The following is a 111,624-nucleotide window of genomic DNA, read 5'->3' on the forward strand; positions in this document are numbered from 1 at the left end:
CCGGTCGCGTCAGGAACGGGCCCCCGACGTCGCGAAAGCCACTTTCGGGACATCAGACGTCCCGAAAGTGGCTTTCGCAACACGACACCGACCGCGCGGCCTCACCGACCACGCGGCGAAGCGACCGAAACAGCACGAGCGGCGGCCGTGAAACCCGCCCACCCCACCAGCTCGACGAGCTCTCGATCAGCCAGCCCCGCGGCCGCGACCAGAGCGTCGTCGACCTGATAGGGCGCCTTCGCGACCACCAAGGCCAACCGGACCCCGGGATCGTCGAACGCGTCCACCCAGGACCGGCTCAGCCCAGGCGGCGCACCGTCCCAAGTGGACAGTTCCCGCTCCACGGCCCCCCGGACGGCCGAAGGCACCGCCAATGCGCCGAACACCGACGAAGCACGGGAGAAGGCGTCCGCGACCACGGGATTGCCCGCGGCCCAGTCGAAATCCCCCGACCCCGGAGGCAGCAGCTCCAGCGACTCCCCCGGCGAAGCATCCTCCACCGGACGAAGGAACCGCCCCAGGACCGCCTTGGCCTTGGCACGCGCCGAATCCGGCACGGACGAAGGTAACGGCGACGGCCCGAGGAACACGCTCACCACCCGGTTCAGGTACTGGAACGCGAACGCGACCGCGGTCAGCTCCGCGCGGGCCCCTGGCGAAAGGGTCCCCGTGCGGGGATCCGCCACGGGCCTCCCCGAAGCGATCGCCGATGCCTCCGAAGAGTGCCCGAGCGAGTCCAGTGCCATCCCGTGGACCTCGACACAGTACGGACACGAGTTCTCCCGCGACACCAGGGTCGCGACGACCTCCCGGTCCGCCCGGCTCGTCTCTCCGGCCGCCACCAGCGACTCCCGCAGCATCACCCAGCTCGCCGCGAGCACGTCCGGCGACGGCGAATGCAGTGCCACCGGCGGGGCCAGCATGCCGAAGTCGCGTTCCAGCCGGCCGTAGACGTCGCGCACGAGTCCGGTCGCCCGGCCGAAGGACACCGGCCGGACGTACCGGACTTCGCGCAACGCCCGTCTCAGCGCGATCCTCACCAGCGCAGGCGCCATGATCAGTTCCCGGCCACCAGCGACAGCTTGCCGACAGCACGCCGCCCGGTGATGGAGCCGTCCGGGGCGGGAGCGCCGTAGGTGACGTCGACGCCGCGTGCCTGAAGCGCCCGCACGATACCCGGCACCGACCGCTCGGCCAGCGCCGCGATCGTCATCGCCGGGTTCACCGTCAGCGCACCCGGCACGGAAGCGCTGTCGGTCACGAAGATCCCGGGGTGATCGCGGAGTTCGTGGTTCGGGTGCAGCGCCGAGGTCGCGGGGTCGTCACCGATCCGGCACGACGCCAGCGGGTGCACGGTGTACGCGCCGACGACGTCGTTGGTCCACGGCGACACCTTCGCCAGGCCGTCCTTCTCGAGGATCTCCTTGCACTCCGCGTCGGCCAGCGCCCAGCCGTGCCGGGTGTTCGGCGTCGGGTCGTACTTCAGCGGACCGCGGCCGAGCATCTGCTGCGAGATGCGGTAGGCGTTGCCGGTGGGCGGCGGCGCGCCGAAGACACCCTCGTTGTCGTCCTCGGTCATCAGGAAGATGGTCAGCCAGGAGGCCCACTTCTTGAGGATCTCCTTCTTCTGCGCCCCGAACCAGCGAGGTTCGTCGCCGTCGGGCACCTGCGCCAGGATCGTGCCGAGCCCCGGCGGGAAGTACAGCTGCTCCAGCGAGTACCGCTCGTACTCCGGCAGGGAACCGTCGAGCTTGTCCCAGTTCGCCACGGTCGGGCCCTTGCCGATGTGGTTGGCCTCGTAGACCTTACCGTCCTCACGGGACAGTCCGAGCACCTCTCGGACCCGCTCCTCGTTGATGATCGCGGTGTTGAGCCGCTCACCGTTGCCGGAGAAGTACCGGCCGACCCCGTGCGGCATGGTGCCCAGCGCCGCCTCCGAACGCTGCAGGATCACCGGGGTCGCGCCGGCGCCCGCGGCGATGATGACGATCTTCGCGTCGATCGTCCCGCTGCCGGACTGGAGCCGGTAGTCCTCGTCGTCCACGATGTTGAAGTGCACGCGGTAGTCGCCGTCGTCGATCCGCTCGATCCGCTGGACCTCGTGCAGCGGCCGGATCTTCGCGCCGTGCGCGAGCGCGGCGGGCAGGTAGTTGGTCAGCAGCGAGCGTTTCGCGTCGAACCGGCAGCCCGCCATCATGAAGTTGCAGTTCACGCACCGGTCGTTGTCCACCGCGACCGGGGCCGGGTTGGCGGTCCGGCCGGAGTGGTCGCAGAACGCCGCCCACAGGCCACCGGCGTACGAGACGTCGTTCCAGTCCTGTTTGGACACCGGAAGCGATTCCGAGACGCGGTCGTACCAAGGCTCCAGCGAGTCCCGCGTGATCTCCGAAGGCCACATGCGGCGGCCGATGCTGCCGTGGCGCTCGAACACGAACTTCGGCGCACGCGGCATCGCGGCGAAGTACACCACGCTGCCACCGCCGACGCAGTTCCCGCCGAGCACACTCATCCCGTCGCCGACGACGAAGTCGAAAGCCCGGGTGTAGGAAGAACCGAGCAGGTAATCGTGCTCGAAGTCCTTCGTCTCCAGCCATGGCCCGCGTTCCAGCACGGTGACCTTCGCCCCGCCCGCGGCCAAGTGGTAGGCGGGGATGGAGCCACCGAACCCGCTGCCGACGATGACGACGTCGGTCTTGTCGTAGGCAGTCATGCGGGACTCCCGGAAGGTGTCGTGTCGGGGTGGAGCCGCGCCAGCTCGCGGCGATAGGAGAACTTCGGGAACCGCCACAGCCCGTCTTCGTCCGGCGCGGTGTACCCCATCGCCAGCAGGCCGGGATGCCCATCGGCGATGGCTTCGGCGGTGTGCTTGTGCGCCGCGCTGTCGAAGGACATGTTGCAGAACAGGGCGAGGCTCACCCAGCCGTCCTTCTCCGGATGCCCGGGCGCGGTCAGCGACCGCACGAGCGCCGTCCGGTCGGCGAAGGACAACGCGACGAACGGTGGCAGCGACTCGTCAAGGGTGAGGTCGTGCTCCTTGGCGTAGCCCTTCGCGTGTTCGTTGAGGGACTGCGCCAGATACGGCAGCCCGACGGTCACCCCGGTCGCGTCGGTGTGCAGCAGTTCGAGCGCGCCCGCCACGACCGCGCCCGGCCCCTTCGCCGCGCCGGCGATCGCGTGGTCGCCGGGGAACCGCTTCTCCCCCGGCAGGATCGTGTCCGCGTAGGCCTCCAAAGTGGACACCTTGACGTGTTCGTCCGAATCCATGGAACCTACCTCCTGTTCCTGGTGTGCACGGTCATCGGTAGCCCGCCCCGCACCCGGAGCGACAGCATCGCCTCGGGCACCACTTCGTAGCCGGGGAGCTTCCTGAGTTCGAGGTCGCGCAGGACCATCGTCAGCACGAAGACGGCCTCCATCACGCCGAGGCTGTTGCCGATGCAGAACCGCGGCCCGGCGCCGAACGGGATGTAGGCGTAGCGGGGACGCCCGCTCGGCCGGTCCGGATCGAACCGGTCCGGGTCGAACCGCTCCGGCTCCGGCCAGAACTCCGGGTGCCGGTGCAGCGTGTAGGGCACGACGACGACGTCGGATCCGGCGGGGACGTGATAGCCGCCGATCTCGTCGTCGGCCTGCGCCACCCGCGGCAGCAGCCACACGGGCGGATACAGCCGCATGACCTCTTCCACGACCCGCGCCGTGTACGGCAACCGGTGCAGGTCGTCGTGGGTCGGCGACTGGTCGCCCAGTACCGCGTCGGCCTCGGCACGCAGTTTCGCCGCGATCTCGGGATGCTCGTCGAGCAGGTGGAACGCCCAGCCCAGCGTGCTCGCCGTCGTCTCGTGCCCGGCCAGCAGCAGGGTGATCAGCTCGTCCCGCATCTGCTCGCGGGTCCCGTCGGTCGCGATGAGGCGCGAGAGCACGTCCTCGCCGTTCTCGACCGGGTTGGCCAGCCGCTGCGCGACGAGCTCGTCGGCGATCCGGCGGAGATCGGCCCGCGATTCCCGGAACCGCAGTTGCTTCTTCAGCGGGGCCCACTGCGGGACCATGCTCAGCGTCACCGCTTCGAACATCGCCTGGTCCTGCACGGCTTCGAACGAATGCCCCAGCGAGGTGAATCCGCCGAGGTCCGCGTCGAGCAGGGTCTTGCCGAGCACACCGAGGGTCAGCCCGGTCATCTCGTGCAGGATCTCCACCGGTCCTTCGGTGTCCCGCAAGCGTTTCACGAGCCCTTCGACCTCGTTCGCGACGACCGAGGCCTGCCGCGCGATCCGCTTGGGCTGGAACACCGGCTGGATGGTCCGGCGCTGCTTCTTCCAGACGTCGCCGTCACTGGTGAGCAGCCCGTCGCCGAGCGCCCGCCTGGCCTCCTGGAGGCCGATTCCCTTGTGGTAGTTGGCCGCGTTGTCCGCGAGCACGTGTTTCGCCAGATCGGGGTGGTTCACCAGGTACATCGTCTTGGGACCGATCGCGATCCGGACGACGTCCCCGTGCGCCTCCGCCGAATCCGACATGAGCGCCAGCCGGTCGGTGAAGAGCTTCTTCAGCAGACCGAAGGTCGCCCGGCGCGGCGGGCCGGGCGGCGCGAGACGCGCCGCCCGGCTGGTTTCCGCACCGTGGGTCATGCCGCCACGGCCCCGGTTTCCGTCTCCGGCTTCTCGGCCGGCTTGGGCAGGGAGGTGACTTCGGCCGCCTTCGCCTGCTCGGCCTCCCACTTCTCGGTGGCCTTCTTGGAGAAGTGCAGCCCCCACAGGAACCCGCCGCGGATGAGGCAGACCAGCGCGGTGGCGAGGAACAGGCCGTATGCCACGTGCACGACCATGAAGAACCCGTATGCCAGCGCCACGCCCGAACCGAACAGGACCTGCGACGCGGGCTTCGACGGGGTCGTGCCCGGGTCGGTGACCATGTAGTTCGTGTAGAGCACGAACGCCACCCCGGTCATCATCCCGAGCGCGCCGGGGATCGCGGTGTCGAACATCCACCCGCGGATGATCGCCTGGAGGGCGAAGGTGATCAGCCAGGCGCCGATCAGCCACATCCGCTGCGTCAGCATCGCGTTGAGGACGGTGCCCGAGACGATGATGATGCCGACGATCAGCCAGCCGACCCACGAGTCGACCTGCTCGGTGAAGTGATACGGCGGCGCGATGCTCGCCCAGGGGAACACCAGCAGGATGATCGTGATGCCGAAGTTCGACGGGTTCATGTAGTGCCGCAGCCGGCCGCGCACCGGGGCCTGCAGGACCCATTTGGCGCCGACGGCGACCACCACGCCGAACATCATGACCAGCACCTGGTCGTTGACGTAGGTCAGCATGTTCAGCGCGAGACCGGTGATATGCGCCGGGAAGAGGAACTCCACCAGTCCCTTGAAACCGTTGCCGCGGAAGCGGACGCCCCGGCCCTGAGTCCGGGCACCGATGATCTCCAGCAGGATTTCCGTGGCGTAGGCCGTGGCCAGCGCGATGAACGGATAGGTGTAGGGCTGCTCGAAACCGAGCACGGTATAGCCGATGATGTTGAAGACGGTGATCGAGATCGCGAACCGGCGAAGGGCCGTGATCGTCTTGTTGCTCTTCGGTGCGGTGAGTGTCTGCTCAGCCATGACGGTCATTTCTCCTTAGCCTGAGCGCCGAGCTGGAAGGTGTGGCTGCCCGGGGTCAGCTGGACTTCCTGCGTGCGGATCTGCCCGGTCAGGTCGCGCCACTGCAGGCAGACCTTCACCGGCCCGGTGACCTTGCCGAGTCCGATCTGGATCTCGTGGCTGCGCTTGCCGGAGTGGCCACTGCCGCCGTCGACCCGGTCCATGTACTTCTTGCCGTCGGGGGTGATGACGGTGACCTGCGCGCCGATCGCCGCGGTGCCTGCCGCCTGGAGCGGGCCGTCCGCCGATGCGTTGTCGTGCACCAGCTTCAGGTTCAGGTAGGACCCGGCGTCGGGGCTGACGTTGCGGTAGAAGATCGGTTGCTCCCACTGACGGGCCACGGCGAAGTCGAGCTTGCCGTCGCCGTCGGCGTCGCCGGTGGCGATACCGCGCGTGGGCACCGGGACCGCGAGACCGAGGCGCGGGGCCAGGTCCGTGTAGCGGCCGTCGGGGCTCTTGGCCCAGAAGTGCAGGGTGTGGTCGCCACCGACGTCGTCACCGGCGACCATGTTCGGCCAGAAGGACGGGTGCTTCAGCAGTTCGTCGTTCGAGGTCGCCAGTTCCTGCAGCTGCGGCCAGCGGTTGACGTCGCCCTTGACGAACCCGGTCGCCTGCGTGATCACCGATTCGCCGCTGTTGTTGTAGTCGGCGATCTTGACGTCCCAGCCCCAGCCGGACCACGCGGTGCCCGCCTGCGCGCTGCGGTCGACCCACGGCGCCTCGCCGCCCTGCAGACGGCCGCGCAGATCCGCGGTGTCCTTGGCGGTGTTCATGAACTGGAAGTGGCTTTCCTCGATCCCCCAGGACGTCGTGATGTTGCTGACGTACAGGTCGTAGAGACCGTCGTGGTCGAGGTCGGCGAAGTCGACGCCCATGCCCTTGAAGGAGTCGTTGCCGAGCACCTTGGACTTCGGGTCGTTGGGCCCGCGGACGCCCTTCACCTCGGCGAACTCGACGTGGCCGGGGCGGGACTTGTTGTACAGCAGGCGGTCGTGGCCGAAGTCGTTGCCGATGTAGAGCTCCGGCAGGTTGTCGCCGTCGACGTCGGTCGCGCTGGCCGCGAGCGACCAGCCGCCCTGTGCGTCGGCCGGGATGGCCTTGTCGTCGAGGGCGAACGACGCGGTCGGCTTCGCGCCCTGGGTGGCGCCGGTGAACCGCAGGATGTACTTGCCGCCGGCGTTGTCCGCGTGCGACATCGACTTGTTCATCTCGACCCCGCCGGAGACGCGGTCGTCCAGCACCGCGCTGTCGGGGAAGTAGTTGCCGATGAAGATGTCCTGGTGGCCGTCGCCGTCGAAGTCACCGACCGAGGCGGCGTTGGTGTTCCACAGTGGACCGGAGTACTCCCCGTTCTTGGAGTTGTTGCCCGGAACCAGTTCCACCGGCTCGTAGGCCTTCGGCTCCAGCTTCGTGGCGCCCGGCTTCGAGAGGAACAGGATCGGGGTGCGGCCCCAGTAGTAGGCCAGCAGGTCGACCCGGCCGTCCTCGTTGTAGTCCGCGGGCACGCAGCCCATGGGCGCGATGTACTTGCCCATCGGCAGCGGCGCCGCGTCGAGCGCGAACGGCGCGTACCGGTCGCCGCCCTTGCCCGGCGTCGGGGTGATGACGACCTGGTCGCTGCGCGGGTCGACGAAGCACAGGTCGTTCGCGAGCTTGTCGCCGTCGAGGTCGTTGACCGCGATCGCGGCGCCGACCGACGAGATCCAGGCCCGGATGTGCTCGTAGTCCTTGTTCACAGTCCGGATCGACTGGCTCTTCGCCGCTTCCGGCAAGGCGATCGTCAGCGGTTCGAACGCGTACTTCGAGGCCATCGTGTCGGCCTCGGCGGTCGAGACCGTGGGCAGCTGGGCCACCACGAACAGACCCGCCATCAGCAACAAGGCCACGATGCCCGCAAGCTGCTTGCGGAGCCAGCCCAAGGTCGCGGTCATTTCCCTGCACCTCCAGAAGTGAGTACCTCGGCGGCGATGCGCTGTCGCCAGGTTTCGAATGCCGGGAGTTCGCCGTCGACCACGGTCGCTGGGCGCACCTCCTGGGTGATGGCCGCGGCCCGTTCGGCCGGCAGCCCGCAGATCGCCTGCGTGGCGACCTCGGTCTCGGGGATCAGCAGCCCGGCGCGGACGCGGGCCTCGGCGGCGAAAGCACTGCCCTGGGCGAGGTTCCCGCGGTGTTCACCCGCGAACTCGGCCAGCTTCAGCAGTTCGTCGGAAGTGACCCCGCAGGCGTAGGTCGAGGCGAGCCCGACCCCGGCGTAGAGGTCTCCGTGGCGGCGCTCCGGGAAGCGCGCGATCGCGTCGGCGACCAGATCGACGTCGGTACCGCAGATGAACCACAACGCCCGTCCGATGCCCTGGTCGATCGCCCGCAGCGAGTACCCGTCGTTACCGGGCGGCCACGAGAAACCGGGGTCCTGGAACTGCCCGTCGATGTACTTCGCCGTCTTGAAGTACGCCTGGTGGAAGCCGTAGCCGTCGAGCACCAGCCAGCGCAGCAACGGGTCGAAGTCCTCGGCGGAGGGCCAGCGGAAGCGCGGCAGCCGCGCCATCGCCCAGCCGACGCCGACGTAGATGATGTAGTCGTGCTTCTCACCGGGCCCGTCGAGGAACCCCGCGATATGCCGTCGTCCGCCGCCCGGCAGCCCGTCCAGCATTCCGTAACCCATTCCCGCGCCTTCGTAGGCGAAGCCGCGGTATTTCACCGGAATACGTTCGAGCCATTCTTCCGCCTGCCCGACGGAACGCGCCTCGACCGCGTGCGCGTAACCGAGCAGGAATTTCTCACCGACGGTCTCCAGCAATTCTTGAGCGGCCGGGCTCTTCTTGTGAAAACCGCGCTTGTCCAGTGACGTCTCGGAGACGTCCGGCGTGATCATGCGGCGTCTGATCGTGCGCCAACCATTGCCCAACGCACTCTCCCCCTAACGGGTGGATTCGAATTCCGGATCGCTTAAAGCGTCACATGCGTGGTGATAGCCCAGCTACTCCACGTTTGCGTCCGCGTTCTCCCGGTTTGCGAGACCGGGAGAACGCGGGAACGCGTTTCGGTCAGGCCACCGCGCGCAGGTACCCGGGCGCCGGCGCGACCGTCCGGTTCCCCGCCGGCGTCGGGCCGCCGGCGAGGGTGATCGCCATCGGCGCGTCGGTCGGCAGCGGGGCGCGCATCGGCATCCGGAGGTGGACCATGCCGTACCGGGTGATGTCGACGCGGCCGGGCAGCGTACCCACGGAGAACGAGGACGCCGCGGTCCCGGCGGCGTGTTCGGCCACCCCGATGACGGTCCACCGGCCCTCGGGGACGTTCTGGATCTCGATGTCCGCGGACAGGACGTTCGCCCTGCCGCCGAAGGCGACCGGGCCGCACTGCGGGATCGAATCGGCGAACAGTCCGATGAGGACGGTCGCAGGGCCTGCCCCGCGCGGGGTCTCGACCCGCACGCTGATCGTGCCGGTACCGGTTCGCATCGTGGGGCTGCCCATTCCGGCGCTGTGCAACGCTTCCAGGGTCGGAAGCCGCTGGAAGTGCGGGGCCATCGCCACGAGCAGCTCGCTGACCTCGGGATCGCGGTACCGGGTCGGGGTCATCCCGACCGCACGGGTGAAGCGGCTCGTGAACGTGCCGACACTGCTGTAGCCGACGCTGCACACGATGTCCGACACCGTCAGCGATGTCGTCAGCAGCAGTCGTTTCGCTTCGAAGAGCCGGATCGCGGTGAGGTAGCGGCCGGGCGTGACACCGGTCGCCTTCGCGAAGATCCGCGAGAAATGGAACGGGCTGACGAAGACTTCCTGTGCCAGGTCGCTCAAGGTGATCGGGTCGAAATACCTCGCGTGCATCGCGGTGATGGCCTGCAGCACCGCGGGTTGCAAGGGGGACGCCGGCTCAGGGTGCCGACCGGGTTCGGTGACGCCTTTCTCGTTCGCCGCCATGGCGACTGTTCGTAGCTGCATCAGACCAACCTCGGATTCGCTGTCGCTTTTCTCTGTACGCCAGCTAACGCGTCGGTGATTTCAGCGGGCTCGATGAGCGATCGAGATGGGTCCTGTGGTCTTGTCCGAACTTGCGCGATCGGCGAACGGTCGTGAGTGGTAGAGACGGTTAGAACCGTCTCTACCACTCACGACCGCCTCGCCGGGAAGCCGCTCACTCCCCCACGGCGTCCACCGGGAGATCGAGCACGCATTCACCGACGCCGACCTCGGCGGGCCAGTCGAGTTTGAGGGCGCGGTCGACGCGGTCGCCGGCGTCCACCGGGACGGCGTGCGCGGCCAGTCCCATGGCGCGGGCGACGAGGTAGAGCGTCTGCTGCAACGCGCCGACATGCGCCAGCGTCGTGGCGTACGCGCCACCGCCGAGCACGGACGCCATCCGCGGCATCCGCGCGGTGACGGTGATCAGCGCCGAGGGCCGCCGGTGGTTGCCGCCACCGATCATCGCGATGTCGAGCATCTCGTCGAGATCGGCCACGTCGTCGTTGACCAGGCTGAGCCGGTGGCCGAGCGGATCGTAGTGGTAGATCCCGCGGTCCAGCCCCGAACAGCGGTTCACCGACAAGTACAACTCGAGTTCGTACAGGCAGGCGACGCTGAAATACGGGCGCTGCGAGGCGCTGTGCGCGGGCCCGTTCGGAAGATGCGCGGGCCCGATCGACCGGATTCTCGCGCCACGGAACAGGAACTCGCCGATCTGCTCGGCCGACAGCACACTTTCGGTGAACTCCGGGCAGCTGTGGTCGTTCTCCAGCAACGCCGTCAGCGTCGGATCGGTTTCCGCGCGCTCGGCCAGATCCGGCCGGAACAGCGAGTAGGTCGGGCCTTCGCCGGTGGGGGCCTTGACCACCGGCGGATTCCCGAGCCCGGCGAGGTCGGCCGGTCCGCCGGGCCGCCAGGTGCGGCTCGTGGTGTGGAACGACAGCTCGTCCGGAGACCACACGCCCAGTTCGGGATCGTCGTCTTCGGCGAACCTGCCGTTCTCCCCGGCGGCCTGGACGACCCCCGCGGCGACCAGATAGGACACGATCGCGCCCACCACGCCGCGATCGATCCCGGTCGTGGCCACGATCTCCCCCACCGACTTCGCCGTCGCGAGGGTCGCCACGACGTGCACGGCCCACGGCTGGGACAGCACCACTCGATAACGCGCGGACGGCGAATCCAGCCCCATCCCGTCGGCGTCGGAGCGCAGGGAACTGAAGCGGGACAACCGGATCGGGCGCGTGGCGGGGATCGCCACCGGTGCGAACACCGGTGCGAGCACGACCGGGATCACCGACAGCAGCGGGCCGCGGCCGTCGGCGAGACCGAGCGAGCGCACCACGGAACCGCCGAGTTCCTTGAGCACCTGCCGCAGCGCGTCGGCACCCTCGGCCGTCCAGCTCAATTCGCCTTCGAGATCGGGTTCCCGTTCGACGGGCTCCCATGACGACGTCACGTTCGCCAGCGACACCGGCCCCAAGGCCATCCGCCGCAACGATTCCACCACCAGCGGTTCCGCCTCTGGGAATTCGTGCTCACCCCAGCGCGTGACGACCACCAGTGAGCCGTCCTCACTGATTTCGACGAGGCTGTCGTCGGTGAGCGACCACAGGGGGATCGTTTCGGCCACACCGCCGGGGGGATCTGTCGTCAACTGTTGCTCCAGCTTGATCTACAAGAACATGGGGAACGGATTCAACCGCTCGTAGGGAGTCGGTTCGGCGAGCCTGCCCAGGCGCACCGGTACGTCGAACAGCCGTCCGGGGGCGAAGCGGCTCCAGAACGGACGCAGCCCCGGAACGACCACCCGGACCACCGGGAGATCGATGTCGGGCCTCGTCTGGTCCAGCACCAGCGTCTCCATTCCCAGTACGGAAAGCCTCCGTACCAAGCACTCCACATCGTCACGGACGTCGGGACGACGGACGAACTTGAAGTCCGCGGCCCGTTTCGCCGACCGGCCGGGCGCCGGCAGCAGATACTGCTGGTTCGCGACCGTCGCGTACCGGAGCCACCGTGCCGCGTCGGGATCGTCGAGTTCGGCGTCGTTCGCGAACACCGCCGGGATCAGCTGGTTGAGCTCGCTGACCGCCCGCCGCAGCGCCGTCCTGGGATCCAGGTGGGCGCCGAAACCCATCATGACGTTTTCGCGGGGCCCGACGATACTCCTGGAAAGCGCGACCATCACCGGGACACCGAGGTCCGCCGTCAGGTCGAGGACCCACAGTTCCCGGCCGGCGCGCGCGTACTGGCCGACCATCTCCTCGGCCCACGGGTCGTCGAACGAAGCGATGTCCACGGCGGGAACGGGAAGCCGGTTGTACCACCACATCGCGACGGCGTCGCGTTCGACGAGTTCGAGCAGTCCTTGCAGGATCGCGTCCTCGATACTGCTTCCGGCCGCGCAACCGTTGGAGTCCGCGCGCATCCCGGTGAGCCCGCATTCCCACGGCACCCCGTAATAGAGGTACGCGGTCGGCATCAGCTTCCGGCGCTGCCGCGTGAGCGACCACAGCGGCGTCCAGTCGATGGCGGCCTCGGTGTCGAACCGTTCCGGGACGTACTGGAAGTCGGCGTGCAGGGCGTTCCACTCGGCGCGGCCGTCGTATTGACGCTCGTCGAAGAGCATGCACGAGTTCGGGTGGACGGCCTCCTCGCCGAGCGCGCGGAAGGTGTCGCGGATCCGCAGTTCGTCGCCCTGGTAGTTCGCCGAGTACCGCTCGATCGCCTCGCACAGCGCGCCGACCTCGGCGTCGATCGGGCTCGCGCCCTTGCCGCCGTTCTCCCCGCGCAGCCCGGCCTGCAGCCCCGCCTCACCGCGCACGCGGCGCGCGACGTTCTTGCCGGAGTGGTACGCGTTCACGAACGCCGGCGCCCGCGGGTCGCGGGAGATCTCCTTGACGATCCCGGTGACCGGGCTGACCAGGTGGCCGTAGCGGTCGAGCACCTCGACCGGGGTGAGGGTCCGATGCCCGCCACCGCCCGAGGTCGCCTTCTTGGCCTCCCGCAGCACCACCGGCTCGGCCGTCCGCGCGGCGACGATCCCCTCGTCACCGCATTCGGGGCACTGGGGGCGGCGCCGCAGTTCGTGCAGGCGCCCCTGGAGGTCGAGCGTGTCCAGGATCCACACGGCCTGCTGCCCCGGATAGCGGTGTCCCGCCAGCCATTTGGACGCTTCGAGGGAGATCAGGTGCGACGCGGCCGCGGTCAGCGGCGGCACGGCTGGCATCGGGAACGACGCGGGACCGTCGTGCCCGAGGACCTCCTGCACGCAGGCCTCGGCGTGCCGGTGCCCCCACAACCGGTTCGTCAGGCAGTGCCAGCAGCCGGACCGGCCGGGCTGCGTGATCGGGCCGATCCACACCTGCGCACCCGACGGCCGGGCCAGCAGCCAGGGCCGCCCGGTACGCCGGTGCTCGGCGTCGATCTCCGCCAGCCGCGGGTCGAGGTAGTCGTCGCACAGCACGATGGCCAGTTCGGACGCCGTGCCGACCACCTCGATCCCGCTCGCGGCCAGCCCGCTCGCCACCTGCGAGGTGTCGACGCCCCGGCCGACCGCGGTCAGGCTCGCCGTCGCCGGCTTCCGGCGGCCGGCCACCGCGGAGGCGTCGAGACCGCACGCGTCCCAGTACGCGAGCGCGCGTTCGTCCCCGCTGATCTCGTCCGCGACGTGGACGGTGACCAGGCCGGCCTCGACCAGCCTGGCCAGCACGCCGGTGACCTGTTCTGCGCTCATCCCGTCCGGGCGGGCGGCCAGGAGCCCGTCGAGGTCGCGGGTGCCGTCGAGTAGGGCCGCCACCGACGCGACCTGCGCTCCGCGCATCGCGATGACCCCTTGTTCGGAAAACAGGTAGGCACCGCTTCCCTCGCGGATCTCCGCGCGTAGATGCCGTTTGAACCCCAGGGCACCATTGATCGAGCCGGTCGTGGAAGATGCCTCGCGCATGAAGACCCCCAGTAGTTCGGTTCGATTCTCGAATCCTGCTCGGCGGGCTCCGCCCCGGCCAGTGCGCGATTCACGCCTCGGATATGAAAAACCCACGTTCTTCCGGGACGCACACACGCGACAGCTGGTGGACGGCTCACTGGCCCGCGCCGGGCCGCTCTGCCACTGTCGAAGTACTGGGATTCAGGTCTCGACGCGTATCGAGCTGGAGGGCGCTTGCGATGTACACCGGATCACGAGTAGCGGACACGCACCACGGCTCGGCACCTAACCCGATTCCGGTCACGCCCGCAAGCCCCGTCCGTTTCACCCTCCTCGGCCCGCTCGAACTCGTGCGGGACGGGATCGACTACGCGCCGACGACACCGAAGCTGCTGCAGGTGCTCGCCATGCTGGTGATGAGCCCGGGGAAGGTCGTCCCCATCGACACGATCGTGCGGGAACTGTGGGCCGACGACCCGCCGCGCAGCGTCCGCACCACCATGCACACCTACGTCTACCAGCTGCGCAAGTGCATCGACGAGAACGAGCTCGCCCCGTACGGGGAGACCATGCTGGCGACGAAACCGCCGGGATACGTGTTCCGGATCGCCCCCGAGCAGGTGGACGTGTTCGAGTTCCAGGAGTTGCAGCAGCGGGCGCGGGAGCTCCAACTGCGGGGCGAGCATTCCGAAGCGGCGAAAGCCTTCCGTTCCGCGCTCGCCCTGTGGTCGGGCCCGCCGCTCGCGAACGTCCACTGTGGACCGGTGCTGTCGGCGTACTCGGTCGATCTGGTCGAGCAGCGGCGCAGCACGCTGCACCTGCGGATCGAGGCGGATATCGCGGCCGGGATGCGGCACGAGCTGATCGGCGAACTGCGCTCCCTGGTCGCCGCGAACCCGCTGGACGAGGCCTTGCACGGGCAGCTGATCCGCGTGCTCGGCCGCAGCGGGCGGCGTTCCGACGCGCTCGCCACGTACCGTCAGGTGCGGACCCGGCTCAACTACGAACTCGGCGTCGAACCCTGTGACGAACTGCAGGTACTGCACCATGGCCTGCTGTCCGAGGGTGAACCCGCGTGAACACCACTCCCGGCAACGGAACGAAAGTGAGGATCGACGGATGAGCATTCGTACCTATGGACAGTTCTGCGGTCTGGCCAGGGCGCTGGAGATCATCGGCGAACGCTGGTCGCTGCTGATCGTCCGTGACCTCGTCCTCGGCCCGAAGCGGTTCACCGAGCTGCAGGCCGGCCTGCCCAAGATCCCGCCGAGCACGCTGTCCGCGCGGCTCAACGAACTCGAGCAGTCCGGGGTGCTCCGCCGCCGCCTGCTCCCCCAGCTCGACGCCGCTGTGGTCTACGAACTCACCGAGTACGGCAGCGAGCTCGACCAGATCGTGCTGGACCTCGGCCTCTGGGGCGCGCGGTCGCTCGGGCAGCCGTCCGCCGACGACGTCTTCACCCTGGACTCGGCGATCCTCTCGCTGTACACGACCTTCCGGAGCGAGAAGGCCAAGGGTGTCCAGGTCACCTACGAACTGCGCTACCCGGGCGAGATGATCCTGCACGCGATCGTCGAGGACGGCGCGCTCAAGGTCGCGGAGGGCGCGCACCCCGGCGCCGACGCGGTCATCGAACCGCTCGGCCCGTTCATCAAGGACCTCCTGACCGGGGACCTCACCGCCGCCGACGCGACGCGAACCGGCAAGATCCGCCTCGAAGGCGCCTTCGAACACCTCGAACTGTTCGCGGAATTGTTCCACATTCCCGCCGCTCCGAAAATGACCGAAGGAATCGTCGTCCGTTGAGCCATCCGGCGTAAATTCCGCAGGTGGGATCAGCAATCCGGAGTAACGGAAACCTCCGGATCGCGGGCTATCGTCAAGATCCGTCACCGGTCGGTCTTTCGTATAGGAGCCCTTCATGGCCACACTCGATTCGCGTCCGGGTCCGTTCGCCGCGCTCAACGGGAAATACCACCGCGCGGCGCTCGCCGTCTTCGCGGTGGTCGTGGTGGCGCACTGGGCGGAACACCTCGTGCAGGCGTTCCAGATCTACGCCCTCGGCTGGAAGACCGCGGACGCCCGTGGCGTGCTCGGGATCCCCTTCCCGGCATTGATCAGCTCCGAATGGCTGCACTACGGGTACGCCATCGTCATGCTGGTCGCGCTGTTCGCCCTGCGCAAAGGTTTCGCCGGCCGTTCGCGGCAGTGGTGGAACCTGGCGCTCGGGTTGCAGTTCTGGCACCACATCGAACACCTGCTCCTGCTGATCCAGGCGCAGACCGGCTGGCGGCTCGGCGGCGGCACGGCGCCGAGCAGCATCATCCAGCTGTTCATCCCGCGCGTGGAGCTGCACCTGTTCTACAACACGATCGTCACCATCCCGATGATCATCGCGATGATCGTGCACCGGAAGGCCCCCGCCGCCGAGCGGGAGCTGACCGGATGCACGTGCTCGCCCGAAAGCCGGCGCGAGCTGGCGACCGCGGCGTCGTGACCAGGAGGCTCTTCGCGCTACTGGCGGTGCTGGTGGCGTGGTTCGGGGTCGCGGTGCTCACCGCGGCCCCGGCCTCGGCCCACGTCGAACTGCTTTCCTCGAACCCCGCCGACGGCGCCCGGCTCACCACGGCCCCCGCCCGGGTCTCGCTCACGCTGTCGGAGAACATCGGCATCCAGCCGAACTCGATCAAGGTGCTCGATCAGCAGGGCACCGACGTGGTGGCCGGTCCGGTGTTCCAGCCGGGCGAGGCCGCCGAAGAGGTCGCCGTCGAACTGGAGCCCGATCTTCCCGACGGCAGTTACCTCGTCGAGTACGCCTTCGTCTCGACCGATTCGCATCCGGTGCGCGGCACGATCGCCTTCGTGCTCGGCACCGGCCCCCTGATCACGTCGGCGGGCGCGGTGTCCGCCTCCACCGGGACCGATCCGGTGACCGACGCGCTGTTCACCACCTTCCGCTGGGGCTCCTTCGGCGGTGTCGCGCTGCTGGGCGGACTGGTGTTCCTGCTGGTCTGCCGCCCGGAGGGCCGCACCGATCCGTCGGCGCGGAAGCTGATCACCGCGGGTATCTGGGTCTCCGGGGTCACGGCCGTGGCCGGATTCCTGCTGCAAGGTCCGTACGTCGCCGGCCGCGGGGCGGGCGCGATCTTCGACCCGGCACTGATCGAGGCGACCCTGCGGGTGGCGTACGGGAAGCTCCTGCTCCTGCGCCTGGCCGCGATCGTCGCGCTCGCCGTGATCGTGCGGCGGCTGCTCGCGGGCGACCTGCCGGACCGGCTGCGCTCGCGCTACGAGAACCTCGGCATCGCCGCCGGGTTCATCGTGATGCTGAGCTTCTCCGCGACCGGGCACGCCGTGGCCGACAAGATCATGTTCCTCTCGGTCAGCGCCGACCTGGCGCATTTCGGCGCGATGGCCGTCTGGGTCGGCGGGCTGATCCAGCTGGCCGTGCTCCTGCGCGGCAGGTACTCGGCATCCGAGGCCGAGCCGGCGCTGGCGCGGTTCCACCCGATCGCCACCCGGTCGATCGTGATCATGGTGGTCAGCGGCGCCTACCTCGGCTTCCGGCTCGTGCCGTCGGTGGAAGCGCTCTGGACGTCGGCCTACGGCATCCTCTTCCTGCTGAAGCTGGCCGGATTCGCCGCGTTGCTGCTGGTGGCGAACGTGAGCCGCAACGTCGTGCGGCGCGGGATCGCCGGGCGCGGCGGCACCGGTGTGGTAACCGCCGACCTGCGGAAACTGCGGATCAGTGTCGGGGTCGAGGTGCTGATCGTCGCCGTGGTGCTCGCGCTGGCCGCGGCGCTGTCCTCGATGTCCCCGACCGGCTGATCACCGTTCGATCTCCTCCTCCGGCGGGGCGAACGGTCCCCAGGTGAAGGCCCGGAGCCACGGCTCGGGATCGCCCAGCCAGTCCATGGCGGCGATCTGGGCCGGGCTCCGGCGCCCGGCGAGCGACCGGTACAGGTCCACGGGCGCGCCCGAAAGCACCGCCGCGACCGGCTCGGTACCGGCGATCCAGGTCGCGCCCTCGGTCTCGATCCGCATCCCGGGCAGTCCGTGCCTGCCGAGCGAGTCGCCGAGGCCGCGGACGAGCACTTCGAATCCTCGCAGCCAGGCGGCGTGCGCCCCGGGCGGCGGAACGCCGAGCGCGTACCGGAGATCGAGCTCGTGGGTGAAGGCGTCCATCACCATGATGTCGCCGCGGCCCTTCCCGTCGTCGTCGTCGGCGAGGAGGGTGTCGGCCTCGGGGCCGCGTTCGAGCCAGAGTTTCAGCACCTCGGCGGCCGACGCCGTCTCCGGCACCGGGCAGGCCTCGCCACCGAACCGGGTGATCACCCGGTCGCAGATCTCGGCCAGATGCGCGAGCAGGTCCCGAACGGTCCACTGTGGACACGCCGGGACGGCCCGCTCGGCGGCGACGGCGTGATCGGCGAGCAAGATCGCGAAGTTCTCTCTGACCTGCCGATACCCTTCGGCCGCTGTCGCCGTATTCCAGCCAGGGACCCGAATTCGGCTGCTCGTCACGCGACCACCTCCAGTAGGGGTAAGCGATGGTCGTCCATTCTCCCACCGGTTCACCGGCTTCACTCTTCTTCCCGCTTGCGCGTACCGTTCAACGCAAAGACCACCCACCCGTGGCGCGTGTCGCCGCGGCTTCAGGCACACTGGTCGGTGAAAGCCCCGTGTGGCAAGAGAAAGCGCCCAATGGCGACACATCGACCACTGTGGAGGTGACCAATGGAGATGCCCGGCTTCGATCTGGCGTGGCGTGGTTTCGATCGCGCGCAGGTCCGGGAATTCGTTCGCGAGGTGGAAGCCGAACTACGACGAGTGGAAGCCGAACGCGACGAGTCCCTCCGCCGCGAAGAGGTTCTGGCCGCCGAACTCACCGGCGCGCGCGAGGACATCCGCGAATTGAAGGCCACGGTCGACCGGATCAGCCGTGTCCCGATCGCGCCGGACGCGTTGCAGGAGCGCTCGCGCCGGATGCTCGAACTCACCCGCGAAGAAGCCGAGGACATCACCGCGCGCGCCGCCGAGCAGGCCGCCAAGGCCGAGGCGGAACGCAAACGGGTCGCCGAAGACTTCGAGCTCGCCATGTCGCTGCGCCGCGCGGAGGCGATGCGCGCGCTCGCCGCGCAGGACGAAGCCGCGCAGGCCCGGGCGAAACAATTGCTCGACGACGCCGCCGCGGAGAGCGAGCGCCTGGTCGCCGAAGCGCGGCAGAAGGCCGACGTGGCCCTCCGCCTGCGCGACGACGTGCTGAAACAGCTGGTCGGCTGCCGAGAACTGCTCACCGAGGCCGGTTCGGTGCTGGCCGTATCACCCACACCGAAACCGGAAGTGCCCGTTCAGCGCCGGAGCAGGCCCGAAGCCCGCACCGGCACCGAAGCGGCCGCGACCTAAGCGGGGTCACCCGAGGAAAAGACCACCGGCCGGATCTCCATCGCGTTGATATGCGCGTCCGGGATCTGGCCCGCGATCTCGATCGCGCGCTCCTTGCTGTCGCATTCGACCAGGTAGAAGCCGGCCAGGTACTCCTTCGACTCCGCGAACGGGCCGTCGGTGACCACCGGGACGCCATCACGCACCCGGACCACCGTGCTCTCCTTCGGTTCCGCCAGCGCCTGCGTCCCCAGCAGTTCGCCGCTCTCGGTGAGCTTCTTCATGAAAGGGTCGATGCGGGCGACCACCTCGTTTCGCTCCTCCTCGGGGAGGGCGTCCCAGGCGGCAGGGTTCATGGTGATCATGATCATGTACTTCATCGGTGTTCCTCCTGGTGGTCCGGCGGCCGGTGCCCGGCCGCTCACGCAGGGGTCGGAGCCGCCGGATCGTCCTCGACATCCTGGCATCCTGGAATTCGACCGACCCACGCGTATACGTGGGGAGGGTATAGTGGCCGAAGACAGGGAACGACGAGAGAACGGGTGCGGAATGACGGGCTACGGCACCGAGCGGGAGGCCTATCTCAAGCGCCTGCGCCGGATCGAAGGACAGATCCGCGGCCTGCAGCGGATGGTGGAAGAGGACAAGTACTGCATCGACATCCTGACCCAGGTGTCCGCGGCCACGAAGGCCCTGCAGTCGTTCTCCCTCGAACTGCTGGACGAGCACCTGGCCACCTGCGTGGTCCACGCCGCCGCCGCGGGCGGCGAAGAGGCCGACCTCAAGGTCCGGGAGGCGTCCGACGCCATCGCCCGGCTGGTCCGGTCCTGAAGCGGCGCAGCCGCAGGCTGTTGGTGACGACGAACACCGAGGAGAACGCCATCGCGGCCCCCGCGATCATGGGGTTGAGCAGGCCGAGCGCGGCCAGCGGCAGCGCGGCGACGTTGTAGGCGAACGCCCAGAACAGGTTGCCCTTGATCGTGCCGAGGGTACGGCGCGCGAGCCGGATGGCGTCCGCGGCCGCGCGCAGGTCGCCGCGCACCAGGGTCAGGTCACCGGCCTCGATCGCGGCGTCCGTCCCGGTCCCCATCGAGAGACCGAGGTCGGCCTGCGCGAGCGCGGCCGCGTCGTTGACGCCGTCGCCGACCATGGCGACCACGCGGCCTTCGGCCTGCAGCCGCTTGACGACGTCGACCTTGTCCGCGGGCAGGACCTCCGCGACCACCTCGTCGATCCCCACTTCGGCGGCGACGGCGTTCGCGGAACCGGTGTTGTCGCCGGTCAGGAGGACAGGGCGGAGCCCGAGCGCTTTCAGTTCCGCCACGGCCTTGGCCGACGTCGGCTTGACCGTGTCGGCGACGACGACCACGCCGCGCGTCTCGCCGTCCCAAGCGACGACGACCGCGGTCGCGCCACGATCCTCGGCGGCCGTCTTGACCTGGGAATACTCGTCGCCGACCGCGATACCGTGCTGGACGAGGAGCGCGGGCCGCCCGGCGAGGACGGTCTTGCCGTCGACCTCGCCGATGACGCCAAGGCCCTCGACGTTGCGGAACCCGCCGACCGGCGGCAGCTCGCCCAGCCGTTCTTCGGCGGCCGCGACGATCGCGCGGGCGATCGGATGTTCGGAGGCGTGCTCGACCGCCGCGGCCAGGCGCAGGACCTCGGTCTCGTCGTCGCCATAGAGGTCGGTGAGGCTCATCTTCCCGGCGGTCACCGTGCCGGTCTTGTCCAGGACGACGGTGTCGACCGCGCGAGTGGACTCGAGCACCTCCGGTCCCTTGATGAGGATGCCCAGCTGCGCGCCGCGTCCGGTGCCGACCAGCAGCGCCGTCGGCGTGGCGAGGCCGAGCGCGCACGGGCAAGCGATGATGAGGACCGCGACGGCGGCGGTGAAGGCTGCGTCGGCCCCGCTGCCCGCACCGAGCCAGAAGCCGAGCGTGCCGGCCGCGAGCGCGATCACCACCGGGACGAACACGGCCGACACCCGGTCGGCGAGCCGCTGGACCCGCGCTTTGCCGTTCTGTGCGTCCTCCACCAGCCGCGCCATCTGCGCGAGCTGCGTGTCGGCGCCGATCCGGGTGGCGCGGACGACGAGCCGCCCGCTCGCGTTGACCGTCCCGCCGACGACGGCGTCTCCGCTGGTCACCTCGACCGGGACGGCTTCACCCGTCAGCATGCTCAGGTCGACGGCGGATCCACCGTCGGTCACGACACCGTCGGTGGCGATCTTCTCCCCCGGCCGCACGACGAACTCGTCGCCCGTCTTCAGCACGCCGATCGGGACGCGGCTCTCGACGCCGTCCTTGAGGATCGCGACGTCCTTCGCCCCGAGTTCGAGCAGCGCCCGCAGCGCGGCGCCGGAGCGGCGCTTGGACCTGGCCTCGAAGTACCGGCCTGCCAGGAGGAACGTGGTCACCCCGGCCGCGACCTCGAGGTAGAGATTGCCCGCGCCGGACCCGCGCTGCATCGTCAGCTCGAAGCCGTGCCGCATGCCGGGTACCCCGGCGGCGCCGAACAGCAGGGCGTACAACGACCAGAGCGTGGCGGCGGCGACGCCGAGCGAGATCAGGGTGTCCATGGTGGCGGCGCCATGGCGGAGGTTGGTCCAGGCCGGGCGGTGGAACGGCCACGCACCCCAGGTGACGACCGGCGCGGCCAGCACCAGTGAGACCCACTGCCAGTAGGTGAACTGCCAGGCCGGGACCATCGCCAGCACGATCACCGGCACGGCGAGCACGGCCGAAACGACGAGCCGCGTACGAAGCGCGCCTGGCTCGTCCTCGTCTTCGCCGGGCTTGGGCGGTTGGGCCGTGTAGCCGGCGGACTCGACGACGCCGACGAGGTCTTCGACCGACAACGCGGCGGGGAAGTCGACCTGCGCCTTCTCGGTGGCGTAATTGACCGTGGCGGAGACGCCGTCGACCTTGTTCAGCTTGCGTTCGACCCGCGCGGCGCAGGAGGCGCAGGTCATCCCGCCGATGGCCAGCTCGACCCGCTGGGGTGTCACGGCGTATCTCCCGGATGGTGCCCGTGATGCTCGCTGGCCGGCGCCGGCGCGGGCGGCTCGTCCAGCGGCCCGACGGCGGAACCGATCGCCCAGGCGACGGCGAACACCGCGACCAGAGCCGCGGCGAACGCCGACACCTTGACGGCGGTGCTCACGAGACGAGCTGGTAACCGGCCTCGGTGACGGCCGCGTCGACGGCCTGGACGTCCAGGGGCGCGTCGCTGGTGACGGTGACCTTGCCGCTGGCGACGTCCACGTTCACGGCGCTGACGCCCGCGATCCCGCTGACCTCCTCGGTGACGGAGGAGGCACAGTGCCCGCAGGACATGCCCTTGACGGTGTAGGTGGTTTCGGCCATCGGTACGAACTCCTCTACAGGACAGGTGGAGCGATCACTTCCTTTATACCCCGTGGGGGTAGGGGTGTGCACAGAGGGTGCGGGGACACTGCGGAAATGAGGAAGATCTCCGCCATCGGCATCGGCGCCGGCGACCCGGAACACCTGACCGTCCAGGCCGTCCGGCGACTGAACGAGACCGATGTGTTCTTCGTCCTCGACAAGGGTTCGGAGAAGCAGGACCTGACGGCGCTGCGCCAGGAGATCCTCGACCGGTTCGTCGAACGGCCCGGCTACCGCGTCGTCCGGGCGCCGGACCCCGAACGCGACCGTACTCCGGACGACTACCGGAAGGCCGTCGCCGACTGGCACCGGCTCCGGACCGACGTCTACGAGAACATGATCGCTTCGCTGGGTCACGAGGAGCGGGGCGCGTTTCTCGTCTGGGGTGACCCCGCGCTCTACGACTCGACCCTGACCCTGCTGGACGCCGTGCTCGCCAGGGGGAACGTCGAGTTCGAGTACGACGTCATCCCGGGCGTGAGCAGCGTGGCCGCGCTGACGTCCCGGCACCGGACCACGATGAACCAGATCGGCCGCCCGATCCTGATCACGACCGGCCGCCGCCTCGAAGCAGGCTGGCCCGCGGACGTCGACGACGTCTTCGTGATGCTGGACGCGAACTGCACTTTCTCGCAGTTCGCCGACACGGGTCTGGAGATCTACTGGGGCGCGTACCTCGGAACGCCCGACGAGCTACTGCTCTCCGGCCCCCTGTCCGCCGGCCTCGCCGCGGAGATCCGCTCCGTCCGCGCCTCCGCGCGATCCCGCAAGGGCTGGATCATGGACATCTACCACCTACGCCGCCCGATCCGCCCCTAACCCCTCCCCCTCACGCTCCCTCGCCCGTCACTCTCGCCCCGCGCCTCACGTGCCCAACCCCGTAACTCGCGTGTTCAGGGGCGTCCTTCGCGTGATGGAACCTGTAACTCGCGTGCTTGAGCGCGTAACTCGCGTGTCCAGATGGACGACTCGCGTGATCAGGGGGGCGACACGGTCCACGACCCGTGCACCGCCGTGTCTTCCGTCTGGACACGCGAGTTACGTCTCTGATCACGCGAGATACGTCTCTGATCACGTGAGTTACGCGCTCAAGCACGTGAATGACGTCCCGGATCACGCGTGTGACGGGTTCGGTCGCGGGTGTGGCGGGGGGCAGGTATGAGAAAAGGGTCCAAGCCACGGGAGAACTCGTGGTTCTCGACCGGGGCCTGGACCCTTTTTTAAGGTTAGTCCGGCGGTGTCCTACTCTCCCACAACCCTTCGGTTGCAGTACCATCGGCGCTGTCAGGCTTAGCTTCCGGGTTCGGAATGGGACCGGGCGTTTCCCTGACGCTATAACCACCGAAACACTGTGAAACACCCACACACGCTCACACGTTGTGTGTGGTTGTGTGGNCGCACCGCACGCGGCCTTATCCGAAGCAGTCATTCCTAGCAGTTTTTGGTGAGACACCCACTCAATCGCACTGAGCGAGAGCTTGGTTCGTGTCCCGGTCGGCCGCCCGGTTTCCCTGGCGACGAAGAGAACTTTACATGGCCGGAAACCCCCGAAAACAGGGGGGTACCTTAACGACATTCGCGCAGGTCAGCGGCCATAAACGGGCCCAGGACCGGCGATCACGCGGTGATCGCCCCAAGAGACCCCAGGTGAACTCCTGGGCAAGAACATTGCTCCGAGTACATTGCACCGTATTGATCCCATCGATTGCTCCGATTAGCGTCAGGTTCATGAGCACTGCGGAACTCGACGGCATCTCCGTCGCTTACGACGACCTCGGCACCGGGTTGCCGGTCGTCCTCGTCCACGGCCACCCCTTCAACCGTTCGATGTGGCGTCCCCAGGCCGAGCGCTTCAGCCAGGAGGGTTACCGGGTCATCACCGCGGACCTTCGCGGGTACGGCGAGACGACCAAGCCGGCGAAAGACCAGAAGACCGGACTCGACGTCTTCGCGGCCGACATCGCGCGACTCGCCGATCACCTCGGGCTGGAGCGCTTCGTGCTCGGTGGCCTCTCCATGGGCGGGCAGATCGTCATGGAGTTCCACCGCACCTACCCCGACCGCGTCGCCGGGCTCCTGCTCGCCGACACCTCTCCCCAGGAAGAGACAGAGGAGGGCAAACGCGTCCGCAACGAGATGGCGGACCGCGTCCTCGCGGAGGGACTGAACCCCTACGCGGAGGAAGTCCTGACGAAGATGGTCTCCCCGGAGAACGTCCGCACGATGCCGGACGTGGCGGCGCACGTCCTGGGGATGATGCGCACGACGCCCAAGGAAGGAGCGGCCGCCGCGCTTAGGGGAAGGGCCGAGCGGCCGGACTATAGGGAGAGCCTCACGCGCGTAGCGGTACCGGCTCTGGTCGTGGTCGGGACCGAGGACGAGTTCACCCCGGTCTCGGACGCCGAGCTCATGCACGACCTCATCCCCGGCTCCACCCTGGCGGTGATCGAAGGCGCCGCGCACATGCCTAACCTGGAGCGCGAGGCCGAGTTCAACGACGTGTTCGCACGGTTCTTGAAAGAGACAAAGTGATGCCCCAGAAGACCGTTTTCGTGACCGGTGCCAGCGCCGGGTTCGGCGTCGAGATCGTCCGCCGGTTCGCCGCCGACGGCGCCAAGGTCGTCGCGGCCGCGCGCAGCAAGGACCGGCTCGACAAGCTGGCCGGCGAGCTGGGCGAGAACGTCCTCCCCTTCGAGCTCGACGTCCGGGACGCCGACGCGGTGGCCGCGCTCCCCGGCACGCTGCCCGCCGGATTCGCCGAGGTCGACCTGCTGGTGAACAACGCCGGCCTCGCGAAGGGCCTCGAGCCCGCCCACCGGGCGAAGCTCGACGACTGGGACCAGATGATCGACACGAACATCAAGGGGCTCGCGCACCTCACCCGCGCGTTGCTGCCCGGCATGGTCGAGCGCGGCCGCGGGCACGTGATCAACATCGGATCGGTCGCGGGCTCCTACCCCTATCCCGGCGGCAACGCCTACGGGGCGACCAAGGCGTTCGTGCACCAGTTCAGCCTGAACCTGCGCGCGGACCTGCAGGGCACCGGCGTCCGGGTGACCAACGTCGAGCCGGGCCTGGTCGGCGGCACGGAGTTCTCCGTCGTCCGGTTCGAGGGTGACCGGAGCAAGGCCGACAACGTCTACAAGGGCACGACGCCGCTGACGGCCGCCGATGTGGCCGAGTCCGTCTTCTGGGCGGCTTCGCAGCCGGAGCACGTGAACATCAACGTCATCGAGCTGATGCCGGTGGTGCAGAGCTTCTCGGCGCTCCATATCCATCGGGAGAGCTGAGGCCGAAGAGGTCGAAGAGCGCCTGCTGTTCCGGGTTCCGCTCGGTCAGCAGGCGCCGCGTCCGCGGGCGGCCGCCGGTGGACGGATACCGAAGCACCGTCTCCCCTATTCCTGCGAGGCTGTCCATCAGTTCACGGACCGACAGGTTCATCCCGGCGCGGTCCGCCTCGCGCCGCATGAGGTGGGTGACCGTGGACGCGAGCACCGTGACCAGCGTGTGCACCGCGATCCGATGCGGCGTCCAGCCCCAGCGCGGGGCCGGGCCGGTGACGGCGGGACCGGTCAGCCAGCGGAACGTCGAGTCGAGATGGGTCCGGGCCCGGTACGCGGTGACGACCTCGGACACCGGCCAGTCGTGGTCGGTGACCAGCACCTGCTTGCCGAAGAACTCGTCGTGCAACCGCGAGACGGCGGCGTCGTCGACCTTCCAGGTCAGCCGGATCTCCCCCGGTTTCGTCCCCGCCAAAGAAGGGGAGAGCACCCGCTCGACCCGGCGGCCGCGGGTGATCCGCGCGATTTCGGCGTTCACCTGGCCGCGGTCACCCCGATAGACGCCTGACGCCAGCGCCGCGTCGAGGCCGGCGAGCTCCCGCGTCGCGGTGCTCAGTTCCTCGCCGAAGGCGCGGGCCTGCGCGTTGTGCAGGGTCTCCGAATGGGTCAGGATCACGCGCCGGCGCACGCCCGCGACCACGGCCCTGGTGTCGAGGGCGGTCAGCCCGGCGAACCGCTCCGGGTCGACGGGTTTGCGCGCCGACGGCGGTTTCGACAACAGTTCCGGATGCTCCGAAAGCGGGAGCGCGCCGACGAAATGCCGCCCGAGGTCCAGTTGCGCGGCCTGGCCCGCGGTGAAGACCAGCGTGACGGGGTACAGCGACCGGAGTCGCTCGGCGAGCGCGGCGAACGGCGGTGCCTCTTCCCTCGGGTACACGTGCGAGGCCAGCGGGATCGCGCCGTCCTTGGTCACCACCAGGCCGAGTCCGGCGAGTTCGCAGCGGCACGGGTCGGCCGTGGTGAAAGTGGCGAACTGCGGGACGTCCACGGCGAGCGCGGCGTCGCCCGTCCCCAGCCAGGACAGCACCGCGTCGGCGACGGCGGTCTCGATCCGGGCGATCCGTTCGGGCGTGAGGCGGTGCAGGGCGCGCCAGTGATTCGGGAGGTCCGCCCGGACGAATTCCCGGGCCACGGAGTCACGCCACCAGTCGGCTAATTGCGTTTCGGGGGCTGTCGCCCGGTGGAGGACGGCGAGCGCGAGATGCGTCCCGAGGGTGGTCGCGGCGCGCTGGGGCCCGACGGCTTCGTCGACCTGGCGCACGAAGTCGAGCCGTCGCAGCGTGGCCCATACCGCCGCGACGTCGCCGAAGGTCCGGTGACGCGCTTCGCCGGGGGCGGAGACGTCGCCCTCCATCGCGCGCCCGATCTCCTCCGCCGTGCCGAGGTAACGCTGCGACACGACCCTGGGCTCGCCGTCGACCCGCGCGGAGGTGACCAGGTAGTAGTACGTCCGCCCGCCGACCTTCTTGCCGATCACCGAAGCCACACTTTAGGTAATACACTCCGGCCCACTGATCGGCAACCAAGATCAAGCCCTGACCAGCGAGAACAGTGACCGCAGCCACGCGGGTGACGCGGTGGCGGGATGCACACTGGCAGGTGGAGCGAGTCCGGCCATAGCGTGCGGGAATGGCATCGGATGCAGACGCGAACGCCCCCACCACCTCGGCGATGCGCCGGGCGCTCGCCAGGGCGCGCGACGGGAAGACCCTCGACCTCACCGAGGCCTCGATCCTGCTTCAAGCGCGCGGCGACGACCTGAAGACGCTGTCCGAGCACGCCTCCCGGATCCGTGACGCCGGACTCGTCGCGGCGGGCCGTCCGGGCGTGGTCACCTACAGCCGTTCGGTGTTCATCCCGCTCACCCGGTTGTGCCGGGACCGATGCGGTTACTGCACCTTCGCGACCGTGCCCGGCCGGGTCGAGTCGCCGTTCCTCTCCCCCGACGAGGTCCTCGACATCGCCCGCAAGGGTGCCGCGATGGGGGTCAAGGAAGCGCTGTTCACCCTCGGCGACCGTCCGGAGGACCGCTGGAAGGCGGCGAAGGACTGGCTCGACGCGCACGGCTACGACGACACGCTGTCCTACGTCCGGGCGATGGCGATCCGGGTGCTGGAGGAGACCGGCGTCCTGCCGCACCTCAACCCGGGCGTGCTGACCTGGCAGGACTTCCAGCGGCTGAAGCCGGTTTCGGCGTCGATGGGCATGATGCTGGAGACGACGGCGAAGCGGCTGTACACCGAGAAGGGTGGCCCGCACTACGGCTCACCCGACAAGGACCCCGACGTGCGCCTGCGGGTGCTGGAGGACGCCGGCCGCAGTTCGGTGCCGTTCACCACGGGCATCCTGATCGGCATCGGGGAGAACTTCGAAGAACGCGCCGACTCGCTGTTCGCGATCCGCAAGGTCGCGAAGACCTACGGCGGCATCCAGGAGGTCATCGTCCAGAACTTCCGTGCGAAGCCGGACACGAAGATGCGCGCGACGCCGGACGCCGACCTCGAAGAACTCGCCGCGACCATCGCCGTCGCGCGGCTTGTGCTCGGACCGAAGATGCGCATCCAGGCGCCGCCGAACCTGATCGGCCAGCAGTACGAACTAATGCTGAACGCGGGCATCGACGACTGGGGCGGCGTCTCGCCGCTGACCCCCGACCACGTGAACCCCGAACGCGCGTGGCCGCAGATCGACGAGCTCAAGCGCCGCACCGAGGCGCTCGGTTTCACCGTGCGCGAGCGGCTCCCGATCTACCCGGAGTACGTCAAGGCAGGCGAGCCGTGGCTGGACCCGCGGATGAACGCGCATCTCGCGCCGCTGACCGACACCGAGACCGGGCTCGCGATCGAAGAGGCCATCCCGGTGGGCATCCCGTGGCAGGAGCCGGACGGTGGCTGGCAGGAGGCCGGGCGCACCGATCTGCACGTCGAGGTCGACACGGTCGGGCGAACGGAAGACCGCCGCAGCGACTTCGACTCGGTCTACGGCGACTGGGCCGAGATCAAGGGCAACATCAAGACCGCGCCGCAGCGGTTCGACCTCGACATCCGGGATGCCTTGCGCAGCGCGGAAAAGAACCCCGCCGGGCTCTCGGACGACGAGGCACTGGCGCTGCTGCACGCCGACGGGCCGGAGCTCGACGCCTTCACCAAGATCGCCGACGACCTGCGGCGCGAGGTGAACGGCGACGACGTCACCTTCGTCGTCACCCGGAACATCAACTTCACCAACGTCTGCTACACCGGCTGCCGGTTCTGCGCGTTCGCGCAGCGGCGTACCGACGCCGACGCGTACACGCTCTCGCTGGAGCAGGTCGGCGACCGGGTCGACGAGGCGTGGGCCGCGGGCGCGACCGAGATCTGCATGCAGGGCGGCATCCATCCGGATCTGCCGGGCACCGCGTACTTCGACCTCGCGGCCGAGGTGAAGCGCCGTCAGCCGGACATCCACCTGCACTCGTACTCGCCGATGGAGGTCGTCAACGGCGCTTCTCGGACGAACCTCTCGATCGAGGACTGGCTGGCGCGTGCGAAGGAGGCGGGCGTCGACTCGCTGCCGGGCACGGCCGCGGAGATCCTCGACGACGACGTCCGCTGGGTGCTCACGAAGGGCAAGCTGCCGACGTCGGAATGGATCAACGTCGTCACCACCGCGCACAAACTCGGCATCACCACGACGTCGACGATGATGTACGGCCACGTCGACACGCCGTCGCACTGGGTGGGGCACCTGAAGCTGCTGGCGAAACTGCAGCGGGAAGGCCTGGAGCGCAACGGGCGGCGCGGGTTCAGCGAGTTCGTGCTGCTGCCGTTCATCCACCAGAGTTCCCCGATCTACCTCGCCGGGCTCGCCAGGGCCGGGACGACGCTGCGCGAGAACCGCGCGGTGCACGCGCTGGCCCGGCTGCTGCTGCACGGGACGATCGACAACATCCAGAGCTCCTGGGTGAAACTCGGCGAAGAGGGCAGCCGCGCCGTGCTCCAGGGCGGGGTCAACGACATCGGCGGGACGCTGATGGAGGAGACGATCAGCCGGATGGCGGGGGCGGCCAACGGGTCGTACAAGACGATCAGCGACATGCGCGCGATGGTCGAACCGCTGGGCCGCCCGTTGCGGCAGCGGACCACCGAGTACGGCACGCCGACGGCGGAGCGGATCGCCGCGGCCCAGGCGTCCGACGGCGTCGCGACCGCGGTGCGGCGGCCGCTGCTGCCGCTTGTCACCAGCTGACGAAAGTTCCCTGACGGCCCCCTTGCCCGCGTACGACGTGGACAAGGGGGCCGTCACTTTCCGTGTGGCACCGCTCACAAGGCGCGGGGGCCGAGGGCGTTTTCTGTGCTAAACCCGAGAATCACTTCCGGGCAGCCGAGAGGACGTCGATGACCGCGAGCGCAGTCCAGGTGGCCGACACCGCCCGCTATCCGTTGTCCGATCCGGGAAGCCCGGCGTGGCGTGAAATCGTGGCCCGGACCCGCGCCGAACTGCGGGAAACGGGGTGCAGTGTGCTGGCCGACTTCATCCGGCCGGAGTTGCGTGACGCCCTTCGCCGCGAAGGCGCGGAGATCGCTCCGGAGGCGTACGCGAAGGTCGAACGCGTCAACGCCTACAACATCGCCATCGACACTCCGCTGCCGGAAGGCCACCCCGGCCGCACGATCATGGAACGCGGCAACGCTTTCGTGGCACGGGACCGGATCCCGGCGACCGCGGTCATCCAGCAGCTTTATGCGAGCCGCGAGTTCCAGCGGTTCGTGGCCGACTGCTTCGAACTCCCCGAACTGCACGAACTCGCCGATCCTCTGGCAGGCCTCGTGCTCAACGTGATCGAACCGGGCCGCGCGCATCCGTGGCATTTCGACACCAACGAGTACACGGTCAGCATGCTCACGCAGGAGGCGGCCGAGGGCGGTGTCTTCGAGTACTGCCCGAACATCCGCTCCGAAACGGCGGAGAACTTCGACGACGTCCGTGCCGTGCTGGCGGGCGAAGGGGATCACCTGATCCGACGACTCACCCTGCGTCCCGGCGATCTTCAGCTGTTTCGCGGACGCTTCGCGCTGCACCGGGTGAGTAGTGTTCAAGGGGCAGTCGCCCGCCATTCCGCGATCTTCGCGTACAGCGAGCGTCCTGGGGTCATCGGCAGTCCGGAACGGACGAGACAGCTGTTCGGCCGGGTCCTGCCGGAACACGTCGCTTCGGCGGCCGTCCGGGGCGATCAGCTGCTCGACTAAGAGCCTGTTGGCGGAGCTGAAGAAGTACCTGAAAGGTGACCACAAGGGTGAACCCCGCACCTCGATAGTGAGGCCTTCGGCCGTTGCGGGTTCACCTACAGACACTCAGTCAGGAGCTTGGCCGTGCCTTTGGATTCGACCGGCAAGATCTCTTTCGATCACATCTACACCGAGCCCGATCCTCGAGCGTTCTTCGGCACCTTGCGCAGACTGGACTACTCCATCCCTCAGCAGGCGAAGGCCTACTTCGCGAAACTGATCGACGAATACCGCGCGGAGACCGACGTCAAGACCCTCACGGTGCTCGACCTCGGCTGTTCCTACGGCGTCAACGCGGCGCTGCACCGCTGTGACACCTCGATGGAGCGGCTGTACGACCACTACCGGGACGGCGAACCGCTGAGCCGGGACGAACTGATCGCCCGCGATCGGCGGATGGTCGAGAAGCTCGCCGCCGATGACGGTGTCCGTTTCATCGGCCTCGACGCCTCCGCGCCCGCGTTGGACTACGCGCTCGCCGCGGGCTTCATCGACGACGCGATCCACGCGGATCTGGAGAGCGAAGACCCGACAGAGGAGCAGCGCGCGCTGCTGGGCGAGGTCGACATCGTCATCTCGACCGGCTGCATCGGCTACGTCACCGAGAAGACCCTGGTCCGGATCGCGCGGGAGAACCGGCCGTGGATGGCGCATTTCGTCCTCCGGATGTTCTCCTATGGGCCGGTCGCCGAGAGCCTCGCCGAATTCGGGTACGACACGACCGGCGTCGACGGCGTCTTCCCCCAGCGGAAATTCGCCTCGGCCGAGGAACGGACGCAGATCTTGGACACTCTGTCCGTCGCGGGTGTCGACCCGCACGGGCTGGAGTCCGACGGCAGGCTGTACGCACGGCTGTTCGTCTCCCGCCCGAACGGTGCGGCGGGTGAACTCGCCTCCGCGCTGAACGCCCTTCCCCTTCGAGATCAAGGATGATCGTGAGCAGTCCGGAACCGTCCACCCGCACGTTCGGCAACGAGGACGTCCTGCCGAGGGTCCCCGTCCCCCGCCTGGAGGACACCTGCCGCCGGTTTCTCGAGTGGTGCTCGCCGCTGCTCACCCCCGGCGAACTCGCGGCGACCGAAGGCGCCGTCGCCGAGTTCCTCGCGGAAGGAAGCCCGGCGCACGAACTGCAGAGCGCGCTCGAGGCCTACGACAAGCGGGAAGGCGTCCGCAGCTGGCTGGACACCTTCTGGCCGTACCGCTACCTCGGCCGCCGCGACCGGATCGCGCTCAACGCGAACTTCTTCTTCCTGTTCACCGAATCCCCGCTGGGACAGCTGGAACGCGCGGCCGAACTGGCGGCGTCGGCGGTGGACTACAAGCTGAAGCTCGACGAGGAACTGGTGCCGCCGGTCGTGCTGCGCGGGCAGCCGCAGTCGATGGTGCAGCACAAATACCTGTTCTCGGCGACGCGGATCCCCGGCGCCGTGCAGGACACCGCGCGCACGCCGTACCGCGAGGACTGGCCGGGGCCGTCGAGGGCCCGGCACATCGTGGTGTTCCACCGCGACACCCCGTTCCGGATGGACGTCATCGCCCCGGACGGCCGCCCGTACTCCCCCGAACAGCTGGTCGCGGGGCTACAGATGATCGTCAAGTCGGGGAACTTCATCGAAGACCCGCGGACCTCGGCCGGGCATTTCACCACCAAGGCCAGGGCGGAATGGGCGGCGACGAGGGAAGCACTGCTCGCCGCCGGGAACGCGGCCGCGCTCGACGACATCGAGACGGCGTTGTTCTGCCTGTGCCTGGAGGACTTCACGCCGGCGGACGCGCAGGAGGCGTGCGACAACCTGTTGCACGGCGACAGCGGGAACCGCTGGTTCGACAAGGCCGTTTCGCTGATCGTGTTCGAAGACGGCACGGCGGGGATCAACGTCGAGCACTGCGAATTGGACGGGACCACGATCCTCGGGTTCACCGACGCGCTGCTGAGCGGAACACGGCTGGAGCGGCCGCCCGCCGACGGCGTCCCGGCGTCGGAGGTCATCGAGTTCGTCCTGGGTGAAGCGCTGCGCGAGGATGCCCGCGCCGCCGCCGCGTCCTTCGCCGAGTACGCCGAAGCGACCGCTACGAGGACGGTGTCCTTCACCGACTTCGGCGCGAAGCGGGCGAAGGAGCTGGGGATGTCCCCGGATGCCTTCGCACAGATGGCGTACCAGCTCGCGCACAAGCGGGCGAAGGGGATCACCGGCGCGACGTACGAGTCGATCGCGACGCGGCAATATCAGAACGGGCGCACCGAAGCGATGCGAGTGGTGACGCCCGAGGTGCAGTGGTTCGTCCAGGTGATGGACGACCCGCAGGCCGATCGGCAGACGCGTCAGGCGGCCTTCCGCGCGGCGGCCGCGAAGCACGTCACGCGGGCGAAGGAGTGCCAGGCGGGTGATGCGCCGGAGCAGCACCTGTGGGAGTTACAGCTGATCCAGAAGCGGCGCGGCGTCGAGGACTCTCCGGCACTGTACTCGTCGCCCGGCTGGCTGAAGATGCGCGACGACTACCTGAGCACCAGCTCGGCGCCGTCGGTGAACATCCAGTACTTCGGCTTCGGGTCGACCAGCCCGCAGTGCATCGGTGTCGCGTACGTGCTGCTGCCGGAGTCGCTGAATCTGTACCTGTGCACGCCGAAGCACGTGGCACACGAGATGGAGCTGTTCGCGACCGAGCTGGCCGGCGCGGTGCGGGAGCTGCAGGAGCTGCTGGCCTGAGCTGGGCCGAAGGCGTCCTTCGCCGCGTCCGATGCGGTGAAGGACGCCTTCGCGTCACATGGTCGTCGAGGTGAGGAAGGCCTGTTCCGACCCGTCGGCGACGAACGCGGTCCGCGACTTGGTGGTCGTGGGCAGCTCGCAGGAAAGCCACGCCACGCCGGATGGGAAGAGTCCCTTCAACGGCTCGGGCACCGCCGGAGAACCGGCTTGGCACTCGTACTCGCCCAGCACCTTCGTGACGGCCTCGCGACGCAGCTTCACCAGCGCGGACAACCGGAGATCGGACGGCCCCGGCGCCGCGTCCCGCCCCTCGGAAGCGCCCATCCGCTCCTCGACCCACGAGGCCGCGACGATCTCGCCCACCTCCGGGAAGTCCTCGGCGACCGGCGCCGGGTCGGTGTGGACGGCCGTTTCCTTCGGCGGGACCGGATCACAGGCCGCGATCAGGACGACCGCGGCCGTGATCCCCAACGTCTTCCCCAGGGTGCGCATGGGGAAGATCTTGCCTCAGGCGGTGAGCTTCAGGATGTCGATTCCGCGAGTGTTGTCGGCGACATAGACGTAACCCTTGTGCCAATAGGGCGCCCACGCGCTGGCGTCCGCCGGGCGGAAGTAGGCGATCTGCTTCGGGTCGGTCGGGTCGCTGACGTCGAGGAACCGCGTGCCCTGCGCGTAGAACGACTGCACGAGGACCTTGCCGCGGATGTCGAAGTAGTGCGCGGAGCAGTCACCCGAGGCCGGGTCGCTGCCTTCCTGCCCGGCGACGCTCCAGGTTCCGACGGACTTCAGCCGGAACGGCTTCTCCGGCGTCGAACGCCAGCCTTCTCCGTTGTAGGAGTTCTGCAGCGACGAGATCGTCAGCACGCCGTCACCGGCGCAGCCGTCGAGGAAGGACTCTTCGGTGGCGTAGATCAGGTCGCGGCCGTGCCATCGGTTCGAGTCGGCGCCGTCGGCCGAGCGGTGCCCGGCCGGGTGGAAGCTGTTGTGCATGAACTTCGACGGCGCCGCCGTCTCCTCGATCCCGCCGCCCGCGTAAGGCACCGGGTCGAACGGCGTCGCGCGGCGGACCTTGCCCTGCACGGGATCGCGGTGATAGCCGCTGGTCCAGTAGCCGCGGACGCCGCCTCGGCCGGAAACCCACGCCACGCCCTCGGCGTCGACCTGGACGTCGTGCACGTAGTCGGTCTTGCCGTCGTTGCGGGCGAGTTCGATCGGGTTCGGGAACGTCGTGGGGTTGCGCGGGTCGCGGATGTCGGTCACCCAGATCGGGCGGCCGCCCCAGTCCGCGGGCTGGTTCGCGGCCTTCGCGGGGCCGCCGGTCCACAGGTACCGGCAGTCGTCGACGCAGCTGGTCGTGTGGCCGGCGGGCACCTTGGTGTAGCTCAGGATGGCCGGTTTGTCCGGGTTCTTCAGGTCGATGATGTAGATACCGGACTCGCCGGTCTGCGTGGTGCCGCCGTAGGCCCGCGGGTCACGCGCGAGGAAGACGAGCTTGCGCTTGATGTCGACCTCGGTGTCCTCGGTCTCCCACAGACCGGGGAGGCTGACCTCGCCGATCAGCTTCGGCGCGGTGGGGTTCTTCGTGAGGTCGTAGACCTTCAGGCCGAACTCGCCGGAAACGGCCATGACGTCACGTTTGCCGTACTGCAGGAACCCCATGGCGATGGCGCCTTGCGCGTCGGGCACGTTGCCGACGGCCTTGACGTTCTTCACCGCGCCGGGGGCGCCCGCGACCCGGACCTTCTCGCCTGCCGGTTTGTCCTCGTCGCCGCACGCCGCGGCGGGCAGACCGGTGGCGATCAGGGTCGCGGTGACCGTGGCGAGCGCCAGGCACGAACGGAGCAACCAGTTTCCTCGCACAGAAACCTCCCAGGCTGGTCCCTGCACCTTATGATCGCCACTTTGCCCGCACAACCGCCAATAGTCGTTGCGGGACTGCTATGACATGACCATGCGCTTGCGTCTTCTGGCCCCGCTCTTCGCCGCCGCCCTGGTCGCGGCGGGCTGCACGGAATCCGGCGAACCGCCCGCACCGGACGTTCTTCGCGTGGGCCTGGCCGCTCCGGCGACCCTGCTGCCCGCCGACGTCCGCGACCAGCCGGGGCGGATGCTCGCCGGCGCGCTCTGGACGCCGCTGGCCGATCACGACCCGGCGACGGGCAAGACGGCGCCGCGGGCGGCCGAATCGTTCACCAGTTCCGACCGGATCACGTGGACGGTGAAGCTCAAGGACGGCGGGAAGTTCCACGACGGCACCCCGGTGACCGCCAAGTCCTATGTGGACACCTGGAAGGCGATCGGCGCGGAGCGGTGGCAGGCGTCGCGGGTGGTCAAGGATCTCCTGCGCGCCAAGGAGATCAGCGCACCGGATCCACTGACCATCCGGCTCGTGCTCGACCGGCCGTCGGGTCAGGTCCCGGCCCTGCTGTCGTCGCCCGCGCTGGTCCCGCTGCCCGCGTCGGCACTGGCTTCGCGTGATTGGGCCGGTTTCGCACAGCGGCCCGTCGGCAACGGGCCGTTCCGGCTGGACGGCGCGTGGCAGCCGTCGGGCGGCAAACTCATCCGCGTGGCGAACGCGCCGGGCAAGGCGCGTGTGATCGAACTCAAGACCGGCGACGCGGCGGCGCAGTACGACGAGGTCAAGGCCGGGAAACTCGATCTCTCCACGTTCGTCCCCGGCGACCGCCACGAGGCCATGCACGCCGATTTCGCGCAGCGGCACGTGATGTGGGCCCTGCCCACCGTCGCCTACCTCGGATTTCCCCTGACCGCACCGCATTTCTCCGACGCGACCGTCCGGCACGGCTTCGCGCTCGGGATCGATCGCGCGGCACTGGAGGCCGGCGCCCTCGGCAAGCAGGTGGATCCGGCGAAATCGCTGCTGCCGCCCGCGGTCGCGCCGGGCGAGCGCAGCAGCACCTGCCGCCCCTGCACTTTCGACGCCGGAGCGGGGAAATCCCTGTTGACCCAAGCGGAGTTCCCGGCCACACCTGTCCACTTCGGACAGTCGCAGGCGGGCTGGCTGCGTCCGCTCGCGGAGCAGGTCACCGCGGCCGTCGGCGTCCCGCTCACCCCGGAGCCCGGACAGGGCCCGTTCGCGATCGAGATGGCCATGCTGACGCCGAGCCCGCAGGAGGTGCTGGCCGAGATCGCGAAGGCGACCGGATATCAGAGCGACGGGTTCGCCGACCTGCTGAAATCGGCCGAGGAGACCGACGCGGGCGAGAGCGGCGAGGTCTACCGGCTGGTGGAGAACCAGTTGCTCCGGGATCTCCCGGTCGTGCCGCTGTGGTCCGGGCACGGGCACGCCGTCTGGGCGGACCGGGTGGGCGACGTCAAGGCGACGGCGTTCGGCGGAGTGGACCTGTCAGATGCCACCGTGCGGTGATCCGAGTGTGCACTCCCCCGCGACGACGTCGATGAAGGCCGAGGTCAGCGGGTCGGGCGTGCTGCGGCAGTAAGCGGCGAGCGTGCGCCGGATCGCCGGTTCGGGCCGCAGGACGCGGCCGTGGAAACCTTCGGGCAGGACGTTGGCCGGGACCAGCGCGGGGCCGAGCCCGGCCGCCGCGAGCACCGGGGCCGCCGCGCTCTGTTCGGTCCGGACAGCCGCCCTCGGCTGGAAACCCGCCGCGGCGCACGCCTGGTCGACGAGGTCGGCGAGCCCGTTGCCCGGCGCGTAGTGCACCCACGCGCAGTCCGCGAGGGTCGCCAGGTCGACGACGCCGGTGCCGTCGTCCTCGCGCGGTCCGTCGATCGGCAGGACCACGACGAACTCCTCGGCACCGATTTCGCGGACCGGCCCGTCCCAGCCCGGCGGGACCGGGCCGACCGCGACGTCGGCCTCCCCCGCCGCCATGGCCTCCCGGAGCTCGTCCGCGTGCCGGAACTCCACCAGCCGGACGTCGACCTCCGGCCGCTCCCGGCGCCAGACCCGCAACGCCGCGGGCAGGACCCCGATGCCGACCGAGTAGACCGTCGCGATCTGGAGTTCGCCGGCCTCCAGACCGGACGCCTGCCGGGCGGCGCACCGCGCGCGTTCGGCGTCGGCGAGGGTGGCGCGGGCATGCGGCAGCATGGCGCGACCCATCGGGGTGAGCCGGACGCCGCGCGGCAGCCGTTCGAGCAGCGGGCCGCCGACGCCCTTCTCCAGCGCGCGCACCTGATGCGACAGCGCGGGCTGCGTCACGTGCAGCAACTCGGCGGCCTTGGTGAAGGAGCCGGTGTCGACGACGGTCACCAGGTACTCGAGCTGCCGCAAACTGGTCATGAAGAGAGTTTATCGGAGTGGTGATATCTATGCCTTGGACTTATCCGCGTGCTGGGTCCAAGCTCGATGACATGAACGAAGAACGCAAGGTCGCCCTGGTCGCCGGGGCCAACGGGGTCATCGGCAAGAACCTGATCGAACACCTGGAGACCCTGCCGGGTTGGCGCGTCATCGGCCTGTCGCGGCGCGGCGGCCCGGGCCAGATCGCGGTCGACCTGCTCGACGCGGACGACACCCGCGCGAAACTCGGCGGCTTGGACGACGTCACGCACGTGTTCTACGCGGCCTATGTCGACAAGCCGACCTGGGCGGAACTGGTCGCGCCGAACCTGGCGATGCTGACCAACCTCGTCGACGCGATCGAACCCGCCGCCCCCGGCCTGCGCCACATCAGTCTCATGCAGGGCTACAAGGTCTACGGCGCCCACCTCGGCCCGTTCAAGACCCCGGCGCGCGAAGACGACGCCGGGCACATGCCGCCCGAGTTCAACGTCGATCAGCAGTCCTTTTTGGAGCGGCGCCAAGCGGGGAAGACCTGGACGTGGTCGGCGATCCGGCCTTCGGTGGTCGGCGGGACCGCGCTGGGCAACCCGATGAACCTCGCGCTGGCCATCGCGGTCTACGCGTCGATCTCGAAGGAACTCGGGCTGCCGCTGCGGTTTCCCGGCAAACCCGGCGCGTACGACAGCCTCCTGGAGATGACCGACGCCGGGCTGCTGGCGAAGGCCACCGTGTGGGCGACCGGCTCGGAGAACGAGGCGTACAACATCGCGAACGGGGACCTGTTCCGGTGGAGCGACCTCTGGCCGCGGATCGCGCGGTACTTCGACCTGGAGGTGGCGCCGCCGCTGCCGATGTCGCTGGACGTCGTCATGGCGGACAAGGAAGAACTCTGGACCTCGATCGCCGCGAAGTACGGCCTCGAAGTGCCGTACAGCGCGGTTTCGTCGTCGTGGGGATTCGCGGACTTCGTGTTCGGCTGGGACTACGACATGTTCGCGGACGGCTCGAAGGCCCGGCGGGCCGGTTTCCACGAGTACGCGGAGACGTCGGCGATGTTCTTCCGGCTGTTCGACGAGTTCCGGAAGGCGAAGGTGATCCCGTAGGCCGGAGGCTTCGGGGGGTGGTCGCCGGCCGAGCGGAGGTTGCGAAAGCCACTTTCGCGACGTCTGATGTCCCGAAAGTGGCTTTCGCGACACGTCCTCCACAGCGGAATCCCCTTCAGCCGCGCCCGATGTACGGCATCGCGGTCGCCGTGACGGTCAGGAACTGGACGTTCGCGTCCAGCGGCAGCCCGGCCATGTACAGCACGGCGTCCGCGACGTGGCGGGCGTCGAAGGTCGGCTCGGCCTTGACGCTGCCGTCGGCCTGCGGGATCCCGTCGGCCATCCGCAGCGTCATCTCGGTGGCGGCGTTGCCGATATCGATCTGTCCACATGCGACATTCCATGCCCGCCCGTCGAGGGAGATCGACTTCGTCAGCCCGGTCACCGCGTGTTTCGTCGCGGTGTAGGCGACGGACGCGGGACGCGGGGCGTGCGCGGAGATCGAACCGTTGTTGACGATCCGGCCGCCGCGCGGGTCCTGCGCCTTCATCAGCCGCACGGCCTGCTGCGCGCACAGGAACATCCCGGTCAGGTTCGTGTCGACGGCGCGTTTCCAGTCCGCGAAGGACAGTTCGTCGACGGTCCCGCCCACCGAAACACCGGCGTTGTTCACCAGGAGATCCAGCCGCCCCCATTCCGCGCGGACCGTCTCGAACAACGCGGCCACGGAATCGGGGTCGGCGACGTCCGTGGGCACGGTAAGCGCGTTCAGATCACCGTCGGCGGTCTCGGCCAGCGCGTCCGCGCGGCGGCCGGCGAGGGCGACCCGGTAACCGGCGCCGAGTAACGCGCGCGAGATCTCCCTGCCGAGCCCGGAACCCGCCCCGGTGACGACCGCGGTCCTGCCGTTGCCCATCGAACCTCCTCGCAGACCGTGCCGGACCGATCCGGCTCGGTGATTGTTTTCCGATTACCCGCGTCCGTTCAGGCTAGCGCGCCGCCGTCGAAGGAAAACGTTCACCCGTCGGCCGTCGCGCCTTCACGAAAACCGGTAACCCCTTCACCACATCGCGGCGATTCACCGGATGTGACCAGGGGGAATTCACACCGTTCACTTCGCCGTCAGGACGGTGAACGGTGAAGAAGAATCCACGCTTTCAGCTCGTCCAGACCGGCGAGCAGACCATTCGATGGCGGCTGCTCGGCGGCAACAACGTGTCGCTGGGTTCGGCGCCCGGCGATTATCCGCGAGCCGAGGAATGCCTCGCCGCGATCGCCTGGCTCAGCTCGCACGTCTCCGAGCTGACCAGCGATTTCAGTCATCTCAGCGGCGGGCGCTGGCGCTGGCGCCTGCATCGGGAAGACCTGATCGTCGCGATCGCCAGCCATGCCTACGGACGGCGTATCGAGGCGCAGCGCGGCCTCGACAGATTCCGCTCGGCCACCACCGAGGCGTCCATCGGCGAAGGGATCGAGACGATAACCGATTGGCGCCGGAAATACCGGCGTGATTCCGGCGGTATTTCACCGAATCGTTCTCCGTGACGGCCGCTCACGGAAAGTGCGTTCCCCGGAGATTAACCACCAGGACGTCGGGCGGGAACGCGAAGCACCGCCGCCGGACAGTGTTGCGGAGCGAGGATTGGGCCAAGTCACGGAATCCCGTGACGACTTGGGGACTAGAGAAAGAGTGCAAACAAGATGCGTGCTCGTACCACTCGCTTTCTCGGCGCCACCGCGATCGCCGCGTGTGCCTGCCTCACCCTGACCGGCACCGCCTCGGCGGTCGCCCCGGCCAACGGCCTCGAAGACGTCCTGGCCGCGGCGGGCTCGGACACCACCGTCGACATCACCGGCGCGATCCTGGCCAACGCCAACGGCGCCGCCTGGAACAGCGACCCCGACAACCACGTCAACATCCCGCCGCTGCTCGCCGCTGGCGGCACCTTCACCGTTCCCGGTGACCTGTACGCCGACGAGGTCGTCTACAACACCACGACCACCCTGCCGCCGAACGGCTCGTCCCAGGGCAAGGCCGCGCTCAAGGCCTCCGGTGACGCGGGCGACGGCAAGATCGACATCGCGCGGTCGTCGTCGCCCCGCGGCTCGTCCGACCCCGCGTCGTTCGAGTACTACTCCTTCGCCACCGACGGTGTCACCTGGTCCTCCTCGGCGACCGGTTCGGGCGCGGGCCTGTCCCTCACGCTGGCGCAGCTGCGCGGCATCTACGACGGCTCCATCACCAACTGGAACCAGGTCGGTGGCGCCAACGCCGCCATCGTGGTCTACCTGCCCCAGACCGGCTCCGGCACGCTGAGCTTCTTCACGACCACCGTCCTCGGCTTCGACCCCACCACCAAGCCGGTCACCATCAAGCGGTTCCAGGAGCACGACGGCAACTCGATCCCCGCCGCCGACCGCGCCAACGCGATCGCCCCGTTCTCCATCGCGCAGTGGATCGCCCAGGGCAACACGGTGACCGCGGACAAGCGCGCGGGCTTCACCGTGAACCCGCTGACCGGCGCCGGCTTCGACGGCTCCCCGGTCGCCGGCTCGGCCGGTAACTACACCCCGGCCTTCACCACGGCGTTCCTGGGTTCGCGCAGCGTCTACCACGTGCTCGACACCCGCACGCCGAGCTACGACCAGGCCCAGCGCGCCGTCGGTTTCGCCGCCGGTGACACGGCCGCGACCGCCAGCCCGCTGTGCGGTGGCCAGCTCGCCACCACCATCAAGCGGTACGGCTTCCTGACCGTCTCCGGCCCGAACGGCCTGTCCTGCGTCAAGTCCTGACCCCCTCCTAGCGCGTGAAGGCCCCCTTCCCTCGGCTGAGCCGAGGGAAGGGGCCTTCACGCGCGATGGGACTACTGCGGCTACTTGGGGGCGACGCCCAGCGCGGCGAGCGCCGGGCCGGTCATGATCACGCCCGCGCCGGTGACCGGGTCGAAGCCCGGGGCACNGCGCGTGAAGGCCCCCTTCCCTCGGCTGAGCCGAGGGAAGGGGCCTTCACGCGCGATGGGACTACTGCGGCTACTTGGGGGCGACGCCCAGCGCGGCGAGCGCCGGGCCGGTCATGATCACGCCCGCGCCGGTGACCGGGTCGAAGCCCGGGGCACCGAGGTCGATCGCGGTCGACACCAGCGCGTTCCGGATCTCCGCCTGGGTCGCGGACGGCTTGCCCTGCTTCAGCAGCGCGGCGATGGCGGCGGCGCTCGGCGCGGCGGCCGAAGTCCCGAAGAACGGCTGGAAGCCGCTCACCGAGGTCGCGACGCCGTCGGCCGCGGTGATGTCCGGCTTGTTCCGCGTCGCGCCACCGGTCGAGGACACGTTGCCGGGGGTGATCACCGAGCCGTCCGGGTTGTAGAACTGGTGACGGCGACCGTCCGAAGTGAACCGCTCCCATTTGCTGGCACTGGTGAACAGTCCCGGGTACGGACCGGCCGGGTTCGCCGGGTCACCGGCTTCGAGCGCGCGGCCGAAGGCGACGGCGGCCGGAGCGGCCGCGACGCTGAAGGCGTTGACGGCCGCCGAGTGGCCGGAGGTGACACCGTTGGTGCTGAAGGCTTTCAGGTCACCCGAGGCGACGAAGCGGCCGCGGATCACGTTGAGCGCGATGAACCGGTCTTCGCCGCTGTACTTGACCACGGCGACCTTGAAGCCCGAGCCGCTGGCCGGGACCTGGGCGATCTCGTACGGGTTCTGGGTGCCGTTCTGCGCGCCTTCGCTGGAGGCGACGACCGCACCGGACGAGTTCAGGACGAACAGGTCGTAGTCGCTGGTGGCCTTGCCCCACGGGTCGGACCAGAACAGGGTGACGTAGCGGCCGACCGAGTTCGGCGAAAGCGCGTTGTACAGCTGGGTCGTGGCGCTCGGGTCGAAGTCGTGCGGCGTCCCGGTGATCCCGGAGATCTTGCTGCCGGAACCGCGGAAGTCGCCCTCGTAGTAGCCGCTGGTGCCGTCGGTCAGGTTGCCCGAGTTCCCCGCGGAGGAGAAGTAGAGCGCGCCGTCCGCGGTCACGTCGTTGACGGCCTGCGCGACCGGGCCGTCCTGGAACGGCGACTCGTCGAAGTAGGAGACGTCGTCGACGATGATCGTGCACTTGCCGGTGGTACGCAGGGCGCGGATGTTGTCGGCGAAGCTCTGCTCGCTGGTGAAGGCGGTCGCGAAACCGAGCGCGGCGCCGGGCGCCATGTCGTGGATGATCTCCAGCATCGCGGTGCCTTCGTCACCGCTGCCGGCCTGACCGGGGAGGACGTCGACGGCGGGGAGTTCGCCGGCGGTCTGTGAAGCCTGGAGCGACTTGATGCCGTCCGAGAGCACGCAGACCTTCTGGCCCGCGCCGGTGACGCCGTACTTGGTGCGGGCGGCGTCGTTGCCGTGCGCCTTGTCGCCCTCGGCGACCTGCAGCGCGGCGGCGGTCTTCTTGGCCGCGGCCTGCCGCCGGTCCTGCGGGGCGGACTCGTTCCAGGTCATGGCCTGGGAAGCGGCCTTGACCTCGGCGACGTCACCGCGTCCGGCGATCGCGTCGACGGCGGTCAGGGGGAGGTCGGCGCGGATCGCACCGGCGGGTGAGGCGTAGCGGACGGTGCCGCCCGCCGCCTTGACGGCGTCCACCAGGGACGGTCCGGCGCCCTTGATGTCCACCGCGACCGTGCCGGCGTCGCTGACGCCCAGCCCGGTCCGGTACTCGGGCAGCTTGCCCGCCAGGCCCTTGTCGGCGCGGAGACGCTTCTCGACGACGAGCTGACTCGACTGCTTGCGCTCGGCCGGGGTGAGGCTCTTCTTGATGCTCTGCAGCGCGCTGATCCCGGCCTGGGTGCGCACCTCTTCCGACGGCTGGGCACCGGAAACGGCGGTCGACAGCAGCAAAGCGCCGACCGCGACCGGAACCGAGCATGTGACCACCCGGCTGAATCTGCTCATTGAAATCTCCCCTGGCTTTTCAGAAGCACTGCCCACACGGCACAGCCCGTGACAGGAATTCCTTCGGCCGCCCGAATGAATTACCCCTGACCGGGTGTAATGGGGAGAATCTAAAGAGCGATCAGTGAGGAGTCCACCGACCAAAGTCGGTATCGGGGGAAGATCCACATGGTGGGAGTGATTTCGGTCCGAAAAGACCGAAATCACTCCAGGCCGTGTCCTGTAAGTCTGTCCGATGGGCTTCGTGATCCAGGTGGTTCCTGGCGGATCGGCCTCGTACCGTCAGGGACCACCTGGGCGCGAAGACCGCGACATGACTTGCAGGACGCGGCCTACGCCCAAGCCGGGAAAAGCCGCCAAAGCGCCAACGCCGCCAGCGACGCCAAGGTGAGCAGCACCGGACCGGTGATGACGTAGGTGGAGACCGGCCGCCACCGGCGGTAGAGGAACGTCGCCCCGGCCGCCGCCACCACGAACCCGCCGAAAGCCAGCACGAGCCCGGCCCACGCGTCGCCGTCGCCGGTCCGGCCGTCCTGCGCGTCCGCCTTGCCGTTCTGCGGGGTTGGCCGGAACGGCCTGCCCTCCAGGACAGCGGTCACCACGGTCGCTTCCTCCGACGCCAGCGGCCACCAGGACGCCGAGGTCACCAAGGTCAGCCGATCGTTCTGCGTCTTGCCGTAGTCCGCCCCCTCGTCGAGCGGGCGGGCGGCCTTCTCGGTCACGCGGTAGACGGATTTGCCCTGAGTCGTCGCGACGACGATTTCGTCACCGGGCTCCAGCGCCTCCAGTGAACCGAACGGACCGCCGTAACCCGCGTTGCGCGCCACGATCGCGGCGTTGCCCGGCTGCCCCGGTCCGGCGGTGCCCGGTACATGGCCCGGCCCGGACGCGGTCTCCCCGCTCGACGCGCCTTCGACGACGACCTGCTGCAGCTTCAGCGCGGGAATCTCCAGGACGGCGACCGGCTTGCCGAACTCGACCGGCTCGGTGGGCGGAGGCGCACCGAAGAGGCTTTGGCTGGCCCCCAGCGCCAGGCCGATCTCGCCGCGGATCTCGGTCAGCGCCTTCCGCTGGTCGCTCGACTGGAGCATCGGCCCCAGCGCGTAGACGACCAGGGCCAGCGCCACCAAGGTGGTGACCAGCCAAGCGGCGAGGACGGTGCCGATCCATCCCGGACCGAAACTCAGGAAACGGGCTTCCGGTTCGGGTGCCGCGTGCCTGCCTTCGACGGTGGTGCTCACGCCGCTCCTCCTGCCGATTTACCCCGCAGGAGGCCGAAGAGCATGGCGAACGCGGCGGCGATCTCGGCCAGCGCGACGACCAGCCACCTCGGCACCGGGCGTCCGGCGGCGACGTACGCCGTCGCGGACGGGAGCGTCGCCAGGATCACCAACGCCACCAAGGGAATCAGCGCGCCCAGCACTCCCGCGCCCGCGAACTTCGGGATGTCGATCGACTCGGCGAGATTCTTGGCCGCCAGCACGCTTTCCGGGGTCGGGGCGGCCGCGGGGGCGGGTCCGGTGGCGGCAACCGTCGCCGACGTCCCGGCGGGTGAACCCGTTCCCCCGCTGGGGCCGGTCAGCGAGGAATTGGCGGCCGTCGTGGCACCGGTCCCGCCCGCCGGCGGCGGATTCTTCGCTTCTTCCCTTTCCTGGCAGGCGTCTTGGGCCGTCCCGGTGCCGATCTTGGCCACTCGCGCCGGAACGGTGGCCGCCAGGCCGGGGCTCAACGGGGTCATCCCCGGCGGAAGCAGCGACTGGCCGTAGCCGCTCGCCAGTTCGGCGACCGCCTTCAGCTGCGCCTGCTTCTCGGTCATCGGCTTGCAGGTCGCGTCGATCAACGGATTGACCGGCGCCGCCAGGTACTCCACGAAGGTCAGCGGGTACGCGCCGTCCTTGGTCGCGGTGCCCGGCTGCACGGTCCCGTCCTCGCCGACCTTCATCGAATCGGCGGCCAGTTGCAGGCTTTCCTTGGTCGGTGCGACGAAGTTCCCCTTGCCGTCCGGGAGCGCGACCGGCGCCCAGCCGTAGGCCCTCGCCGTCGCGAGATCGGTGATCACCCAGCTCATGCAGCCGCCGGTGCAGACGAATCCCGTTCCGACGACACCGTTCTGCACCGTCTTGCGCACGGCGAGCTGACCGGTTTTCGCGTCGACGTTGTGCAGCGAACGGGCGCCCGGATCGAGCGCGTTGAGATCGGAGATCACCCCTGGCGATTTCCCGTCCAGCTCACCGAAGTATTCGGTCCCCTTGTTGGGGAACACCCAGGCCGACGGCGCTGAGCCGGCGAGCACCTTGCTCAACGCGAGCGGCACGGTGCCCGGTCCGGATTCCCCGGTCACCCCGAAGAAGTCCAGGCTCTCGGCGCCGGCCCTCGCGCTGGCCGCGTTCGCCTCGTTCTCTCTCGTGACGGAGGCGAGCGCCGGATTGCGGCCGACCAGCGGGGTCCCGTTCCGGAAGATTCCGCCCCGGCCGTCCAGATCGGGTTGTTGTCCCCCCTTGGTGACCATGTTCGCCACTTCGTCGTGGGTGAACCGCAGGGTGCCGGTGAACTTCGCGTTGAGCGAACTCCCGTTGTCGTCGGTGTCGGTCGGCGACCAGCCGACCGCGGCCACGACCGCCGCGTTGATCCCGACGGGGATGTACTGCCGCTCCCGGACGGTCTGGGTGGCGAGCGCGTTCCCGCTGCCGGTGATCACCAGATCCGAGTCGCCCTTGTCGAACGCGGTCAGGCCGGCGTCTTCCGTCTCGCTCACGATGTTCGCCGGCTGCTCGGCCTGGGTGGGCGCGCAGAGCGCCTGGTTCCAGGCGACCGCCGTGCGGCCCAGCCGCTCCGGCATGCTGGCACTGATGGTGTGCTGGCCGGCGCCCTTACACCCTTCGACGCCGATCGCCTGCTGCGACGGGGTGAAGGCGATCGAGCTGTCGATCCAGGTCACGAACGCGCCGTCCGCGTTCTTCGCGGTGATCGTGACCGCGACCGAACAGGGATTGTTCTCGTCGCACCGGAAGGAGTACTTGTTGCGGGTCTTCGCCCCGGTCGCCGGATCGAGGACGTCGGGATTGGCCGCCCAGGAGACCGTGGGCGGCTTGTCCGCCTGACCTTCGGCGTTCTTGTTGAAGGTGGTGTACAGCGGATCCCAGATGATCGGTTTCGGGGTGGAGGAGCCGAGCGGGATCTGGGTGTCGATGACGATGTCGCCGGTCCTGCTGCTCCGGCGGCCCGTGGCACTGTCCATATGCGCCGCGTTCGCGATGAACTCGTCCTTCAACCCTCCACAGTAGGCATTGACCCGCGCGCTGACGGAACTGTCCCGCAGCCACGGCGGTTTGCCCGCGACCTTGATCAAATTGTCCGGCAGGACCTTGGGGCAGACCTTCAGGGACGCCTGGGCACCGCTCGCCAATCCCGACACCGTGATCCGCACCGGTTCGCCGTTCCGGGCCGCCGACAGATCGGCGGGCTCGGTTTTGAGGGTGTACGGCGGGTTCGCCGGCGCTTGCGCCCGCGCCGCGGGGACGGACACCCCCGTGACCATCAGCACCCCGCAGATCAGCAAGATCCCGACTTGTCTCGCACGGACGAAGAACACGGACGACTCCCCAAGGTGCGCGGGCATACGGCGGAGAGCGGGACTCGATCACGAGCCGCGCCCGGAACCAACGTCCCCGAGTCGCCCGTTCGGGGTCAACCGCACCCGGACCCGCCCCGGCACAGATTCACACGCGCCACGTCGGGCGTTCCCCGCTTGGACACCTTTCGCGGTTTCGGGCACCACATACTGGCCGCATCGAGGGGCGACGTGGTGTGCCCTGAACTCGTTCGCCCACCGATACGAAGGAAGGCCGCTCGTGACCGTCGCGCCACCCCGGCCCGACCCGTCCCCACCGGGAACCCCGGTGCGACGGGCGATCAACGAAGTCCTTTCCCGGGCCGACCGGGCGTTCCGCCGGGTCACCACCGGCGCCGGGCTGGCCATGCTGGGAATCCTTCTGGTCATCGGCTTCTTCCTGGTCTACCGGTCCGGGCCCGCCTTCGACAACAGCGGCTTCGGGTTCTTCACCACCATCCGGTTCGATCCGGCCTCGGGCGTCCTCGGCGTCCTGGGCCTGCTCTACGGGACGATCGTGGTCGCGCTCATCGCGGTCCTGGTCGCCGTGCCGCTGAGCATCCTCGCGGCGCTGTTCATCACCGAGTACTCCAGCGGCCGGATCCGCGGCTTCCTCACCGGCCTCGTCGACCTGCTCGCCGCCATTCCCAGCCTGTTGTACGGCCTGTGGGGATTCAGCTTCCTCGGCCCGCAGATCGTGCCGGTCTCGACATGGCTGACCGAGAACCTCGGCTGGTTCCCCTTGTTCGCGTCCAAGGAGAACACGCTCTACATCCAGTCCATGTTCATCGCCGGGCTGGTGGTGTCCCTGATGGTCCTCCCGATCACGACCTCGGTGATCCGCGAGGTCTTCGCGCAGACTCCGCCCGGGGAAAAGGAAGCCGCGCTCGCGCTGGGCAGTACCCGTTGGGGGATGGTCAAAACGGTCATGCTGCCCTTCGGCCGGGGCGGCATCATCGGCGGCTCGATGCTCGGGCTCGGGCGAGCGCTCGGCGAGACGATCGCCGTCTCCCTGCTGCTGCCCCAGGTTCCCGAGATCACGAAGCACATCCTCCAGTTCGGTGGCGCGACCATCTCCGGCTTCATCGCCAACAATTCCGGCGCGTCCGGCCTTTCCCTGTCCGGGCTGATGGCGGCGGGGCTGGTGCTGTTCGTCTTCACCCTGGCCACGAACTTCACCGCGTCGGTGATCATCTCCAAGAGCCGGTCCGGTGCGGGAGTGGATGCCTGATGACCACCACACTCACTCCCCCGGTCTCGTCCGGCCCGCGCAAACTCGTCAAACGCCGCCCGTCGGAGACCACCCGGCAGGACCGGCTGGCGGCGCTCGGCTGCGCGGTGTCGGCCACCCTGCTCACCTGGTTCGTCATGCATCTCCTGCTGGATTCACCCGGCTGGCTGGCGGATCTGATCGTCGCCTACCTGCTGTACCTGGCGATGCTCTACCTGGTCACCCGCGACCGTCTCGGCAGGCTCGCCGCGTCGGACCGGCTCGTCTCGACGATCGTGGTCTCCGGGGCGCTCACCCTGCTCGTCCCGTTGCTGTTCCTGTTGACCTACATCGTGATCGAGGGCGCGCCGTATCTGCGCCTCGGCTTCTTCACCCACGACATGTCGGCCGTCGCGCCGACCGATCCGGTCACCGCGACCGGCGGTCTGCACGCGGTCGTCGGCACCCTCCAGCAGACCGCGCTGACCCTGGTGTTCGTCGTTCCGCTGGGCGTGCTCACCGCGATCTTCCTCAACGAGACGCGGTCGAGGTTCCGCCGCCCGGTGCGGATCATGGTCGACGCGATGAGCGGTCTCCCGTCCATCGTGGCGGGCCTGTTCATCTACGCGGCGCTGATCATCCCGGGTATCCAGGCGGGGGTGGGACTGTTCAGCTACAACGGTTTGATGGCCACCCTGGCGCTGACGATGGTCATGCTGCCGACGGTGACACGGACCGTGGACGTGGTGCTCCGGCTGGTCCCGGACGGCCTTCGCGAGGCGTCGCTGGCACTCGGCGCGAGCCGGGCGAGGACGGTGTGGTCGGTGGTCCTGCCCACCGCGCGCACCGGCGTCACCACCGCCGTGATCCTCGGCATCGCCAGGGTGGCGGGCGAAACGGCCCCGCTGCTGTTCACCTCGTTCGGCTCGCTCGCGATGAACGCGAACCCGTTCTCCGCGCCGCAGGAGAGCATCCCGCTGTTCATCTTCCGCTTCATCAAGCAGCCGCTGGAGAACGTCCAGCAGCGCGGTTACGTCGGCGCGCTCGTGCTGATCCTGCTCATCTTCGGCCTGTTCGCGATCGCCAGGATCGTCGGACGCGACCGGTCGAAGCGCAAGGCGAAAAGAACGAAGGAGATCCGGTGACCGACACCACCGAATTGTCCACTGTGGACGACAGGCCTCAGGTCACCTTGACCGGCGGCCCGCCGCCCGGCGCGGCCGAACTCGAGTCGCGGGAGATCGGCGCCTGGTTCGGCGACCGGCTGGTCCTCGAAGGTGTGTCGCTGCGGATGCCGGCCAAAGAGGTGACCGCGCTGATCGGTCCGTCGGGCTGCGGCAAGTCGACGTTCCTGCGGATCCTCAACCGGATGCACGAGCTCGTCCCGTCCGCGTCGCTGACCGGCGAAGTCCTGCTGGACGGCCAGGACATCTACGCCGACGGAACCCGGCCGCAGCAGGTCCGGCTGCGCATCGGCATGGTGTTCCAGAAGCCGAACCCGTTCCCCGCGATGTCCATCCGGGACAACGTGCTCGCCGGGCTGAAACTCGCCGGCGTCAAATGCGACGACAAGAACGCGCTCGTGGAACAGAGTCTCGAACGCGCCGGGCTGTGGCGTGAGGTCCGCGACCGGCTGAGCTCGCCCGGCGGCGCCCTCTCCGGTGGGCAGCAGCAGCGGCTCTGCATCGCCCGTTCGCTCGCGGTGCAGCCGAACGTGCTCCTGATGGACGAGCCCTGCTCGGCGCTCGACCCGACGTCCACCCGGCGGATCGAGCAGACGATCGCCGAGATCGGGCACGAGGTGACCGTCGTGATCGTCACGCACAACATGCAGCAGGCCCAGCGGGTTTCGGATCACTGCGCGTTCTTCCTCGCGGCCGAGAACGAACCCGGCCGGGTGATCGAACACGGTCCGACGGACACGATCTTCAACGCGCCGTCGGACGAACGCACCTTCGACTACGTGAACGGGCGATTCGGATGACGACCTTGCGCAGAGTGGGCGCTTTGGGCGGGATCTCGGCGCTGCTGCTCTCGATCTCCGTGGCGGGTGCGCCCGGCGCGGCGGCGCTCGGCAGGGTCACCGGCTCGGGGTCCAGTTATGTCGGCGTGGCGATGACCGACTGGCAGAACGGTGCGACGTCGCGGGGTATCCCGGTCAACTACTCGGCGACCAACTCACCCGCCGGGGTCAACCAGTACGGCGACCGGACGGTCGACTTCGGCGGGACCGAAGCCGAGGTCTCCTCGCTCCTCGCCGCGGGCGGTGGTGGGGTGACCGCGCAGACCCGCGGCTACCAGTACGTCCCGGACGTCGCCGGCGCGGTCGCCGTCATGTACAACGTCACCGACCAGGCCGGGAAGCGGGTCGACTACCTGCACCTCACCCGCGAGGTGATCGGCCGCATCTTCAGCCGGGACATCACCCGCTGGAGCGATCCGGCGATCACCGCGACCAACGGCGGGAAGTCGCTGCCGGATCAGCCCATCACGCTGGTCGGCCGGACCGGGCAATCCGGGACGACGGCACTGTTCTACGACTTCGTCGCGCACGCGGCACCCGACGCGTACCAGCGTTTCGTCTCCCGCAACGTCGGCAACGGGATGGGCAGCCTGCCCGCCGGGGTGCGCCCGATCCAGCTGCCCGAACGAGGGCCGGACGCCGACTGGTACCGGCTGCTCGCGGACTCGGACCAGATCGCGCAGGCCATCGGCAAAGCGACCATCCCCTTCTCCATCGCCTACGACGAATTCGCCTACGCGCAGCGCCACAACGTGCCGTCGGCATGGGTGCAGAACGGCGCGGGGCAGTACACACAGCCCTACGCGGAGAACATCGCATCCGCGCTGAAGTTCGCGGAACTCCGGCCTGACCTCAGCCAGAAACTCGACAAGGTCTACTCGAACGCGGATCCGAAGACATACCCGATTTCGGCGTACTCCTACATCATGATGCCGTGCACGAGCGGCCGGGACACCTGCCGCGGCGGCTATGGCGACCAGGGCAAGACCGACACGATGACCGCGTTCCTCGAACACGTCGCCTGCGACGGCCAGATCAACATGGCCCGGATCGGCTACTCGCCGCTGCCGCCGAACCTGTCGCAAGAGATCATGAACTCCAACGCGCGGCTCACCGGGCAGCCACCGAAACAGCTGAACGCGAGCAACTGCGCCAACCCGACCTTCCGCGGCAGTCTCGGCGCGGGCGCCACCAGCCCGCCCGACCCGCTGGTGACCGCCGGGATCATCGCCCCGAACGGCAAACCCGCGGCCGGGCCGGGTGCGGGCGGACCGAGCAAGCCGGCCGGGCCCGCGAACGGCCCGGCCACCGGCGACAAGACCGCGACCGCGACGGCGAGCCCCGACGAGGAATCGGCGGGCGGCGGCTCGAAGAACTGGCGGGAAGCCGCACCGGCGTCCTACGACGAGGGCGGGTTCGGCGGCTTCGGGGGCTGGGCGGCGCTGGTGCTGTTCGTCGCGATCGTGACGCCGCTGGTGGTGCGCGGGGTGATCCGGAAGCTGCGGGGCGTCTAGGGGAAGGTCAGCACGACCTTCCCCCGCCCGTGCCCGGTCTCGATCTCCCGGTGCGCCGCCGCGGCCTCGCTGAACGGATACGTCCGCCGCACCAGGAAACGCAGCTCCCCCTTGACGTACAACGACGCCAGAATCCCCAGCCGGTCGGCCGACCGGGTCCCGGTGACCAGCCGCGCGCCCCCCTCGGGCGCGCGGCCCGNTCGACGACCCCGGCGAACTCGTTCCCCGGGACACGCGGCCAACGCAGCTCCATGCCCGCGGGTTCCCAGCCCGCCCGCACGGCCGCGTCGTACGGCTGCACCCCCGCCGCCTTCACCCGCACCCGGACCTCCCCCGCCCCCGCGTGCGGTTCCTCCAGCTCCAGCACCCGGAGCACTTCCGGGCCACCGGCTTCCGTGAACGCGGCCGCTTTCATCTTGTTCCTCCAGTTCGTCCCCAGCTGTCGGAACCCAGCCTCATACCTCCAGATAACTGGAGGTCAAGAACTGTCGGTGTGACGTTCTAAGCTGCGCTCGTGACGAGCTACCGCATCTCCAGGGCAAGCGCTTCCGACGCCGCCAGGCTGACAGCGCTGATGCACGAATCGGCCGCCTACCAAGGGGAGTACGCGTCGATCCTCGAGAACTACCAGGTCACGGAGGACTATCTCGCCACCCATCCCGCGTTCGTCGCGCACGCGCAGCGGGAAGTGGTCGGTTTCTACAGCCTGATCGAGTACCCGGCCGAGCTCGACCTGCTGTTCGTCGCCGATTCGGCCCAGGGCACGGGCATCGGCGCGTGGCTGGTGGAGCATATGCTCGGGCAGGCCGCGGACCTCGGCATGACCGAGATCCGCGTCGTCTCCCATCCGCCAGCCGCCGGGTTCTACGAGCGGATGGGTGCCCGCCGCGTCGGCGTCGTACCGCCCAGCCCGCCGAAGATCACCTGGGAGCGCCCGGAGCTGGTCTTCGACGTCAAGCGTCCACCGCACGACTGAACCGGTCGATCAGTTTGCGCAGGTGCCCGGCGAATTCCGGCGAGTCGACGACCTCGAAGTCGGCGTCGAGCAGGCCGAGGTAGAGCGCCAGGTACTCCAGCGTGTCCGCGCCGGCCTTGAGCAGGCAGGTCCGCTTGTCGACGGCTTCGACGACGACGGCGGGCGGCACCTTCGCCGCGGCTTCGGCCGCCGGGGCGTGCAGCCGGATCGTGGCGTGGTGCCGCCACAACGCGGCGCCGACGCCCCGTTGGAGGTAGGCGACCACGCCTCCTTCGGGTGGTTCGCGCTCCTCGAAACGTCGTCCGTTGGGCGTGCGCGGCCGCACCCGATCGGCGCGGAACGTGCGCCAGTCCTGTTTGCCGACGTCCCAGCCGACGAGGTACCACCGGCGGCTCATATGCACGACGCGATGCGGCTCGACCTGCCTGCGCGTCTCGGATCCGTTGTGTCCCACGTAATCGAAGCGAAGGGTCTCGCGGTCACGGCAGGCGGCGGCGATGGCCGCGAGCACCTCGGCGTCGACCGTCGGCCCGCCGCCCTGCACCGCGAGCGTCGCGGAATTCAGCGCCGCGACACGGTGCCGTAGCCGCGACGGCAGCACCTGCTCCAGTTTCGCCAGCGCGCGCACCGACGTCTCCTCGATCCCCGCGATCGTGCCGCCCGCGGCCGTGCGCAGGCCCATCGCCACCGCGACGGCCTCTTCGTCGTCGAGCAGCAGCGGCGGCATGGCCGCGCCTGCACCCAGGCTGTAGCCCCCGGAGACGCCGGGCGTCGCATCGACGGGGTAGCCAAGGCCGCGAAGCCGCTCGACGTCGTTCCGGATGGTCCTGGTCGTGACGTCGAGCCGGTCCGCCAGTTCCGGACCCGTCCAAGTGCGTCTGGCCTGCAGCAACGACAGGAGCCGCAGCAGTCTCGCCGAAGTTTCCGCCATGAATCCCACCTTGTCCGCAATCGCGGAACGAACCTTTCCGCAATCGTTCCTAATCTAGCCCCATGACCGAGATCAAGCCCTTCCGCATCGCCATCGACCAGGCCGAACTCGACGACCTCAAGGACCGCCTGCACCGCACCCGCTGGCCTCGCGAGGTCACCGGAGACTGGAGCCGAGGCGTCCCAGTCGCGTACCTCAAGGGGTTGGCCGAATACTGGGCCGACGGCTTCGACTGGCGCGCCCAGGAAGCCGAGCTGAACGAGTTCCCGCAGTTCACCACCGAGATCGACGGCCAGACCATCCACTTCCTGCACATCCGCTCGACCGCCCCGGACGCGCTGCCGGTGGTTCTCACGCACGGCTGGCCGAGCTCGCCGTTCGAATTCCGGCGAGTCGTCGAAGAGCTGAGCGACGAGTTCCACCTGGTCGTCCCGTCCCTGCCCGGCTACGGGTTCTCGAACCCGGTGAGCGGCCCCGGCTGGGGCAACCTGTTCCGCGTCGCCCAGGCGTGGGTCACGCTGATGGACCGCCTCGGCTACGAGCGCTTCGGCGTCCACGGCACCGACGCGGGCGCTGGCGTCGCGGGCATCCTGTCGATGATCGCCCCGCACCGCGTGGCCGGCGTGCACCTCACCGGGACCAGCGCGGGTATGCCGTTCGGTCCGCCCGTCGAGCTGGACGGTCTCGACGAGAAGGATCGCGAGCGCGGCGAACGTTTCAACCGGTTCCAGTCCGACGGCCTCGGCTACCTGCACCTGCAGGCGACCCGGCCGCAGACGCTGGCGTATTCGCTGAACGACTCCCCCACCGGCCAGCTCGCGTGGATCGTGGAGAAGTTCGCCGAGTGGACCGATCCGGCCAAAGCGCTGCCGGACGACGCCGTCGATCGCGACCACCTGCTGACCGCGGTCAGCCTGTACTGGTTCACCGGCGCGGGCGCCTCTTCCGCGCACGCCGTGTGCGAAGGTATGGAGGTGTATCGGCAAATGTCGCAAGGCGGCTGGGACGAAGCGCCCGCCGGGCCGCCGCGGGCGATCGCCGTCTTCGCCGGGGACACCACGATCCGGAGCCTCCAGGACGGCCCAGTGGAACACTGGTCCGAGTACGACAGCGGCGGCCATTTCCCGGCGATGGAGGTCCCCGGTCTGTTCGCCGAAGACCTCCGTTCCTTCCTGCGAAAGTGCGTCTGACGATGAAGCAGCTGAGCCCCCGGGCCCTCAACCGCGCGACCCTGGCCAGGCAGTTCCTGCTCGAGCGCGCCGATCTTCCCGCCGTCACCGCGATCGAGCGGCTGGCCGGCCTCCAGGCGCAGGCCCCGGATTCGTCGTATGTCGGGCTGTGGTCACGGCTTCGGGATTTCCAGGCGGACGAGCTGGCGAAACCGCTGGCCGCCCGCGAAGTCGTCCGGACGACGTTGATGCGCGGCACGGTGCACCTGGTGACGGCCGAGGACGCCCTCGCCCTGTGGCCGACCGTCAGCTCGGTGGTCGAGCGCGGTTTCCTCGGCCACTACTCGCGGGAGATCGCCGGACTCGATCTGGCCGCGATCGCCGAAGCGGGACGGGCCCTGCTCGCCGAACGGCCACGCACGCGCGCCGAGATCCGGACCGCGCTGGCGCCCCGGTGGCCCGACGCGGACCTGCCGACGCTCGGCTACGCGGTCAACAGCCTGCTCCCGCTCGCACACGTGACGCCGCGTGGCCTTTGGGGCCAGACCGGACCGGCCGCGTTCGCCCTGCTCGAAGACTGGGTCGGCGCACCGATCACAGACGGCATCAGCCTCGACGACCTGGTGTTGCGCTATCTCGCGGCGTTCGGCCCGGCGACCGTCCGCGACGCGCAGGTCTGGTCGGGCCTGACGCGGTTGAAAGAGGTCTTCGAGCGGCTGCGGCCCAGACTGGTCACCTTCCGCGACGCCGCGGGAAAGGAACTGTTCGACCTTCCCGACGCACCGCGCCCCGACCCGGAAACCCCGGCGCCACCCCGGTTCCTGCCCGAGTACGACAACGTCCTGCTCTCCCATGCCGACCGCGCGCGGGTGATCCCCGACGGCCGGCGCGTGCCGTTGCCCCCGGGTAACGGCGGCCGCCGGGGCACTCTGCTCGTCGACGGTGAATTCCTGGCCATCTGGGCGATCAAAGGGGCGACACTGACGATCGAATCGCGGAAGCCGTTGCCGGATCAGGATTCGATCGCCGCGGAGGGCGCACGGCTCCTGGAATTCGTAGTGCCGGGCTCGGCGCACGACGTCCGTTTCGGCATCGGCGGATAACAGTCCGGCCTTTCGCCGTAACGATGGGCGCCGTTCGGGCGAAGCAGCCGCCAAGAGCCTGAAGGGAGCGGGCCATGAGCAAGAACTACGGGTTCATGACGGTGCTGGCGGGGCTGAGCGCGCTCGCGGTGATCGCGGTCGCGGCGGTCTGGCGGTACCCGAACACGTCGGACGTCACGGCGGTGATCACCGCGGCGGGAACGGTGATCGGCACCGTCGTGGGCGCCTTCTTCGGGGTGAACGCGGCCTCGGCGGGACGCGTGAAGGCCGAAGAGAGCCGGGACCAGGCGACCGCGGCGCTGGTGAAGGTCGCGGGTGAGGCGGAAAGAGGAAGCGACGTCGCCAAGACGGCGATGGAAGGCGTGAGCTGACCGTCCTCTGTGGACACGCTCAGTCGAGCGCTTCGAGCAGGGCGAGGTCCGGCGGGACGAGCGTCGTGGACAGCACGAGCTCTCGCAACAGGTTGTCGTTCAACGCGTTGCCGACCGGCTCGCCGACCTCCTCACGCCGCAGGCCGAAAACACCGCCGGCGGACAGCCGCGTCCGGACGTCGATGACGACGTGCTCGACCCGGCGCGCGGTCCACGTCTCACCGGGCCGGAGTTCGGTGAGCACCTCGGCCGTCTGCTGGCGGGACAACGGCTGCGGATTGAGGTCGTGCAGCAGGTAGCGCTGCCCGAAGACGACCAGGACCAGGCGTTCTTCCGCGCTGAGGCGCCAGCGGCGGGGCGGCACGGTGACGTCGTCGTGCCGGGTGACGGGCTGTCCTCCCTCGGGCCCGGCGACGTACAACTCGAGCAGGTGCTCCCGCCTGCCCGAACCGCGGACGAACAGCGGCGTGTAGCCGTCCGACAGGGGGATCGGCTCCTCGCCGCGGGACAGCCAGCGGGAATTCGGCAAGCGGATGGGCAGCTGGCCGGTGTTGCTGACCCACCATTGCCCGCCGGTGAAGTTCAGGAGCCCGTGCCTGCGGCTGACCTGCAGGTCGTTCTCCCCCACGCAGACGTCGACCTGGGGCCGGTTGCGCCCGAACGTGATCTCGCCGCCCTCGCCGGGGTCGACGGACACGCCGCCCGCGAGCGTGAGCGCGAACACCGCGCCGGGAGCCGACGGCGGCACGCCGAGCGCCAGGCTCTCGTGCGTCGTCGTGAGCCGCTTCATCGTGCCTCCTCCTGTTCCCCGGCAGTATGCGGGACGCCGCCGGGGACGGGTCCCGATATCGCGTTCGTCCGTATGTTGGAGTACATGATTGACTTCTCCAAGGACACCGTCTTCAAGCTCACGCCGTGCAAGCCGAAGGACATCGCGCCCACGGTGCAGCCGATCATCATCCCCGGCGAGGAGATCATCTCGTCGTTCAAGGCGGTGCGCGACTTCGTGGTGTTCACGAACAAGCGGCTGATCGCGGTGAACGTCCAGGGCATGACGGGCAAGAAGAAGGACTTCACCTCGCTGCCGTACAACAGGATCCAAGCCTTCTCGATCGAAACCGCGGGCACCTTCGACCTCGACGCCGAGCTGGACCTCTGGTTCAGCGGGCTGGGGAACGTGCGCCTGGAGTTCCGGGGCTCGGACATCCGGGCGATCGGCCAGCTGATCGCCACGCACACGCTCTAGCCCCCTCCCGCGTTTAGTCGACTACTTGCGTCGGACTGGGTCGGCTGCGGTGGGCTGGGCGTCGGGGCGGGTGGGTCGTGAGTGGCAAGTGCCGTTCTAGCGTCACTCACGACCCACTTAGCCGCTGCGACTCCCGCCGGCTCCGGGCGTGGGGGGGGGGGGGGGGGGGGGGGGGGGGGGGGGTGTGGNCTGGAACACATCGGTGGCGTCTCGGCGGGCGGCCCCGTCGCGATGACCTGGCTGGGCACCAAGTTCTGACGAGCCCCCGGGGATGACGCGAAAGCCACTTTCGCAACGTTGAAGGTTGCGAAAGTGGCTTTCGCAACGTCTGGACACCTTCGGCCTGTCTGTCGCGAGTGTTTCGGGTCGCTAGCGCCAGCCGCCACCGCCGTGCGCGAATCGCGAACTCACGTGATTGGAGGGACGACACACGTGATTGAGCGGACGACACACGTGTCCAGACGGACGACTCGCGGCGGCCCTCGTCGCGCGCAGGCCAGGGCAGAATTGGGACATGACCTTTGAGTCCGAGTACGCCCGGATGTGCGAGCAGACCAACCAGATGCTCCGGGAAGAATCGATAGCAGTCGCCAGGCGGGTACTTTCCGCGACCGACCAGCAGTACCTGGCCCGCGGCTACGGTGTTCAAGCCCACGGCTTCCGACGCCTGCGCGACGCGCTCGCCGACCAGCTTCTCGATCTGCTCACCGCGTCAAGGCGCGCCAGTACCAGTTTTACCGATACCGACCTGCCTGTGGCGATCAGATCCGACTCTTACGGCGACAGCTGGGTAGACCCGGGCGCCGACGCGATCGGGCAGCTGGCAGCGGCATTGGCCCGCGCGGCCACCATGCTCGTCGGCACCACACCCAGTGACTTCACCGACGAGTCGACCGGAGAGTGGGCCACCGGCGTGCTGAACGCGGTTCGCGCGGCCGCGGAGAAGGTGATCAAAGTGGCCTAGGGCGTGTCCTGTGAGTCATTGGAGCCAGGACACGATCGCGGCGATGGTGAGTCCAGCCTGGTAGCAGGCGGCGCGTTCGGCGAAGCGGTGGCCAGGTCGCAGAACTGCTTGAGCCGGTTGAAGCACCGTTCGACCACGTTGCGCTGTTTATAAGCCTCGGCGTCGAACGCTGGTGGTCGCCCGCCGCTGCGGCCTTTGGCTGTGCGGCGGGCGATCTGGTCATCCCGTTCCGGACTGACGAACCTGATCCGCCGGTCTCGCATCGACCCGCGGGTTGACGGATGCGAATACGCCTTGTCCGCGATCACCGTCTCCGGTCGGCAGCGTGGCCGGCCGCGACCGATCCGGGCGACGGTGATGCCGTCCAGCAGCGGAACCAGCTGCGGGTTGTCGCCAGCCTGGCCCGGGGTGAGCAGGAACCGCATCGGCAGACCCACCCGTCCACAACCAAGTGGTTCTTGGTGCTCAGCCGCCACGGGATGTACCGAGAAGTGTCCGAGGTGGACCGATGGCACCATCACGAACTCAGGTACTGGGTGGGCTTCGAAGAACCCAAGGCCGAGGAGATAGCCGCACTAATCGATGCGGCGAGAAGCAACTCGTGAGTGGTAAGGACGGTTCTGACCGTCCTTACCACTCACGAGGGCTTACATGTTGATCTTTTGATGCCGGGGTTTCGCTGACCTCGGCATGATCGCCGCTTGTGGCCGCTGACCTGCACGGACAGGGCTGGACACTTCTCGCGTGTTCTCACCCCTGCCCGACGTCTGACGGCCTGGAGACGGCCTGGCCGCTCCTCCCCCAATCTCCCCGATACGAAGCCATCCACGCGGCCGTCGCGTCGGGTCAAGGCACGCTTTCCCGCCTTGACGCGGCGTGACGGCCGTTGTGACGATCTGGCATCGGGGCGGTGGCTCCGCGTAACAGCCGTTGGTCCGTCTGCGACATTGCGGGCACGAATGTCTCAGCGAGGAGGCCGACGTGCTCATTGGCGTACCTGCGCGCCGCTGGCGGCGGCAACACCTGTCCACGGCTTCAGCGGGCGCACCGCCCGGCCGGTGGGCGGAGCGGAGCGGCAGCCCGCCGTGTCGGGCAAGGTGCGCCCGCAGGCGAGACGCGGACGCAAGGTGACCAGCGCGCCGCCGACGGCGGCGCGCCTTGATCCCATAGAGCCAACTTCGGCAGAACAGAACGTATGAATGAGGTGGGCAGTGCCTAGGCAGCCGTCGAAATCAGCGAAAACATCCCTTTACAGACTTCGCCTGCCAGCGAATGATCAGCTTGAGACTGCCGTACAAGACAAGTATCTGAAAGAAAAAGGCTTTACAGCAATTCGGACGACAGTTGACAAGAGTGACGCACTGTTGGTCTACGGTACAATTTTGAATGACAGCCCCACATGGGTAAGGCATGCTGCGAGCGTTTCATCGATTCCCTTTCAGTTAACCAATCAAACTTCCGCCGGACTACTTCTGGTGAGAATTGAATCGACGCACGATTATTGCTACGGGCTGTCTTGGAGCATGGGACACCTTGTCATTAACCCGACTTGCATCGACGACGGCTTTGGCCTTAAATTTGCTTTGCGCCGCGCGCACCCTGAATCGGTTTCCGCTCTAACATCACACGCTTTGGATACCGTGCCTCGTACAGCGCGAACTACCGTGTTCGGTGGCGCATCTCTCCCCTCCTTCGGCCTGGAAGAGATCGGTGAAATCGTAAGCCGATTCGTCGGAAAGATTGAGACAGATGGCTTGACTTGCGATGTTCAGCCAACAGGCGGAAAACCTCGCTCCAAAGCCGTACGGCAAGCAGCCCGCAAGATCACCGTCCGAGGCGCCGACTCTCTCGGCATTCCACTGGCAAAGCTTCCCGGAGGCCTGCTATCAGACCTTAAACAAATCGACAGCGTAATCGAGACCGAAGAGGCAAAGTCCGAGCTTGCCCATCTCGAAGATACACAACCACTTAAGCCCGGAAATGGCAAGATTTCCATGCTGGAGGCCGCACTTTCGGCAGACCTCAAGGAAGACACTGCTAGTATGTCACTATGCTGGCCTGCGGAGTTCGATAGCGAACCTGGCGAAATCACACAGTACAAAGTATTTGGATCCGGCTCCACAAAACCTCCGCTCTATGAAGAACTCGATCTACATTGCCTGACTGCACCCTTGGCGCACCTGGAACCAAACGCGCGCTTGTCTCGCCTACGAACCATGAGGATCCAAGGCCAAAGCGAAGAGGGAACAGCGCTAACCCGGGAAATATCCGGCGACAAATGGATCCTGTATCAGACGAAGCTGAACGGCGAGTCCTACGTGTTTCACCGAGGCCGCTGGTACAACATTGGAGGCGCATACCTCACAATGCTAAACTCGCGCCTCGACCGGATCTTCTCGAACAGAAGTAATCTATCCCTTCCTGGATGGCCGAAGCAGAAGAAGATCCGCAAGTCCGATTCATCGGAGTACCTAGGGTGGGCGAATGAGCGTCACTACAATGACCACGTGGTCGGAAAAATAAAAGGCCACGTCTCACTCGACAGGCAGCTAATTCACACAGAGCAGCACCCTCATGGCTTCGAGGCTTGCGACATCTTGACACCAGACGGCCGCCTTGTACACGTGAAGCGACTCGACGATTCGATTGCAGCAAGCCACCTCTTTAACCAGGCCAGCAACTCAGCAGAGGCCCTGGTCAGACAGCCAGACGCTTTAGAAAAATTTCGAGAAAAGGTTTCGGTTGTCAGCGGCGGACAGCACACACTTTCTGACGACTTTGAGCCCAAGGTAGTCGTGATTGCGTTCGCTGGCAAAGGTCGATCACCCGGCGACCTGTTCACGTTTTCTCAGGTCAGCCTTGTGCGCTGCGAGCAAAGGATCGCAACATTAGGCTTAAAATTGGAGATTGCATTTATCGAAGAGAGCAACGATGTTCTTGAAATTCCATAGCTAGGACTTCTCTGAAAACTCACTATGTGTAGTAGACATTGTCCCTGTTACTTGTAGCATGAGAGATTCGGAGTCGTATTGCAGGGTGAATGTTAAGACTGCGCAGAGCATCGGCGTTTACCCAGATCACTTCCCTGCTCTCACTGCTGGTCGCAAGGGTTCCACTAAGCGCACTCGCACGAAAGCAAATTGAGAACTCTTGGCGCACCTCGCCATCGTCGTACGCGATGACATGGTTGGGATTCGAGTACAGGCCGATGACCCCGGTCACCTCGCACTCAATCCCGGTCTCTTCGCGAACCTCCCGCACGGCGGCCTGAGCCAAGGTCTCGCCAAGTTCGAGCTGTCCGCCAGGGATCGCGTACAGGTCGTTGTCCGTCCGCCTGATCATCAGGATGCGGCCTTCGTCGTCCTGGATGAACGCGGACACCGCTACCGCAATGCTGTTCGCCTTCGGGGCGTTCGGGTCGTTGTAGTAGTCGACGCGTGCCATGTGTGGCCTCCTAGAAGGTGGCGGGTTTGGCGAGGTTCCAGACGGCTTCGAAGCTCTCCGAGTAGGTCTCGAAGAGGTCCCCGGCGGATAGCCGGCGGAGGTGCAGGGAGGGGGCGTGTGCTCCCTGGAAGCCGTAGACGTGCGTGTTGATGATCATTTCGTCGTCGAAGCGGAAGATCGAGTTGTAGAGGGTCGTGTTGTGGAAGCGCATCTCCACCCCGTCTACCCCGATCAGCGGCCGATAGAACGCCAGCGCGTTGCGGATGCGCGCCGCAAGCGTCCCGTCGCCTAGCTGCTCCTCGTCGCCGCGCAGAGCGACGCTCTCCCCTTCGGGATCTCCGAAAATCAGCCGAATCTTGGCCCCGGCCTGGGCTTTTGCTGCCAGGTCCTTGATGAACCGCGGGCGCTCCACCAAGAACAGCGCGGCGTGGACCAGCACTTCGACGGTGTCCGACGCTTCCTTGATCAGCCGATCCCACAGTTCGACGGGGATGGCGTTGCGGTGCGGGAACACGCGTACGACCTCGGCGGCCGCTGTCTCGGCCTTGCGCTCCGGGGCCACCGAGTCCGGCCAGAGGTAGGTCTCGGACTCGCGCGCCATCGCCGCGATCTTGTGCCGGTGCTTCGGGTACGGCGTCCGCCCCTTGGTGATCCACCGTTCGACGGTCTTCTGATCGACCCCGGTGGCGTCGGCGACCTGCTTCGGCGTGAGGCCGTTGCGCAGCAGGGCGTCCCGCAGGCGTTCGTTCGGCATCCGCCCTCCTAGGGACTTGTAGGGACGTCTTCGACCGTACCAGGGACGTCCCTAGATGTCCCGCCACGTGGTGATCACGTCCCGCGTTTTGGCGGAGATTAGGTGCAGGTTGCCGGGGACTCGCCCCAGCACCTCGACACCAAGAGGGAGGCAGGCATGACGACTCCAACCGCCGGTCGGGCAGCGTCCGCACGCGGCTCGGGAACGTGGACAGCTCGTCGGTTCGTGATCTGAGCGCCCGATGCGCGACACGGTTCAGATCCACGTCACGGCAGACCTGCCGATCCGCGTCCGCGCGCTCACCTACGCCAACCGGGCGGAGATCCGTTTCGGCAAGGCGTTCCCCGTGGTCCTGCTCGTCGATTCAGACGCGATAGCGGTGCTGGGGAGAGAACTCGCAGAGGTACAGGCCGCACTGAGCGCGGCTGCCGCAAGGGGCAAAGACGGCGACGAAGTGCCGACAGACACAGACAACCAAGGGAACTAACGACATGGCTATCTACAAAGGACACCGCTTCGCTATCGACTTCGACGAAGCGTTCGGGCAGGGCCTCGTGATGGTCGGCGAAGTCTCGCCGGACAACGAGTACCAGTCGCGGGAAGACCGTGCTGCGGGTCGTCCGGCTCGGCAGCGGGTCGACGAGGTGACGGGCAAGCGTCAGTGGAAGGTCACCGTGACCGACCCGGACGAGACGAAGGCTAAGCGCGCGTCGTTCGAGATCACGCTGCTGGCCGACGTGCAGCCGGTGCCGACCACCTCGGAGGTGCTGCCGGGTATGCGGCCGATCGAACTGGAGGGCCTCACGGCTGAGCCGAAGGTGGCTGGTCAGGGCGAGTTCAAGTACCAGTCCTACTTGTTCCGCGCGACTGGCTTCAAGGCTGCGGCGTCCGGCGGCGGAGCGAAGTCGGGCCGGGCTTCCGCCGCTGCCGAGTCAACGCCCAAGGCGGCGTGATGGCGGGCGGGGCGCTGGGGGTGGCATCCCCGCACCTGGTCCAAACCTGGGAAGCCGCCTACCGCCACTACGGCGCAATGACGCAGCGGACTGCGCAGGGCGGGGATGCCCTGGCGGCGCATGACATGGCCGTCGCTTCCTTGGCGGTGGCGTCGGCATGGCGAGGCCTAGTGGCTCAAGGCCAGTTGCCGTGGTGGGTGCTGGCTGCGGTGTCGGCGGCTGCCGAGGGGTTCGAGGAGAACGCGCGGTCGTGGGAGATGCGCGCCTACAGCGAGGAAGGGCAAGGCCGTGGCGTTCAACGCGATGTGGAAGCCGGGGCCGCAGGCGGTCGCGGGGATGCAGGGCAATGGTTCGGCGAACCCGGCGCTGGTGATCTACCTGGATCCGGACAGCCTGGCGATCCTGCCGCCGTCCGATCCGGCCGGGTGGCCGGAGTTCATCCGGCTCCTTCGCCAAATCCGCGACAGCGCGGACGAATTNGTGGAAGCCGGGGCCGCAGGCGGTCGCGGGGATGCAGGGCAATGGTTCGGCGAACCCGGCGCTGGTGATCTACCTGGATCCGGACAGCCTGGCGATCCTGCCGCCGTCCGATCCGGCCGGGTGGCCGGAGTTCATCCGGCTCCTTCGCCAAATCCGCGACAGCGCGGACGAATTGGCCGTGTTCCTCGGCAAACACGCGACGGTGCGCGATGACGACGCCCGGCCGGAATGAGCCGCAGACGCTTCAGGACGCGCACCTCGTCGCCTCCGCTCGTCGTCCGAAGCCGGGGTCGAACCTGACGACGTGGCTGAAGTTCCACCAGGCCAACGCGCGCATGTACCGCGAAGTGTCCGATGTGGACCGCGCGCACCACCACGAACTTCGTTACTGGGTGGGCTATGAGGAGCGCAAGGCGGAGGAGGTGGCCGCGCAGATTCAGAAGAACAAGTCGGAAGCTAGCTGAGAACTGAACAGCCGTAGGGAAAACGTGCGTGGGGACGTGCGGCGTACAAACACGTCCTTACGCGCTTCCCGTGTCTCGTAAGGCGCAGAACCGGTACCTGGCCTAGGAAACCTCGCCGGTCCTGCGCTGTCCACAACCACTGGGAAGTGAACAATGACAACGCTAAACGATGACAACAACCGGCCGCTAGACGGGGTCACCCGAACGCGCTGCACGGTCTGTAAGCGGTTCGCGAAGCTCCTGCCTGGCGAGACCGAGTGTGCTCCTTGCCGGGGAATGCTGCCGCTGGATCTGACCGGCGGTGGTCGCCGATGAACGCGAACGGGATCGGTCTTCTTCTCGTCGGTGGCGGGGTGCTGGGTGTGGTGGTGTGGCTGCTGCACAAGCTCGGCCGCGCCCTTGCCACGATCGCGGAAGTCCTGGCCGCTGCTGCGGTGGTCTTCATCGCCCTGTGGTCGGCGGTGAAGTTGTTGGTGTGGCTGGGAAAGCAGGTCTTCACGCACTGGCGGACCAGCCTCGGCGTGATCGCGGTGGTGGCCTGGTGGCAGTGGCTTGGCTGGCCGTCGCTCGCGATCACGGCGGGGTTGGTCGCGGTGGTGTTGGTGGTGTGGCGGCTGCTCGACGTGGTGTCGTTCGACCGGTGCTGTGGCCGGTTCCTGCGGGCGTGGTGGCTGCGCTGGTTCACCTACGCCCCGAAGCTTCCTGGCTGGCTCCGCGCCTGCGGCCTGTCGATCTCTGACGGCACAGTGCCGGTGGAAGTGACGGTGAATCTGGTTAGCCGTCGCCGGAAGGCGGTCTCTCGTACTGCGGGTGGCACGGCGGTGCAGGTGCCGAAGGTGCTGAGGGTGAAGTCGGGGCCGTCGTGGGATGAGGTCCGGGTCCGGCTGGTGGCTGGTCAGAAGCCGGAGGACTTCGACGACGCCGCCCGCGCTCTGGCCGTCGCTCGCAAGGTCACGCGATGCCAGGTCCGGGAGCTGAAACCCAACGTCGTCTCCCTCGACTTCCAACGCCGCGACCTGCTCAAAGCCCCGGTGGATTGTGCGGAGCTGACGGCCGTCGACGCCGTGGATCTACGGAGGGTGTTCGCCGGACGCACCGAGTACGGGAAGGACTGGTGGCTACCGCTGACCGGTCCGGGCGCTCACATGCTCGTCGCCGGGGCGACAGGCGCAGGAAAGAACTCGGTCATGTGGTCCCCGCTGGTGTCGGCGGCCTCGGCGATCCGGGCCGGGACGGTGCGAGTCTCGGGGATCGACCCGAAGGGGATGGAACTCGCCTACGGGCGCGGGATCTTCGCTCGCTACGGCGTCACGGGTAAGGAAGCCATCGAGGTCCTGGACGACCTGCTCGGCGGTCTTGAGTCCCGTAAGCGCGAGTTCGCTGGGCGCACCCGTGAGGTGCCGATTTCCACCGACTACCCGTTGGAGGTTCTGGAGTTCGACGAGATCGGCGCGCTGACCAAGTACACCGACCGCAAAACCCGCGAAGCGATCGTCGAACGGGTGGCGATCCTGACGACTCAAGGTCGGGCGCTCGGCTACACGGTGCGCGGGTATGTGCAGGAGCCGACGAAGGACACCGTTCCGGTTCGGGAGCTGTTCCCCCGGCGGGTGTGCCTACGCGTCACGTCGAAGACGCACGTCGGGATGGTCCTCGGTGATGGCGCTTACGAGCGCGGGGCGTGGGCGAATCGCATCGATGAGTCGGCTGCGGGCGTCGGCTATATCTGGGGTGAGGGCATCCGCGAACCGCTGCGGGTCCGTGCGGGCTGGGTCCCGGACGAGACGGTCAAGGCGCTGGAAACCTATGTGACCAACGGCGGCGCTCATGTCGTCGACCTGGCCACCCGTCGCGGCCCTGAGGGGGTGGCGGCATGAACCGGCTCATGATCTTCCTCGACGCGATCCGCGACCACCTCGACTCATTCGCGCTGCCTCCGGCCGCTTCGGTCCGGGTTGGGGTGGGTCCTGATCCGATCACGGTGCAGCTCGACTCTCGTCGGCTTGAGGACGTCGCGCGCGGCTTGCTCACCTGGGCCAACTCCCTGGAGGACGTGAAGGCGTCACTGTGGCGGCCTGCGGGCGGCGCCTCGGTTCACCTCGAACTCACTGGCCGCACTCCCGGCGGCATCCCGGTGGTGGTCTACGGCGGAGTCTGGTTCGACGAAGCCACGTTCCCGGACTTGCCTGCGGGGATGCGGCAGGAGATGCCGGTGTTTGTGCTGCGGCAGTGGAACGCACCTGGGGAGGTGGCTGCCTGATGAGCACGAAGGAAGCCGCGGTGACCCCGCCGGCCAAAACCCGCGCCGCTCGGATGCGTGAACCCCTGGCATCGGACGTGGTGAAAGCGACCGCCGAGAAGCACGGTGTCTGTGTCCGGCCGTTCACGATGGAGGTGGGCGACACCGAGACGGGAGAACTCCGATACGTCCCCGTCCCGTGTGGCTCGACCGTGGAATCGGTCTGCCTGCCGTGTGCCCGGAAAGCGAAGGCGCTGCGACAGGTTCAGTGCCGTGAGGGCTGGCACATGGAGACCGAACCAGACTTCACCGCAGAACCACCGACCGAGACACAGACGGAGCTGTTGGCGTTCCGGGCTGACCTCGTCGCCGCTTACCGGCAAGAGACGGACCAGGGGGAAGCCGAGGAGCTGCGGCAGGAGATCCAGAGTGTCGACGAAGAACTTCGGCAACTCGGGATGCGCGGCCGTCTCCCCTCGATCGACCTCCCGGCCAAGAAGGCGGTGAAGCGGTCGACGAAACGGCGGCAGGACGCGCCGAACCTCCCTCGTCGCAAGGTCGCCAAGACCACCGTGGGCAGGGAGTACGCGGGACGGTTCCGGCCGTCGATGTTCGTCACGCTCACCTGCGACACCTACGGCCCGGTTCGGTCGGATGGTGCCCCGGTCGACCCCGCGTCGTATGACTATCGGCGGGCGGCTCGGGACGCGGTGCACTTCTCGGCCCTGGTGGACCGGTGGTGGCAAAACCTCCGGCGCGTGGTCGGCTGGGACGCGCAGTACTTCGCCACCGTCGAACCCCAACGGCGGGCAGCTCCGCACCTCCACGCGGCGATTCGGGGATCGGTCCCGCACGACGTAATCCGACAGGTCACCGAAGCCACCTATCACCAGGTCTGGTGGCCTAAGCATGACCAGGTCGTCTACGTCGACCGGATGCCGGTGTGGGACGGCGACCGCAGGGTGTTCGTCGCCCCGGACACGCGAGAACCGCTGACCGCCTGGGACGACGCGGTAGAGGCCGTGGAAGACCCGGCGCACGTGGTCACCTTCGGCCGTCAGGTGCACTCGAAGGGCATCCTCGGCGGGACGGAAGAGGCCGGGCGGCACATCGGCTATCTGACCAAGTACCTCACCAAGTCCACCGGTGAGGTCGTGGAAGCCGACACCGTGCGGCAGAAGGATCACCACGACAGGTTGCACGCTGAGCTGTCGGTGACACCGTGCTCGCCTCGGTGCGCGGTGTGGCTGCTGTACGGGATCAATCCTAAGGGAGCCAACGGGAAGACCACGCCAGGGCACTGCAAGGGACGGGCTCATCGGCGGACCACGCTCGGCCTGCCCGGTCGTCGGGTGCTGGTGTCGCGCAAGTGGTCCGGGAAGACGCTCGTCGACCACAAGGCGGACCGGAAAGCGTTCGTGATCGAAGCGCTGGCGGCCGTGGGCATCGAGAAACCGGCACCGGGCCCGGCGCGGCTGGTCTGGCGCAAGGTCGACTCGGGCGATCCGTCCGTGCCACCACGGGACCACCTGGTGATGCACGCGATCTCGGAACGGATCACGTGGAAAGCCGAGTACGACAAGGCACTACTCGCCGCGCAGAGTCCGCCGGATCTTTCGGCAACTCCGCTCGCGGCTTAAGGGGGAAGGCATGAACAGCATCGATCCACTGTGGTCAGTCGAAGACGTCGCGGACTATCTCCGCGTGCCAGTGAAGACGCTCTACCAATGGAAATGGCTCGGTGAGGGGCCGCCGGTACGGAAGATCGGCCGTCACCTCCGCTATGACCCGACCAAGGTCCGGGCCTGGGTTGCTGAGGAGGCCGCCTGATGGGACACATCCAAGACCGCTGGTACAAACCCGCCAAGGATGCCAAGGGGAACCTGCGGCTCAACGCTCGCGGAAAACCCGTTCTGGAGAAGACCGAACTGTTCGGCGTCGGGATGCGGTACAAGGTTCGGTACCTCGACCCGGACGGTAGCGAACGGTCGAAGTCCTTTCCGGACAAACAAAAGAAGCGCGCCGAAGACTTCTTGATCGAGATGGAGTCGGACAAGCGCGAAGGCAAGTACATCGACCCGCGCGCGGGCCTGGTGCTCTTCGAGGTCGTCGCGCAGAGCTGGCTGGACTCGCAGACGGTCGACTACACCAGCCAGGAGCGCTTCGCGACGCGCCTCAACGTCCATCTGCTTCCGTACTTCGGCAAGAAGGCGGTCGGGTCGATCCGGCCGAGTCACATCCAGACGTGGTTACGGAAGCTCCAGGATGCCGAAGCCTCGGAGACGTCGCGGGCGCTCTACTTCGGACACCTGGTGTCGATCCTGAACTTCGCGATGGCGGACAAGAAGATCTCGGAGAATCCAGCGCTGTCCAAGGTGATCTCGCGTCCGAGGGCGAGTCGCGCTCAGGTCGTGCCCTGGTCTCGTGAACGGGCTCGGGCGGTGCGGGACAACCTTCCGAGGCGGTACAAGCCCGCTGTCGACGTCCCGGCCGGTCTGGGACTGCGGAAGGGTGAGCTGTTCGGCTTCTCGCTCGATGACGTCGACCGCACCAAGGACCTGGCGTACATCACCCGACAGGTGCGAGTGGTCGCCGGGAAACCGGTATTCGCTCCACCCAAGGGTGGTAAGTCGCGTGAGGTGCCGATCGGGCGGAAGCTCCTCGGCCTCCTCGACGAGTACGCGGAGGAGTTCCCGGCGACCGAAGTCACGCTCCCCTGGTCGCATCCGGGCGGCGAACCGACCACGGTCCGACTGCTCATGGTGACCGGATACGGGAAGGTGCTCATAGCTGAGCGGTTCCGGGTGAACTTCTGGCTGCCCGCGCTCAAGGACGCCGGGGTGGAGAAGCCGACCAGGGCGGACGGCGTGCACGCGCTGCGGCACCTCTACGCCTCGGTCCTGCTCGACGCTGGCGAGTCGATCAAGGCGCTGTCTCAGTACCTCGGTCACACCGACCCCGGCTTCACGCTCCGGGTGTACACGCATCTCCTGCCGAGTAGCCACGCCCGGACGCGGAAGGCCGTCGACGACTTCTTCGACGACGCGCTCGGCGATCAAGCCGCGTGACGGCCTGGCCACGGCCTGGAACCTGCCCTGACCCGCAAATATGCAGGTCAGGGCAGGTTCACGCTTACATGTTGATCATGTGGCCCGCGAGCCCGTGCACGGCTTCCTTCACCGCTTCCCCGAGGGTCGGGTGAGCGTGCACGTTCCGCGAGATCTCGTGCACCGTAAGGTCCCACTGCTGCGCCAAAGTCAGCTCCGGCAGCAGTTCGGTCACCTCGGGGCCGATCAGGTGCGCGCCCAGCAGCTCGCCGTGCGTCGCGTCGCTGAGGATCTTCACGAAGCCGACAGCCTCGCCGAGGCCGTGTGCCTTTCCGTTGGCGGTGAAGGGGAACTTCGCCACCTGGACATCGAAGCCCTTTTCGCGGGCCTGTTCTTCGGTCCAGCCGAAGCTGGCGATCTGCGGCTGGCAGTAGGTCGCGCGCGGGATCATGACGAAGTCGAGTTCCATGGTCTCGGCGCCCGCGATGGTTTCGGCGGCGACGACGCCCATGGATTCGGACGCGTGCGCGAGCATCAGTTTCGCGGTGACGTCGCCGATCGCGAAGATGTGCGGGACGTTGGTGCGGCCCCGCGCGTCGACGGCGATGGCGCCGCGTTCGGTCAGCTCGACACCGGTCTTGTCCAGGCCGTATCCCTCGACCCGCGGCTGGAAACCGATGGCCTGCAACACCTTGTCGGCTTCCAGCACCCGGGACTCGCCGTTCTTCGACACGGTCACGCGCACGCTGGAGCCGGTGTCGTCGATCGACTCGACCTTCGTCGACGTCAGCACCTCGATGCCGAGCTTCCGGTAGCGGCGCGCGAGCTCCGCGGAGACCTCGGCGTCTTCGAGCGGGACCATCCGGTCGAGGTACTCGACGATGGTCACCTTCACGCCGTAGTTGTGCAGCACGTAGGCGAATTCGACGCCGATCGCGCCCGCGCCGGCGATGATGATGCTCTCCGGCAGCTCGTTTTCCATGATCTGCTGTTCGTAGGTGACCACGCGGTCGCTGCGCGTGGTGCCCGGCAGCAGGCGCGCGGTGGCGCCGGTGGCGATCACGCAGTGGTCGAAGGTGACCCGTTCGCCGTTGACCTCGATGGTGTTGGCGTCGAGGAAGGTGCCGTGCCCGTCGTATTCGGTGATCTTGTTCTTCTTCATCAGGAAGTGCACGCCCTTGACGCGCCCGTCCGCGACCTTGCGGCTGCGGTCGAAGGCGGCCTGGTAGTCGAAGCTGACCTTCCCCTCGACCTGGATCCCGAACGACTTCGCCTCTTTGGTCACGATGTGCGCGAGTTCGGCGTTGCGCAGCAGTGCCTTCGACGGGATGCAGCCGACGTTGAGGCAGACACCGCCCCAGTACTTCTCCTCCACGACCGCCGCGCTCAGCCCCAGCTGCGACGCCCGGATCGCCGCCACGTAACCGCCGACTCCGGCCCCCAGGACAACGACGTCATAGTGTGCACTCATACCTCGAAACCTACCCCTCACCGGGACGGTCCGAAGGGTGAGACTGCCTACTCAGGGCGCGAGCCGCGGATCTCGATCAGCAGGTCGGTCACCGCGGTCATGATCCGCTTCGTGGCCTCCTCCAGCACCTCACGGGACGGCGAGGGTGTCACGAGATCCGAGAGGTCCACCGGCGGACCGGCGACCAGGTTCACCGTCTTGCGCGGGAAGGCGCGCGGGAGCACGGCGTCGGACGGCAGCAGGTGGTGCGTGCCCCAGTTCGCCAGCGGGATCACCGGGACGCCGGTCTCCAGCGCGATCCGCGCGATACCGGTCTTGCCGCGCATGGGCCACCCGTCCGGGTGATCCGTGAAGGTCGCCTCCGGGAAGATGACGACACATTCACCCTCACGGACGGCGCTGACGGCGTCGCGGTACGCGTCCGACGCCGTGGGCGCGCCGCGGTAGACGGGGATGTGCTTGCCGGAGCGCATCACCGAGCCGATGACGGGCGCGTCCCACAGGCTCGCCTTCGCCAGGTAGCGCGGCACGCGTCCGTGCGCGAGGCAGTACGCCGTCACCGTGGTCGGGTCGGCGAACGAGAGGTGGTTCGACGCCACCAGGAAGCCGCCCGACGACGGCAGGTGCTCCCCGCCGCGCACCCGGAACCGGGTGAACAGCACCAGAAACGGCCACACGACGTTGATCGCGAAGGCGAACCAGGCGCCCCGGCCGGCGCGGGCGAAGCGCCGGCCGAAGGCGATCATCTGGCGGAACGTCAGCAGGTCACCCGAAGCGGGGCTCAGCGCGGTCCAGCGTTCACGGGGTCTCAGCACCATGGACGTAATTCGTAGCCGAACCAGCCCCGGTTCGGCTGAAACCGCGCGCGAACGCGGCACGGATCACACGCGCTCGAGCACCACCACGGGGATCTCACGGTCGGTCTTCTTCGCGTACTCGTTGTAGTCCGGCCAGACCGCGGCGAGCTTCTCCCACAGCTTCGCGCGCTCCTCACCTTCGAGGGTCCGGGCCCGTACGGTGAACTTGTCCGCCTTGACCTGGGCCTTGGCCTCGGGGTTGGCCTGCAGGTTCTTGTACCAGCCCGGGTCCTCCGGCGCGCCGCCCTTGGACGCGACGATCACCGGGTTGTTGTCGTCATCGAACTGGTAGATCAGCGCGAACTTGCGGTCCTCACCGGTCTTGCGGCCCTTCGTCGTGAGGACGAGGCAGGGCGCGCCCTTCTCCCAGTCGTGGCCCACCTCGCCGTCGGTCTCTTCGTAGCGACGGACGTGCTCGTCACCGAAAAGCATGTGTGCGTTCCTCTCGTCCTGGGGTGTACCGGCGCCCTCCCAGTCTGACGCGAACCGGTCGGTCGCGCTGATCAACTCGTGCAGGGTGCCGGGTTCGTCGAACGCGTGACCCGAGTCGCCGACCATCACCAGTTCGGCGGAAGGCAGCACCTGGCTGAGCTCCCACGCGGTGATGGCCGGGGTGACCACGTCGTAGCGTCCCTGGACCAGAACGCACGGGATGTCCCGGAGCTTCCCGGCGTCGCGCAGCAGCTGATCTTCGGCCAGCCAGCCGCCGTGCCGGAAGTAGTGGTTCTCGATCCGCGCGATCGCGAGGGCGAACGAAGGATCACTGAACGCGTCGATCACTTCCTCCTGCGGCCGCAGTTTGACCGTCTCCCCCTCCCAGCGGCTCCACGCGATCGCGGCGGGACCGTGCACCGAGGGATCCGGATGGCTCAGCAGTTCGTGATAGACCTCGATCAGGTTCTCCTGCCGTCGTGAAAACGGCACCGGGGCCAGGAAACGCGACCACGCCTCCGGGAAGAGGTATGCCGCTCCCCCGCCGTAGAGCCATTGGAGTTCCTTCACCCGCAAGGTGGCGACGCCGCGGAGAACGAGTTCCGTGACCCGTCCGGGGTGGGTCTCCGCGTAGGTCAGCGCGAGCACACTCCCCCACGAGCCGCCGAAGACCATCCAGTGTTCGATGTCCAGATGCTCGCGCAAGCGCTCGATGTCGGCGACCAGATGCCACGTCGTGTTGACCGAGAGATCGGCCTCCGGGGTGGCGCAGTTCGGCGTGCTGCGCCCGCAACCGCGTTGATCGAAAAGGACGATCCGGTATCGCCCTGGGTCGAACAGCCTGCGATGTCTCGGCGTCGAACCGCCACCGGGGCCACCGTGGAGGAAGATCACCGGCTTGCCCCCGGGATCGCCGCACTCCTCCCAATAGATCTCGTTGCCGTCACCGACAGGCAACATCCCTTGGACGTAAGGTTCGATTTCCGGGTAAAGGCCGAGCATGTCCGCCACTATGCCCCAAACGCCCGCTTGGAGGATCGATGAAGGCTCGCCCCCACGTGACGCTGGAGGACGTGGCGCGCACCGCGGACGTGTCGCTCGCGACCGCGTCCCGCGTACTCAACGGCACCGCCACCGTCCGGGGAGATCTCCGCGAACGAGTGATCGCCGCGGCCTCCGAGCTGTCCTATACCCCCAATGCTCACGCTCAGGCATTGGCCGGTGGCTCACAGCCCACCGTCGGGGTGATCTGCCACGACGTCGGCGATCCGTATTTCGCCGCGATCGCCGGCGGGGTCATGCGGGTGGCGAACGAAAACGATCTTCTGGTGATGCTCGCGAGCACTTTCCGCGATCCGGCCAAGGAGGTCGCCTACGTTTCGACGCTGCGCGCCCAGCGCGCGTCGGCCATTCTGCTGATCGGTTCCGCGTTCGAGGACAAGGCGTGGGAAAAGGCGATGGCCGCCGAACTCGAACCGTACCGGCGCGGCGGCGGGCACGTCGCCGCGGTCAGCAGGCATCGCGGCCTCAAGGTGGACACCGTCCAGCCCGACAACCGCGGTGGCGGCGCCGAACTGGCGAAGGCACTGCTCGGCCTCGGGCACCGGCGGTTCGCCGTGCTCGCCGGGCCGAAGAGCCTGACCACCGTCGTGGACCGCCTCGACGGCTTCGCCGCGGAGCTGCTGGAGCACGGCGTCGAACTGGCCGAGGCCGACGTCTTCGAGGCGGCGTTCACCCGCGACGGTGGTTACGAGGCGATGGAGAAGGTCCTCGCCCGGCCGCGGAAGCAGTGGCCGACGTGTGTGTTCGCGGTGACCGACGTGATGGCCATCGGCGCGATGTCGGCGCTGCGCGACGCCGGCGTCTCCATGCCCGGCGAGATGTCGATCGCCGGTTTCGACGACATCCCGGTAGTGCGCGATCTCACGCCCGCGCTGACCACCGTCGCGCTGCCGCTGGAGAAGCTGGGCGAACGGGCCATGGACCTGGCACTCAAGGCCTCCCCCGGCACCCGGCCGCGGATGGTGCGGATGTCCGGCGAGGTCGTCCTGCGCCGCAGCACCGCCGCTCCCGCTCGCTGAAACCCTTGTGTACGGCCCATGAGGTGACTTACCGTGGCCCGAGAAAGCGCTTTCTCACCCCCGCGCCACGGAGACCCGATGACCTTGATCGCCCTGCCCACCGCCGACGGCGGACTGGCGGAGTGGACGCCCCGAGGGGCGGAAACGCCCGCGAAACCGGCGTCACCGCCGACCTCCCGGATCGCCTACGCGGCCGCGCACGTGGTCGCCGACCCGCTCGCCCCCGCCGACCCCGAAGAAGGCGCGGTGCTGGATTGGGACACCACGCTCGCCTTCCGTGAGCACCTGTGGTCCTGTGGTCTCGGCGTCGCCGAAGCGATGGACACCGCGCAGCGCGGGATGGGCCTCGACTGGGCCACCACCAAGGACCTCATCCGGCGCACCGGGGCGCTCGCCGCCGGGCGGCCGTGGGTGGCGGGCGTCGGCACCGATCAGCTTCCCGGCGGCGAAGCGACCGCCGAGTCCATTGTGGACGCCTGGCGCGAGCAGCTGGACCTGGTCGGCGAGGCCGGGGCGATCCCGGTCGTGATGGCCAGCCGGGCGCTGGCCGCGTCGGCTTCCGGACCCGCGGATTATCATGCCGCGTACGGGAAACTGCTCTCCGGCGCGGACCGCCCGGTCCTGCTGCACTGGCTGGGCGAGCAGTTCGACCCGGCGCTGGCGGGTTACTGGGGTCACGGCGACGTCCGCGCGGCCGCGACGGAATTGGGCAGGCTCTGCGCCGAGCACGCCGACGTGATCGCCGGGGTCAAGGTTTCGGTGCTCGACGCGTCGATCGAGACCGAGTTCCGCCGCGCGCTCCCCGAGGGCGTCAAGTGCTACACCGGCGACGACTTCAACTACCCGGAGCTCATCGCCGGAGACGACCAGGGCCACAGCGAAGCGCTGCTGGGCATCTTCGACGCCGTCGCACAGGTCGCCGGCGCCGCGCTCGCCCGGCTCGACGAAGGCGACAAGGACGGCTTCCACGGCCTGCTCGACCCGACGGTGGCGCTGAGCCGCGCCATTTTCCGCGCGCCCACCAGGAACTACAAGACCGGCGTCGTCTTCCTCGCCTACCTCAACGGGCACCAGGATCACTTCCGCATGGTCGCCGGCCGCGAGTCGGCCCGCTCCATCGCGCATCTGGCCGAGCTGCTGCGCCTGGCGGACGCCGCGGGCGCGCTCACCGACCCGGATCTCGCCGTCGCGCGGATGCGGCCGCTGCTGGCCGCGGCGGGGGTGGCCTGATGGACCGGTTGAGCCTGAACCAGATCACCACCAAGGCATGGTCACTGCCGGAGGCCGTCGCGGGCTGCGCCGAGGCAGGCGTCCGCTGGATCGGCCTGTGGCGGGACAAGGTCGCCGAGACCGGGGTCGAGGAGACCGCTCGGCTGCTCAAGGAGTACGACGTCGGCGTGTCGTCGTTGTGCCGTGGTGGTTTCTTCACCGGGATCACCCCGGAAGGGTCCCTTGTGGACGGTGTCGCGCAGACCCGGGAGGCGATCGACGAAGCCGCCGCGCTGGGCGCGGACGTCCTCGTCCTGGTCGTCGGCGGGGTGAACGGCGACCTGGCTTCGTCAAGGCAGCGGGTCGCGGACGCGGTCGGCGAGCTGGCGCCGTACGCCGGTGAGCGCGGGGTCCGCCTCGGCCTGGAGCCGTTGCACCCCATGCAGTGCGCCGAACGCTCGGTGCTGTCCACTGTGGACCAGGCGCTGACGATCGCACGTGAGCATCCGGCCGATCAGGTCGGCGTGATCGTCGACGAGTTCCACGTCTGGTGGGACCCGCGGATCGAGGAGTCGATCGCCGCGGCGGCGGGCCGGATCGCCGGCTTCCACGTCTGCGACCAGAAGGTCCCGCTGACCGACACCCTGCTCGGCCGGGCGTTGCCCGGCGACGGCCCGATCGACCACCGGCGGCTGAAGGCGTGCGTCGAGGCCGCCGGGTACACCGGGCCGATCGAGGTCGAGGTGTTCGACGCCGACCTCTGGCGCCGCCCCGGTGGCGAGGTGCTCGCGGAGACCGTCCAGGCCTACCGGGACCACGTTTCCTGACGAAAGTAAGGGGCCCTCGCTGCCCAAGGTCGGCTGTCCGGGCGGCCGTGGTTTCCTACCGTTCGCGGTATGAAACCACGGCTGCTCTGGTGGCTGGGCACAGTGTTGCTCCTGCTCGCCGTCCACACCGACTGGAACGTTCCCCTCGCGGCCTGGGTGTTCCCGGTCTTCCTTCTCCACTACGCCCGCCTTGTCCCGGTACGGCGCGCGATCCTGATGGTGGGCCTGTCCCTGCTGATCGGGCAGCTGTTCTGGCTCGGGGTCACCGGTCTGCTGTTCGTGCTCTCCGCGCTGCTCGCCTTCACTCTGCTCGCGGTGTTACAGACGACGGCGTTCCTGGCCGATCGGCTGCTCGCCGGCCGCGCCGGGGCGCTGAGGACGCTGGTGTTCCCGGTGACGCTCGTCGCGGGCGAGTACCTCTTCACGGTGATCACCGGCTTCGGGGACTTCGGCGCGCTCGGCAGCACCCAGGCCACGAACCTGCCGTTGCTCCAGACGGCGTCCGTGACCGGCGTGTACGGCCTCACCTTCGTCCTCGCGTGGTTCGCCTCGGTGGCGAACACCGTCTGGGCGGAAGGGTGGCGGCCGGTCAAGCGCACGGTCGTCGTCCACGTTTGCCTGCTCGGCGTCGTGTTCGCGGCCGGTGGCCTGCGATTGCTGCTCGACGCTCCCACGACCGAGACCGTGCGGATCGCGGGGATCAGCCCGTCGGCCGAGGCGGACCGGGCTGGTTCCGAAGCCTTGGACCGCGCCGGGGTCAAGTACTGGCGCGCCGAGGAAGTCGCCGCCGACCCGGCCGCGGTCGGTGCGGCGTTCGCACCGGTCACCGACGATCTCGTGACGAGGACCGGGCAGCAGGCGGCGGCGGGGGCGAAGATCGTGCTCTGGCCGGAAACCCACGCCCGCGTCCTGGAACGCGATCAGGCGGCACTGCTGAAGCGGGTCGGCGACCAGGCGAAACAAGCCGGTATCCACGTCGGGCTCGCGTACGCGCTCTACACGTCGCAGGCTCCTTACATCCGTAACGTGGTCGTGCTCGTCGCGCCGTCCGGCGAGGTGTTGTGGACCTACGACAAGACACATCCGACGCCGATGGAACCGATGGCCCCCGGCCAGGGAAACGTCCCCACCGCGGATTCGCCGTACGGGCGGCTCGCGGCGGTGATCTGTTACGACGCGGACTTCCCCGGCCTGATGCGCCAAGCCGCGGACAAGGGGACCTCGCTCATGCTCGTCCCCGCCAACGACTGGCCGGGTTTCGGCTCGCTGCACGCCGAAAAGGCGGGCTTCCGCGCGGTGGAAAACGGTTACTCCCTCTTTCGGCACTCCACCCACGGGAACTCCACAGCTGTGGACAGCCAGGGCCGCGTGCTCGGGCACGCCGACTTCTACCGCACCGATCAGCAGACGCTCGTCGCGGATCTGCCGGTGCAGCCGAGAACACAGACCGTGTACAGCCGTGTCGGTGACGTGTTCGCCTGGCTGTGCCTCGCGGCGGCCGCGCTCTGTCCTTTATGGACATATCGAAGGAAACGTTAGCGCCCCGTTACGGAAGGCGTGGTGTTCCTAACGTCATACCCGAAAAGAACAGTGTTCAACGGTTAAGCTGCCCCGCATGCCGAAACTGCTGGTGGTGGAAGACGACGACGCGATCGGCGGTGTCCTCGAATCGACCCTCCGCCTGCACGGCTACGAGGTTTCGTGGCAGCGCGACGGCCGCACCGCGCTCGCGGCCGCCGCGGACGGCGACATCGACTTCGTCCTGCTCGACCTCGGCCTGCCGGATCTGGACGGTGTCGAGGTCTGCCGTCGGCTGCGGGCGGAGCTTCCCGGTGCCGTCCTGGTCATCCTGACCGCGCGGCAGGAGGAGATGGACGTCGTCGTGGGCCTGGAGGCCGGCGCCGACGACTACCTCACCAAACCCATCCGGCTCGGCGAGCTGCTCGCCAGGGTCCGGGCGCATCTGCGGCGCGGGACGGCTCCGCCGGAGAGCAGGCCCGCGATCGCCATCGGCCATCTGCGGGTGGACACCGCCGGACGCCGGGTCAGCGTCGGCGGACGGGAGATCTCGTTGCGGGCCAAGGAGTTCGACCTGCTCGCCCGGCTGGCCGAGCAGCCGGGCGTGGCGGTCAGCCGGGACACGCTGATGTCGGAGGTGTGGGACGCGCACTGGTACGGCTCGACGAAGACCCTCGACGTCCACATCGCCGCGCTGCGCCGGAAGCTGACCGAGTCGGCGCCCACACCCGAGCAGGCGCCGAGGATTTCGACGCTGCGCGGCCACGGCTACCGCCTCGAACAACCCTTCGAGAATCAGTAGTCGCGCAGGTCGGAGACCTCGTCCCGGGCGGCGAGCCGCGCGATCCACGCCGACGCCGCCACGCACGACACGACCACCACCGCCGCCAGCAGCCCGAAGTACCCGTGCGGCGAAGGCACTCGCTCCAGGCCCGCGACGAGGACGAACAGCACCCCGAGCACATGCCCGCCGATCAGGCCCCCGCCCCCGACGACCAGCGCGTCGCCCGCGATGAACGCGGCCACCTGGCGGCGTTTCCCGCCGAGCGTGCTCACGATCAGCAGGTCCCGCCTGCGTTCGTTGAGCGCCGCGCCGAACGAGGGCCCCGCCGCGGCTGCCGCGAGGATCAGCGAAGCGATCAGGTCCACCTTGGCCTCGCCGCAACCGTCCTTGGTGAAGGCGGTCGAGATGGCGAACGCCACCGCCAGCGCGACCAGCACCACGGACCGCGCCAGAAGCGCGCTCCGCCACGAAATGGACAGCGCGAGCACACCCGCCAGCCCGGAGACGAGCGGCCGGAGCAGGCCGCCGATGACCCGCTTTCCCTTTCGCAGCCCCAGCTCCACCAGTCGCCACAGCAGCATCGTGCCGCCCGCCCAGCCGAACAACGGCCAGACGAAGACGAGCGCGAGCAGGATGAAGTCGAGGCCGTAGGGCGACCACCAGGGCGGACCTCCGTCGGCCGGGACGAAATACCACTCGCGCAGCGCCGGAGGCAGGATGGCCAGTACCGCCACGAGCGTCCCGGCGAGCAGCAAGAGAACGATTTCCCGGACGAGCGCGAGCCCGGAGCCGGACGAGAAGCCACAGGCGAGCGACAGGGTGACCCCGGCCACGCCACCCGCCAGGCCCGCCGCCACGGCTTCGGCGGCGGCCAGGCCGAGTACCTGCCCACCGGTGGCGCCGCGGGCACGCAGCAGGTCCTGATCCGCCCGCAGCACCCGCGCCGAGGGCGTGGTCAGCAGCACCACGAGCACCATCGCGGGCACCCAGCGCGGCGCGAGGTTCCCGGTCCAGTCGTGCACCGCGAGCAGCGTGGTCACGATCGCGACCCCGGCCGCGGGGACACCGAGCCTGGCGGGGCGCACGCGCGCGATCCCGCCGACCCACAACGCCATCGCCGCGATCACCGGTCCCGCACCAGCTTCCCGTCGACCATCGACCAGCGCTCGCCGAACAACCCGCCCGGGGCCTCTTCGGCCGTGGCCACCAGCAGTCCGGCGCCCAGCTGGTCCGCGGCCAGCACGAGCCTGCCGAGGAGCCGCTCCCCCTCGCGCTGGTCGAGCCAGCCCGCCGGGTCGTCGGCGAGGATCAGCTTCGGCGAGGGCGCGAGCGCCCTGGCCAGGACGGCGAGCCGGATCTGCTCGCCGGTCAGGTCGCGGGGCGCCTTCTTGGCGAACCCCGCCAGGCCCACCAGCTCCAGCGCGCCGTCGACGGCGTCGCGGACCGCCGTGCCGGTCCGGCCGGCGAGCACGAGCGGCAGGGCGACGTTGAGCCGGACGTCGAGATCCCGCAACAGCCCGCCGTCCTGCAGCATCAGCCCGATCAGGTCGGGGCCCGGCGGCGACGGATCGAAGGCGGGCCAGTCGACGGTGCCCGCCGTCGGTTTCTTCATCCCGGCGAGCAGATGCAGGAGCGTGGTCTTCCCGGCGCCCGCCCTGCCGGTCACCACCGCGCGGGTCTCCGCGCGGATCTCGCAGGTGACGCCGTGCACGGCGACCACGGCGGTCAGCCCGGAACCGTAGGTGTGCGCCAGCTCGTCGGTGCGGACCAGTGGTGCCGTCACGCCACTCTCACGATCCGGTGCGCGGCCGCCGCGATCTCGGGGTCGCGGGTCGCCACGACGACGGCCGTCCCGCGAGCCGCGACGGCGCACAGCAGATCCATGAGTTCGAGCGCGGCGAGCCCGTCGAGTTCTCCGGCGGGTTCGTCGGCGACGACCGTCTCAGGGGCTCCGGCCAGCACGACCGCGACTCCGGCACGCGCGCTCTCCAGCGCGGACAGCGTGCCAGGATAGTCGTCGCCGCGGCCGGCCAGCCCGACCAGTTCGAGCAGGTCGTCCGCGGTACGGAGGGAGCGGCCGGCCAGCCGCCCCGCCAGCACGACGTTCCGCGCGACGGTGAGGTGGCCGAAGAGGTTGCCGCGCCTGAGCAGCACGCCGGCGGTCGCACTGCCGGGAGCGCCGCCGGGGGCGTCGCCACTTCCGGCGGGCAGCACGGCCACACACTCGCCCGGGACGGCGAACCGGACGAGGGGGACGGATCCGGGCCCCGGGCCTGCCATGACGGCGGCACGTCGGCGCATGGCCCCAAGGTAAGGCGAACGGGGTCAACATCGCCTTGATCTCAGGTCAACGGACGGCAAAATATCGCGTCGAGTGGGTGATCCTCGCGCTCGTCGGCCACACTCTGTCCGTGCGCCGCCGGATCGTCACCCTCACCGTGCTGGCCGCGGTGCTGGCGATCACCCTGTTCGGGGCGCCGCTGGCCGTCGCGGTCGCCAGGTTCCACGAGGGCAACTCGACCCACGACCTCGAACGGGTCGCCGACGCGGTCGTGCTCGACGTGACCGGCGATCTCGCCAACGGCCGGGTCCCGGAGCTCCTGCCGATCAAACCGGACAAGGACCGCATCCGCGGGATCAGGGTCGCGGTCTACACCCCGACCGGCAGGATTCTGGCAGGCAACGGCCCGGCCAGCGAAGACCGCTTCGTCCGCGAAGCCCACTACACCGACATGGCGACCGGGACCCGCGAGGACGAGGTCGTCCTGGCCGTCCCGGTGCTCAGCGGGCAGTCGCTGGTCGGGGTGGTCCGCGCCGCCCATCCCCGGTCCGAACTGGACGCCCAGATCCGGCTGACCTGGCTCAAGATGATCGTGCTCGCCGGGGTCGCGATCGGGGCGAGCTGGCTGATCGGGCGCCGGATCGCCACCCGGCTGGCCCAGCCGCTGGAGGATCTGGCCGCCACCGCCGAACGCCTCGGCGAGGGCGACTTCACCGTCCGTGCCCGCCGGACGGGCGTCCGCGAGATCGATCAGGTCGCCGAAGCGCTCGACGTCACGTCCGAGCGGATCGGCGAGACGCTGGAACGCGAGCGGACCTTCTCCGCCGACGCCTCCCATCAGCTGCGGACGCCGCTGACCGGCCTGCGCCTGCAACTCGAGGCGGCGCTGGAAAGCCCCGATCGCGACCCCTACGCGACGATCCGGGACGGTATCGCGTCGGCCGACCGCCTGGAACGCACCATCGACGACCTGCTGGCGCTGGCCAAGCAGACCAGGGCCCCGCGTGCGCTGCTCGACCTGGGCAAACTCTTCGAAGAGGTCCGGCAGACCTGGCACGGACTGCTCGCCGGACGGGGCCGGGCGCTGCGGATCAGCGGACGCGAGGCGCTCCCGGCGCGGGCGGCGGACGCGGCCGTCCGGCAGGTGCTCGCCGTCCTGCTGGACAACGCGGCGACGCACGGGCGCGGCACGGTCTCCGTCCTGGCGCGCGACGCCGGGGACGCGCTGGCCATCGACGTGAGCGACGAGGGCGCCGTCCCGGACGGGCACGATCCGTTCGCGACCGCCGAGCGGACCGAGGAACACGAAGGCAACGGGATCGGGCTGCGGCTGGCGCGGAGCCTGGCAGAGGCGGAGGGCGGGCGGCTGCGGCTGACCAGCCCGTCGCCGACGACGTTCACGCTGCTGCTGCCGGCCGAGCGTCCCTCACCGCGAGAAGAAGGCCCGGTCCTGGCGAGCTAGGGGGGGTTACTCACCAGGCCGGGCCGGTAGGAGGCAAACGCGCCCCGACAGCGCGCACGGCATGCCACCTGAATGAAGACGGTAAAGACCAACGGGCCAACAGACGGTACACGCCGGATTAACTGACACTTTGCTTTTTCATGTCACAGTGATTCGCCCACTGTCCAGCCGGGCTGAATCGATCGTGGGAAGATTGTCCGCATGACCACCGAGCCGGCGCCGAGATGGCGGAGACTGGAACCGGACGAGCGCAAGGAGCAGATCTTCGCCTGCGCGGCCCGCCTTTTCTCCGACCGCCCGTACTCGGAAGTGTCCACTTCGGACATCGCGGCGGAGGCCGGGGTCGCCAGGGGGCTGATCAACCATTACTTCGGCACCAAACGCGAGCTCTATCTGGAGATCATCCGGCGCGCGCTGACCGTGCCGCGGCTCGCGGTGGAGATCCTGCCGGAAGGGCCGCTCGAACTGCGAGCCGACGTCGCCATCGACTGGTTCCTGGACATGGTCACCAGCCAGGAGAAGATGTGGCTGGCCGCGATCGCGCCGGAGGGCATCGGCCGCGACCTCGAAGTCGAACGGATCCTGGAGGAGGCCGATCGCGAATCGGCCGACCGGGTGCTCGAAGCGGTCGGGCTCTCCCGCGAGAGCGAACACGGGCAGGAGCTGAACGCGCTGGTGCGCGCGTTCGGCGGGATGGTCAAGGCGGCGGGCCGCGAATGGCTCGTGCGCGGCTCGCTCGATCGCGCGCAGGTGCACACGCTGCTCAGCAAGTCTTTGGTCACGCTGGTCGGTGAAGTGTTCCCCGAGATCCAGCGCGCGGCTCCGCGAGCCTAGGGAAGCCCCGCCCCTAGTACATGAAGGCCCCTTCACTACCTTCAGGGTAGGCAAGGAGGCCTTCACGGACCGGCGACCTCAGGCAGGGAGAAGCCCCCGGCACCTCGAGGGGGAGGTTGGTGCCAGGGGCTTCGGGACCGGTGACGAGCACCGGTATTCCTCCACACTACGCCGATTCGCTGTCACGGCTCTGTCAAACTTCCGAGTGCGTTCAACTGGGTGAGCCTGAGCGCCAGCCCGTCGAGGCAGCGCTGCACGGCGTAATCATAGAGACGCTCGTAGTAACCGGCCGCGAGGTCGGGATCCGCGACCAGCGCCGAGATCGACTCGCCAAGCGCCGCCATCCCCGGCAGGTCCTCGCGCGTGCGGTACGACGCGTAACCCTCGCTGCGGTCGAGCTGGAGCGCCATCGCGCTCTCGCGGTCGTCCTCCATCGCGACGAACTGGCAGGCGGTGGCGAGCAGCAGGTTGTACGCGAACGGCGACTCGGTGCCGAAGCCCGCCGCGAGCAGACGGCCGATACCGGTGTTCATGGTCGGCACCGCGGCTGCGACCGACGGCCCGAACAGGGCCAGCCGCCGCGCCGAGCCGGGATAGCGGCGCAGCACCTTCCGCACGGTCGGCAGGAACTCGGCGAACCACTCCCGCCACGGCAGGGTTTCGTCGGGCAGGGTCAGTTCGCCGACCACCCGGTCGAGCACGGCGACGACGACGGTGTCCCGGTCGCCCACGTGGTGGTAGACGACCGCGGGGTAGGCGTCGACGGCGGCCGCGAGCTGCCGCAGAGTCCAGTTCTCCAGTCCCGATTCGGCCGACAGCACCAGCGCGGCGTCGACGATCCGGTCCCTGGTGACGGCCGGCCGTCCGGAAGCCGCGCGGGACCTGGGGCGGGGACCCGCGTCTTCGGGGAAAGTCGGCATGCGGGCTACCGTATCCGCATTCGGCTGGTCGTCCGGCGGGGGCTTCCGGCAGGATCGTGCCATGCCCCGCGCGCGTGTGAACGGCCTCGAACTCGAGTACGACACCTTCGGCTCCCCCGCGGATCCGCCACTCGTCCTGGTGATGGGCCTCGGCGCCCAGATGGTGACGTGGGAGGTCGGCTTCTGCGAGCTGCTCGCGGCCGGCGGGTTCCACGTCGTCCGGTTCGACAACCGCGACGTCGGTCTTTCGTCCTATCTGGACGATCTCCCCACGCCGGATCTGGCCGCGCTCGCCGCGGGCGACAGGACCTCCGCGCCGTATCTGCTGTCGGATCTCGCCGCCGACGTCACCGGGCTGTTCGACGCGCTCGGCTTCGGCCGCGCGCACGTCGTCGGCGCGTCGATGGGCGGGATGATCGTGCAGCAGCTCGCGATCGACTCGCCGGAGCGGCTGCTCAGCCTGACGTCGATCATGTCCACCACCGGGGACCCCTCGGTCGGGCATCCCGAGCCCGCTGCGCTCGCCGGGCTGACGCGGCCACCGGCGGCCACCCGGGAGCAGGCGATCGAAGACGGAGTCGAGTGGTTCAAACTCGTCGGCTCGCCCGGTCACCCGTCCGACGACGAATTCCTGCGCATGAAGGCCACCAGGAACTACGACCGGGCGAATCACCCCGCGGGCGCGTTGCGGCAGGCCGCCGCAATCGTCGCTTCGGGTGACCGCACGGCGAAACTGCGCGATGTCCGCGTCCCGACGCTCGTCATCCACGGCGAGAGCGATCCGCTGATCAACGTCAGCGGCGGGAAGACGACCGCGGAAGCGATCCCGGACGCCGAACTGCTGCTGTTCCCAGGGATGGGGCACGAACTGCCGCGGCAGCTGTGGTCCGCGATCGCGGACGCGATCGTCGCGCACGCGCGTAAGGCCTGAGGGTCAGCATCCCGTCAAGAATCCCGGCGGAGGCGTAGAAAAGCCGTTCACTCCGCTGGTCTGCCCGGTGACGTGGTGTTCCCTGGACGGATGAGGAAACCCGAGTGTTTCGGCTTCCCGTTCGGTTGTGTCTCCGTCGTCGTCGCGGCGTCGGCGGCCGGGCTGCTCGGCTCGGCGCGACATCACGTCATTTCCTTGCTGGCATTGGGTTTGGTCGTACTCGCCACCGGTATCGCGACGAGCGCGACCGCGACCGCCGGGACCGCGGTGATCGCCTGGGGTGTCCATTCCGGATTCACCGTCGGCTCGCTGGGCGAGCTGCAGTTCACCGCCGAGACCGGTGTCGCCGCGGTCGTTTTCGCCGCCGCGACCACGTTCGGCTCACTGGCCGGAGCGGTACGGCGCCGGCTGGCGGCCGCCGAGCCCGAGTCGCCCCACCCCCTGGAAGGGGCGACTCGGACACGGCTTTCCGGCCCTGCGCCTGCCCACACCCCTCCGGTGGGCGGGCACGAAGGGGATCATCGGCTACGGGAAGGTTCCAGCTGGTCCGCCCGGACCCAGGTCGCGTGAAAACCGAGCGGGACACGCTGGGGCAACAGGACCCTGGCCACGGGTCCGGCAGCGAGATCGGCGGCGTCGAAGACGTCCAGCTCCGAGCGCCCCTCACGCTCGTCCTGGACGAAGGTCACCAGATAGCCGTCGTCGGAACCGGCGGCCGCGCCGTCGCGGGGTGCGAACGGCGCCTCACTGCCCCACCGGCCCGGACCGAAACGGTGTTCGGTCTTGGCGCCGGCACGATTGTCGTAGCACACCAGGCCGTCGAACTTGAGCGTCGCGTCCGGCGAGATGTGCACCGCGTAGGAGAAGCGATTCCGGCCGCCGACCACCCTCGAGTCGACGGACGGAAATTCGGTGTTGTCGTCGTCGAGCTGGTCCTCCAGGCACTGCCCGGTCCGCAGGTTGAACCGGTAGCGGTGCAGCGAGGCGTCCAGCCGCAGGTACGACAGCATCTTGGCGAGCGGGGTGTGCGCGTCGGCGCGCGGGCGCGGCCGCTGCACGCGGCAGACGTCGAGGACGATCTCCTCGCCCTGCTCCCAGGAATTGACGACGTGGTAGATGTAGCAGGGGCTGGCTTCGAACCAGCGGATCTGGCTACCGTCACCGTAGCGAGGGAGTACCCCGAACCGGCTCGGCAGTGAGCGGTCGAACAGCAGCTTGTGCCGTCCGTTGCGGGCCGCTTCCCTGTCCTGGACCAGCGGCAGGTCCATCAGGATCGCGTGGTTCTCGGTGATCGCCATGTCGTGCGGCAGGCGCGGGCCGGGGAGTTCGATCTCGGTCGTGCTCGCGACCTTGCCGTCCGCGCCGATCACGCCGTAACGCAGGTACGGCGGCCGCGGCCCGTAGTCGAACCAGAACATCTCGCCGGTGCGCTCGTCGACCTTCGGATGGGCCATCATGTCGCCGACCAGCGTGCCGAGGAAGTCCTCCGCGCCCAGCGTCTCCAGCGACAGCGGGTCGACCGCGTACGGCGTGCCGCACAGGTACCAGGTGGAGAGCACCTTGCCGCGATGGAAGATCAGGTCGGTGTTGGCGCTGTCCTTGACGTTCAGGCCGTGCGTGTTGCCGAACGGGTTGCCCTCGGGCGATTCCATGACGCCCTTCCAGAGCGCCTTGCCCGCCGCGGATTCGGCCTCGAAGGCCTTGGTGCGGATCCAGCGGTTGCGGTAGCGGGCCTTGCCGTTCTCCAGGTGGACGGCGTGGATCATGCCGTCGCCGTCGAACCAGTGGTAGCGCCCCCGCGGCTCGAACCGGGGGTTGGGCCCGTTGCGCAGGTACACGCCGTTCAAGTCCGCGGGGATCTCGCCGACGACTTCGAGATCGCTCGCGTCGATCTCCTCCCCGACCGGGGCGTAGACGCCCATCAGATACGGGTTGACCTCGGATTCGCCGGTGGGGGCTGCCACCAGCACCGGCTGCTCGGAGGTGCTCGTCATGGCCGAGACACTACGATTGCTGTAGTCAGGTGTCAATAGGCTTCTACTGCTGTAGTCAGTAGTACGCTGACCGCGACACCCCCTCGGAAGGAAGCACGTGACAGAGGCGACGGCGCACCGCGTCAGACCGGCGGGCGATCCACTGCGCCGCGCGCTCGAACTGCTCGGGGATCAGTGGACGTTGCTGATCCTGCAGAGCCTTTTCCTGCGCTTCCGCCGCTACGAAGAACTCCGGCTACGGCTCGGGATCTCCCCCACCGCGCTGTCCGGGCGGCTGCGCGCGATGGTCGAGGCGGACGTGCTCGTCCGCACGCCGTACCGGGACGCGCGCCGCACCCGGCACGAGTACCGGCTCACCGAACGCGGCCTCGAACTGTGGCCGCTGCTGATCTCGATCTGGGCCTGGGAACGGGAATGGGTCGAGGGGCGACGTGCCGTGCTGCCGACGCTGATCCACCTCGACTGCGAACTGGCCACCTCGGCACCGCTCGGCTGCGCTTCCTGCGAACGGCGGGTCGACGCCCGCGACGTCCGCGCGCGTCGCCTCGACGACACCGGCGTCGTCGAAGCGACGGCGTCGAAACGCTTCCGCCGCAAGGACGCCGACTCCCTCGCGGGCGACCCGCTGATGTTCTTCCCGGACACCATGGAACTCCTCGGCGACCGGTGGTCGACCGGGCTCGTGGTGAGCGCGCTGCTCGGGGCACGGCACTTCTCGGAGTTCGAACGCGAACTCGGCATCGGGCCGAGCGTGCTTTCAGGACGGCTGTCGAAGCTCGTGGACCTCGGCGTGCTGCGGACCGGGACCGCGAAGACCCGCACCGACGCGCACGACTACCGGCTGACGGCGAAGGGGCTCGCGTTCTTCCCCGCGCTGGCCTTCATCGCCGAGTGGTCACGGGGTTTCGAGGTCCCTGGCCAGGAGCCGGACATCACGCTCGACCACGTGGACTGCGGCAACCGGCTGAAACCGATCCTGCTGTGCGACCACTGCTGGCGGCCGCTGCTGCGGAACCGGGTCCGGTTCGGCGGACCGGTCCAGCTGCCCACGCCGCCCAGGTGACGTAAATCGACTCGCCAAGCCGGTCGGTTCCTGACAGGGTGAGAACGTCACATGTCGTCACCTCGGAGGTAGCAATGACTGAACCGGCACCGTCCCCAGCGGATGGCGAAGAGGACGACACCAAGCGCAAGTTCCGCGAGGCCCTGGAGCGCAAGCAGGCACAGGCCCGCTCGGGCTCCGCGCACGAGAACGGCGGCGGGAAGAACCTGCACGCGCACGGTCCGGCCGCGAACAAGCGCACCTTCCGCCGCAAGAGCGGCTGAGGTCTCACGCCTGGACGGACATGCCGCGAAAGCCACTTTCGGGACGTCTGGTGTCCCGAAAGTGGCTTTCGCGGCATCCGGGCCCTGTGGCGGCGCGGAGCTGAGGTTGCGGACGTTGCGAAAGCCACTTTCGCAACGTTGAAGGTTGCGAAAGTGGCTTTCGCGACATCAGCCACCACGCGAAAGGTCCCCTTCCCCCGGCTGAGCCGAGGGAAGGGGACCTTCACGAACAACAGGACTACACCGGCTTCACCGGNGCGAAAGCCACTTTCGCAACGTTGAAGGTTGCGAAAGTGGCTTTCGCAACGCCCGGCCTCACAGGTCCGCGCCGTTCCGGGAGGCCGCACGGCAAAGGTCCCCTTCCTTGCGAATTTCGCAAGGAAGGGGACCTTTCCTGGCTTGTGGGGAGGGAGCGGCTACACGGTCAGGATCGACCGCAGCCCGCCGACCTCGGCCATCCGGCGCTCGGCCAGCCGGTCGGCGGCCGTCGACGGCGGCACGCCGTCGGCCTTGGCCAGCGCGAACACCTCCTTGGTGGTGTCGAAGATGGCCGTCGTCTTGCGCTTGGCGCGCGCGAAGTCGAAACCGTGCCGCTCGTCGTCGACCTGGATCACGCCACCGGCGTTGACCAGGTAGTCCGGCGCGAAGAGGATGCCGCGGTCGTCGAGCTGTTTGCCGACGCCCGGATGCGCGAGCTGGTTGTTGGCCGCGCCGCAGACGATCTTGGACCGGAGCAGCCCGACTGTCTCGTCGGTCAGCACCCCGCCCAGCGCGCACGGTGCGAAGACGTCGAGCTCGGTGCGGATCAGCGTGTCGAGGTCTTCGACGACCTCGACACCGGGGTACGCCGCGCGGGTGCGTTCGATCGCGGCGGGCGAGACGTCGGTGATGACCACCTGCGCGCCTGCCTCGATCAGATGACCCACCAGGATGTGCCCGACCTTGCCGACCCCGGCGACGCCGACCTTGCGGCCCGCGAGGTCCGGGACGCCCCAGACGGTGTCCGCGGCGGCACGCATGCCCTGGTAGGTACCGAAAGCGGTGAGCACAGAGGAGTCGCCGGCGCCGCCGTTCTCCGGCGAGCGGCCCGTGACGAACTCCGATTCGCGGGCGACGACGTCCATGTCCTGCACGTAGGTGCCCACGTCGCAGGCGGTGATGTAGCGGCCGCCCAGCGACTGGACGAACCGGCCGAAGGCGCGAAGCAGCGCTTCGGTCTTGTGCTTCTGGGGGTCGCCGATGATGACGGCTTTGCCGCCGCCGAGGTCGAGCCCGGCGAGCGCGTTCTTGTAGGCCATCCCCTTCGACAGCGCGAGGACGTCCGCGAGGGCCGCGTCCTCGGATTCGTAGGGGTAGAAGCGGGTCCCGCCGAGCGACGGCCCGAGCGCCGTCGAGTAGATCCCGATGATGGCCTTCAGGCCGGTGGCCTGGTCCTGGCAGAAGACGACCTGTTCATGGCCGGTTCCCTGGCCGAACACTTCGGTCACTGTGGTGACTCCTTGTCCTGGAGTGCACGCTGCTTGTGGCTCACGTGCGAAGTTCCTGCAACAAGGCACAGTCCCCGACGAAGGTCGTCCGGCGGCGACGGTGCCACATCGCAAACCTAGATCGCCCCGGTCCGTTCGCCAAGCCGGGGGCGAGCTGTCTCAGCCGCTGACGACCTCTTCGAGGACGCGGAGCGCGGAGTCGAGCTGCCGGTCGGACAGATACGGCGCCGGCCCGAACCTCAGGTACGCGCCTCGGCTGTCGGTCCGGACGCCGCGTTCGCCGAGGGCGGCCTGCAGGGCCCCGGCGTCGGCGCATTTCAGCGAAAGGAAGCCGCCGATCCGGTCCAGCGGCGTCTCCCGGTCACGGGTGATGACGTCCTCGGGCAGCCCCAGCTTGTCGAAGCCCTCGGCGAGGTAGCCCACCTGATGCCGCGAAACCTCCCGCAGGAACTCGGGCGTGAGCCCGTGCTCGGCGAAGAACCGGAAGACGCGGGCGCCCCGGTAGTGGCTCGTCGGGTCGTAGGTCGCTCCGGCGAACCTGTCCGATCCGGAGGCGTACACGGTCTGGCCGGGACGGCGCTCGTCCGCGAGCGCGCCGAACTCGGCGTACCAGCCGGTGACGACCGGCCGCAGTTCCTGCGCGTGCGCGGGCATCCGCAGGAAGCAGTTGCCCTCGCCGAGCTGGAGGTACTTGTAGCCGCCGCCGAGCACCCACGCGTTGGTGAGCCCGAGGTCGTGCAGCGAGAACGGGACGACGCCGAGCGCGTGGTAGGCGTCGACGACGAGGTTCACCGACTTCGCGAGGCAGACGTCGGCGAGATGCGCGAGGCCCGGCACGAGGCGGGAGGTCTCGAACAGCACGGCCGAGACGAGCACGGCGGCGGTGTCTTCGGTGACCTCGGCCGCGACGCGTTCAGCCAATGTGGCGACCGGCGCCGCAGGGACGCGGACCACCTCGACCCCTTCTTCGGCCAGCCTGCCGAGCTGACGGCGGAGCGTGTGGAACTCGCCGTCGGTGGTGACCAGCCGCGGACGGCGCGGCAGGTCCATCGCCGAGAGGAACCGGATCACCAGGTCGTGTGTGCTGGCGCCGAGCGCGATGTCGCCGTGCGGGTCACCGAGCAGCGCCCGGAACCCGGCCCGCATCTCGTCCGCCTTGGCGAAGGCCCGCTCCCACTTGGTGTCGACCTCTTCGGCGGCGTCGGCGAAGGCTTCGAGAACACCTTCGCGCGCGACGTCCGGCCAGGCCTGGTGCGAGTGCCCGGTGAACAGCATCCGGTCCGCCACACCGAACTCCGTGTAGTGCGCCGCGAGCGCGTTGGGGTCGCGGCGGAGATCGCCGAGGTTCGTCAAAGCCTGCTCCGCACAGCCCAGAGATCCGGGAACATCGGGGAGAAAAGCGTCGTACGCAGATAGTGCGCTCCCGACGAACCCCCCGTCCCGGTCTTGTCTCCAATGGTCCGCTCGACCATCTTCACGTGCCGATACCGCCACTCCTGCATCCCTTCGTCCAGATCGACCAGGTGCTCCGCCACGACGGACGGCCCGGTGTCGTCGCGGTAGACCCGCAACAGAACTTCTTGGAGCGCCGGAGAGGGTTCGAGTGGCTTGGTGACATCGCGCCCGGTCGGGACGTCGTACCCCTTCACCGCGAGGTAGGTGACGAAGGAGTCGAAGAGCGACGGCCGCGCCATCGCGTCCGAGATCTGGGCACGCTGGTCACCGCCTTCGGGGTAATGCGCGAACACCCGCTCGTCCCGGCGGCCGAGGACGGCCTCCAGAACACGGAACTGGGCCGACTGGAACCCGCTCGACGCGTCGAGTCGCGCACGGAAACTGGTGAACTGGCTCGGAGTCATCGTCTCGAGCACATCGATCTGCGCGACCACCACCTTGAAGATAGTCAGGATTCGCCTCAATGTGCGGACGGCGTGAGCGGTGTTACCCGCTTCGAGTTGCTCCTGCAGGTAAAGCGCCTCGTGGAGAACTTGTTTGAACCAAAGTTCATACACTTGGTGGATCACGATGAAGAGCAATTCATCGTGCTCGTCGGACCGGGGGTGCTGCGCGTCCAGCAATTCGTCCAGTGAAAGGTAGGACGTGTAACTCAATGCGGCCTGAGTGTCGTTCATTTTTCTGTCACCTCGTCGAAATGGCGTTGCGCCGCCGGGGCGAGCGCGTGATAGAGATCGTGGAACAGGTCGACCGCGGCCGCCCGGCTCGGCGGAGCGGGCACCAGCCCGACCGGGAGCTCCGGATCGAGTGACGGGAAGGCGCGGAACGTGTGCGTCAGCCAGGTCCGGACCCGGAACGCCTCGGCGTCGGACAGGTCTCCCGGATACCCGCCGAAATCCCGGACGAACGCGTCGTATCGCGCGGCGAGGCCGTCGAGGTTCCATGCCCGCGCGGCGAAGCGCCGGACGTCGAGGCCCGCCGACGGTTTCCCGAGCATCAGCCCGGCGTGTTCGGAGACGTCCAGCTCCTCCAGCAGGGCGAGCACTTCGGCCTCACGGTCGTGCGGGGCGATCCAGGTGCCGTCCTGGACGGGCCCGAAACCTAGGAAACGCAACCGCCGCACCAGCCGTTCCCTGGCTTGGCGGCGGCTTTCCGGGATGCTCTGCCACAGCACGGTCCACTCCCCGACCTCGCGTTCGCGCCTGCCGAGGGAGAAGATCCGGCGGTCGCCGTCCTCCAGGAGCGCGATCGTGCGGCGGGTCAGCGAGTAGTGGACGAGCCTGCCTGCCTTGTGCCGCGCGAGCAGGTCACGGCGGGCGAGCCTGGCCAGCGCGATCCGCGCGGCGCCGTCGGAGAAGCCGAGCTCGGCGAGCACGCCGACGAGGCCGCCGGACCAGACACGGCGGCTCTCACGCGGCGCCACGTAGGTGCCGAGCAGCGTCATCACCAGTTCCTGGGGACCTGGGTCGCCGTGGGGCACGGCCGGTTCGGGCATACGAGCAACTCTATACACCCCAGGCCGCTGCGGTGTAGCTTGACTCGGGTGACGTACTTCGCGGAGTTGAGCTCACCTCAGGTCGCCGCGCTCGCGTCCGACGAGCGCGTTCCCGTGCTGTTGCTGCCGGTGGGCGCCGTCGAGCCGCATGGACCGCACGCGCCGCTGGGCACCGATCCCCTGATCTCACGCGGGATGTGCGAACGCGCCGCCGCGCGGCTGGCGGGTGATCCCGGCGTCCGGGTGCTGATCCTGCCCGAGGTGCCGTACGGGGTGACGCGGTTCGCCGCCGGGTTCGCGGGCGGCATCTCGATCGGCGAAGAGACCCTGTACGCGCTGCTGACCGAGATCTGCGGCGCGCTCACCGAGCAGGGCCTCACGCGGATCCTGCTGGTCAACAACCATTTCGAGCCGGCGCATCTGGCGGTGCTGCGGCGCGTGGCCGAGGCGGCGGGCGTCGGCTTCGTCGACCTGGTCCGCCGCCGGTACGCCGAGCGGCTCACCGACGAGTTCCGCTCCGGCGAATGTCACGCCGGGCAGTACGAGACGTCGCTGGTGCTCGCCGACCGGCCCGACCTCGTCGACGCCGCCGTCCAGCGCGACCTGCCGCCGGTCCACGTCGACCTGGCGCGCGGCGATGCCGCGGACTTCGTCTCGGCCGGGATGACCGAGGCCTACTGCGGCACCCCCGCCCAGGCGAACGCGGATGAAGGCGAGAAGACCTTCTCGGCACTCACCGACATCCTGGTCGAAGCGATCCGAGAACTCGTATGACCTTCAATCTGGCGACTCATTTCGTCGACCGGCTCCCCGGCGAGCGGACGGCGTTGCTGTGCGGTGACGAGGAAGTCACCTACGCCGAGCTGGCGGCGCGGGTGAACCGGGCCGGCAACGTGCTGCGGGACTTGGGTGTCCGAAGTGGACAGCGGGTCCTGCTGGCGCTGAACGACGGCGTCGAGTTCGTGGCCGTCTGGTACGCGGCACAGAAGATCGGCGCGGTCACCGCCGAGGTCTATTCCTTCCTCCAGGCCAAGGATTACGCCTACTACCTGGCCTACACCGAGGCCGTCGTCGTCATCGCGGACAGCTCGACGCTGCCCGCGCTGCGGGAAGCCGGCGCGCGGAACCTGCTGGTCGTCGGCGATGTCGCGCTGGAGCCCGGCGAGCACTCGTTCGACTCGCTGGCCGCGTCGGCGTCGGCCGAACTGGAGGCCGCGCCGACCACGCTGGACGACGTCGCGATCTGGAAGTTCACCACCGGGAGCACCGGTTCCCCCAAGGCGTGCGTGCATCCGGCGCGCAGCGCGCTGGAAAGCTTCGACCGGTACGCGCTCGGCGTGCTCGGCCTCCGCGAGGACGACCGGGTGCTGGCCGTGCCGAAGCTGTTCTTCGGCTACGCGCGCGATCTGACCGCGTTGTTCCCGTTCGGCGTCGGCGCGTCCGGGATCGTGTTCCCGCAGCGCAGCACCGCCGACCTGCTGTTCTCCCTGATCGAACGCTATCGGCCGACGATCCTGGTCAACGTGCCGACCATGATGAGCGCGATGATCGCCCATCCGGCGGCGTCTACTGTGGACATGAGCTCGCTGCGGCTCTCGACGTCGGCGGGCGAGGCGCTGCCTTCGGAACTGCATCGCAAGTGGGACAACGTGTTCGGTGTCCCGGTGATCGACGGGATCGGCTCGTCGGAGGCGTACCACATCTATCTCTCCAACGTGCCCGGCGCGCAGCGGGTCGGCAGCCTCGGCCGCGAGGTACCCGGCTACACCGCTCGTGTCCTGGACGAGAGCGGCGATCCCTTACCGGATGGGGAGATCGGCACCCTGGAGGTGTCCGGGCCGACCATCGCCCGCGAGTACCACGGCGACGCGGAGAAGACCGCGCGGACGTTCCACGGCGACACGCTGCGCACGAGCGACCTGTTCAGCCGCGACAGCGACGGGTACTTCCACCACCACGGCCGCGCCGACGACCTGCTGAAGGTGTCGGGGGTGTTCGTCGCGCCGAGCGAGATCGAAGACTGTCTCATCGGCCATCCCGCGGTCGTCGACTGCGCGGTGCTGGGCGTGACGGTCGACGGCCTGGTCGTCCCGCGGGCGTGCGTCGTCCTGGCGGAGGGCGCTTCCGCGACGGCCGAGGAACTGAAGGACCACGCGCGCGCCCATCTGGCGAAGCACAAATACCCGCGTGAGGTGGTGTTCGTGACCGAACTCCCCCGCACCGCCAACGGAAAACTCGATCGGCGCGCGTTGCGCCGGGTGGAGGCAGAGTGAGCAGGATCGTCGTCGTCACCGGCGGGACCCGCGGGATCGGCGCGGCCATCGCCGCGCGGTTCCGGGCCGCCGGCGACAAGGTGCACGCGCCCGGCCGGGCCGACTGCGACGTCACCGACGAAGACGCCGTCGCGCGGTACTTCGACGGTCTCGGCCCGGTGGACGTGCTGGTGAACAACGCCGGGATCTCGGCGAGCGCCCCGCTGGCGAAGACGTCGCTGGAGCAGTGGCGCACGCAGATCGAGGTCAACGCGACCGGTGCTTTCCTGTGCACACGGGCGGTACTGCCCGGGATGCGGTCGCGCGACACCGGCCGGATCGTCACCGTCGCCTCGACGGCGTCGCATATCGGCTATCGCTACACGGCCGGGTACACCGCGTCGAAGCACGCCGCCGTCGGGCTGATGCGGGCGACCGCCGCGGAACTGGCGGGCACCGGCGTCACCGCGAACGCCGTCTGCCCGGCCTTCGTGCGCACGGACATGACCGCCGCCTCGGTCGCCCGGATCCAGGAACGGACCGGCCGCGACGAAGCCGATGCGGAGGCCGCCCTCGCCGCCGCGTCGCCGCTCGGCCGTCTGCTCGAACCCGACGAGGTCGCCCACGCGGTGACCTTCTTCGCGGCACCCGAAGCCGCCGCGATCAACGGACAGACACTCGTCCTCGATGGAGGTGGGATCCAGTCATGAGCCCGTTCCGCGCCACGCCGCCGATCACGACGGACTGGGAGCACTTCGCGTTCACCGTGGACGACGGCGTCGCCACGGTCACCCTGAACCGCCCCGACAAACTGAACGCGCTCACCTTCGACAGCTACGCGGACCTGCGTGACCTGCTCACCGAGCTGCCGCACCGCGGCGATGTCCGGGTGCTGGTCATCACCGGGCAGGGGCGTGGTTTCTGCTCCGGCGGCGACGTCGAAGAGATCATCGGCGAGTTGCAGAAAATGGAGTCCGCGGAACTGCTGGAGTTCACCCGGATGACCGGCGCGGTGGTGAAGGCGCTGCGGGAGTGCCCCATCCCGGTGATCGCCGCGGTGAACGGTGTCGCGGCGGGCGCGGGTTCGGTGATCGCGCTGGCAAGCGACTTCCGGCTGCTGGCGTCGTCGGCGAAGTTCGCCTTCCTGTTCACGAAGGTGGGCCTGGCCGGTGCGGACATGGGTTCGGCGTACTTGCTGCCGCGTCTGGTGGGCCTGGGCCGGGCGACCGAATTACTGATGCTGGGCGACAAGATCGACGCGGCTCGCGCGGAGGCGATCGGGCTGGCTTCCCAGGTCGTTCCCGACTCCGAGTTGGCTTCCGCCGCCTCTGCTTTGGCTCGGCGTCTGGCCGATGGGCCGGCGTTGGCGTACAGCACGACGAAAGTGCTGCTGACGCGTGAGCTGGACATGGATCTGGGGAGCTCCATCGAGTTGGAGGCGATCACGCAGGCTTTGCTGATGACGGCGAAGGACCACGGAGAGTTCTATGCGGCCTGGACGGCTGGGCGTTCGCCCCAATGGACCGGCCGCTGACCCCTTCCCCCTCCGCATTTAGTCGACTAATTGCGGGGGTCCCCCGGGGTCGCCGCATTTAGTCGACTAATTGCGGAGACGGAGCACCGGCCGCACCCAAGAGCCGTTCGGCCAGTACCCGGCACCGCTCCCCCAGCTCCGCCGGTTCGATCACCTCGAACGCGTGCCCCAGCACCACCACGTGCATCAGCAGGAAGTCGAGATCCCCGGCCCCGCTCAACACCTCGCACCGCGAACGTCCCCGCTCCCGCACCACCGCCGCCGACGCCGGGATCTGCGCCCGCACGACGGGAGCGGGCGCGTGCACCAGGAATCGCGCCTGGTGCCGGTACACCCGGCTCGCGATGTTCTCCTGCACGTAGGCCGCCGCGTCGGGTGCCGGGCGCGGGCGGAAACGCCACGATCGCGCGGAAACGCCGGTCATCTTGTCGACGCGGAAGGTGCGCCAGTCGTCGCGGTCGAGGTCGTAGGCGAGCAGGTACCAGCGCCGCCCCGAGGCCACCAGGCGATACGGCTCGACCCGGCGCGGAACGGAACCCGAAGACGGATACTCGAAGCCCACCTCGACCTCGTCGCGGCACGCGCGGGCCAGGGTCATGAGTAACTCTGGATCGATCGGCGCGCGGCTTCCGTCGAACGCGACCACCGAGCCGGACAGCGCGCTCACCTCGTGCCGCAGCCTGGTCGGCAGCACCCGGTCGAGTTTCGTCAGCGCCCGGAGCGCGGCCTCACCGCTGCCCGCGCCGGCGAGCAGCGACACCGCGGTGGCGATCGCCTCCTCGTCGTCCAGCAGCAGCGGCGGCATGTCGTGGCCGGGCCCGAGCTGGTAGCCGCCGCCGACGCCGTTGCTCGCCTGCACCGGATACCCGAGCGCGCGCAGGCGTTCGACGTCGCGCCGGATCGTGCGCGGGGTGACGCCGAGCCGTTCGCCGAGTTCCGGGCCGGTCCACACCGCGCGCTGCTGCAACAGGCCGAGCAGGGTGAGCACCCGCTCGGTCGTCCCGCGCTCGTCCTCCATGTCAGACACTGTGCCAGAGATAGCGGACCGATCCTGTCCGCTAGGCATGTCAGAGTGGTCCCATGAACCGCAAGAGCCGTGAATTCCAGGTCAGCTTCGACGCCCACGACCCGAAAGCCTTGTCGACCTTCTGGCGTGACGCCCTTGGCTACGTCCACCCCGGCCCTCCCGGTGTGGAGGTGCCCGAAGGCACCGACCCGCTGGATGCGTGGGCCGAGTTCCTCGAACGGGTCGGAGTGCCCGAGGATCAGCGCAACACCCGCTCCGCCCTCGAAGACCCGGACGGCGAAGGGCCGAGGATCTTCTTCCAGCAGGTCCCCGAGGACAAGATCGCGAAGAACCGCGTCCACCTCGACCTGCGCGCCGCTCCCGGGCTGGTGGGAGACGAACGCATGGCGGCGCTCGAAGCCGAGTGCGACCGCCTCGTCGCCCTGGGCGCGACGCGAGTGAAGCGCTTCGAGCCCGAGCAGCCGCTGAGCCTCGGCTTCATCGTGATGAACGACCCGGAGGGCAACGAATTCTGCTTAGACTGAGGTGACGGCGATCGCGTTGTCCTCCAGCGAGCCGAAGTAGAGGGTCCCGGCCCGCTCGCGGACACCGACGAGCACGTGGAACCCGTCGATCTCCCCGCGCAGTTCGTGGACCAGCTTCCCGTCCGGAGTCACGCCCCGCACCCCGCATTCCCGCGCGGGTGCGGGCTGCAGGGCCGTCGGCAGCGCCCGGACTCCGGCCCGCAGGGGCGCGGGGAGCTTCTGCACCAGGGAAAGAGCGGGCACCCTCGGACTCGCCACGGTGATCCAGATCAGCCCGTCGCTGCCGGTCGAGATGTTGTCGGGGTAGCCCCACAGGTCGTCGACGAGGTAGTCCCGCGTCCCCGCCTTGTCCCCGGTGAGCCACACGCGCGCGACCCGGTAGGCGCCGGTCTCGGCGACGGCCACATAGGACTCGTCGGGCGGCAGCGCGACGCCGTTGGCGAACTGGAAACCGTCCGCGAGCTGCTCGATCTTGCCGTCCGGCGTGCGGCGCAGGAGCCGCCCGCCGCCGGTCTGCTCGATCAGATCGTCGCGCCATTTCTCGATGCCGAAGCGGCGCGACGAGTCGGTGAAGTACACCGTGCCGTCGGAGGCGACGGCGGCGTTGTTGCAGAACACGAAATCGAGCCCCACCGCCGAAGTCGCCAGGGTGGTGACGGGGCCGCCCGCGAGCGGCATGGTGAGAAGACCGGCCTTGGCATCGCAGATCAGGAGGTCTTCGCCGTAGAACTCCAGCCCCAGCGGACGCCCGCCGGTGTCGCCGAGGACGTCGATCCGCCTGCCGTCCGGCGTGACGCGCAGGATCCGCCCGTCGTCGACGCCGGTGTAGATCCGCCCCTGGTCGTCGACCACGACGTCCTCGGGACCGTGCCCGTTGACCGGGATGACCGTGACCTCGCCGAACGCCATCGCGTGTCTCCTAGCGATAAGTGAGTAGTTCCGCGGCTTCCGCCTCGAAATGCGGATGTTCGTTGAACGACAACAAGGTCACCCCGCCGCGGCCGGACACGAGTTTCGTGATGCCCGCGTTCACGGTGACCCGGTTCAGCTTCAGCAGTCCCGCTTCCGGCGTGCCCATGAGCGCGCCGCAGACCGTCGCGATCACGCCGCCGGAGCTGAAGACCACGGCGTGCTCGCCCTTGCCCAGCGACGCCACGACGTCGGCCAGCGCGCCCTTGACCCGCTCCAGGAACTGAGGCCAGGTCTCGGCGCACGGGCCCGAAGCGCCCGCCGAGACCCACGCGTTCAAGGCACCGTCCAAAGCGGCCTGGTACGCCCGCGAATCGGTCTGCTGGACCCCGGCGGCGTGGTGCTTCGCGATGTCGACGTGGTCGTACTCGTTCCAGCGCTCGTCCTCGACGACGGCGATCCCGGAGCCGAGCACCTTCAACGCCGTCGCGGCCGTGTCCCGTTGGCGGGCAAGGGAACCCGCTCGCGCCTGGGTGAATTCGACACCGCGCCGCAGCAGTTCCTCGCCGACCACAGTGGACTGTTCGAAGCCGCGCGGCGAGAGCTGGTCGTAGTTCGCCGCGCCGAACGAAGCCTGCCCGTGCCGGACCAGGTAGATCGCACCCATCTACGCGGTTCCTCCTCCGATGATCCGGCGGCAGCGTCCGTCGAGGTAGCCGACGAACTGCCACAGGTCCTTCAACGCCGGATTGGTGGTCTGTCCACTGTGGAACCGGTAGTAGATCTGCTGGATCACCACCGCGAGCCGGAACAGGCCGTAAACCTCGTAGAACGTCCAGTCGCCGATATCGAGGCCGGAGCGTTCCGCGTACCGGCGCACGAACTCCTCTCGCGTGTACATCCCCGGCACGTGCGTCGGCTGACGGCGGCTGAGCTTCATGACGTCGTCATCGTCGTCCTGCACCCAGTACGCCAGGGTGCTGCCCAGTTCCATCAGCGGATCGCCGAGGGTGGCCATCTCCCAGTCGAGCACGCCGACGATGTCGAGAGCGTCGTCGAGCACCAGGTTGTCGAGGCGGTAGTCGTTGTGGATCAAGCAGATCTTGACCTCGGCCGGCTGATTCTCCTTCAGCCACGCCATGACCTCGGCACAGTCCGGGACATTCTCCGTGCGCGCCTTGAGGAACCGCTCCGACCAGCCGCGCACCTGGCGCTCGACGTAACCGGCGCCCTTGCCGAGATCGGCCAGCCCGGCGGCTTCGACGTCGACGGCGTGCAGTTCCACCAGCCTGTCGACGACCTTGCCGCACAGCTCCCGCGCGCCCTCCGGCGGCAGGTCGAGGCCGGTGGGCAGATCTCCGCGCAGGATCAGGCCTTCCAGCCGTTCCATCACGTAGAAGTCGCCGCCGAGCACGGTTTCGTCGTCGCAGAAGGCGAGAACCTCGGGCACGTACGGAAAGACGGGCCGCAAACCCTGCTGGACCCGGAACTCGCGGCGCATGTCGTGCGCGGACGCGGCCTTGTGCCCGAGCGGCGGGCGCCGCAGGATCAGCTCGCGATCCGGGTAAGTCAGCAGGTACGTGAGATTCGAGGCGCCACCGGGGAACTGGCGGACCTCGGGCGGTGCGTCGCCGAGCCCGGGCACCTGTCCGGCCAGCCAAGCGTGCACCGCGGCCGAGTCGAACGAGTCCTCTGCGCGTACCTCGACGGTCTTGTCCGCGGCGACCGTCATCCGAACTTCTTCAGCAACGGCGCCGGGACGAACGGGAAGAGCTTCGAGAGCACGCTCCAGGGCCACGTCGGCACGAACGCCTTCGCCGTCTCGGATTCGATCGCCTTCACCAGCGCCTGCGCGCCGGGCTCCGCCCTGACGGCGCCCGGAAGCTTCGAGATGTCTTCGTTCATCTCCGATTCGATGAACCCGGGATGCAGCGTGGTGACCTTGATCGGCGTCTTCAGCAGCTCGATCCGGGTGCCCTCGGCGAACGACGAGATACCCGCCTTCGAGGCGGCGTACGCGGTGGCGTTGCCGGGCACACCGCGCAGCGCGAGGAAGGAGGACACGACCACCAGGTGGCCGTTCTTCTGCTTGCGGAAGATGCCGACGGCGGCCTCGATCTGGGCGGCCGCGGCGAGGAAGTTCGTCTGGAGGGTCTCGCGGTTGGCGTCGAACCGGCCGGTGCCGATGCGCTGCCCCTTGCCGAGCCCGGCGTTCACGATCACGCGGTCGAGTGAGCCGAGTTCCTCGCGGAACTCCTCGAAGACGGCGAAGACCTGATCGTGGTCGTTCACGTCCAGCTTCCGGGTGACCACGGTGATGCCGGGGTACGCCTTCTTGAGTTCCGCGGCGAGCGCTTCGAGCCGGTCGACACGGCGGGCGGCCAGCGCCAGGTTGCGGCCTCTGGCGGCGTACTGCCTGGCCATTCCCTCGCCGAGTCCGGAGCTCGCCCCGGTGATCAGGATGTTCTTCCGCAGGACCATGACAGGGAGCTTACCCGTTGGTAACAAGTCTGGGACCCCCTCGGACATGGGGCTGCCCCCGGCGCCTGGGGTTCGCCGGGGGCGGCCTGTCCACAAGGGTCTTACTTGACCTGGAGCAGCTTGTTCGCCGTTCCGCCGGTCGGGTTGCTGATCTTGCCATCCGCGGCGGCGCCGACCAGGCCTTCGGCGACCTGGGCCGGGGTGGCCTCGGGGTTCGCCGAGAGGTACAGCGCGGCGGCACCGGCGACGTGCGGCGCGGCCATCGAGGTACCGCTGATGGTGTTGGTGGCGTCGTCACCGGTCGCCCACGATGAGGTGATGTCGACACCCGGCGCGTACAGGTCCACGACCGAGCCGTAGTTCGAGAAGCTGGCCTGCTTGTCGGTCTTGTCGCTGGCGGCCACCGTGATGGCCTCCTTCACCCGGGCGGGCGAAGTGGTGCCGGCGTCCGAGGACTCGTTGCCCGCCGCGAGCGCGAAGGTCACGCCCTTGTCGATGGCGCCCTTGACCGCCGCGTCCAGCGCGTCGTCCGCGCCGCCGCCCAGGCTCATGTTGGCGACCGACGGGCCCTTGGCGTTCGCCGCGACCCAGTCGACACCGGCGACGACACCCTCGGTGGTGCCGCTGCCGTTGGCGTCCAGCACGCGGACGCCGACGATCTTGACGCCCTTGGCCAGGCCGTGGTCCGTGCCGCCGATGGTGCCGGCGACGTGCGTGCCGTGGCCGTGCTCGTCGTTGGGGGTGTCGTCGTTGTCGACGAAGTCCTTGCCACCGGTCGCGCGGTCACCGAAGTCCTTGTGCGAGCCGCGGACACCGGTGTCGATGACGTAGGCGGTGACGTTGTCGGCCTTCGCCGGGTAGGTGTACTTGTCGTCGAGCGGCAGGTCCGCCTGGTCGACGCGGTCCAGGCCCCACGACGGCGGGTTGTCCTGGGTCTCACTGATCTTGAACGTCTTGTTCTGGACGACGTACGCGACCTGCGGGTCGGCGGCGAGACGCTTCGCGGCGGCCTCGTCGGCCTTGATCGAGAAGCCGTTCAGCGCCGAGCCGAACGTGCGGGACAGCGTGGTGCCGTACTGACCGGTGAGGCCCTGCGCCTTGGCGGCCACGTTCGCGGTGATCTCCTGCGCCGCGGCCACGCCCTGGCCGACCGCGGTGGGCTTGAGCACGACGATGTAGCTGCCGCCGACCGCGTTGGCCGCACCCGCGCCGCGGATCTCGCCCTGCTGCTCGGCGTTGGCCGCACCCGCGCCGAACGTGGCGACCGCCGCGGTCACCCCGGCGAGGGCGACTCCCGCCACGAGGCCGCTACGGGTCTTTCGGGACTTCAGGTTCTTCCGGGACTTGCTCACTGGTTCCCTTCCTGCCGCGCCGTGCGGATCACCCGGGAGGATGATCGTTGTTGAGAGCCATGCAAGCCGGTGCCCTGGTGGCGGGCAATGATTCACAGTTACCAGTACTAGGCCATCCGGAGTAACAACGCTCGTCCGGAAAGTCGTTTTCGCCTGGCAGAAGGCGCCCCTGAAGCGTTACCTCAGACTGTTAAAGTTATTCGTGTTGTTATCAACCGGGCGGTGTCAGGGAACGGCAGACGGGGGCGGTCGGGCAGCATATGGTGGCGGGGAGCGCGGCGGACCGAGTGACCACGGACGATGAAGATCAGCCGCGTACCGCGTTCGCCACCGCGTTGAGATCGGCCATCGCCACCAGCGGCCTGAGTCTCGACCGTATCCAAGCCCGGCTCCTCGCGCGCGGCGCGTCGGTGAGTGTGACCGCGCTGAGTTACTGGCAATCGGGCAAACGACAGCCGGAACGGCAGAGTTCGCTGTCCGCGGTCCGGGTCCTCGAAGAGGTCCTGGCGATCCCCGCCGGTTCGCTGCTCAGCCTGCTGCCGCCGCCGCGACCGCGCGGGGCGTCGTCACGCCGCAGCCGGGCGACCACCGAGCAGCCGCTGACCTTCCCGCTCGAAGCGCTCCAGGCGCTGCTGGAGAAGGTCGGCGCGCCCAACGCGCTCGAACAACACCATCAGCTGAAACTCGTCGGCCTGCACGACCTGTGCGAGATCGCCGAGGACGGCGGGCAACGCGCGGTGACCGCGCGGGCGGTGTTCCAGGCGGGCGCGGACGGGCAGGACCGCTGGCTGCTGGTCTACGCCCAAGGCGATCCGGAGGCCGGGCCGCCGGTGCTGAACACGCTGCGCAACTGTCACGTCGGCCGTGCCGAGGTCGACGACGAGCACGGGCTCACGGTGGCCGAACTGCTCTTCGACCGGCCCATCGACCGCGGCGAGACCCACCTGATCGAGTACTCGCTGACCAACCCCGGGCCGCCGTACCCGGAATGCCGGAACACGCATTACCGCGAGTTCCGGCGTCCCGTACGCGAGTACCTGCTGGAGGTCCGGTTCGATCCGGGCACCGTGCCGGCGAAATGCTGGCAGTACAGCGCCCACGGTGCCTCGGCCGGGCCGAGGGACCGGAAGGAACTCAAACCGGACCAGGGCAACGGTGTCCACGCCGTGGCGCTCGACTTCGGCCCCGGCGTGTTCGGCATCGACTGGGAGTACTAGTGCAGCTTGTTGCGCAGCACCTTCCCGGTCGCGTTGCGCGGTAGCTCGTCGAGGAACTCCACCTCGCGCGGCACCTTGTACCGGGCGAGGTTGGCCTTGACGTACTCGCGCACGCCGTCGACGTCCAGATCCGACTTCTCGGCCCGCACCACGAAGGCCTTCAGCCGCTGCCCGAACTCGGGATCGTCGACCCCGACCACGGCGGCCTCGATCACGTCCTCGCGTTCGACCAGGAGGTTCTCGACCTCGATCGGGAAGACGTTCTCGCCGCCGGAGACGATCATCTCGTCGTCGCGGCCGTCGATGAACAGCAGGCCGTCCTCGTCGAAATGGCCGACGTCGCCGCTGGAGAGCAGACCGTCGATGATCTCCTTGTTGCGCCCGTCGGTGTAGCCCTGGAAGCTCAGCCCGCTGCCGACGAACACCCGGCCGGTGACATGCGGCTCGGTGATCTTCTCGCCCTTTTCGTCGTACAGCGCGACCTTGCAGCCCACCGGCGCGCGGCCGACGGTGCCCGGCGCCTTACGCCAGTCCTCGGGGGTCGCGACGGTGGCGACCGCGACCTCGGTGGAGCCGTAGAGGTTGTGGACGACGTCGCCGAACGCGGCGGTCGCACGGTTCCCCAGATCCGGTGACAGCGCGGAGCCGGCGACGAAGATGATCCGCAGGGACGAGGTGTCGTATTTGGCGCGGACCTCCTCGGGCAGGTCGACGATCCGCTGCAGCATCGTCGGTACGAGGACCAGCGTGGTGCAGCGGTTCTCCGCGACGCCGCGCAACGTCTCCTCCGGCACGAACTTGCGCCGCATGACGACCTTCGAACCGAGCGCGAACGACAGGATGAACTGCGACAACCCGGTGCCGTGGAACAGCGGCGCGCCCATGTAGGTCGCCTCGCCGGTCCGCAGCGGGATGCGGTCGAGGAACTGCGCGGAGGCGAGCGCGGAGGTGTGCGGCCGCGGCGCGCCCTTCGGCGTCCCGGTGGTGCCGCTGGTCAGCAGGATGAACCCGCCGGGTTTGGCGGGCGCGGGCCACGCGCGGTCGTCGGTGCTGGCGACCAGTTCGGCGACGACGGGGACGTCTGCCGGGCGGGCGGTGTCCGAATCGACCCACGCGAGGTAGTGCTCGACGTCGCCCTCGACCGCGTCCAGCAGGCCGGTGAACTCCTGGTCGTACACGAGCGCGGTGACGCCTTCACGCTTCGCGACGTCCGCGAGCTGCGGTTTGGCGAACCCGGTGTTCATGAGCAGCAGCTTGGCGCCGAGCTTGCCCGAGGCGAGCATCGTCAGCACGAGACCGCGGTGGTCACGGCACAGCGCGGCGATCACCGAACCCGGGCCGAGGCCGCGTTCGGACCACGCCCTGGCCAGCGCGTTCGACTGGGTGTCGAGCTGCTTGAAGGTCAGCGGGCCGAGCTCGTCGATGATGCCGGTCGCGGTCGGGTCCCGGCGGGCGGCGATCATGTTCGCGCCGGCGAACGGGCCCCATTTGCGCACCATGACCAGCGAACGCAGGCCTTCGTCGACGCGCGGGATGGGGAGCAGGCCCGCTTGGCGCATCACGTCGATGCTGCGCACGGTCTCGGTCACCTTGCCCGCCACCAGGGTGGCGAGGCCGGTGGGGTTTCTCATCCGGGCACCTCCGTTGCTGCTGCGGCGAGACACCATGCCCCCGGCGGTTCGCGTACCGGCGGTATGGGGTTGCTACTCGACAGTAGCCGACCGATAGCGCAGGCGCACTAGCCGTCTGGTGACAGAAATGTCGGAGGGAACCACCACAATGTGAGTGTGCAGGCGATCGCAGGTCAAGAGGAGGATGGCGAGTTCGCGATCGCTTTTTCCGGGCAGCAGGCGCGGCGGGGGATGAAGCTCCACGAGTTCGTCGGCGAAGTGCGGCGATTGGAGGCGGAGCATTCACCCCGTTGGGTGTTCCCGTCGGTCGAAGGGACGTATCCGGCGCTGATCAAGGCGGGCGTCCGGGTGCGGCGCTGTCACGACCTGGCGCTGACCGAGGGATTGCTCCTGGCCCACGAGGGGCGCCCGCAGGAATCGCGGAGTCTGCGTGCCGCGCTGGCCAGGGCGAACGGGCAGGAGGCGCCCGCCGACGAGCCGCCGCTCTGGACCGAGGACGACCAGCCCACGCTGTTCGAGACCCGGGGGCCGCGGCTGCCCTCGGGTGTCACGGTGATCGACGCGGCGCGCCGGGTGCTGGCCGAGCAGGAGAAACGGGTCGCTCTCACCGAGCGTCCGGAGCGGCTCCGGTTGCTTTTCGCGGCGGAGTCGGCGAGCGCGCTGGCGGCCGCGGAGATGTCGGCCGATGGGCTGCCTTGGCGAGCCGACCTGCACTTGGCGTTGCTCGCCGAGCAGCTCGGGCCGCGTGTCCCGGCGGGGCACCGGCCGAAGCGGCTGGTCGAGCTGGCGGCGAAGATCAGCGACGCGTTCGGCGGGCGCCCGGTCAACCCGGACGCCCCGGCCAGTGTCGTGCGTGCGCTCGGCCGGGAGGGCATCGAGGTCTCGTCGGCCAGGAAGTATCTGCTGCGCGACATCGACCACCCCGCCGTCCCGCCGCTGCTGGAGTACAAGGAGCTCGCGCGGCTGCATTCGGCCAACGGCTGGACGTGGCTCGACGAATGGGTGCACGACGGCCGGTTCCGCCCGCACTACGTCGTCGGCGGGGTCGTTTCCGGCCGCTGGGCGAGCCGGGGCGGGGGTGCGCTGCAGATCCCGAAGATCCTGCGGACCTGCGTCCGGGCCGATCCCGGCTGGAAGCTGGTGGTCGCCGACGCCGCCCAGCTGGAGCCGCGGGTACTGACGGCGTTGTCCGGAGATCGGAAGCTGGCCGAGGTCGCCGCGGCCACGGACCTGTACGCGAGCCTCGCCGAGGCGATGTTCTCCGGCGTGCGCCGCGTGCCGGTGCCCGCTTGGGACGACAGGGACGACCGGGACCGAGCGAAGATCGCGATGCTGTCGGCGATGTACGGCGGCACTTCCGGCGAGGCGGGACCGTTGCTGGCGTTGCTGCGCACGAGGTTCCCGGACGCGGTGTCCTATGTGGAGCGTGCCGCGCAGGCCGGGGAACGCGGTGAGCGCGTCCGGTCGCGGCTGGGCCGGACGTCGCCCGCACCGTCGGAGGCCTGGCGCGCGCTGACCGGCGGTGTCGCGGAGGACGAGGCGGGTGAGCTGAAGGCGCGGCAGGCGTCCCGCAACTGGGGGCGTTTCACCAGGAACTTCGTCGTGCAGGCGAGCGCGGCGGACATGACCGCGGTCCTGCTGGCGACCCTGCGGAGCAGGCTCCCCGCCCCCGCGCACCTGGTGTTCTTCCAGCACGACGAGGTCCTGGTCCACACCCCGGCCGAATTCGCCGACGAGGTCTCGGAGTCCATTGTGGACAGTATGGCCGAGGCGGCGCGGATGCTCTTCGGTCCCGCTTGCCCGGTCCGGTTCCCGCTGCACATCGCCGCCGTGGACACCTACGCCGACGCTAAGTGAGTTACGCCCCCAATCACGCGAGTTACGCCCCTGATCACGCGAGTTACGCCTTCAATCACGCGAGTTACGCCCCTGATCACGTGAGTTCGCCGGCCAATCACGCGTGTCGTCCATCGGATCACACGCGTCATCGGTCTGATCACACGTGTCGTCCATCGGATCACGCAAATTTCGGCCTCGATCACACGAGGGTCCGTTTCCAGGCGACGGGACACGTGACCAGATGGCGAACTCGCGTGATCAGGTGGACGACACGCGTGATTGAACGGCGAACTCACGTGATTGAAGGCGCGACTCGCGTGATTGGGGGCGTAAGTCGCGTGATTGGGGGCGTAACTCGCGAAGCGCCGCAGTTAGCTGGCTAATTGCGGGGGGCGGCGGCGTCGTCCAGGGCTTTGATGACCCGCTTGAGGGAGACGGGGTGGGCGGTACCGAGCGTCTGGGCGAAGAAACTCACCCGAAGTTCCTCGATCATCCACCGGATCTCCCGCAGCGCGGGCGAGGAGGTGCCCGGGGGCAGCGCGTCCAGCGCCGCCTGGTACTCGTTGCGGAGCCACGCGATGTCGCCGGTGCGCTGGATGTCGCGCGTCGGCTCGGTCGGGAGCTTCTCCAGCCGCCGTTCGATCCCTCGCAGGTACCGGACGACGTGCTTGAGCCTGTCCTGCCCCGTTTCGGTGACGAAACCCTTGTGCACCAAGCCGTCCAGCTGCGAGCGGATGTCGGCGAGCGAGTCCTTCGGGCCACGCGTGTCGGCCAGCCGCGTTTCGACGTCGTTCGCGGCGCGCAGGATCTTCTCGACGTTGGTCAGCACGTCGAGCACCCCGGCGTTCAGCCCGGCACGCACCTTCTCCAGCAGGACCGCGAAGCCGGCCTCGTCCCAGCGCGGGCCGCCGTTGTCGGCCACGAGCTTGTCGACCGCGCAGTCCACACAGTCTTCGAGCAGCGCCGCCACGGAGCCGTGCGGATTCCGGTTCAGCACGAGTTTCGACGAGTTGCCGAGGTTGCGGGTGATGAACTTCATCGGCGACGGGATGTTCAGCCTCAGCATCCGCCGCGTGCCCGCCCACATCGACTGTTCCTGCTGGCCCGGCGTGTCCAGCAGCCGCACCGCCACGGAACCGCCTTCGTCGACCAGCGCCGGATACGCCTTGACGTCGTGCCCGCGCTGCTTGCTCGCGAACACCTTCGGCAGCTCGCCGAACGCGGGCGTCGTCAGGCCCTCGCGCTCGATACTGTCGGCTGCCTTGGAGATCGTCGCGCGCACCTGCCCGCTCAGATCCCGTTTGAGCGCCTCGATGTCCTTGCCTTCGGACACCTTCTTGCCGCGGACGTCGACCACGCGGAAGGTCATCTTCAGATGCTCGGGGACCGTCGACAGCTGCCAGGCGTCGTCGGGGATCACCACCCCGCGCAACGCTTCCAGCTCGTCGGCGACGACGTGCAGCAGCGGCCCGTCGGCCGGGCCGACCCGCGACAGCACGAGCTTCGCGTGGTCGGGCGCGGGCACGAAGTTGCGCCGGATCGCCTTGGGCAGCGACTTGATCAGCTGCGTCACCAGCTCTTCGCGCAGGCCGGGGACCTGCCAGTCGAAACCGTCCACGGTCACCTGGTTCAGCACCGGCAGCGGGATGTGCACGGTGACACCGTCGGCGTCCGCGCCCGGCTCGAACTGGTACGTGAGCTTGAAGGTCTGGCCGCCGTGGGTCCAGAAGTCGGGGTAGTCGGCCTCGCGTACGCCACCCGCGGTCTGGTTGATGAGCATCGTCTTCTCGAAGCTCAGCAGGTCGGGCTGGGTGTGGCGCGCCTTCTTCCACCAGCTGTCGAAATGCCGCGCGGAGACGACGTCGGCCGGGACGCGCTGGTCGTAGAACTCGAACAGCGTCTCGTCGTCGACCAGGATGTCGCGGCGGCGGGCCCGGTTCTCCAGGTCTTCGACCTCGTCGAGGAGCGCCCGGTTCTCGCGGAAGAAGTGGTGCCGGGTCTCCCAGTCGCCTTCGACGAGCGCGTGCCGGATGAACAGCTCGCGGCTCACTTCGGGGTCGATGCGGCCGTAGTTGACGCGGCGGTCGGCGACGAGCGGGACGCCGTACAGCGTCACCTTCTCCTTCGCCATCACCGCGCCCTGCTTACGCTCCCAGTGCGGCTCGGAGTAGTTCCGCTTCACCACGTGCCCGGCGAGCGGCTCGACCCATTCCGGCTCGATCCGCGCGTTGACCCGGCCCCACAGGCGCGAGGTCTCGACGAGCTCGGCCGACATGACGAACCGCGGCTGCTTCTTGAACAGCGCCGACCCCGGGAACACCGAGAACCGCGCCCCGCGCGCGCCGAGATAGTCGCCCTTGGCCGGATCCTTGAGGCCCACATGCGACAACAGCCCGGCGATCAGCGACGTGTGCACACGTTGCGGATCGACCGGGCCGGAGGTGTTGAGCGTGATGCCGAGCGGTTTGGCCAGCTGGCGCAGCTGGCTGAAGATGTCCTGCCATTCGCGGATGCGGAGGTAGTTCAGGTACTCGTTGCGGCACATCCGGCGGAACTGGTTGGTGGACAACGCCTTCTGCTGCTCGGTGACGTACTCCCACAGGTTCAGGTACGCCAGGAAGTCGGACGTCTTGTCCGCGAACCGCGCGTGCTGCTCGTCCGCCGCCTGCTGCTTCTCCGCCGGGCGCTCACGCGGGTCCTGAATGGACAGCGCGGCCGCGATGATCATGACTTCGCGGACGCAGCCGTTGCGAGAGGCCTCCAGCACCATCCGCGCCATCCGCGGGTCGACCGGGAGCTGCGCGAGCTTGCGGCCGGTCTCGGTGAGCTTCTTGCCGTCCGACATCTCGAACGCGCCGAGTTCCTGCAGCAGCTGGACGCCGTCGGTCACCTGACGGCGGTCCGGCGGCTCCACGAAGGGGAACGCCGCGATGTCGCCGAGGCCGAGCGAGGTCATCTGCAGGATGACCGACGCGAGGTTGGTCCGCAGGATCTCCGGATCGGTGAATTCGGGCCGCGCGTCGAAGTCGTCCTCGGAGTACAGCCGGATGCAGATACCGTCGGACGTCCGGCCGCAGCGGCCCTTGCGCTGGTTCGCCGACGCCTG

At 68.7% G+C, this 111,624-nt stretch carries 106 protein-coding genes, 1 rRNA gene and 2 pseudogenes (1 of these 109 only partly in view); 56 read left to right on the top strand and 53 right to left on the bottom strand.

The window, feature by feature from the left end; translation table 11 throughout:
- Window positions 1-101: 101 nt before the first annotated feature.
- The 10 genes from ACXIZN_RS23155 to ACXIZN_RS23200 form a co-directional block, all read right to left on the bottom strand.
- Window positions 102-1,055 (bottom strand): carboxymuconolactone decarboxylase family protein, encoded by a 954-nt coding sequence (locus ACXIZN_RS23155; RefSeq protein ID WP_457956847.1) that lies wholly within the window; start codon window positions 1,053-1,055, stop codon window positions 102-104.
- Between the two features lie 2 nt (window positions 1,056-1,057).
- Window positions 1,058-2,710: a GMC family oxidoreductase N-terminal domain-containing protein gene (locus ACXIZN_RS23160; RefSeq protein WP_457956848.1), complete on the bottom strand. Its 1,653-nt coding sequence runs from the start codon at window positions 2,708-2,710 to the stop codon at window positions 1,058-1,060.
- Entirely contained in the window at window positions 2,707-3,264 is a 558-nt protein-coding gene (locus tag ACXIZN_RS23165; RefSeq protein ID WP_457956850.1) for a DUF5987 family protein, read from the bottom strand. Before ACXIZN_RS23165 ends, ACXIZN_RS23160 begins: the two co-directional genes overlap by 4 nt.
- Before the next feature lie 5 nt (window positions 3,265-3,269).
- Complete coding sequence (locus ACXIZN_RS23170) at window positions 3,270-4,622, bottom strand: cytochrome P450 (RefSeq protein ID WP_457956851.1); 1,353 nt, start codon at window positions 4,620-4,622, stop codon at window positions 3,270-3,272.
- Window positions 4,619-5,614 (bottom strand): enediyne biosynthesis protein, encoded by a 996-nt coding sequence (locus ACXIZN_RS23175; protein WP_457956853.1) that lies wholly within the window; start codon window positions 5,612-5,614, stop codon window positions 4,619-4,621. The genes ACXIZN_RS23170 and ACXIZN_RS23175 overlap by 4 nt, the downstream gene beginning before the upstream one ends.
- Window positions 5,611-7,575: a CRTAC1 family protein gene (locus ACXIZN_RS23180; protein ID WP_457956855.1), complete on the bottom strand. Its 1,965-nt coding sequence runs from the start codon at window positions 7,573-7,575 to the stop codon at window positions 5,611-5,613. Before ACXIZN_RS23180 ends, ACXIZN_RS23175 begins: the two co-directional genes overlap by 4 nt.
- Window positions 7,572-8,528, bottom strand: coding sequence for a DUF1702 family protein (locus tag ACXIZN_RS23185; RefSeq protein WP_457960578.1), 957 nt, complete (start codon window positions 8,526-8,528; stop codon window positions 7,572-7,574). Before ACXIZN_RS23185 ends, ACXIZN_RS23180 begins: the two co-directional genes overlap by 4 nt.
- Before the next feature lie 160 nt (window positions 8,529-8,688).
- Window positions 8,689-9,591 (bottom strand): helix-turn-helix transcriptional regulator, encoded by a 903-nt coding sequence (locus ACXIZN_RS23190; protein WP_457956856.1) that lies wholly within the window; start codon window positions 9,589-9,591, stop codon window positions 8,689-8,691.
- Window positions 9,592-9,784: 193 nt separating this feature from the next.
- Window positions 9,785-11,245: a SagB family peptide dehydrogenase gene (locus ACXIZN_RS23195; protein ID WP_457960579.1), complete on the bottom strand. Its 1,461-nt coding sequence runs from the start codon at window positions 11,243-11,245 to the stop codon at window positions 9,785-9,787.
- 42 nt (window positions 11,246-11,287) lie between these two features.
- Window positions 11,288-13,561 carry a TOMM precursor leader peptide-binding protein gene (locus tag ACXIZN_RS23200; protein WP_457956857.1) on the bottom strand — a complete coding sequence of 758 codons (2,274 nt, stop codon included), beginning with the start codon at window positions 13,559-13,561 and terminating at the stop codon, window positions 11,288-11,290.
- A gap of 221 nt (window positions 13,562-13,782) precedes the next feature.
- On the opposite strand from ACXIZN_RS23200, the gene ACXIZN_RS23205 reads away from it, so the two are divergent.
- The 4 genes from ACXIZN_RS23205 (at window position 13,783) to ACXIZN_RS23220 (ending at window position 17,371) form a co-directional block, all read left to right on the top strand.
- Window positions 13,783-14,622 carry an AfsR/SARP family transcriptional regulator gene (locus tag ACXIZN_RS23205; protein ID WP_457956859.1) on the top strand — a complete coding sequence of 280 codons (840 nt, stop codon included), beginning with the start codon at window positions 13,783-13,785 and terminating at the stop codon, window positions 14,620-14,622.
- Between the two features lie 40 nt (window positions 14,623-14,662).
- Window positions 14,663-15,349: a winged helix-turn-helix transcriptional regulator gene (locus tag ACXIZN_RS23210; RefSeq protein ID WP_457956860.1), complete on the top strand. Its 687-nt coding sequence runs from the start codon at window positions 14,663-14,665 to the stop codon at window positions 15,347-15,349.
- Window positions 15,350-15,464: 115 nt separating this feature from the next.
- On the top strand, window positions 15,465-16,040 hold the full coding sequence (locus tag ACXIZN_RS23215; RefSeq protein ID WP_457956862.1) for a hypothetical protein: 576 nt from the start codon (window positions 15,465-15,467) through the stop codon (window positions 16,038-16,040).
- Window positions 16,037-17,371: a copper resistance CopC/CopD family protein gene (locus tag ACXIZN_RS23220; protein WP_457956863.1), complete on the top strand. Its 1,335-nt coding sequence runs from the start codon at window positions 16,037-16,039 to the stop codon at window positions 17,369-17,371. The genes ACXIZN_RS23215 and ACXIZN_RS23220 overlap by 4 nt, the downstream gene beginning before the upstream one ends.
- On the opposite strand, the gene ACXIZN_RS23225 is transcribed toward ACXIZN_RS23220, so the two are convergent.
- The gene (locus ACXIZN_RS23225; protein ID WP_457956864.1) at window positions 17,372-18,067 is read right to left on the bottom strand and encodes a maleylpyruvate isomerase family mycothiol-dependent enzyme; all 696 of its coding nucleotides are present in this window, start codon (window positions 18,065-18,067) and stop codon (window positions 17,372-17,374) included. It abuts the gene before it with no gap.
- A 213-nt stretch (window positions 18,068-18,280) separates the two neighbouring features.
- Here ACXIZN_RS23225 and ACXIZN_RS23230 point away from each other — a divergent pair, with 213 nt between their 5' ends.
- A complete protein-coding gene (locus ACXIZN_RS23230; RefSeq protein ID WP_457956866.1) occupies window positions 18,281-18,949 on the top strand; it encodes a M protein in 669 nt (222 codons plus the stop codon).
- Here the strand turns inward: ACXIZN_RS23230 and ACXIZN_RS23235 are convergent.
- Window positions 18,946-19,308: a YciI family protein gene (locus ACXIZN_RS23235; RefSeq protein ID WP_457956867.1), complete on the bottom strand. Its 363-nt coding sequence runs from the start codon at window positions 19,306-19,308 to the stop codon at window positions 18,946-18,948. The genes ACXIZN_RS23230 and ACXIZN_RS23235 overlap by 4 nt on opposite strands.
- Before the next feature lie 169 nt (window positions 19,309-19,477).
- Here ACXIZN_RS23235 and ACXIZN_RS23240 point away from each other — a divergent pair, with 169 nt between their 5' ends.
- Window positions 19,478-19,759, top strand: a complete 282-nt coding sequence (locus tag ACXIZN_RS23240) for a metal-sensitive transcriptional regulator (RefSeq protein WP_007034631.1) — start codon at window positions 19,478-19,480, stop codon at window positions 19,757-19,759.
- On the opposite strand, the gene ACXIZN_RS23245 is transcribed toward ACXIZN_RS23240, so the two are convergent.
- The 3 genes from ACXIZN_RS23245 to ACXIZN_RS23255 are packed head-to-tail and all read right to left on the bottom strand — an operon-like array spanning window position 19,710 to window position 22,296.
- On the bottom strand, window positions 19,710-21,938 hold the full coding sequence (locus tag ACXIZN_RS23245) for a heavy metal translocating P-type ATPase (protein ID WP_457956869.1): 2,229 nt from the start codon (window positions 21,936-21,938) through the stop codon (window positions 19,710-19,712). The two genes, ACXIZN_RS23240 and ACXIZN_RS23245, sit on opposite strands and share 50 nt — an antisense overlap.
- On the bottom strand, window positions 21,935-22,093 hold the full coding sequence (locus ACXIZN_RS23250) for a hypothetical protein (RefSeq protein WP_457956870.1): 159 nt from the start codon (window positions 22,091-22,093) through the stop codon (window positions 21,935-21,937). The genes ACXIZN_RS23245 and ACXIZN_RS23250 overlap by 4 nt, the downstream gene beginning before the upstream one ends.
- Complete coding sequence (locus ACXIZN_RS23255; RefSeq protein ID WP_126729947.1) at window positions 22,090-22,296, bottom strand: heavy-metal-associated domain-containing protein; 207 nt, start codon at window positions 22,294-22,296, stop codon at window positions 22,090-22,092. The genes ACXIZN_RS23250 and ACXIZN_RS23255 overlap by 4 nt, the downstream gene beginning before the upstream one ends.
- Window positions 22,297-22,392: 96 nt before the next feature.
- Here ACXIZN_RS23255 and cobF point away from each other — a divergent pair, with 96 nt between their 5' ends.
- Window positions 22,393-23,157 (top strand): precorrin-6A synthase (deacetylating), encoded by a 765-nt coding sequence (gene cobF, locus ACXIZN_RS23260; protein WP_457956872.1) that lies wholly within the window; start codon window positions 22,393-22,395, stop codon window positions 23,155-23,157.
- Window positions 23,158-23,567: 410 nt separating this feature from the next.
- On the opposite strand, the gene rrf is transcribed toward cobF, so the two are convergent.
- A 5S ribosomal RNA gene (gene rrf / locus ACXIZN_RS23265) occupies window positions 23,568-23,684 on the bottom strand.
- A gap of 382 nt (window positions 23,685-24,066) precedes the next feature.
- On the opposite strand from rrf, the gene ACXIZN_RS23270 reads away from it, so the two are divergent.
- Both ACXIZN_RS23270 and ACXIZN_RS23275 read left to right on the top strand, forming a co-directional pair.
- The gene (locus ACXIZN_RS23270) at window positions 24,067-24,870 is read left to right on the top strand and encodes an alpha/beta fold hydrolase (protein WP_457956874.1); all 804 of its coding nucleotides are present in this window, start codon (window positions 24,067-24,069) and stop codon (window positions 24,868-24,870) included.
- Window positions 24,870-25,628, top strand: coding sequence for an SDR family oxidoreductase (locus ACXIZN_RS23275; RefSeq protein ID WP_457956879.1), 759 nt, complete (start codon window positions 24,870-24,872; stop codon window positions 25,626-25,628). The genes ACXIZN_RS23270 and ACXIZN_RS23275 overlap by 1 nt, the downstream gene beginning before the upstream one ends.
- Here ACXIZN_RS23275 and ACXIZN_RS23280 read toward each other — a convergent pair.
- Complete coding sequence (locus ACXIZN_RS23280; RefSeq protein WP_457956881.1) at window positions 25,567-27,165, bottom strand: IS1634 family transposase; 1,599 nt, start codon at window positions 27,163-27,165, stop codon at window positions 25,567-25,569. The genes ACXIZN_RS23275 and ACXIZN_RS23280 overlap by 62 nt on opposite strands.
- Before the next feature lie 143 nt (window positions 27,166-27,308).
- On the opposite strand from ACXIZN_RS23280, the gene ACXIZN_RS23285 reads away from it, so the two are divergent.
- The 4 genes from ACXIZN_RS23285 (at window position 27,309) to ACXIZN_RS23300 (ending at window position 33,654) form a co-directional block, all read left to right on the top strand.
- Window positions 27,309-29,906 (top strand): bifunctional FO biosynthesis protein CofGH, encoded by a 2,598-nt coding sequence (locus tag ACXIZN_RS23285; RefSeq protein WP_457956883.1) that lies wholly within the window; start codon window positions 27,309-27,311, stop codon window positions 29,904-29,906.
- Between the two features lie 149 nt (window positions 29,907-30,055).
- Complete coding sequence (locus tag ACXIZN_RS23290; protein ID WP_457956884.1) at window positions 30,056-30,907, top strand: HalD/BesD family halogenase; 852 nt, start codon at window positions 30,056-30,058, stop codon at window positions 30,905-30,907.
- Window positions 30,908-31,030: 123 nt separating this feature from the next.
- The gene (locus tag ACXIZN_RS23295) at window positions 31,031-31,879 is read left to right on the top strand and encodes a class I SAM-dependent methyltransferase (protein WP_457956885.1); all 849 of its coding nucleotides are present in this window, start codon (window positions 31,031-31,033) and stop codon (window positions 31,877-31,879) included.
- Entirely contained in the window at window positions 31,876-33,654 is a 1,779-nt protein-coding gene (locus tag ACXIZN_RS23300; RefSeq protein ID WP_457956886.1) for a choline/carnitine O-acyltransferase, read from the top strand. Before ACXIZN_RS23295 ends, ACXIZN_RS23300 begins: the two co-directional genes overlap by 4 nt.
- A 54-nt stretch (window positions 33,655-33,708) precedes the next feature.
- On the opposite strand, the gene ACXIZN_RS23305 is transcribed toward ACXIZN_RS23300, so the two are convergent.
- Complete coding sequence (locus tag ACXIZN_RS23305) at window positions 33,709-34,146, bottom strand: hypothetical protein (protein ID WP_457956887.1); 438 nt, start codon at window positions 34,144-34,146, stop codon at window positions 33,709-33,711.
- A 15-nt stretch (window positions 34,147-34,161) separates the two neighbouring features.
- Window positions 34,162-35,499, bottom strand: a complete 1,338-nt coding sequence (locus tag ACXIZN_RS23310) for an LVIVD repeat-containing protein (RefSeq protein WP_457956888.1) — start codon at window positions 35,497-35,499, stop codon at window positions 34,162-34,164.
- A gap of 100 nt (window positions 35,500-35,599) precedes the next feature.
- On the opposite strand from ACXIZN_RS23310, the gene ACXIZN_RS23315 reads away from it, so the two are divergent.
- Window positions 35,600-37,042, top strand: coding sequence for an ABC transporter substrate-binding protein (locus ACXIZN_RS23315; protein ID WP_457956889.1), 1,443 nt, complete (start codon window positions 35,600-35,602; stop codon window positions 37,040-37,042).
- On the opposite strand, the gene ACXIZN_RS23320 is transcribed toward ACXIZN_RS23315, so the two are convergent.
- Window positions 37,022-37,921 (bottom strand): LysR family transcriptional regulator, encoded by a 900-nt coding sequence (locus ACXIZN_RS23320; RefSeq protein WP_457956890.1) that lies wholly within the window; start codon window positions 37,919-37,921, stop codon window positions 37,022-37,024. The two genes, ACXIZN_RS23315 and ACXIZN_RS23320, sit on opposite strands and share 21 nt — an antisense overlap.
- A gap of 71 nt (window positions 37,922-37,992) precedes the next feature.
- On the opposite strand from ACXIZN_RS23320, the gene ACXIZN_RS23325 reads away from it, so the two are divergent.
- Window positions 37,993-39,027 carry an SDR family oxidoreductase gene (locus ACXIZN_RS23325; protein WP_457956891.1) on the top strand — a complete coding sequence of 345 codons (1,035 nt, stop codon included), beginning with the start codon at window positions 37,993-37,995 and terminating at the stop codon, window positions 39,025-39,027.
- Window positions 39,028-39,142: 115 nt separating this feature from the next.
- Here the strand turns inward: ACXIZN_RS23325 and ACXIZN_RS23330 are convergent, their stop codons facing one another.
- Window positions 39,143-39,883: an SDR family oxidoreductase gene (locus ACXIZN_RS23330; RefSeq protein ID WP_457956892.1), complete on the bottom strand. Its 741-nt coding sequence runs from the start codon at window positions 39,881-39,883 to the stop codon at window positions 39,143-39,145.
- 221 nt (window positions 39,884-40,104) lie between these two features.
- Here ACXIZN_RS23330 and ACXIZN_RS23335 point away from each other — a divergent pair, with 221 nt between their 5' ends.
- Window positions 40,105-40,512 carry a DUF1508 domain-containing protein gene (locus ACXIZN_RS23335; protein WP_457956893.1) on the top strand — a complete coding sequence of 136 codons (408 nt, stop codon included), beginning with the start codon at window positions 40,105-40,107 and terminating at the stop codon, window positions 40,510-40,512.
- A gap of 156 nt (window positions 40,513-40,668) precedes the next feature.
- Window positions 40,669-41,760 (top strand): substrate-binding domain-containing protein, encoded by a 1,092-nt coding sequence (locus ACXIZN_RS23340; RefSeq protein ID WP_457956894.1) that lies wholly within the window; start codon window positions 40,669-40,671, stop codon window positions 41,758-41,760.
- 237 nt (window positions 41,761-41,997) lie between these two features.
- Here the strand turns inward: ACXIZN_RS23340 and ACXIZN_RS23345 are convergent, their stop codons facing one another.
- From ACXIZN_RS23345 to ACXIZN_RS23355, 3 genes are all read right to left on the bottom strand, one after another.
- Window positions 41,998-43,890 (bottom strand): S8 family peptidase, encoded by a 1,893-nt coding sequence (locus ACXIZN_RS23345; protein WP_457956895.1) that lies wholly within the window; start codon window positions 43,888-43,890, stop codon window positions 41,998-42,000.
- Window positions 43,891-44,222: 332 nt separating this feature from the next.
- Window positions 44,223-45,131: a sortase gene (locus tag ACXIZN_RS23350; RefSeq protein ID WP_457956896.1), complete on the bottom strand. Its 909-nt coding sequence runs from the start codon at window positions 45,129-45,131 to the stop codon at window positions 44,223-44,225.
- A complete protein-coding gene (locus ACXIZN_RS23355) occupies window positions 45,128-47,482 on the bottom strand; it encodes a hypothetical protein (protein WP_457956897.1) in 2,355 nt (784 codons plus the stop codon). Before ACXIZN_RS23355 ends, ACXIZN_RS23350 begins: the two co-directional genes overlap by 4 nt.
- Window positions 47,483-47,741: 259 nt before the next feature.
- Here ACXIZN_RS23355 and pstC point away from each other — a divergent pair, with 259 nt between their 5' ends.
- Genes pstC through ACXIZN_RS23375 form a run of 4 tightly spaced genes read left to right on the top strand, consistent with a single transcriptional unit; the run spans window position 47,742 to window position 52,247 of the window.
- Complete coding sequence (gene pstC / locus ACXIZN_RS23360) at window positions 47,742-48,731, top strand: phosphate ABC transporter permease subunit PstC (RefSeq protein WP_457956898.1); 990 nt, start codon at window positions 47,742-47,744, stop codon at window positions 48,729-48,731.
- Complete coding sequence (gene pstA / locus ACXIZN_RS23365) at window positions 48,731-49,855, top strand: phosphate ABC transporter permease PstA (protein WP_457956899.1); 1,125 nt, start codon at window positions 48,731-48,733, stop codon at window positions 49,853-49,855. Before pstC ends, pstA begins: the two co-directional genes overlap by 1 nt.
- A gap of 23 nt (window positions 49,856-49,878) precedes the next feature.
- Window positions 49,879-50,694, top strand: coding sequence for a phosphate ABC transporter ATP-binding protein (locus ACXIZN_RS23370; protein ID WP_457960580.1), 816 nt, complete (start codon window positions 49,879-49,881; stop codon window positions 50,692-50,694).
- Complete coding sequence (locus ACXIZN_RS23375; protein ID WP_457956900.1) at window positions 50,691-52,247, top strand: substrate-binding domain-containing protein; 1,557 nt, start codon at window positions 50,691-50,693, stop codon at window positions 52,245-52,247. Before ACXIZN_RS23370 ends, ACXIZN_RS23375 begins: the two co-directional genes overlap by 4 nt.
- Here the strand turns inward: ACXIZN_RS23375 and ACXIZN_RS23380 are convergent.
- Both ACXIZN_RS23380 and ACXIZN_RS23385 read right to left on the bottom strand, forming a co-directional pair.
- Window positions 52,244-52,489, bottom strand: coding sequence for a zinc-binding dehydrogenase (locus ACXIZN_RS23380; RefSeq protein WP_457956901.1), 246 nt, complete (start codon window positions 52,487-52,489; stop codon window positions 52,244-52,246). The two genes, ACXIZN_RS23375 and ACXIZN_RS23380, sit on opposite strands and share 4 nt — an antisense overlap.
- A pseudogene (locus tag ACXIZN_RS23385) lies at window positions 52,465-52,662 on the bottom strand (NADP-dependent oxidoreductase); the annotation flags it as partial. The pseudogene ACXIZN_RS23385 and the gene ACXIZN_RS23380, both read right to left, overlap by 25 nt.
- A 99-nt stretch (window positions 52,663-52,761) precedes the next feature.
- Here ACXIZN_RS23385 and ACXIZN_RS23390 point away from each other — a divergent pair.
- A complete protein-coding gene (locus ACXIZN_RS23390) occupies window positions 52,762-53,223 on the top strand; it encodes a GNAT family N-acetyltransferase (protein WP_457956902.1) in 462 nt (153 codons plus the stop codon).
- Here the strand turns inward: ACXIZN_RS23390 and ACXIZN_RS23395 are convergent.
- A complete protein-coding gene (locus ACXIZN_RS23395) occupies window positions 53,201-54,154 on the bottom strand; it encodes a helix-turn-helix transcriptional regulator (protein ID WP_457956903.1) in 954 nt (317 codons plus the stop codon). The genes ACXIZN_RS23390 and ACXIZN_RS23395 overlap by 23 nt on opposite strands.
- Before the next feature lie 62 nt (window positions 54,155-54,216).
- On the opposite strand from ACXIZN_RS23395, the gene ACXIZN_RS23400 reads away from it, so the two are divergent.
- The 3 genes from ACXIZN_RS23400 (at window position 54,217) to ACXIZN_RS23410 (ending at window position 56,797) form a co-directional block, all read left to right on the top strand.
- The gene (locus tag ACXIZN_RS23400; RefSeq protein WP_457956904.1) at window positions 54,217-55,344 is read left to right on the top strand and encodes an epoxide hydrolase family protein; all 1,128 of its coding nucleotides are present in this window, start codon (window positions 54,217-54,219) and stop codon (window positions 55,342-55,344) included.
- Window positions 55,345-55,346: 2 nt separating this feature from the next.
- A complete protein-coding gene (locus tag ACXIZN_RS23405; protein WP_457956905.1) occupies window positions 55,347-56,426 on the top strand; it encodes a winged helix DNA-binding domain-containing protein in 1,080 nt (359 codons plus the stop codon).
- A 74-nt stretch (window positions 56,427-56,500) separates the two neighbouring features.
- Complete coding sequence (locus tag ACXIZN_RS23410) at window positions 56,501-56,797, top strand: hypothetical protein (RefSeq protein ID WP_034312745.1); 297 nt, start codon at window positions 56,501-56,503, stop codon at window positions 56,795-56,797.
- A 19-nt stretch (window positions 56,798-56,816) separates the two neighbouring features.
- Here the strand turns inward: ACXIZN_RS23410 and ACXIZN_RS23415 are convergent, their stop codons facing one another.
- Entirely contained in the window at window positions 56,817-57,587 is a 771-nt protein-coding gene (locus ACXIZN_RS23415) for an FHA domain-containing protein (protein ID WP_457956906.1), read from the bottom strand.
- 84 nt (window positions 57,588-57,671) lie between these two features.
- Between ACXIZN_RS23415 and ACXIZN_RS23420 the strand changes: the two genes are divergently transcribed.
- On the top strand, window positions 57,672-58,043 hold the full coding sequence (locus ACXIZN_RS23420; RefSeq protein ID WP_026467493.1) for a PH domain-containing protein: 372 nt from the start codon (window positions 57,672-57,674) through the stop codon (window positions 58,041-58,043).
- 514 nt (window positions 58,044-58,557) lie between these two features.
- Window positions 58,558-59,007, top strand: a complete 450-nt coding sequence (locus ACXIZN_RS23425; protein WP_457956907.1) for a hypothetical protein — start codon at window positions 58,558-58,560, stop codon at window positions 59,005-59,007.
- On the opposite strand, the gene ACXIZN_RS23430 is transcribed toward ACXIZN_RS23425, so the two are convergent.
- Window positions 59,004-59,525: a transposase gene (locus ACXIZN_RS23430; RefSeq protein WP_457956908.1), complete on the bottom strand. Its 522-nt coding sequence runs from the start codon at window positions 59,523-59,525 to the stop codon at window positions 59,004-59,006. The two genes, ACXIZN_RS23425 and ACXIZN_RS23430, sit on opposite strands and share 4 nt — an antisense overlap.
- Here ACXIZN_RS23430 and ACXIZN_RS23435 point away from each other — a divergent pair.
- Entirely contained in the window at window positions 59,469-59,612 is a 144-nt protein-coding gene (locus ACXIZN_RS23435; protein WP_457956909.1) for an AMED_5909 family protein, read from the top strand. The genes ACXIZN_RS23430 and ACXIZN_RS23435 overlap by 57 nt on opposite strands.
- Window positions 59,613-59,992: 380 nt before the next feature.
- On the opposite strand, the gene ACXIZN_RS23440 is transcribed toward ACXIZN_RS23435, so the two are convergent.
- Window positions 59,993-60,175 (bottom strand): hypothetical protein, encoded by a 183-nt coding sequence (locus ACXIZN_RS23440; protein ID WP_457956910.1) that lies wholly within the window; start codon window positions 60,173-60,175, stop codon window positions 59,993-59,995.
- Window positions 60,176-60,218: 43 nt separating this feature from the next.
- Here ACXIZN_RS23440 and ACXIZN_RS23445 point away from each other — a divergent pair, with 43 nt between their 5' ends.
- Window positions 60,219-61,958: a DUF6119 family protein gene (locus ACXIZN_RS23445; RefSeq protein ID WP_457956911.1), complete on the top strand. Its 1,740-nt coding sequence runs from the start codon at window positions 60,219-60,221 to the stop codon at window positions 61,956-61,958.
- 22 nt (window positions 61,959-61,980) lie between these two features.
- On the opposite strand, the gene ACXIZN_RS23450 is transcribed toward ACXIZN_RS23445, so the two are convergent.
- Together ACXIZN_RS23450 and ACXIZN_RS23455 are read right to left on the bottom strand one after the other, a co-directional pair.
- Window positions 61,981-62,451: an NUDIX hydrolase gene (locus tag ACXIZN_RS23450; protein WP_457956912.1), complete on the bottom strand. Its 471-nt coding sequence runs from the start codon at window positions 62,449-62,451 to the stop codon at window positions 61,981-61,983.
- A gap of 10 nt (window positions 62,452-62,461) precedes the next feature.
- Window positions 62,462-63,205, bottom strand: coding sequence for a DUF5919 domain-containing protein (locus ACXIZN_RS23455; protein WP_457956913.1), 744 nt, complete (start codon window positions 63,203-63,205; stop codon window positions 62,462-62,464).
- Between the two features lie 241 nt (window positions 63,206-63,446).
- Here ACXIZN_RS23455 and ACXIZN_RS23460 point away from each other — a divergent pair, with 241 nt between their 5' ends.
- From ACXIZN_RS23460 to ACXIZN_RS23500, 9 genes are all read left to right on the top strand, one after another.
- Window positions 63,447-63,692, top strand: coding sequence for a hypothetical protein (locus tag ACXIZN_RS23460; RefSeq protein ID WP_457956914.1), 246 nt, complete (start codon window positions 63,447-63,449; stop codon window positions 63,690-63,692).
- 4 nt (window positions 63,693-63,696) lie between these two features.
- A complete protein-coding gene (locus tag ACXIZN_RS23465; RefSeq protein ID WP_219145312.1) occupies window positions 63,697-64,158 on the top strand; it encodes a hypothetical protein in 462 nt (153 codons plus the stop codon).
- 511 nt (window positions 64,159-64,669) lie between these two features.
- Window positions 64,670-64,870 carry a hypothetical protein gene (locus ACXIZN_RS23470; RefSeq protein ID WP_457956915.1) on the top strand — a complete coding sequence of 67 codons (201 nt, stop codon included), beginning with the start codon at window positions 64,670-64,672 and terminating at the stop codon, window positions 64,868-64,870.
- Window positions 64,848-65,102 carry an AMED_5909 family protein gene (locus ACXIZN_RS23475; RefSeq protein WP_457956916.1) on the top strand — a complete coding sequence of 85 codons (255 nt, stop codon included), beginning with the start codon at window positions 64,848-64,850 and terminating at the stop codon, window positions 65,100-65,102. Before ACXIZN_RS23470 ends, ACXIZN_RS23475 begins: the two co-directional genes overlap by 23 nt.
- A gap of 311 nt (window positions 65,103-65,413) precedes the next feature.
- Window positions 65,414-66,979, top strand: coding sequence for an FtsK/SpoIIIE domain-containing protein (locus ACXIZN_RS23480; RefSeq protein ID WP_457956917.1), 1,566 nt, complete (start codon window positions 65,414-65,416; stop codon window positions 66,977-66,979).
- Window positions 66,976-67,362 carry a hypothetical protein gene (locus ACXIZN_RS23485; RefSeq protein WP_457956918.1) on the top strand — a complete coding sequence of 129 codons (387 nt, stop codon included), beginning with the start codon at window positions 66,976-66,978 and terminating at the stop codon, window positions 67,360-67,362. Before ACXIZN_RS23480 ends, ACXIZN_RS23485 begins: the two co-directional genes overlap by 4 nt.
- Window positions 67,362-68,981 (top strand): replication initiator, encoded by a 1,620-nt coding sequence (locus ACXIZN_RS23490; protein ID WP_457956919.1) that lies wholly within the window; start codon window positions 67,362-67,364, stop codon window positions 68,979-68,981. Before ACXIZN_RS23485 ends, ACXIZN_RS23490 begins: the two co-directional genes overlap by 1 nt.
- 10 nt (window positions 68,982-68,991) lie before the next feature.
- A complete protein-coding gene (locus ACXIZN_RS23495) occupies window positions 68,992-69,171 on the top strand; it encodes a helix-turn-helix domain-containing protein (protein WP_457956920.1) in 180 nt (59 codons plus the stop codon).
- Window positions 69,171-70,409, top strand: a complete 1,239-nt coding sequence (locus ACXIZN_RS23500; protein WP_457956921.1) for a tyrosine-type recombinase/integrase — start codon at window positions 69,171-69,173, stop codon at window positions 70,407-70,409. Before ACXIZN_RS23495 ends, ACXIZN_RS23500 begins: the two co-directional genes overlap by 1 nt.
- A gap of 64 nt (window positions 70,410-70,473) precedes the next feature.
- On the opposite strand, the gene lpdA is transcribed toward ACXIZN_RS23500, so the two are convergent.
- The 4 genes and pseudogenes from lpdA to pip form a co-directional block, all read right to left on the bottom strand.
- Window positions 70,474-71,859: a dihydrolipoyl dehydrogenase gene (lpdA, locus tag ACXIZN_RS23505; protein ID WP_457956922.1), complete on the bottom strand. Its 1,386-nt coding sequence runs from the start codon at window positions 71,857-71,859 to the stop codon at window positions 70,474-70,476.
- Between the two features lie 47 nt (window positions 71,860-71,906).
- Window positions 71,907-72,677 (bottom strand): lysophospholipid acyltransferase family protein, encoded by a 771-nt coding sequence (locus tag ACXIZN_RS23510; protein ID WP_457956923.1) that lies wholly within the window; start codon window positions 72,675-72,677, stop codon window positions 71,907-71,909.
- Window positions 72,678-72,740: 63 nt separating this feature from the next.
- Window positions 72,741-73,148 (bottom strand): nitroreductase family deazaflavin-dependent oxidoreductase, encoded by a 408-nt coding sequence (locus ACXIZN_RS23515; RefSeq protein WP_457960581.1) that lies wholly within the window; start codon window positions 73,146-73,148, stop codon window positions 72,741-72,743.
- 63 nt (window positions 73,149-73,211) lie between these two features.
- Window positions 73,212-74,150: pseudogene (pip, locus tag ACXIZN_RS23520) on the bottom strand (prolyl aminopeptidase); the annotation flags it as partial.
- A 38-nt stretch (window positions 74,151-74,188) separates the two neighbouring features.
- On the opposite strand from pip, the gene ACXIZN_RS23525 reads away from it, so the two are divergent.
- The 5 genes from ACXIZN_RS23525 (at window position 74,189) to ACXIZN_RS23545 (ending at window position 79,585) form a co-directional block, all read left to right on the top strand.
- Window positions 74,189-75,229, top strand: coding sequence for a LacI family DNA-binding transcriptional regulator (locus ACXIZN_RS23525; RefSeq protein WP_457956924.1), 1,041 nt, complete (start codon window positions 74,189-74,191; stop codon window positions 75,227-75,229).
- A 78-nt stretch (window positions 75,230-75,307) separates the two neighbouring features.
- A complete protein-coding gene (locus ACXIZN_RS23530) occupies window positions 75,308-76,459 on the top strand; it encodes a dihydrodipicolinate synthase family protein (RefSeq protein WP_457956925.1) in 1,152 nt (383 codons plus the stop codon).
- The gene (locus ACXIZN_RS23535; protein WP_457956926.1) at window positions 76,459-77,265 is read left to right on the top strand and encodes a sugar phosphate isomerase/epimerase family protein; all 807 of its coding nucleotides are present in this window, start codon (window positions 76,459-76,461) and stop codon (window positions 77,263-77,265) included. The genes ACXIZN_RS23530 and ACXIZN_RS23535 overlap by 1 nt, the downstream gene beginning before the upstream one ends.
- A 69-nt stretch (window positions 77,266-77,334) precedes the next feature.
- Window positions 77,335-78,804 (top strand): apolipoprotein N-acyltransferase, encoded by a 1,470-nt coding sequence (locus ACXIZN_RS23540; protein ID WP_457956927.1) that lies wholly within the window; start codon window positions 77,335-77,337, stop codon window positions 78,802-78,804.
- Between the two features lie 76 nt (window positions 78,805-78,880).
- Window positions 78,881-79,585, top strand: coding sequence for a response regulator transcription factor (locus ACXIZN_RS23545; protein WP_126735560.1), 705 nt, complete (start codon window positions 78,881-78,883; stop codon window positions 79,583-79,585).
- Here the strand turns inward: ACXIZN_RS23545 and ACXIZN_RS23550 are convergent.
- The 3 genes from ACXIZN_RS23550 to ACXIZN_RS23560 are packed head-to-tail and all read right to left on the bottom strand — an operon-like array spanning window position 79,579 to window position 81,868.
- Window positions 79,579-80,694, bottom strand: a complete 1,116-nt coding sequence (locus tag ACXIZN_RS23550; protein ID WP_457956928.1) for an ABC transporter permease — start codon at window positions 80,692-80,694, stop codon at window positions 79,579-79,581. The genes ACXIZN_RS23545 and ACXIZN_RS23550 overlap by 7 nt on opposite strands.
- Entirely contained in the window at window positions 80,691-81,350 is a 660-nt protein-coding gene (locus ACXIZN_RS23555) for an ATP-binding cassette domain-containing protein (RefSeq protein ID WP_257488548.1), read from the bottom strand. The genes ACXIZN_RS23550 and ACXIZN_RS23555 overlap by 4 nt, the downstream gene beginning before the upstream one ends.
- On the bottom strand, window positions 81,347-81,868 hold the full coding sequence (locus tag ACXIZN_RS23560) for a lipoprotein ABC transporter ATP-binding protein (RefSeq protein WP_457956929.1): 522 nt from the start codon (window positions 81,866-81,868) through the stop codon (window positions 81,347-81,349). Before ACXIZN_RS23560 ends, ACXIZN_RS23555 begins: the two co-directional genes overlap by 4 nt.
- Window positions 81,869-81,945: 77 nt before the next feature.
- Between ACXIZN_RS23560 and ACXIZN_RS23565 the strand changes: the two genes are divergently transcribed.
- Window positions 81,946-83,310 (top strand): sensor histidine kinase, encoded by a 1,365-nt coding sequence (locus ACXIZN_RS23565; protein WP_457956930.1) that lies wholly within the window; start codon window positions 81,946-81,948, stop codon window positions 83,308-83,310.
- 201 nt (window positions 83,311-83,511) lie between these two features.
- Window positions 83,512-84,144 (top strand): TetR/AcrR family transcriptional regulator, encoded by a 633-nt coding sequence (locus tag ACXIZN_RS23570; protein ID WP_457956931.1) that lies wholly within the window; start codon window positions 83,512-83,514, stop codon window positions 84,142-84,144.
- Between the two features lie 182 nt (window positions 84,145-84,326).
- On the opposite strand, the gene ACXIZN_RS23575 is transcribed toward ACXIZN_RS23570, so the two are convergent.
- Entirely contained in the window at window positions 84,327-85,064 is a 738-nt protein-coding gene (locus ACXIZN_RS23575; protein ID WP_457956932.1) for a TetR/AcrR family transcriptional regulator, read from the bottom strand.
- A gap of 61 nt (window positions 85,065-85,125) precedes the next feature.
- Here ACXIZN_RS23575 and ACXIZN_RS23580 point away from each other — a divergent pair, with 61 nt between their 5' ends.
- On the top strand, window positions 85,126-85,995 hold the full coding sequence (locus ACXIZN_RS23580) for an alpha/beta fold hydrolase (protein ID WP_457956933.1): 870 nt from the start codon (window positions 85,126-85,128) through the stop codon (window positions 85,993-85,995).
- A 90-nt stretch (window positions 85,996-86,085) separates the two neighbouring features.
- On the top strand, window positions 86,086-86,565 hold the full coding sequence (locus ACXIZN_RS23585; RefSeq protein ID WP_457956934.1) for a hypothetical protein: 480 nt from the start codon (window positions 86,086-86,088) through the stop codon (window positions 86,563-86,565).
- Here ACXIZN_RS23585 and ACXIZN_RS23590 read toward each other — a convergent pair.
- On the bottom strand, window positions 86,514-87,989 hold the full coding sequence (locus ACXIZN_RS23590; protein ID WP_457956935.1) for a carotenoid oxygenase family protein: 1,476 nt from the start codon (window positions 87,987-87,989) through the stop codon (window positions 86,514-86,516). The two genes, ACXIZN_RS23585 and ACXIZN_RS23590, sit on opposite strands and share 52 nt — an antisense overlap.
- A gap of 97 nt (window positions 87,990-88,086) precedes the next feature.
- Between ACXIZN_RS23590 and ACXIZN_RS23595 the strand changes: the two genes are divergently transcribed.
- Together ACXIZN_RS23595 and ACXIZN_RS23600 are read left to right on the top strand one after the other, a co-directional pair.
- Window positions 88,087-89,052: a winged helix-turn-helix transcriptional regulator gene (locus ACXIZN_RS23595; RefSeq protein WP_457956936.1), complete on the top strand. Its 966-nt coding sequence runs from the start codon at window positions 88,087-88,089 to the stop codon at window positions 89,050-89,052.
- A gap of 74 nt (window positions 89,053-89,126) precedes the next feature.
- Window positions 89,127-89,315 carry a DUF5302 domain-containing protein gene (locus ACXIZN_RS23600; RefSeq protein WP_005162443.1) on the top strand — a complete coding sequence of 63 codons (189 nt, stop codon included), beginning with the start codon at window positions 89,127-89,129 and terminating at the stop codon, window positions 89,313-89,315.
- Between the two features lie 416 nt (window positions 89,316-89,731).
- Here ACXIZN_RS23600 and ACXIZN_RS23605 read toward each other — a convergent pair whose 3' ends face one another.
- The 4 genes from ACXIZN_RS23605 to ACXIZN_RS23620 form a co-directional block, all read right to left on the bottom strand.
- On the bottom strand, window positions 89,732-90,802 hold the full coding sequence (locus ACXIZN_RS23605) for a Glu/Leu/Phe/Val family dehydrogenase (protein WP_457956937.1): 1,071 nt from the start codon (window positions 90,800-90,802) through the stop codon (window positions 89,732-89,734).
- A gap of 159 nt (window positions 90,803-90,961) precedes the next feature.
- Window positions 90,962-92,155: a kynureninase gene (locus tag ACXIZN_RS23610; protein WP_457956938.1), complete on the bottom strand. Its 1,194-nt coding sequence runs from the start codon at window positions 92,153-92,155 to the stop codon at window positions 90,962-90,964.
- On the bottom strand, window positions 92,152-92,934 hold the full coding sequence (locus ACXIZN_RS23615) for a tryptophan 2,3-dioxygenase (protein ID WP_257488557.1): 783 nt from the start codon (window positions 92,932-92,934) through the stop codon (window positions 92,152-92,154). The genes ACXIZN_RS23610 and ACXIZN_RS23615 overlap by 4 nt, the downstream gene beginning before the upstream one ends.
- The gene (locus tag ACXIZN_RS23620; protein WP_457956939.1) at window positions 92,931-93,752 is read right to left on the bottom strand and encodes a PaaX family transcriptional regulator; all 822 of its coding nucleotides are present in this window, start codon (window positions 93,750-93,752) and stop codon (window positions 92,931-92,933) included. Before ACXIZN_RS23620 ends, ACXIZN_RS23615 begins: the two co-directional genes overlap by 4 nt.
- 48 nt (window positions 93,753-93,800) lie before the next feature.
- On the opposite strand from ACXIZN_RS23620, the gene ACXIZN_RS23625 reads away from it, so the two are divergent.
- Genes ACXIZN_RS23625 through ACXIZN_RS23640 form a run of 4 tightly spaced genes read left to right on the top strand, consistent with a single transcriptional unit; the run spans window position 93,801 to window position 97,538 of the window.
- Entirely contained in the window at window positions 93,801-94,526 is a 726-nt protein-coding gene (locus ACXIZN_RS23625) for a creatininase family protein (RefSeq protein ID WP_457956940.1), read from the top strand.
- The gene (locus ACXIZN_RS23630; protein ID WP_457956941.1) at window positions 94,523-96,025 is read left to right on the top strand and encodes a benzoate-CoA ligase family protein; all 1,503 of its coding nucleotides are present in this window, start codon (window positions 94,523-94,525) and stop codon (window positions 96,023-96,025) included. The genes ACXIZN_RS23625 and ACXIZN_RS23630 overlap by 4 nt, the downstream gene beginning before the upstream one ends.
- Window positions 96,022-96,714, top strand: a complete 693-nt coding sequence (locus tag ACXIZN_RS23635; protein ID WP_457956942.1) for an SDR family NAD(P)-dependent oxidoreductase — start codon at window positions 96,022-96,024, stop codon at window positions 96,712-96,714. Before ACXIZN_RS23630 ends, ACXIZN_RS23635 begins: the two co-directional genes overlap by 4 nt.
- On the top strand, window positions 96,711-97,538 hold the full coding sequence (locus ACXIZN_RS23640) for an enoyl-CoA hydratase family protein (RefSeq protein ID WP_457956943.1): 828 nt from the start codon (window positions 96,711-96,713) through the stop codon (window positions 97,536-97,538). Before ACXIZN_RS23635 ends, ACXIZN_RS23640 begins: the two co-directional genes overlap by 4 nt.
- Before the next feature lie 58 nt (window positions 97,539-97,596).
- Here the strand turns inward: ACXIZN_RS23640 and ACXIZN_RS23645 are convergent, their stop codons facing one another.
- Entirely contained in the window at window positions 97,597-98,556 is a 960-nt protein-coding gene (locus tag ACXIZN_RS23645; protein ID WP_457956944.1) for a helix-turn-helix transcriptional regulator, read from the bottom strand.
- Between the two features lie 62 nt (window positions 98,557-98,618).
- Here ACXIZN_RS23645 and ACXIZN_RS23650 point away from each other — a divergent pair, with 62 nt between their 5' ends.
- The gene (locus ACXIZN_RS23650) at window positions 98,619-99,089 is read left to right on the top strand and encodes a VOC family protein (RefSeq protein ID WP_457956945.1); all 471 of its coding nucleotides are present in this window, start codon (window positions 98,619-98,621) and stop codon (window positions 99,087-99,089) included.
- Here the strand turns inward: ACXIZN_RS23650 and ACXIZN_RS23655 are convergent.
- From ACXIZN_RS23655 to ACXIZN_RS23675, 5 genes are all read right to left on the bottom strand, one after another.
- On the bottom strand, window positions 99,081-99,998 hold the full coding sequence (locus ACXIZN_RS23655; RefSeq protein ID WP_457956946.1) for an SMP-30/gluconolactonase/LRE family protein: 918 nt from the start codon (window positions 99,996-99,998) through the stop codon (window positions 99,081-99,083). The genes ACXIZN_RS23650 and ACXIZN_RS23655 overlap by 9 nt on opposite strands.
- Window positions 99,999-100,008: 10 nt before the next feature.
- Entirely contained in the window at window positions 100,009-100,665 is a 657-nt protein-coding gene (locus ACXIZN_RS23660) for a histidine phosphatase family protein (protein ID WP_457956947.1), read from the bottom strand.
- Window positions 100,666-101,730 carry a phosphotransferase family protein gene (locus ACXIZN_RS23665; protein ID WP_457956948.1) on the bottom strand — a complete coding sequence of 355 codons (1,065 nt, stop codon included), beginning with the start codon at window positions 101,728-101,730 and terminating at the stop codon, window positions 100,666-100,668.
- Window positions 101,727-102,479, bottom strand: a complete 753-nt coding sequence (locus tag ACXIZN_RS23670; RefSeq protein WP_126735513.1) for an SDR family oxidoreductase — start codon at window positions 102,477-102,479, stop codon at window positions 101,727-101,729. The genes ACXIZN_RS23665 and ACXIZN_RS23670 overlap by 4 nt, the downstream gene beginning before the upstream one ends.
- A 101-nt stretch (window positions 102,480-102,580) precedes the next feature.
- Complete coding sequence (locus ACXIZN_RS23675; protein WP_457956949.1) at window positions 102,581-103,831, bottom strand: S8 family peptidase; 1,251 nt, start codon at window positions 103,829-103,831, stop codon at window positions 102,581-102,583.
- A 260-nt stretch (window positions 103,832-104,091) separates the two neighbouring features.
- Here ACXIZN_RS23675 and ACXIZN_RS23680 point away from each other — a divergent pair, with 260 nt between their 5' ends.
- Window positions 104,092-105,048 carry a hypothetical protein gene (locus ACXIZN_RS23680; RefSeq protein WP_126735509.1) on the top strand — a complete coding sequence of 319 codons (957 nt, stop codon included), beginning with the start codon at window positions 104,092-104,094 and terminating at the stop codon, window positions 105,046-105,048.
- On the opposite strand, the gene ACXIZN_RS23685 is transcribed toward ACXIZN_RS23680, so the two are convergent.
- Window positions 105,045-106,679 carry an acyl-CoA synthetase gene (locus ACXIZN_RS23685; RefSeq protein WP_457956950.1) on the bottom strand — a complete coding sequence of 545 codons (1,635 nt, stop codon included), beginning with the start codon at window positions 106,677-106,679 and terminating at the stop codon, window positions 105,045-105,047. The genes ACXIZN_RS23680 and ACXIZN_RS23685 overlap by 4 nt on opposite strands.
- A 150-nt stretch (window positions 106,680-106,829) precedes the next feature.
- On the opposite strand from ACXIZN_RS23685, the gene ACXIZN_RS23690 reads away from it, so the two are divergent.
- Window positions 106,830-108,536 carry a bifunctional 3'-5' exonuclease/DNA polymerase gene (locus ACXIZN_RS23690; RefSeq protein ID WP_457956951.1) on the top strand — a complete coding sequence of 569 codons (1,707 nt, stop codon included), beginning with the start codon at window positions 106,830-106,832 and terminating at the stop codon, window positions 108,534-108,536.
- A gap of 361 nt (window positions 108,537-108,897) precedes the next feature.
- On the opposite strand, the gene hrpA is transcribed toward ACXIZN_RS23690, so the two are convergent.
- Window positions 108,898-111,624 carry the 3' portion of an ATP-dependent RNA helicase HrpA gene (gene hrpA / locus ACXIZN_RS23695; protein WP_457956952.1) on the bottom strand. Its footprint extends 1,164 nt past the window's final position, so the window shows 2,727 of its 3,891 coding nt (coding positions 1,165-3,891); its start codon lies off the right edge, out of view; the stop codon is at window positions 108,898-108,900.

The organism is Amycolatopsis sp. TRM77291 (assembly GCF_054166285.1).

Excerpts from the sequence above, each read along its gene's own strand:
- ACXIZN_RS23155 (WP_457956847.1), bottom strand. The coding sequence starts at position 1,055 with ATGGCGCCTGCGCTGGTGAGGATCGCGCTGAGACGGGCGTTGCGCGAA.
- ACXIZN_RS23160 (WP_457956848.1), bottom strand. The coding sequence starts at position 2,710 with ATGACTGCCTACGACAAGACCGACGTCGTCATCGTCGGCAGCGGGTTC.
- ACXIZN_RS23165 (WP_457956850.1), bottom strand. The coding sequence starts at position 3,264 with ATGGATTCGGACGAACACGTCAAGGTGTCCACTTTGGAGGCCTACGCG.
- ACXIZN_RS23170 (WP_457956851.1), bottom strand. The coding sequence starts at position 4,622 with ATGACCCACGGTGCGGAAACCAGCCGGGCGGCGCGTCTCGCGCCGCCC.
- ACXIZN_RS23175 (WP_457956853.1), bottom strand. The coding sequence starts at position 5,614 with ATGACCGTCATGGCTGAGCAGACACTCACCGCACCGAAGAGCAACAAG.
- ACXIZN_RS23180 (WP_457956855.1), bottom strand. The coding sequence starts at position 7,575 with ATGACCGCGACCTTGGGCTGGCTCCGCAAGCAGCTTGCGGGCATCGTG.
- ACXIZN_RS23190 (WP_457956856.1), bottom strand. The coding sequence starts at position 9,591 with ATGCAGCTACGAACAGTCGCCATGGCGGCGAACGAGAAAGGCGTCACC.
- ACXIZN_RS23200 (WP_457956857.1), bottom strand. The coding sequence starts at position 13,561 with ATGCGCGAGGCATCTTCCACGACCGGCTCGATCAATGGTGCCCTGGGG.
- ACXIZN_RS23205 (WP_457956859.1), top strand. The coding sequence starts at position 13,783 with ATGTACACCGGATCACGAGTAGCGGACACGCACCACGGCTCGGCACCT.
- ACXIZN_RS23210 (WP_457956860.1), top strand. The coding sequence starts at position 14,663 with ATGAGCATTCGTACCTATGGACAGTTCTGCGGTCTGGCCAGGGCGCTG.
- ACXIZN_RS23215 (WP_457956862.1), top strand. The coding sequence starts at position 15,465 with ATGGCCACACTCGATTCGCGTCCGGGTCCGTTCGCCGCGCTCAACGGG.
- ACXIZN_RS23230 (WP_457956866.1), top strand. The coding sequence starts at position 18,281 with ATGGAGATGCCCGGCTTCGATCTGGCGTGGCGTGGTTTCGATCGCGCG.
- ACXIZN_RS23235 (WP_457956867.1), bottom strand. The coding sequence starts at position 19,308 with ATGAAGTACATGATCATGATCACCATGAACCCTGCCGCCTGGGACGCC.
- ACXIZN_RS23240 (WP_007034631.1), top strand. The coding sequence starts at position 19,478 with ATGACGGGCTACGGCACCGAGCGGGAGGCCTATCTCAAGCGCCTGCGC.
- ACXIZN_RS23255 (WP_126729947.1), bottom strand. The coding sequence starts at position 22,296 with ATGGCCGAAACCACCTACACCGTCAAGGGCATGTCCTGCGGGCACTGT.
- cobF (WP_457956872.1), top strand. The coding sequence starts at position 22,393 with ATGAGGAAGATCTCCGCCATCGGCATCGGCGCCGGCGACCCGGAACAC.
- ACXIZN_RS23270 (WP_457956874.1), top strand. The coding sequence starts at position 24,067 with ATGAGCACTGCGGAACTCGACGGCATCTCCGTCGCTTACGACGACCTC.
- ACXIZN_RS23275 (WP_457956879.1), top strand. The coding sequence starts at position 24,870 with ATGCCCCAGAAGACCGTTTTCGTGACCGGTGCCAGCGCCGGGTTCGGC.
- ACXIZN_RS23285 (WP_457956883.1), top strand. The coding sequence starts at position 27,309 with ATGGCATCGGATGCAGACGCGAACGCCCCCACCACCTCGGCGATGCGC.
- ACXIZN_RS23290 (WP_457956884.1), top strand. The coding sequence starts at position 30,056 with ATGACCGCGAGCGCAGTCCAGGTGGCCGACACCGCCCGCTATCCGTTG.
- ACXIZN_RS23300 (WP_457956886.1), top strand. The coding sequence starts at position 31,876 with ATGATCGTGAGCAGTCCGGAACCGTCCACCCGCACGTTCGGCAACGAG.
- ACXIZN_RS23305 (WP_457956887.1), bottom strand. The coding sequence starts at position 34,146 with ATGCGCACCCTGGGGAAGACGTTGGGGATCACGGCCGCGGTCGTCCTG.
- ACXIZN_RS23315 (WP_457956889.1), top strand. The coding sequence starts at position 35,600 with ATGACCATGCGCTTGCGTCTTCTGGCCCCGCTCTTCGCCGCCGCCCTG.
- ACXIZN_RS23320 (WP_457956890.1), bottom strand. The coding sequence starts at position 37,921 with ATGACCAGTTTGCGGCAGCTCGAGTACCTGGTGACCGTCGTCGACACC.
- ACXIZN_RS23325 (WP_457956891.1), top strand. The coding sequence starts at position 37,993 with ATGAACGAAGAACGCAAGGTCGCCCTGGTCGCCGGGGCCAACGGGGTC.
- ACXIZN_RS23330 (WP_457956892.1), bottom strand. The coding sequence starts at position 39,883 with ATGGGCAACGGCAGGACCGCGGTCGTCACCGGGGCGGGTTCCGGGCTC.
- ACXIZN_RS23340 (WP_457956894.1), top strand. The coding sequence starts at position 40,669 with ATGCGTGCTCGTACCACTCGCTTTCTCGGCGCCACCGCGATCGCCGCG.
- ACXIZN_RS23345 (WP_457956895.1), bottom strand. The coding sequence starts at position 43,890 with ATGAGCAGATTCAGCCGGGTGGTCACATGCTCGGTTCCGGTCGCGGTC.
- pstA (WP_457956899.1), top strand. The coding sequence starts at position 48,731 with ATGACCACCACACTCACTCCCCCGGTCTCGTCCGGCCCGCGCAAACTC.
- ACXIZN_RS23375 (WP_457956900.1), top strand. The coding sequence starts at position 50,691 with ATGACGACCTTGCGCAGAGTGGGCGCTTTGGGCGGGATCTCGGCGCTG.
- ACXIZN_RS23395 (WP_457956903.1), bottom strand. The coding sequence starts at position 54,154 with ATGGCGGAAACTTCGGCGAGACTGCTGCGGCTCCTGTCGTTGCTGCAG.
- ACXIZN_RS23400 (WP_457956904.1), top strand. The coding sequence starts at position 54,217 with ATGACCGAGATCAAGCCCTTCCGCATCGCCATCGACCAGGCCGAACTC.
- ACXIZN_RS23405 (WP_457956905.1), top strand. The coding sequence starts at position 55,347 with ATGAAGCAGCTGAGCCCCCGGGCCCTCAACCGCGCGACCCTGGCCAGG.
- ACXIZN_RS23410 (WP_034312745.1), top strand. The coding sequence starts at position 56,501 with ATGAGCAAGAACTACGGGTTCATGACGGTGCTGGCGGGGCTGAGCGCG.
- ACXIZN_RS23415 (WP_457956906.1), bottom strand. The coding sequence starts at position 57,587 with ATGAAGCGGCTCACGACGACGCACGAGAGCCTGGCGCTCGGCGTGCCG.
- ACXIZN_RS23420 (WP_026467493.1), top strand. The coding sequence starts at position 57,672 with ATGATTGACTTCTCCAAGGACACCGTCTTCAAGCTCACGCCGTGCAAG.
- ACXIZN_RS23425 (WP_457956907.1), top strand. The coding sequence starts at position 58,558 with ATGACCTTTGAGTCCGAGTACGCCCGGATGTGCGAGCAGACCAACCAG.
- ACXIZN_RS23430 (WP_457956908.1), bottom strand. The coding sequence starts at position 59,525 with ATGGTGCCATCGGTCCACCTCGGACACTTCTCGGTACATCCCGTGGCG.
- ACXIZN_RS23440 (WP_457956910.1), bottom strand. The coding sequence starts at position 60,175 with ATGGGATCAAGGCGCGCCGCCGTCGGCGGCGCGCTGGTCACCTTGCGT.
- ACXIZN_RS23450 (WP_457956912.1), bottom strand. The coding sequence starts at position 62,451 with ATGGCACGCGTCGACTACTACAACGACCCGAACGCCCCGAAGGCGAAC.
- ACXIZN_RS23455 (WP_457956913.1), bottom strand. The coding sequence starts at position 63,205 with ATGCCGAACGAACGCCTGCGGGACGCCCTGCTGCGCAACGGCCTCACG.
- ACXIZN_RS23460 (WP_457956914.1), top strand. The coding sequence starts at position 63,447 with ATGCGCGACACGGTTCAGATCCACGTCACGGCAGACCTGCCGATCCGC.
- ACXIZN_RS23465 (WP_219145312.1), top strand. The coding sequence starts at position 63,697 with ATGGCTATCTACAAAGGACACCGCTTCGCTATCGACTTCGACGAAGCG.
- ACXIZN_RS23470 (WP_457956915.1), top strand. The coding sequence starts at position 64,670 with ATGCAGGGCAATGGTTCGGCGAACCCGGCGCTGGTGATCTACCTGGAT.
- ACXIZN_RS23475 (WP_457956916.1), top strand. The coding sequence starts at position 64,848 with ATGACGACGCCCGGCCGGAATGAGCCGCAGACGCTTCAGGACGCGCAC.
- ACXIZN_RS23480 (WP_457956917.1), top strand. The coding sequence starts at position 65,414 with ATGAACGCGAACGGGATCGGTCTTCTTCTCGTCGGTGGCGGGGTGCTG.
- ACXIZN_RS23485 (WP_457956918.1), top strand. The coding sequence starts at position 66,976 with ATGAACCGGCTCATGATCTTCCTCGACGCGATCCGCGACCACCTCGAC.
- ACXIZN_RS23490 (WP_457956919.1), top strand. The coding sequence starts at position 67,362 with ATGAGCACGAAGGAAGCCGCGGTGACCCCGCCGGCCAAAACCCGCGCC.
- ACXIZN_RS23495 (WP_457956920.1), top strand. The coding sequence starts at position 68,992 with ATGAACAGCATCGATCCACTGTGGTCAGTCGAAGACGTCGCGGACTAT.
- ACXIZN_RS23500 (WP_457956921.1), top strand. The coding sequence starts at position 69,171 with ATGGGACACATCCAAGACCGCTGGTACAAACCCGCCAAGGATGCCAAG.
- lpdA (WP_457956922.1), bottom strand. The coding sequence starts at position 71,859 with ATGAGTGCACACTATGACGTCGTTGTCCTGGGGGCCGGAGTCGGCGGT.
- ACXIZN_RS23510 (WP_457956923.1), bottom strand. The coding sequence starts at position 72,677 with ATGGTGCTGAGACCCCGTGAACGCTGGACCGCGCTGAGCCCCGCTTCG.
- ACXIZN_RS23515 (WP_457960581.1), bottom strand. The coding sequence starts at position 73,148 with ATGCTTTTCGGTGACGAGCACGTCCGTCGCTACGAAGAGACCGACGGC.
- ACXIZN_RS23525 (WP_457956924.1), top strand. The coding sequence starts at position 74,189 with ATGAAGGCTCGCCCCCACGTGACGCTGGAGGACGTGGCGCGCACCGCG.
- ACXIZN_RS23530 (WP_457956925.1), top strand. The coding sequence starts at position 75,308 with ATGACCTTGATCGCCCTGCCCACCGCCGACGGCGGACTGGCGGAGTGG.
- ACXIZN_RS23535 (WP_457956926.1), top strand. The coding sequence starts at position 76,459 with ATGGACCGGTTGAGCCTGAACCAGATCACCACCAAGGCATGGTCACTG.
- ACXIZN_RS23540 (WP_457956927.1), top strand. The coding sequence starts at position 77,335 with ATGAAACCACGGCTGCTCTGGTGGCTGGGCACAGTGTTGCTCCTGCTC.
- ACXIZN_RS23545 (WP_126735560.1), top strand. The coding sequence starts at position 78,881 with ATGCCGAAACTGCTGGTGGTGGAAGACGACGACGCGATCGGCGGTGTC.
- ACXIZN_RS23560 (WP_457956929.1), bottom strand. The coding sequence starts at position 81,868 with ATGCGCCGACGTGCCGCCGTCATGGCAGGCCCGGGGCCCGGATCCGTC.
- ACXIZN_RS23570 (WP_457956931.1), top strand. The coding sequence starts at position 83,512 with ATGACCACCGAGCCGGCGCCGAGATGGCGGAGACTGGAACCGGACGAG.
- ACXIZN_RS23575 (WP_457956932.1), bottom strand. The coding sequence starts at position 85,064 with ATGCCGACTTTCCCCGAAGACGCGGGTCCCCGCCCCAGGTCCCGCGCG.
- ACXIZN_RS23580 (WP_457956933.1), top strand. The coding sequence starts at position 85,126 with ATGCCCCGCGCGCGTGTGAACGGCCTCGAACTCGAGTACGACACCTTC.
- ACXIZN_RS23585 (WP_457956934.1), top strand. The coding sequence starts at position 86,086 with ATGAGGAAACCCGAGTGTTTCGGCTTCCCGTTCGGTTGTGTCTCCGTC.
- ACXIZN_RS23590 (WP_457956935.1), bottom strand. The coding sequence starts at position 87,989 with ATGACGAGCACCTCCGAGCAGCCGGTGCTGGTGGCAGCCCCCACCGGC.
- ACXIZN_RS23600 (WP_005162443.1), top strand. The coding sequence starts at position 89,127 with ATGACTGAACCGGCACCGTCCCCAGCGGATGGCGAAGAGGACGACACC.
- ACXIZN_RS23615 (WP_257488557.1), bottom strand. The coding sequence starts at position 92,934 with ATGAACGACACTCAGGCCGCATTGAGTTACACGTCCTACCTTTCACTG.
- ACXIZN_RS23620 (WP_457956939.1), bottom strand. The coding sequence starts at position 93,752 with ATGCCCGAACCGGCCGTGCCCCACGGCGACCCAGGTCCCCAGGAACTG.
- ACXIZN_RS23630 (WP_457956941.1), top strand. The coding sequence starts at position 94,523 with ATGACCTTCAATCTGGCGACTCATTTCGTCGACCGGCTCCCCGGCGAG.
- ACXIZN_RS23640 (WP_457956943.1), top strand. The coding sequence starts at position 96,711 with ATGAGCCCGTTCCGCGCCACGCCGCCGATCACGACGGACTGGGAGCAC.
- ACXIZN_RS23645 (WP_457956944.1), bottom strand. The coding sequence starts at position 98,556 with ATGGAGGACGAGCGCGGGACGACCGAGCGGGTGCTCACCCTGCTCGGC.
- ACXIZN_RS23650 (WP_457956945.1), top strand. The coding sequence starts at position 98,619 with ATGAACCGCAAGAGCCGTGAATTCCAGGTCAGCTTCGACGCCCACGAC.
- ACXIZN_RS23655 (WP_457956946.1), bottom strand. The coding sequence starts at position 99,998 with ATGGCGTTCGGCGAGGTCACGGTCATCCCGGTCAACGGGCACGGTCCC.
- ACXIZN_RS23660 (WP_457956947.1), bottom strand. The coding sequence starts at position 100,665 with ATGGGTGCGATCTACCTGGTCCGGCACGGGCAGGCTTCGTTCGGCGCG.
- ACXIZN_RS23665 (WP_457956948.1), bottom strand. The coding sequence starts at position 101,730 with ATGACGGTCGCCGCGGACAAGACCGTCGAGGTACGCGCAGAGGACTCG.
- ACXIZN_RS23670 (WP_126735513.1), bottom strand. The coding sequence starts at position 102,479 with ATGGTCCTGCGGAAGAACATCCTGATCACCGGGGCGAGCTCCGGACTC.
- ACXIZN_RS23680 (WP_126735509.1), top strand. The coding sequence starts at position 104,092 with ATGGTGGCGGGGAGCGCGGCGGACCGAGTGACCACGGACGATGAAGAT.
- ACXIZN_RS23685 (WP_457956950.1), bottom strand. The coding sequence starts at position 106,679 with ATGAGAAACCCCACCGGCCTCGCCACCCTGGTGGCGGGCAAGGTGACC.